At 51.5% G+C, this 115,343-nt stretch carries 102 protein-coding genes, 1 tRNA gene, 1 other RNA gene, 3 pseudogenes, 1 riboswitch and 1 other annotated feature (1 of these 109 running past the window's edge); of the genes and pseudogenes, 43 read left to right on the top strand and 64 right to left on the bottom strand.

What is annotated here, in order from left to right:
- Window positions 1-30 carry the 5' end (the start) of a glyceraldehyde-3-phosphate dehydrogenase gene (gapA, locus tag WCT94_RS14615; RefSeq protein WP_167494469.1) on the bottom strand. 966 nt of this gene lie to the left of the window's left edge, so the window shows 30 of its 996 coding nt (coding positions 1-30); the start codon lies at window positions 28-30; the stop codon falls past the left edge of the window.
- Between the two features lie 343 nt (window positions 31-373).
- Between gapA and msrB the strand changes: the two genes are divergently transcribed.
- Entirely contained in the window at window positions 374-793 is a 420-nt protein-coding gene (msrB, locus tag WCT94_RS14610) for a peptide-methionine (R)-S-oxide reductase MsrB (RefSeq protein ID WP_277518302.1), read from the top strand.
- A 149-nt stretch (window positions 794-942) separates the two neighbouring features.
- Window positions 943-1,221 (top strand): YeaC family protein, encoded by a 279-nt coding sequence (locus tag WCT94_RS14605; protein ID WP_336870137.1) that lies wholly within the window; start codon window positions 943-945, stop codon window positions 1,219-1,221.
- A gap of 55 nt (window positions 1,222-1,276) precedes the next feature.
- Here WCT94_RS14605 and pncA read toward each other — a convergent pair whose 3' ends face one another.
- From pncA to sppA, 3 genes are all read right to left on the bottom strand, one after another.
- On the bottom strand, window positions 1,277-1,924 hold the full coding sequence (pncA, locus tag WCT94_RS14600; protein WP_336870136.1) for a bifunctional nicotinamidase/pyrazinamidase: 648 nt from the start codon (window positions 1,922-1,924) through the stop codon (window positions 1,277-1,279).
- An 18-nt stretch (window positions 1,925-1,942) separates the two neighbouring features.
- Window positions 1,943-2,962, bottom strand: a complete 1,020-nt coding sequence (gene ansA, locus WCT94_RS14595; RefSeq protein ID WP_336870135.1) for an asparaginase — start codon at window positions 2,960-2,962, stop codon at window positions 1,943-1,945.
- Window positions 2,963-3,195: 233 nt separating this feature from the next.
- A complete protein-coding gene (sppA, locus tag WCT94_RS14590) occupies window positions 3,196-5,046 on the bottom strand; it encodes a signal peptide peptidase SppA (protein WP_336870134.1) in 1,851 nt (616 codons plus the stop codon).
- 267 nt (window positions 5,047-5,313) lie between these two features.
- On the opposite strand from sppA, the gene WCT94_RS14585 reads away from it, so the two are divergent.
- The 3 genes from WCT94_RS14585 (at window position 5,314) to WCT94_RS14575 (ending at window position 8,178) form a co-directional block, all read left to right on the top strand.
- Entirely contained in the window at window positions 5,314-5,865 is a 552-nt protein-coding gene (locus WCT94_RS14585) for an NAD(P)H nitroreductase (protein WP_336870132.1), read from the top strand.
- A 100-nt stretch (window positions 5,866-5,965) separates the two neighbouring features.
- Entirely contained in the window at window positions 5,966-7,891 is a 1,926-nt protein-coding gene (locus WCT94_RS14580) for a DNA topoisomerase III (protein WP_336870131.1), read from the top strand.
- Window positions 7,888-8,178: a DUF1496 domain-containing protein gene (locus WCT94_RS14575; protein WP_336870130.1), complete on the top strand. Its 291-nt coding sequence runs from the start codon at window positions 7,888-7,890 to the stop codon at window positions 8,176-8,178. Before WCT94_RS14580 ends, WCT94_RS14575 begins: the two co-directional genes overlap by 4 nt.
- 119 nt (window positions 8,179-8,297) lie before the next feature.
- Here the strand turns inward: WCT94_RS14575 and xthA are convergent, their stop codons facing one another.
- Entirely contained in the window at window positions 8,298-9,104 is an 807-nt protein-coding gene (gene xthA / locus WCT94_RS14570; RefSeq protein ID WP_336870129.1) for an exodeoxyribonuclease III, read from the bottom strand.
- 301 nt (window positions 9,105-9,405) lie between these two features.
- A riboswitch (glycine riboswitch) is annotated at window positions 9,406-9,501 on the top strand.
- 21 nt (window positions 9,502-9,522) lie between these two features.
- Here xthA and WCT94_RS14565 point away from each other — a divergent pair.
- Window positions 9,523-10,149 (top strand): trimeric intracellular cation channel family protein, encoded by a 627-nt coding sequence (locus WCT94_RS14565; RefSeq protein WP_180776844.1) that lies wholly within the window; start codon window positions 9,523-9,525, stop codon window positions 10,147-10,149.
- 47 nt (window positions 10,150-10,196) lie between these two features.
- Here the strand turns inward: WCT94_RS14565 and WCT94_RS14560 are convergent.
- The 4 genes from WCT94_RS14560 to WCT94_RS14545 form a co-directional block, all read right to left on the bottom strand.
- Window positions 10,197-10,326: non-coding RNA, RtT sRNA (locus WCT94_RS14560), on the bottom strand.
- A 43-nt stretch (window positions 10,327-10,369) separates the two neighbouring features.
- A tRNA-Tyr gene (locus tag WCT94_RS14555) sits at window positions 10,370-10,454 on the bottom strand.
- Between the two features lie 154 nt (window positions 10,455-10,608).
- Window positions 10,609-11,457 carry a formyltetrahydrofolate deformylase gene (gene purU / locus WCT94_RS14550; RefSeq protein WP_225088034.1) on the bottom strand — a complete coding sequence of 283 codons (849 nt, stop codon included), beginning with the start codon at window positions 11,455-11,457 and terminating at the stop codon, window positions 10,609-10,611.
- Between the two features lie 83 nt (window positions 11,458-11,540).
- Complete coding sequence (locus tag WCT94_RS14545; protein WP_336870128.1) at window positions 11,541-12,008, bottom strand: YchJ family protein; 468 nt, start codon at window positions 12,006-12,008, stop codon at window positions 11,541-11,543.
- A gap of 132 nt (window positions 12,009-12,140) precedes the next feature.
- Between WCT94_RS14545 and rssA the strand changes: the two genes are divergently transcribed.
- From rssA to galU, 3 genes are all read left to right on the top strand, one after another.
- Complete coding sequence (gene rssA / locus WCT94_RS14540) at window positions 12,141-13,046, top strand: patatin-like phospholipase RssA (RefSeq protein ID WP_336870127.1); 906 nt, start codon at window positions 12,141-12,143, stop codon at window positions 13,044-13,046.
- 135 nt (window positions 13,047-13,181) lie between these two features.
- On the top strand, window positions 13,182-14,198 hold the full coding sequence (rssB, locus tag WCT94_RS14535) for a two-component system response regulator RssB (RefSeq protein ID WP_336870126.1): 1,017 nt from the start codon (window positions 13,182-13,184) through the stop codon (window positions 14,196-14,198).
- A gap of 205 nt (window positions 14,199-14,403) precedes the next feature.
- Entirely contained in the window at window positions 14,404-15,315 is a 912-nt protein-coding gene (galU, locus tag WCT94_RS14530; protein WP_015840214.1) for a UTP--glucose-1-phosphate uridylyltransferase GalU, read from the top strand.
- 145 nt (window positions 15,316-15,460) lie between these two features.
- Here galU and hns read toward each other — a convergent pair whose 3' ends face one another.
- The gene (hns, locus tag WCT94_RS14525) at window positions 15,461-15,868 is read right to left on the bottom strand and encodes a histone-like nucleoid-structuring protein H-NS (protein ID WP_015840215.1); all 408 of its coding nucleotides are present in this window, start codon (window positions 15,866-15,868) and stop codon (window positions 15,461-15,463) included.
- Between the two features lie 587 nt (window positions 15,869-16,455).
- Here hns and WCT94_RS14520 point away from each other — a divergent pair.
- Window positions 16,456-17,052 carry a thymidine kinase gene (locus WCT94_RS14520; protein ID WP_015840216.1) on the top strand — a complete coding sequence of 199 codons (597 nt, stop codon included), beginning with the start codon at window positions 16,456-16,458 and terminating at the stop codon, window positions 17,050-17,052.
- Window positions 17,053-17,194: 142 nt separating this feature from the next.
- Here WCT94_RS14520 and adhE read toward each other — a convergent pair whose 3' ends face one another.
- Entirely contained in the window at window positions 17,195-19,870 is a 2,676-nt protein-coding gene (gene adhE / locus WCT94_RS14515; protein WP_336870125.1) for a bifunctional acetaldehyde-CoA/alcohol dehydrogenase, read from the bottom strand.
- A gap of 1,010 nt (window positions 19,871-20,880) precedes the next feature.
- Between adhE and oppA (WCT94_RS14510) the strand changes: the two genes are divergently transcribed.
- The 6 genes from oppA (WCT94_RS14510) to oppF all read left to right on the top strand — a co-directional run bounded on the left by oppA (WCT94_RS14510) (window position 20,881) and on the right by oppF (window position 28,316).
- Window positions 20,881-22,551 carry an oligopeptide ABC transporter substrate-binding protein OppA gene (gene oppA, locus WCT94_RS14510; RefSeq protein WP_336870124.1) on the top strand — a complete coding sequence of 557 codons (1,671 nt, stop codon included), beginning with the start codon at window positions 20,881-20,883 and terminating at the stop codon, window positions 22,549-22,551.
- Between the two features lie 195 nt (window positions 22,552-22,746).
- A complete protein-coding gene (gene oppA / locus WCT94_RS14505; protein WP_336870123.1) occupies window positions 22,747-24,384 on the top strand; it encodes an oligopeptide ABC transporter substrate-binding protein OppA in 1,638 nt (545 codons plus the stop codon).
- A 53-nt stretch (window positions 24,385-24,437) separates the two neighbouring features.
- Window positions 24,438-25,358: an oligopeptide ABC transporter permease OppB gene (oppB, locus tag WCT94_RS14500; RefSeq protein ID WP_271878629.1), complete on the top strand. Its 921-nt coding sequence runs from the start codon at window positions 24,438-24,440 to the stop codon at window positions 25,356-25,358.
- Between the two features lie 11 nt (window positions 25,359-25,369).
- Window positions 25,370-26,278, top strand: a complete 909-nt coding sequence (gene oppC / locus WCT94_RS14495) for an oligopeptide ABC transporter permease OppC (protein WP_015840221.1) — start codon at window positions 25,370-25,372, stop codon at window positions 26,276-26,278.
- 11 nt (window positions 26,279-26,289) lie between these two features.
- Entirely contained in the window at window positions 26,290-27,285 is a 996-nt protein-coding gene (locus tag WCT94_RS14490) for an ABC transporter ATP-binding protein (RefSeq protein ID WP_336870122.1), read from the top strand.
- Window positions 27,282-28,316, top strand: a complete 1,035-nt coding sequence (oppF, locus tag WCT94_RS14485; RefSeq protein WP_336870121.1) for a murein tripeptide/oligopeptide ABC transporter ATP binding protein OppF — start codon at window positions 27,282-27,284, stop codon at window positions 28,314-28,316. The genes WCT94_RS14490 and oppF overlap by 4 nt, the downstream gene beginning before the upstream one ends.
- A gap of 319 nt (window positions 28,317-28,635) precedes the next feature.
- On the opposite strand, the gene WCT94_RS14480 is transcribed toward oppF, so the two are convergent.
- Window positions 28,636-28,959, bottom strand: coding sequence for an HI1450 family dsDNA-mimic protein (locus WCT94_RS14480; protein ID WP_010275303.1), 324 nt, complete (start codon window positions 28,957-28,959; stop codon window positions 28,636-28,638).
- Window positions 28,960-29,014: 55 nt separating this feature from the next.
- Window positions 29,015-30,475, bottom strand: a complete 1,461-nt coding sequence (gene cls, locus WCT94_RS14475) for a cardiolipin synthase (RefSeq protein WP_336870120.1) — start codon at window positions 30,473-30,475, stop codon at window positions 29,015-29,017.
- A gap of 195 nt (window positions 30,476-30,670) precedes the next feature.
- Between cls and WCT94_RS14470 the strand changes: the two genes are divergently transcribed.
- Entirely contained in the window at window positions 30,671-30,847 is a 177-nt protein-coding gene (locus WCT94_RS14470) for a YciY family protein (protein ID WP_336870119.1), read from the top strand.
- An 87-nt stretch (window positions 30,848-30,934) separates the two neighbouring features.
- Here WCT94_RS14470 and WCT94_RS14465 read toward each other — a convergent pair whose 3' ends face one another.
- A complete protein-coding gene (locus WCT94_RS14465; protein WP_336870118.1) occupies window positions 30,935-32,608 on the bottom strand; it encodes a Tar ligand binding domain-containing protein in 1,674 nt (557 codons plus the stop codon).
- A 131-nt stretch (window positions 32,609-32,739) separates the two neighbouring features.
- Window positions 32,740-33,036, bottom strand: coding sequence for a YciI family protein (locus WCT94_RS14460; RefSeq protein ID WP_336870116.1), 297 nt, complete (start codon window positions 33,034-33,036; stop codon window positions 32,740-32,742).
- A 249-nt stretch (window positions 33,037-33,285) separates the two neighbouring features.
- Here WCT94_RS14460 and tonB point away from each other — a divergent pair, with 249 nt between their 5' ends.
- Complete coding sequence (gene tonB, locus WCT94_RS14455; RefSeq protein WP_336870115.1) at window positions 33,286-34,041, top strand: TonB system transport protein TonB; 756 nt, start codon at window positions 33,286-33,288, stop codon at window positions 34,039-34,041.
- A 113-nt stretch (window positions 34,042-34,154) separates the two neighbouring features.
- On the opposite strand, the gene yciA is transcribed toward tonB, so the two are convergent.
- The 4 genes from yciA to WCT94_RS14435 form a co-directional block, all read right to left on the bottom strand.
- On the bottom strand, window positions 34,155-34,577 hold the full coding sequence (yciA, locus tag WCT94_RS14450; RefSeq protein WP_271878610.1) for an acyl-CoA thioester hydrolase YciA: 423 nt from the start codon (window positions 34,575-34,577) through the stop codon (window positions 34,155-34,157).
- A gap of 109 nt (window positions 34,578-34,686) precedes the next feature.
- Window positions 34,687-35,253, bottom strand: a complete 567-nt coding sequence (locus WCT94_RS14445; RefSeq protein WP_336870114.1) for a septation protein A — start codon at window positions 35,251-35,253, stop codon at window positions 34,687-34,689.
- Window positions 35,254-35,453: 200 nt separating this feature from the next.
- Window positions 35,454-36,206: a YciC family protein gene (locus WCT94_RS14440; RefSeq protein WP_336870113.1), complete on the bottom strand. Its 753-nt coding sequence runs from the start codon at window positions 36,204-36,206 to the stop codon at window positions 35,454-35,456.
- Window positions 36,207-36,264: 58 nt separating this feature from the next.
- Window positions 36,265-36,669, bottom strand: coding sequence for a YkgJ family cysteine cluster protein (locus tag WCT94_RS14435; protein WP_336870112.1), 405 nt, complete (start codon window positions 36,667-36,669; stop codon window positions 36,265-36,267).
- Between the two features lie 283 nt (window positions 36,670-36,952).
- On the opposite strand from WCT94_RS14435, the gene ompW reads away from it, so the two are divergent.
- Window positions 36,953-37,585: an outer membrane protein OmpW gene (gene ompW, locus WCT94_RS14430; RefSeq protein WP_336870111.1), complete on the top strand. Its 633-nt coding sequence runs from the start codon at window positions 36,953-36,955 to the stop codon at window positions 37,583-37,585.
- A 209-nt stretch (window positions 37,586-37,794) separates the two neighbouring features.
- Here ompW and WCT94_RS14425 read toward each other — a convergent pair whose 3' ends face one another.
- From WCT94_RS14425 to WCT94_RS14395, 7 genes are all read right to left on the bottom strand, one after another.
- Window positions 37,795-38,523: an oligogalacturonate-specific porin KdgM family protein gene (locus WCT94_RS14425; RefSeq protein ID WP_336870110.1), complete on the bottom strand. Its 729-nt coding sequence runs from the start codon at window positions 38,521-38,523 to the stop codon at window positions 37,795-37,797.
- A gap of 391 nt (window positions 38,524-38,914) precedes the next feature.
- The gene (gene trpA, locus WCT94_RS14420) at window positions 38,915-39,721 is read right to left on the bottom strand and encodes a tryptophan synthase subunit alpha (protein WP_336870109.1); all 807 of its coding nucleotides are present in this window, start codon (window positions 39,719-39,721) and stop codon (window positions 38,915-38,917) included.
- Window positions 39,721-40,914 (bottom strand): tryptophan synthase subunit beta, encoded by a 1,194-nt coding sequence (trpB, locus tag WCT94_RS14415; protein ID WP_225088150.1) that lies wholly within the window; start codon window positions 40,912-40,914, stop codon window positions 39,721-39,723. Before trpB ends, trpA begins: the two co-directional genes overlap by 1 nt.
- 13 nt (window positions 40,915-40,927) lie before the next feature.
- Window positions 40,928-42,295 carry a bifunctional indole-3-glycerol-phosphate synthase TrpC/phosphoribosylanthranilate isomerase TrpF gene (gene trpCF / locus WCT94_RS14410; RefSeq protein ID WP_336870108.1) on the bottom strand — a complete coding sequence of 456 codons (1,368 nt, stop codon included), beginning with the start codon at window positions 42,293-42,295 and terminating at the stop codon, window positions 40,928-40,930.
- Window positions 42,296-42,302: 7 nt separating this feature from the next.
- Window positions 42,303-43,301 carry an anthranilate phosphoribosyltransferase gene (gene trpD / locus WCT94_RS14405; RefSeq protein ID WP_336870165.1) on the bottom strand — a complete coding sequence of 333 codons (999 nt, stop codon included), beginning with the start codon at window positions 43,299-43,301 and terminating at the stop codon, window positions 42,303-42,305.
- Window positions 43,302-43,384: 83 nt separating this feature from the next.
- Window positions 43,385-43,963, bottom strand: coding sequence for a glutamine amidotransferase-related protein (locus WCT94_RS14400; RefSeq protein ID WP_256541878.1), 579 nt, complete (start codon window positions 43,961-43,963; stop codon window positions 43,385-43,387).
- Window positions 43,963-45,525, bottom strand: a complete 1,563-nt coding sequence (locus WCT94_RS14395) for an anthranilate synthase component 1 (protein ID WP_336870107.1) — start codon at window positions 45,523-45,525, stop codon at window positions 43,963-43,965. The genes WCT94_RS14400 and WCT94_RS14395 overlap by 1 nt, the downstream gene beginning before the upstream one ends.
- Before the next feature lie 31 nt (window positions 45,526-45,556).
- Window positions 45,557-45,661 (bottom strand) — a sequence feature (Trp leader region).
- A 207-nt stretch (window positions 45,662-45,868) separates the two neighbouring features.
- On the opposite strand from WCT94_RS14395, the gene rnm reads away from it, so the two are divergent.
- From rnm to rluB, 3 genes are all read left to right on the top strand, one after another.
- On the top strand, window positions 45,869-46,771 hold the full coding sequence (rnm, locus tag WCT94_RS14390) for an RNase RNM (protein ID WP_442955490.1): 903 nt from the start codon (window positions 45,869-45,871) through the stop codon (window positions 46,769-46,771).
- A 124-nt stretch (window positions 46,772-46,895) separates the two neighbouring features.
- Complete coding sequence (locus WCT94_RS14385; RefSeq protein WP_336870105.1) at window positions 46,896-47,516, top strand: L-threonylcarbamoyladenylate synthase; 621 nt, start codon at window positions 46,896-46,898, stop codon at window positions 47,514-47,516.
- 181 nt (window positions 47,517-47,697) lie between these two features.
- Complete coding sequence (gene rluB / locus WCT94_RS14380) at window positions 47,698-48,582, top strand: 23S rRNA pseudouridine(2605) synthase RluB (protein ID WP_015840244.1); 885 nt, start codon at window positions 47,698-47,700, stop codon at window positions 48,580-48,582.
- A gap of 82 nt (window positions 48,583-48,664) precedes the next feature.
- Here rluB and cobO read toward each other — a convergent pair whose 3' ends face one another.
- Both cobO and WCT94_RS14370 read right to left on the bottom strand, forming a co-directional pair.
- Window positions 48,665-49,255 (bottom strand): cob(I)yrinic acid a,c-diamide adenosyltransferase, encoded by a 591-nt coding sequence (cobO, locus tag WCT94_RS14375; protein ID WP_336870103.1) that lies wholly within the window; start codon window positions 49,253-49,255, stop codon window positions 48,665-48,667.
- An 18-nt stretch (window positions 49,256-49,273) separates the two neighbouring features.
- A complete protein-coding gene (locus tag WCT94_RS14370; protein WP_336870164.1) occupies window positions 49,274-50,035 on the bottom strand; it encodes a YciK family oxidoreductase in 762 nt (253 codons plus the stop codon).
- 357 nt (window positions 50,036-50,392) lie between these two features.
- Here WCT94_RS14370 and sohB point away from each other — a divergent pair, with 357 nt between their 5' ends.
- Window positions 50,393-51,439 (top strand): protease SohB, encoded by a 1,047-nt coding sequence (gene sohB / locus WCT94_RS14365; protein WP_336870102.1) that lies wholly within the window; start codon window positions 50,393-50,395, stop codon window positions 51,437-51,439.
- A gap of 73 nt (window positions 51,440-51,512) precedes the next feature.
- On the opposite strand, the gene WCT94_RS14360 is transcribed toward sohB, so the two are convergent.
- A complete protein-coding gene (locus WCT94_RS14360) occupies window positions 51,513-51,782 on the bottom strand; it encodes a YciN family protein (protein ID WP_336870101.1) in 270 nt (89 codons plus the stop codon).
- 346 nt (window positions 51,783-52,128) lie between these two features.
- On the opposite strand from WCT94_RS14360, the gene topA reads away from it, so the two are divergent.
- The gene (gene topA / locus WCT94_RS14355) at window positions 52,129-54,729 is read left to right on the top strand and encodes a type I DNA topoisomerase (protein WP_336870100.1); all 2,601 of its coding nucleotides are present in this window, start codon (window positions 52,129-52,131) and stop codon (window positions 54,727-54,729) included.
- 538 nt (window positions 54,730-55,267) lie between these two features.
- Entirely contained in the window at window positions 55,268-56,242 is a 975-nt protein-coding gene (gene cysB, locus WCT94_RS14350; protein WP_015840250.1) for an HTH-type transcriptional regulator CysB, read from the top strand.
- 123 nt (window positions 56,243-56,365) lie between these two features.
- Here cysB and dtpA read toward each other — a convergent pair whose 3' ends face one another.
- From dtpA to WCT94_RS14295, 11 genes are all read right to left on the bottom strand, one after another.
- Entirely contained in the window at window positions 56,366-57,886 is a 1,521-nt protein-coding gene (gene dtpA / locus WCT94_RS14345) for a dipeptide/tripeptide permease DtpA (protein WP_336870099.1), read from the bottom strand.
- A 666-nt stretch (window positions 57,887-58,552) separates the two neighbouring features.
- Entirely contained in the window at window positions 58,553-59,188 is a 636-nt protein-coding gene (gene nth / locus WCT94_RS14340; RefSeq protein WP_336870098.1) for an endonuclease III, read from the bottom strand.
- Window positions 59,185-59,892, bottom strand: coding sequence for an electron transport complex subunit E (locus WCT94_RS14335; protein ID WP_336870097.1), 708 nt, complete (start codon window positions 59,890-59,892; stop codon window positions 59,185-59,187). Before WCT94_RS14335 ends, nth begins: the two co-directional genes overlap by 4 nt.
- On the bottom strand, window positions 59,889-60,518 hold the full coding sequence (gene rsxG, locus WCT94_RS14330) for an electron transport complex subunit RsxG (protein ID WP_336870096.1): 630 nt from the start codon (window positions 60,516-60,518) through the stop codon (window positions 59,889-59,891). Before rsxG ends, WCT94_RS14335 begins: the two co-directional genes overlap by 4 nt.
- Before the next feature lie 10 nt (window positions 60,519-60,528).
- Window positions 60,529-61,584, bottom strand: coding sequence for an electron transport complex subunit RsxD (rsxD, locus tag WCT94_RS14325; protein ID WP_336870095.1), 1,056 nt, complete (start codon window positions 61,582-61,584; stop codon window positions 60,529-60,531).
- On the bottom strand, window positions 61,585-63,672 hold the full coding sequence (gene rsxC / locus WCT94_RS14320; RefSeq protein WP_336870094.1) for an electron transport complex subunit RsxC: 2,088 nt from the start codon (window positions 63,670-63,672) through the stop codon (window positions 61,585-61,587).
- Entirely contained in the window at window positions 63,665-64,243 is a 579-nt protein-coding gene (gene rsxB, locus WCT94_RS14315; protein ID WP_336870093.1) for an electron transport complex subunit RsxB, read from the bottom strand. The genes rsxC and rsxB overlap by 8 nt, the downstream gene beginning before the upstream one ends.
- Window positions 64,243-64,824 (bottom strand): electron transport complex subunit RsxA, encoded by a 582-nt coding sequence (gene rsxA / locus WCT94_RS14310; protein WP_010296121.1) that lies wholly within the window; start codon window positions 64,822-64,824, stop codon window positions 64,243-64,245. The genes rsxB and rsxA overlap by 1 nt, the downstream gene beginning before the upstream one ends.
- Before the next feature lie 226 nt (window positions 64,825-65,050).
- Window positions 65,051-65,266: a transcription modulator YdgT gene (gene ydgT, locus WCT94_RS14305; protein ID WP_010275188.1), complete on the bottom strand. Its 216-nt coding sequence runs from the start codon at window positions 65,264-65,266 to the stop codon at window positions 65,051-65,053.
- Between the two features lie 238 nt (window positions 65,267-65,504).
- Window positions 65,505-67,010, bottom strand: a complete 1,506-nt coding sequence (araA, locus tag WCT94_RS14300; RefSeq protein ID WP_336870092.1) for an L-arabinose isomerase — start codon at window positions 67,008-67,010, stop codon at window positions 65,505-65,507.
- Window positions 67,011-67,046: 36 nt separating this feature from the next.
- Window positions 67,047-68,747, bottom strand: a complete 1,701-nt coding sequence (locus tag WCT94_RS14295) for a ribulokinase (protein WP_336870091.1) — start codon at window positions 68,745-68,747, stop codon at window positions 67,047-67,049.
- 372 nt (window positions 68,748-69,119) lie between these two features.
- Between WCT94_RS14295 and WCT94_RS14290 the strand changes: the two genes are divergently transcribed.
- The 7 genes from WCT94_RS14290 to WCT94_RS14260 all read left to right on the top strand — a co-directional run bounded on the left by WCT94_RS14290 (window position 69,120) and on the right by WCT94_RS14260 (window position 76,751).
- Entirely contained in the window at window positions 69,120-70,103 is a 984-nt protein-coding gene (locus WCT94_RS14290; protein ID WP_015840263.1) for an arabinose ABC transporter substrate-binding protein, read from the top strand.
- Between the two features lie 111 nt (window positions 70,104-70,214).
- On the top strand, window positions 70,215-71,738 hold the full coding sequence (gene araG, locus WCT94_RS14285) for an L-arabinose ABC transporter ATP-binding protein AraG (RefSeq protein ID WP_180776814.1): 1,524 nt from the start codon (window positions 70,215-70,217) through the stop codon (window positions 71,736-71,738).
- An 18-nt stretch (window positions 71,739-71,756) separates the two neighbouring features.
- Window positions 71,757-72,743, top strand: a complete 987-nt coding sequence (araH, locus tag WCT94_RS14280) for an L-arabinose ABC transporter permease AraH (RefSeq protein ID WP_336870090.1) — start codon at window positions 71,757-71,759, stop codon at window positions 72,741-72,743.
- Between the two features lie 62 nt (window positions 72,744-72,805).
- Window positions 72,806-73,738 (top strand): arabinose operon transcriptional regulator AraC, encoded by a 933-nt coding sequence (gene araC / locus WCT94_RS14275; RefSeq protein ID WP_336870089.1) that lies wholly within the window; start codon window positions 72,806-72,808, stop codon window positions 73,736-73,738.
- Window positions 73,739-73,842: 104 nt separating this feature from the next.
- Window positions 73,843-74,889 carry an oxidoreductase gene (locus tag WCT94_RS14270; protein ID WP_336870087.1) on the top strand — a complete coding sequence of 349 codons (1,047 nt, stop codon included), beginning with the start codon at window positions 73,843-73,845 and terminating at the stop codon, window positions 74,887-74,889.
- A gap of 152 nt (window positions 74,890-75,041) precedes the next feature.
- A complete protein-coding gene (locus tag WCT94_RS14265) occupies window positions 75,042-76,034 on the top strand; it encodes a bile acid:sodium symporter family protein (RefSeq protein WP_336870086.1) in 993 nt (330 codons plus the stop codon).
- Window positions 76,035-76,286: 252 nt separating this feature from the next.
- A complete protein-coding gene (locus tag WCT94_RS14260; protein ID WP_336870085.1) occupies window positions 76,287-76,751 on the top strand; it encodes an SgcJ/EcaC family oxidoreductase in 465 nt (154 codons plus the stop codon).
- Window positions 76,752-76,838: 87 nt separating this feature from the next.
- On the opposite strand, the gene add is transcribed toward WCT94_RS14260, so the two are convergent.
- The 4 genes from add to manA form a co-directional block, all read right to left on the bottom strand.
- Window positions 76,839-77,855, bottom strand: a complete 1,017-nt coding sequence (add, locus tag WCT94_RS14255) for an adenosine deaminase (protein ID WP_336870084.1) — start codon at window positions 77,853-77,855, stop codon at window positions 76,839-76,841.
- A gap of 121 nt (window positions 77,856-77,976) precedes the next feature.
- The gene (locus WCT94_RS14250) at window positions 77,977-78,954 is read right to left on the bottom strand and encodes an arsenic resistance protein (protein WP_336870083.1); all 978 of its coding nucleotides are present in this window, start codon (window positions 78,952-78,954) and stop codon (window positions 77,977-77,979) included.
- A gap of 99 nt (window positions 78,955-79,053) precedes the next feature.
- Window positions 79,054-80,613 (bottom strand): YdgA family protein, encoded by a 1,560-nt coding sequence (locus tag WCT94_RS14245; RefSeq protein WP_336870082.1) that lies wholly within the window; start codon window positions 80,611-80,613, stop codon window positions 79,054-79,056.
- 88 nt (window positions 80,614-80,701) lie between these two features.
- On the bottom strand, window positions 80,702-81,874 hold the full coding sequence (manA, locus tag WCT94_RS14240) for a mannose-6-phosphate isomerase (RefSeq protein WP_336870081.1): 1,173 nt from the start codon (window positions 81,872-81,874) through the stop codon (window positions 80,702-80,704).
- Window positions 81,875-82,116: 242 nt separating this feature from the next.
- Between manA and fumC the strand changes: the two genes are divergently transcribed.
- Window positions 82,117-83,514 carry a class II fumarate hydratase gene (gene fumC / locus WCT94_RS14235; RefSeq protein WP_336870079.1) on the top strand — a complete coding sequence of 466 codons (1,398 nt, stop codon included), beginning with the start codon at window positions 82,117-82,119 and terminating at the stop codon, window positions 83,512-83,514.
- Between the two features lie 58 nt (window positions 83,515-83,572).
- Here fumC and tus read toward each other — a convergent pair whose 3' ends face one another.
- Both tus and WCT94_RS14225 read right to left on the bottom strand, forming a co-directional pair.
- A complete protein-coding gene (tus, locus tag WCT94_RS14230; RefSeq protein WP_336870078.1) occupies window positions 83,573-84,508 on the bottom strand; it encodes a DNA replication terminus site-binding protein in 936 nt (311 codons plus the stop codon).
- 168 nt (window positions 84,509-84,676) lie between these two features.
- On the bottom strand, window positions 84,677-85,945 hold the full coding sequence (locus tag WCT94_RS14225; protein WP_336870077.1) for an MFS transporter: 1,269 nt from the start codon (window positions 85,943-85,945) through the stop codon (window positions 84,677-84,679).
- Between the two features lie 114 nt (window positions 85,946-86,059).
- Here WCT94_RS14225 and WCT94_RS14220 point away from each other — a divergent pair, with 114 nt between their 5' ends.
- From WCT94_RS14220 to WCT94_RS14205, 4 genes are all read left to right on the top strand, one after another.
- Window positions 86,060-86,956 carry a LysR family transcriptional regulator gene (locus tag WCT94_RS14220; RefSeq protein WP_336870076.1) on the top strand — a complete coding sequence of 299 codons (897 nt, stop codon included), beginning with the start codon at window positions 86,060-86,062 and terminating at the stop codon, window positions 86,954-86,956.
- Between the two features lie 181 nt (window positions 86,957-87,137).
- Window positions 87,138-88,355, top strand: a complete 1,218-nt coding sequence (gene mlc / locus WCT94_RS14215) for a sugar metabolism global transcriptional regulator Mlc (RefSeq protein ID WP_336870075.1) — start codon at window positions 87,138-87,140, stop codon at window positions 88,353-88,355.
- A 133-nt stretch (window positions 88,356-88,488) separates the two neighbouring features.
- Window positions 88,489-89,154: a dethiobiotin synthase gene (gene bioD, locus WCT94_RS14210; RefSeq protein ID WP_336870074.1), complete on the top strand. Its 666-nt coding sequence runs from the start codon at window positions 88,489-88,491 to the stop codon at window positions 89,152-89,154.
- Window positions 89,155-89,256: 102 nt separating this feature from the next.
- Window positions 89,257-90,744, top strand: a complete 1,488-nt coding sequence (locus WCT94_RS14205; protein ID WP_336870073.1) for an MDR family MFS transporter — start codon at window positions 89,257-89,259, stop codon at window positions 90,742-90,744.
- Between the two features lie 63 nt (window positions 90,745-90,807).
- Here the strand turns inward: WCT94_RS14205 and WCT94_RS14200 are convergent, their stop codons facing one another.
- The 9 genes and pseudogenes from WCT94_RS14200 to WCT94_RS14160 all read right to left on the bottom strand — a co-directional run bounded on the left by WCT94_RS14200 (window position 90,808) and on the right by WCT94_RS14160 (window position 98,723).
- Window positions 90,808-91,107 carry a DUF1161 domain-containing protein gene (locus WCT94_RS14200; protein ID WP_336870072.1) on the bottom strand — a complete coding sequence of 100 codons (300 nt, stop codon included), beginning with the start codon at window positions 91,105-91,107 and terminating at the stop codon, window positions 90,808-90,810.
- Between the two features lie 104 nt (window positions 91,108-91,211).
- Window positions 91,212-91,829, bottom strand: coding sequence for a hypothetical protein (locus WCT94_RS14195; protein ID WP_336870071.1), 618 nt, complete (start codon window positions 91,827-91,829; stop codon window positions 91,212-91,214).
- Window positions 91,830-92,326: 497 nt separating this feature from the next.
- Window positions 92,327-92,677, bottom strand: coding sequence for a DUF1283 family protein (locus tag WCT94_RS14190; protein ID WP_015840283.1), 351 nt, complete (start codon window positions 92,675-92,677; stop codon window positions 92,327-92,329).
- A 272-nt stretch (window positions 92,678-92,949) separates the two neighbouring features.
- Entirely contained in the window at window positions 92,950-93,699 is a 750-nt protein-coding gene (gene ydfG, locus WCT94_RS14185; protein ID WP_336870070.1) for a bifunctional NADP-dependent 3-hydroxy acid dehydrogenase/3-hydroxypropionate dehydrogenase YdfG, read from the bottom strand.
- A gap of 208 nt (window positions 93,700-93,907) precedes the next feature.
- On the bottom strand, window positions 93,908-95,092 hold the full coding sequence (locus tag WCT94_RS14180; RefSeq protein ID WP_336870069.1) for a pyridoxal phosphate-dependent aminotransferase: 1,185 nt from the start codon (window positions 95,090-95,092) through the stop codon (window positions 93,908-93,910).
- Between the two features lie 299 nt (window positions 95,093-95,391).
- Window positions 95,392-95,883, bottom strand: a pseudogene (locus WCT94_RS14175) (glycosyl transferase); the annotation flags it as partial.
- A gap of 22 nt (window positions 95,884-95,905) precedes the next feature.
- Window positions 95,906-96,730 (bottom strand): mannosyl-3-phosphoglycerate phosphatase-related protein, encoded by an 825-nt coding sequence (locus tag WCT94_RS14170; RefSeq protein ID WP_336870067.1) that lies wholly within the window; start codon window positions 96,728-96,730, stop codon window positions 95,906-95,908.
- A gap of 208 nt (window positions 96,731-96,938) precedes the next feature.
- Window positions 96,939-97,901 carry a GlxA family transcriptional regulator gene (locus tag WCT94_RS14165; protein WP_336870066.1) on the bottom strand — a complete coding sequence of 321 codons (963 nt, stop codon included), beginning with the start codon at window positions 97,899-97,901 and terminating at the stop codon, window positions 96,939-96,941.
- A gap of 45 nt (window positions 97,902-97,946) precedes the next feature.
- The gene (locus WCT94_RS14160) at window positions 97,947-98,723 is read right to left on the bottom strand and encodes an MBL fold metallo-hydrolase (RefSeq protein ID WP_336870064.1); all 777 of its coding nucleotides are present in this window, start codon (window positions 98,721-98,723) and stop codon (window positions 97,947-97,949) included.
- 245 nt (window positions 98,724-98,968) lie between these two features.
- On the opposite strand from WCT94_RS14160, the gene pptA reads away from it, so the two are divergent.
- Window positions 98,969-99,199 carry a tautomerase PptA gene (gene pptA, locus WCT94_RS14155; RefSeq protein ID WP_336870063.1) on the top strand — a complete coding sequence of 77 codons (231 nt, stop codon included), beginning with the start codon at window positions 98,969-98,971 and terminating at the stop codon, window positions 99,197-99,199.
- A gap of 311 nt (window positions 99,200-99,510) precedes the next feature.
- On the opposite strand, the gene WCT94_RS14150 is transcribed toward pptA, so the two are convergent.
- The 6 genes from WCT94_RS14150 to WCT94_RS14125 form a co-directional block, all read right to left on the bottom strand.
- A complete protein-coding gene (locus WCT94_RS14150) occupies window positions 99,511-101,007 on the bottom strand; it encodes a pyridoxal phosphate-dependent decarboxylase family protein (RefSeq protein ID WP_336870062.1) in 1,497 nt (498 codons plus the stop codon).
- 9 nt (window positions 101,008-101,016) lie between these two features.
- Complete coding sequence (locus tag WCT94_RS14145; RefSeq protein WP_319847759.1) at window positions 101,017-102,402, bottom strand: diaminobutyrate--2-oxoglutarate transaminase; 1,386 nt, start codon at window positions 102,400-102,402, stop codon at window positions 101,017-101,019.
- A gap of 368 nt (window positions 102,403-102,770) precedes the next feature.
- A complete protein-coding gene (locus WCT94_RS14140; protein ID WP_336870061.1) occupies window positions 102,771-104,066 on the bottom strand; it encodes a glycoside hydrolase family 10 protein in 1,296 nt (431 codons plus the stop codon).
- A gap of 5 nt (window positions 104,067-104,071) precedes the next feature.
- A complete protein-coding gene (locus WCT94_RS14135; protein ID WP_336870060.1) occupies window positions 104,072-104,359 on the bottom strand; it encodes a VF530 family protein in 288 nt (95 codons plus the stop codon).
- 291 nt (window positions 104,360-104,650) lie between these two features.
- Window positions 104,651-106,138, bottom strand: coding sequence for a hypothetical protein (locus WCT94_RS14130; RefSeq protein WP_336870059.1), 1,488 nt, complete (start codon window positions 106,136-106,138; stop codon window positions 104,651-104,653).
- 724 nt (window positions 106,139-106,862) lie between these two features.
- Window positions 106,863-108,875 (bottom strand): 2Fe-2S iron-sulfur cluster-binding protein, encoded by a 2,013-nt coding sequence (locus tag WCT94_RS14125; RefSeq protein ID WP_336870058.1) that lies wholly within the window; start codon window positions 108,873-108,875, stop codon window positions 106,863-106,865.
- A 290-nt stretch (window positions 108,876-109,165) separates the two neighbouring features.
- Here WCT94_RS14125 and WCT94_RS14120 point away from each other — a divergent pair, with 290 nt between their 5' ends.
- From WCT94_RS14120 to WCT94_RS14105, 4 genes and pseudogenes are all read left to right on the top strand, one after another.
- Window positions 109,166-109,741 carry a CGNR zinc finger domain-containing protein gene (locus tag WCT94_RS14120; RefSeq protein WP_336870057.1) on the top strand — a complete coding sequence of 192 codons (576 nt, stop codon included), beginning with the start codon at window positions 109,166-109,168 and terminating at the stop codon, window positions 109,739-109,741.
- 380 nt (window positions 109,742-110,121) lie between these two features.
- Window positions 110,122-110,688: a TetR/AcrR family transcriptional regulator gene (locus WCT94_RS14115; protein ID WP_336870056.1), complete on the top strand. Its 567-nt coding sequence runs from the start codon at window positions 110,122-110,124 to the stop codon at window positions 110,686-110,688.
- Window positions 110,689-110,751: 63 nt separating this feature from the next.
- Window positions 110,752-111,228, top strand: a complete 477-nt coding sequence (locus WCT94_RS14110; RefSeq protein WP_336870055.1) for a nuclear transport factor 2 family protein — start codon at window positions 110,752-110,754, stop codon at window positions 111,226-111,228.
- Window positions 111,229-111,468: 240 nt separating this feature from the next.
- Window positions 111,469-112,443, top strand: a pseudogene (locus tag WCT94_RS14105) (alpha/beta hydrolase).
- A gap of 241 nt (window positions 112,444-112,684) precedes the next feature.
- Here WCT94_RS14105 and cynS read toward each other — a convergent pair.
- Both cynS and WCT94_RS14095 read right to left on the bottom strand, forming a co-directional pair.
- Window positions 112,685-113,155, bottom strand: coding sequence for a cyanase (gene cynS / locus WCT94_RS14100; protein WP_336870053.1), 471 nt, complete (start codon window positions 113,153-113,155; stop codon window positions 112,685-112,687).
- A gap of 27 nt (window positions 113,156-113,182) precedes the next feature.
- On the bottom strand, window positions 113,183-113,842 hold the full coding sequence (locus tag WCT94_RS14095; RefSeq protein WP_336870052.1) for a carbonic anhydrase: 660 nt from the start codon (window positions 113,840-113,842) through the stop codon (window positions 113,183-113,185).
- Between the two features lie 108 nt (window positions 113,843-113,950).
- Here WCT94_RS14095 and cynR point away from each other — a divergent pair, with 108 nt between their 5' ends.
- Complete coding sequence (gene cynR, locus WCT94_RS14090) at window positions 113,951-114,838, top strand: transcriptional regulator CynR (RefSeq protein WP_336870163.1); 888 nt, start codon at window positions 113,951-113,953, stop codon at window positions 114,836-114,838.
- A gap of 162 nt (window positions 114,839-115,000) precedes the next feature.
- On the opposite strand, the pseudogene WCT94_RS20840 reads toward cynR, so the two are convergent.
- Window positions 115,001-115,210 (bottom strand): annotated as a pseudogene (locus tag WCT94_RS20840) (site-specific integrase); the annotation flags it as partial.
- Window positions 115,211-115,343 lie beyond the last annotated feature (133 nt).

Raw genomic sequence — 115,343 nt, 5'->3', positions numbered from 1 at the left:
AAAACCGTTGATACCTACTTTGATAGTCATATATTCCACCAGCTATGGGTTTGTGAATAAAAGGTTGGTTGTAAAATTACAAAAACCTTGCTGAGCGTCAAGCGGAATCGTGTCAATAGTTGCTGTAAGTCAAACCTATGACCAATCTTTGTGCGAAAACCGCCTGAGCCTGTAACTAAGTAACATCTAAGACTGATATGAGGGCGGAATGCATCATATAAAGCCTGTGTTATCTCAATATGTGACATTCATCACAATTAAATGTTCATGCTAATAACATTCCTAATATTAGGCCAGAACGGCCTGTTAGGTTGTTAATTTTTTGTTATAATCAATGATTAATTGAATTGATAACACCCGCTGTGAGACTTCCATGACTAACGACTCTGCTTCGCGTACCCCGTCCGATAATACTGAACTGACAGAGATGCAGCGCTATGTCACCCAGCAACGCGGTACGGAGCCTGCATTTTCAGGCAAACTGCTGCATAACAAGCGCACCGGCGTTTATCACTGCCTGTGCTGCCAGGCCCCGCTGTTTTACTCCGACAGCAAATATGACTCCGGCTGTGGCTGGCCGAGCTTCGATCAGCCTGTCTCCTCAGAAGCGATCCGCTATCTGGAAGATGATTCACACAATATGCGCCGTATCGAGATCCGCTGTGGGCAGTGTGATGCGCATCTGGGCCACGTTTTCCCTGATGGCCCGAAAACCACGGGCGAACGCTACTGTGTAAATTCTGCCTCGCTGAGCTTCATTGATGACGTTGATGGCGAGCGCGTTGACGGGTAATCTGTGTGTGATGAATAGGGCAGTGGCAGGCTGATACTGTATAGCTTTAAACGATTCAGCTACTAAGTGCTCTTGCTAGTACAGGTCTCCCTGTCAATAACAGAACTCAGTAAGAATAACTCTGACCTTTTTCGGAGCAGAAACCGGATATGGAACTCAATGATCTGATCGACGCCATGACGCCAGAAATTTACCAGCGGTTAGTCACGGCGGTAGAGCTGGGCAAATGGCCAGACGGTGTCGCGTTGACGGCTGAACAGAAAGAAAACTGCCTGCAAATGGTGATGATGTGGCAGGCTCGCCATAACGAACAGGCTGAACACATGACGATTGGCACTGATGGTGAAATCGTGATGAAGAGCAAGCAGGAGCTGAAGCGTGAGTTTAACATCGCTGACGCGATCGTTACGCTGAAGCCCGATGCCTAACGTGTAAGCAGGCAGCCTTATTGGCTGCCGTGATGCTGGGCGACAGTGAAGATAGTTAGTGCGCTGAAGACAGCGTGGCAAGAAACTGCGTCATATCCGTCAGTATCGCCCCACGCTGCACCATTTCCCGCAATGCAGAGTCGCTGTCGTCGGGCAAAAGGTTAACCCCGCGACAGCCGTCCACCAAGACTTCGGTGTGATAACCCAGCGCAATGGCATCCAACACGCTGAACTTAACGCAATAATCTGTTGCCAGTCCCAAAATGGTCAAATGGGTGATGTGGTTGGCGTGTAGCCACGCATCCAATTCAGTTTTAAGCCGATGTCCGTTATCGAAAAAAGCGCTATAGCTATCGATCTCTGGCTGAGTCCCTTTTTGTACGATCCATTGAATGGCCGACTGATTAAGTGCTGGATGAAAATCAGCGCCGGTGGTTCCCTGCACGCAGTGAACGGGCCACCAGATCTGCGGCCATCCGTTTAACTCACCGATTTCTCCGACCTTGGTATTCGCATTAACGGCAAAGCTACCGTGATTATCGGGGTGCCAATCCTGGCTGGCGATTACGGTAACGCCAGCGGCCACACAGGCCTCAATTGCACGGTTTGCAACCGCAACAACGCGATCGCCTTCATGAACGGCCAATGCCCCGCCGGGACAAAAATCATTTTGTAAATCAACTAATAGCAATGCTTTTTTCATTACGACTCCGTGATTAACTCAATCTTTATCGCTCAATTCCCCATGCAGGTTCTGCTGCATCAAATGGCGAATGTCATCGGCGCTTAACTCTTGCTGGCTCAATAAGTAATGCAGTTTGGTCAATGCGGCTTCAACGGTCATGTCAAAGCCACTGATAACGCCTGCATGTGCCAACGCATTACCTGTCGCATAGCCACCCATGTTCACACGCCCGGAAATACACTGCGTCAGGTTGACGACCACAATGCCGCGCGCGGAGGCTTCACGTAATTCGTGCAGTAAGCCGGGGCTTTGCGGCGCGTTGCCAACGCCGTAGGAACGTAGGATGAGCGCTTTCACCGGCTGGCGGAGAAAATTACTGATGACATCGGCAGAAATGCCGGGATAAATCGTAATCACCCCGATAGGCTGCGGCGTTATGTGGTGCACTTTTAGCGGCGGGCAGTTGCTGCATTCCACGGTGGGGGCCAGCCGACGAATATGGATACCCGCTTCCAGCAGTGGCGGATAATTTGGGGAGGCGAAAGCATCAAAACCATCCGCATGGGCCTTGGTGGTGCGATTGCCGCGTAGCAGTTTATTATTGAAGAAGAGGGCAACTTCATTAATCGGATGATTAGCCGCAACATACAGCGCGTTCAGCAGGTTGGTCTGGCCGTCCGAGCGCAACTCCGCCAACGGAATCTGTGACCCTGTCACGATAACCGGTTTGGCAAGATTTTCCAGCATAAACGAGAGCGCAGAGGCGGTGAACGCCATCGTGTCAGTACCATGCAGAATCACGAAACCGTCGTAATCATCGTAGTGATCTTGAATATCGTCCGCGATGGATTGCCAGTCTGCTGGCGTCATGTCGGACGAATCGATCAGCGGGTCATATTCATGAATCGTGAACGATGGCATCTCTTCGCGGTGGAATTCAGGCATTTTTGCCAACTGCTGCTGTAAATGACCGGATACCGGTACATAACCATTAGCAGATCGCTGCATGCCGATGGTGCCGCCCGTATAGGCGACATAAATGGATTTCTTTCGCATGGTGATGTGAGTAAGGAGTAAACCGAGAATTATAGAGGGAAAAACAGCCCGATAATACTATCATAAGCAATGACTATTACCGGGCTATACCCGTCATACTTCAAGCTGCTTGTGCGTTGACTTCCCTTACTCACCCCAGTCACTTACTGGTGTAAGCTCCTGGGGATTCGTTCGGTTGCCGCCTTCACGCAACTCGAATTATTTAGGGTATATATGTGCGCTTACTGTAAACGCTACCGGACTTCTCCGCAGTTAAGGCAAAATGCGTACCGGTTCTGCGGGTCGTTCAGGTTATTCATGATAGACGGCTGTGACCGCACGGCCTCGGCCAGCTGTGCGACCGGTGCCGGCAACATAGACTGAACGGCAACGGGCAGCAGGGCGTAAACGGAAGCGTTCACCTGATTCAGCATGGTATCGAGCAGGCCAGGCTGTTCGGCATACCAGTTCAATTGATATTGTCCCAGTTTGGCCAACTCAGCGGCTTTCTTCACGGCGTCATCAAAATCACCGATCTGATCGACCAGACCATTTTCTTTTGCGTCACTACCGACCCAGACGTGACCTTGCGCGATCTGATCGATTTGCTCCGGCGTTTTCTTACGTGCCTGTGCCACGATATCAATAAAGTTCTTATAGCCGCGTTCAATACTCAGTTGCATCATCTGCGAGAATTCAGGCGGCAGCGATTTCGTAATCGACAAATCGGCCAGCGGGGAAGTGGCAACACCATCCGTATGCACGCCAAGGCTTTCCAGCGAGTTCTCGAACGTGGTAATCACGCCAAAGATGCCGATAGAACCTGTCAGCGTACTGGCGCTGGAGATGATCGCGTTTGCTGGCGTTGAGATCCAATAGCCGCCCGATGCCGCCATACCGCCCATGGAGACCACGATCGGTTTGCCCGCCAGACGGAGCGCCATCAGTTCCGAGCGAATCAGCTCCGACGCAGTGACGCTACCACCAGGGCTATTGACGCGCAGTACCAGCGCTTTGACTTTAGGATCGAGGCGTGCGGCACGAATTTGTGCTGCTGTGGTATCGCCACCGACCATTCCCGGTGTTTCCGGCCCGTCAATGATTGCACCATTAGCAAACACAACCGCGATCTGATTGTTGTTTTGCACTGGCGGTTTGATGACGTAATCGTAGATGCTGATGAAATTAAAGTTGTTCTTCTGGCTATTCCAGCCGAATGCTTTAACCAGCGATTGTTCGGTCACGGAACGTGATGCCACTTCATCGACCAGCTTGTTGTCCAGCGCATAGCGTGCGGTATCGCCCTGAACGGACTGTAAGCCTGCAATGATACCCGCGGCACCAGGGAAAAGCTGCTGAGGTGTAATCTGGCGGTTAGCGGAAACCGTATTCAAATACTGTTGCCACAACGCATTGATCCAACGACCATCGGCATCGCGCGCTGCAGGGGACATATCGTCACGCAGATACGGTTCAACGGCTGACTTATAGGTTCCCACACGGAAGATATTGGTGGTTACTTTCAGCTTGTCGAGCATGGATTTAAAGTAGAGGTTGTTGGTCGCAAAACCGTGCAGATCTACACTGCCTTGTGGCGTCAACGACACCGTATTGGCAAAACTGGCCAAATAATATTGAGACTGATTGTAGCTGTCGCCGACGGCATAAATGGGTTTACCGCTATCGCGGAATTCGCGCAGTGCCTTGCCGATATATTGCAGAGACGGCTGATCGGCACCGGTAAAGTCGCTGAGATCCAGCACCATTCCCGTGATGTTGTCGTCACTCTTTGCCTGACGGATACTATCAACGATATCGAACAGTGAATTTTCCTGACGACGGTTGTTCGATGCACCGAAGAATTCGCGCCCTAATTGACGCAGTTTGTTATTGACGGTGGGTTGATCAACAACCACGCCCGTTAGATCGACCAACAGCGCACCCTTCGTGGCCACTTCCGGTGTTGTTTTTACCTGTGAGTAGATTCCAACGCCAACCAGAATCAGGGCGATAAGAAAAATATTGAGAATAAATTCTCTGATAAAATTAAGCAGACGCCATGTCCACTTAAAAAATCCGCTAAAAATTCGCCACAATGTGCGCATGATATCTCCATGAACGGGTAAACAACGTGTGCTCTACGTCCTTCAACTCGCCTCTGGCAAGTGATGAAGCACAGGTAGTGATAGTATCCTAATGAGCGGACAGTAAAAAGTCAGCATTAAATCGCCGCGGAAGCGCACCCTGTCGGGGTTATCTTGTAACAAAACTTCTACTTGTGCTAACGTGGCGCGCAACGTTGCCGTACAGTCGTTTCTACCGCAGAAATGGCGTGTATTGCAGAAATTATATTGCCAGACAGGAGATGTGCGATGGATGCTCTTGAATTGCTATTGAATCGTCGTTCGGCCTCGCGCCTGACCGCACCGGCACCGGCGGGTGACGTATTGAATAACATTATCCACGCGGGTATGCGTGCACCGGATCATGGTGCCATGCAGCCGTGGCGCTTTTTTATGATCGAAAATGACGGTCTGGATCGTTTTAGTGCGCTGCTGACCCGTGCGGCGCAGCAGGAGGGCTTGGACGACGCTGGGATCGATAAAGCGCGTCAGGCACCTTATCGTGCTCCGCTGATTATCACCGTCGTTGCGCATTGTGAAGAAAACCCGAAAGTCCCGCTGTGGGAGCAAATTGTCTCCGCAGGCTGTGCGGTTCAGGCCATGCAGATGGCGGCACTGGCGCAGGGCTTTAACGGTATCTGGCGTAGTGGTGCCTGGACGCACAATGCGCTGGTGCGCGAAGCGTTCAACTGTCGTGAACAGGATGAAATTGTTGGTTTCCTTTATCTGGGGACGCCGCAGCTCAAAGCCTCAACTACGGTCACGCCGCTTGATACCGACACGTTTGTTCACTACTTCTGATCGTCATCTTTTGAAGAATATCGACTTCCCACCCGTTTTACAGTGTGCTTTCCCGCGAGTTACGCGGGAAATGCCCAGCTTGTGTGCGATAGGGTGAATAATGCGACTTTTTATTGCCGAAAAGCCCAGCCTTGCGCGGGCGATTGCAGACGTGTTACCCAAACCGCATCGACGCGGCGACGGCTTTATTGCCTGCGGTCAGAATGATGTCGTGACGTGGTGCGTGGGGCACCTGCTGGAGCAGGCGCAGCCGGATGTTTATGATGCGCGCTATGCACGGTGGTCGCTTGCCGATTTACCTATCATCCCTCAAAAATGGTTGCTGCAACCGCGTCCCTCGGTCAGCAAGCAGCTGAACACCATTAAAAAGCTCCTGAATGATGCCAACGAAGTGATCCACGCGGGAGACCCCGATCGTGAAGGGCAACTGCTGGTGGATGAGGTGCTGGAATATCTGGCTCTGCCGGAAGAGAAACGCCAGCAGGTGCGTCGTTGTCTGATCAACGACCTCAACCCACAGGCGGTAGAGCGTGCGGTTTCTCGTTTGCGTGAGAACAGAGAGTTCATTCCCTTGTGCGTGTCGGCGCTGGCGCGTTCCCGTGCGGATTGGCTCTACGGCATTAACATGACCCGCGCCTATACGATATTAGGACGCAATGCCGGCTATGACGGCGTGCTGTCGGTTGGCCGTGTGCAAACGCCGGTGCTGGGGCTGGTGGTGCGGCGGGATGAAGAGATAGAAAACTTCGTCCCCAAAGATTATTTTGAAGTGAAAGCCCATATCGTGACGCCTGCCGATGAGCGTTTTGTCGCGCTCTGGCAGCCCAGCGAATCCTGTGAACCGTATCAGGATGAAGAAGGGCGCTTATTGCATCGTTCTCTGGCGGAACATGTCGTCAAACGTATCGAAGGCCAGCCCGCATTTGTCACCAGCTATAATGATAAACGGGAATCGGAAACTGCACCGCTGCCTTATTCGCTGTCGACGTTACAGATCGAGGCCGCAAAACGTTTCGGGCTCAGCGCGCAGCAGGTGCTGGACGTGTGCCAGAAGCTCTATGAAACCCATAAGCTGATCACCTACCCGCGTTCTGACTGTCGCTATCTGCCAGAGGAGCATTTTGCCGGGCGTCATGCCGTCTTAAACGCGATATCCGTGCACCAGCCCGACCTGCTGCCACAGCCGGTTATGGACGTGGATCGGCGTAACCGCTGCTGGGATGACGGTAAGGTCGATGCCCACCACGCGATTATTCCTACCGCCCGTAGCGCAAGCGCCTCGCTGACGGAGAATGAACGTAAAGTGTATGGTTTAGTTGCACGGCAATACATCATGCAATTTTGCCCAGACGCCGTGTTCCGCAAGTGTGTCATTGAACTGGATATTGCGGGGGGTAAGTTTATTGCCAAGGCGCGGTTTCTGGCCGAAGCCGGGTGGCGTACGCTGCTGGGCGGTAAAGAGCGGGACGAAGAAAACGAAGGCATGCCATTGCCCGTGGTGGCAAAAGGTGATGAGTTACTGTGTGAACGCGGTGAAGTGGTTGAGCGCCAAACGCAGCCGCCGCGACCATTTACCGATGCAACGCTGCTATCGGCGATGACGGGTATCGCGCGTTTTGTGCAGGATAAGGAACTGAAGAAAATTCTGCGGGCGACCGATGGATTAGGCACAGAGGCCACGCGAGCAGGTATCATCGAGTTATTGTTTAAACGGACGTTTCTGTTTAAGAAAGCGCGCTATATTCACGCGAGCGAGGCGGGGCGAGCGTTGATTCATTCACTTCCTGCCAGCGCGGCACACCCCGACATGACTGCGCATTGGGAAGCCACGTTGACGCAAATCAGCGAGAAGAAATGCCGCTATCAGGATTTTATGCAGCCGCTGACCTATTCCTTACAGGAATTGATTCAGCAGGCTAAACAAAACGGTGCGGTGAGAGCGTTTAAAGGGCTTTCTGCGCCGCCGTCAGGTGCCACAAAACGGCGCAAGCCTCAGACTAAAAAAGCGAAGGAGCAGGAGCAATGAAATCGTTAGTGTCTTTGTGTTTCGCCAGTGTGATGCTGGTGCTGCCCACGTTGGCGCAGGCTAATCGTGGCGGAACGGATATTGTGGTTCCCGTGCCACCGGAAGTGTGGGGGGCAGGGACGACGGTACGGGAGCAAAATAATAGCTGCCTGCAATGCTGTGTGTATGAAAATCGCAACTATTCTGAAGGCGCGGTGCTAAAGGTCGAAGGGGTAATTCTGCAATGCGTGCGGGACAAGCAAACGCTGGGAACAAACAACCTGATATGGCAGTTGGTTAAGCAATAACGGTGCGTCAAGCAAGTATGACGTTTAATGCTTCCGCCGCTTATTCATCCCCGTCGTGCTTTGATGCACGGCGGGGAGAGTCTTTTTACAACGTACACTTTCTACAGAGTAACCTGTTCCTACAGCGCAAACTCTGCCCAGATTGGCGCATGGTCGGACGGTTTTTCCATTCCCCGGATATCATAATCAATACCGGTAGCAACGCAGCGTTCTGCCAGGAATGTGCTGGCGAGAATCAGGTCGATACGCAGGCCGCGGTTGTCATCAAACCCGGCTGAGCGGTAATCAAACCATGAGAAACGATCATTGCTCTCGGGGTTGGCGGCACGGAAGGTGTCAATAAGTCCCCAGCCTTGCAAACGCGCCATCCATTCACGCTCTTCCGGCAGGAAAGAACATTTCCCCGTGCGTAGCCAGCGCTTGCGATTCTCCTCGCCAATGCCGATATCCAGATCGGTGGGGCTGATATTGACATCACCCATTACGATCAGCGGCTGAGTGGCGCTGTGGTGCTGTTCCAGATAAGTTTGCAGATCCTGATAAAAACGCGTTTTCGCAGGGAATTTCACCGGATGGTCGCGGCTTTCCCCCTGAGGGAAATACCCGTTAACGATCGTGAAGGTGCCGTGTTCCGTGGCGAAATCCGCCATGATAATTCGGCGCTGTGCATCTTCTTCATCCGTTGGGAAACCGCGACGTACCGCAATCGGCTGCGATTTACACAGCAGGGCGACGCCGTAGTGCCCCTTCTGCCCATGATAATAAACGTGGTAGCCGTACTGGCTGACATCCTCTAACGGAAACATGTCATCGTGGACTTTGGTTTCCTGCAACCCGATCACATCCGGCTGGTGTTGTTCGATAATGGCGGCCAACTGATGAGGGCGCGCCCGCAGGCCATTGATATTAAAAGATACAACTTTCATGTTCGCTGCCATTCGCTAAAAAATGTGACCAGATGGTAGCAGAAAATGAGGTATGCCGTCACGGCGAGGCTACGCTTTCGGGCTGTGCGAATGAACGTTTTGCCGTGGCTTCAGAGACGATTAGCGCAGATGAGACTCGTTGAAAATAAGATTCACTTATATTCAGTTGAACCTAAGGCTTGTCGGCCGTTATACTCCGCTCCTCGCAGGAGAGAGGGCGTATAGTATCAGTAATACTATGGCGCTCCGCCGAAGGCGCAAACTCCCATAATCGCTCAGGTTCCCCTAACTGCGAATTCCATTGAAGCCAACTGGAGAGAGGTTGCGATGCAACCCACCGAAGGGGCAAGCAGCACTGCTGCGTAAACTCTCAGGTAAAGCGGACAGAGGGAGTGGCACATTTCACAGGATAACTTGTGTGCTGACTTACATCTATCTGATCGCGATTACGGCAGAGGGGATGTCCGGGGCGCTGGCCGCCGGACGTCGCAATATGGACATTTTTGGCGTAGGCATGATTGCCTTTATCACCGCGCTTGGTGGTGGCACCGTTCGCGATATTCTCCTCGGTAATTATCCCATCGGCTGGACACAGCACCCCGGCTATATCTACCTCACCATTGGTGCGGGTCTTTTCACGATTATCATTGCGCGCTTTATGCACCATTTGCATCGCCTCTTTCTGGTACTGGATGCGATGGGACTCATTGCCTTTACCATTATTGGCTGCAATGTGGCGCTGAAGCTGAATTATTCGATGACGGTGGTGGTCATGGCGGGTATCGTGACCGGCATTTTCGGTGGAATATTGCGTGATATTTTCTGCAACCGTACACCAATGGTGCTGAAGAAAGAGCTGTACGCCAGCGTCTCACTTTTAGTCGCACTTTTATATCTGGGGCTCAAGTCGCTTAACATCAACCACGATATTAACCTGTTGGTGTCATTCACTATTGGTTTGGCGGTGCGTCTGGCAGCAATTCGCTGGTCATGGCAGCTTCCCGTCTTCTCTTATGTTCCGGGGCGCTGGAAAGGCAAAGCGTAAGGCTATATTTTCCCCATCGCCTATATTGCGCTGATTATCTGTGTGAATGGTGGTGGGGGAAGGATAATTCGGTGCTTCGCACCTCACCCTTCGGGTCAACGCTGCGCGTTGCTCAAAACCGTGCCGGTTTTGTCGAACCTTGGTCGAAGGTTCTCACCTTCCCCTAACGGGAATCTGATGCTTTGGAGTTGAGAGATAGTTCAGAAATACTTCTTTGAAATGGTGGTGGGGGAAGGATTCGAACCTTCGAAGTCTGTGACGGCAGATTTACAGTCTGCTCCCTTTGGCCGCTCGGGAACCCCACCACTGGCCTTGCTACAAGAGGCTTTCGCTTCAAGTGGGGCGCATCATAGCAAATGACGCGCCCCTGTAAAGCGGTATATATCAAAAATAAATGCGGTTGCCGTTTTTTTATTCCGTTCGGCGCATCCTTATACAAAAAGATGCGCGATCAACCAATTACAGAATAATGGTGCGGTTACCGTAGACAAAAACACGCTGTGCCAGCACGCGGTATAATGCACGGCTCAGGACATTTTTCTCAACGTCGCGGCCTGCGCGCATCATGTCATCTGCCGAGTAAGTATGATCGACGTGAATAACGTCCTGCATGATGATGGGACCTTCATCCAGGTTATCGTTGACGTAGTGTGCCGTCGCGCCAATGATTTTCACACCGCGTTCGTAAGCCTGATGGTACGGGCGAGCACCGATAAAGGCAGGTAAGAACGAGTGGTGAATGTTGATCACCTGATTCGGGTAGTGCTGAACAAACGCTGGCGTCAGAACTCGCATATATTTCGCCAGTACGACGTAATCGGGTTTGTATTGATCGATCTGCGCGATCATCTTTTGATCGTGCTCTTCGCGAGTCAATCCTTCATGGCTAACCAGATGGAAAGGAATATCAAACCGCTCGACCAGCGTCTGTAAGGTATCATGGTTGCCGATGACGGCAGCAATTTCGACATCCAGACCGCCATAGGTGCTTTTCATCAACAGATCGCCCAGACAGTGGGCTTCTTTTGTCACCAAAACGACAATGCGACGACGGCCTGCTGCGGTTAACTCACGGGAAGACCCTTCAGGAAGTGCGCTATCCAGATCGGCTAACAATGTAGTGTCGTTGAAAATCCCTTCCAACTCGGTCCTCATGAAAAAGCGGCCAGTGCGATGATCGACAAACTCATTGTTTTGCACAATGTTCAGTTCGTGCTTGTAACAAATATTCGTAATTTTTGCGATGAGCCCTTTTGCATCGGGGCAAATGGTTCGTAATACTTTTCTTTGTATATTTTGGGATTGCATGAGCGCGTGGATCCTGTCCAAAAACTAAAATAACGATCTGATGGTACCGCAGCGGTAACGCCGCGCGGGCGACTGCCTGTGTTCTATTGTCCGCAGCACTTCTTGTATTTTTTGCCGGAATCGCACGGGCAAGGTTCATTTCTGCCTGTCTGCATATGAACGCCGTCTATATAGTACCAGCGATTATGCTGACGAAGGAAGCGTGAGCGTTCTCGCATGACTTCTGTTCGCTGTCTGTCCGTTTCCGATATATAACGTGCGGCAAATTCCACATAACCCTCATCGGGCGTTTTTCCGGGAGACGTTGCCAGTATAGTAAGGCCGAGCCACTGCGAATTCTGGCAGCTCTCAGCGAGAGACGCGCGCCATTTCTCTGGCTGGAGATCGGGATGCCAGGTGGCGATAAGGTAATCGACATCGTGTTTGACGTAGGCGGTATAGCGCGATCGCATTAATATGGCGGGTTCAGCCGCTGTTGCGGCATGCGTGAGGTAGGGTTGACAGCATGCGTTATACTGCAATCCACTGCAACAGGGGCAAGATTCTGACACGATGTCTCCTGAAGAAAATTTAAGATAAAAACTGATAGATAATAAACAGATCCCTATGCAGGATGCCGATATGTTACCTAAGAAACTCTACGTGTAGCAATGTGCGCTAAAATGAAGACGGGTGGTTCGATCATGCAACGGAAAAAGATTGGAGTAGCCTTGGGATCCGGGGCAGCGAAGGGATGGGCGCATATTGGTGTGTTTAATGCGTTAACAGAAATGGGGATAGCGGTTGACGTTGTAGCCGGTTGTTCTATCGGTGCGCTGGTCGGTGCGGCATATGCCACCAATAATTTAGCGTCAATGGATCGCTGGGTGAGGGCGTTTGGCTACTGGGACGTGATTCGACTGATGGATCTCTCCTGGCAGCGCGGCAGTTTATTGCGTGGCGATCGTGTCTTCAATAGCGTGAAACATTTGCTCCAGACAACACAGATTGAAGACTGTGATATCAAATATGGCGTGGTGACGACAAACCTAAGTACAGGGCGTGAGCTCTGGCTGACAGAAGGCGATTTACATCAGGCTATGCGCGCGTCTTGCAGCATGCCTGGCCTGCTATCCCCCGTTCGATTTAACGATTACTGGCTGGTGGATGGCGCGGTGGTTAATCCTGTTCCCGTTTCTCTGGCACGGGCTATGGGGGCTGACATTGTGATTGCGGTTGATCTTCAGCATGATGCTAGTCTGAATCATCAGGACTTGTTGTCGATCAAACCGACGGCGTCAGACATTGATGTGGAAAATGTCCCGCAAGATTGGCGTAGCAGAATTCGTGAGCGTTTACTGCGAGGTCGGCGTCAGCCAACAGAAAGCTCACCAACGGCGATGGAGATCATGAGCACATCGATCCAGATTCTGGAAAATCGGTTGAAGATGACGCGGATGGCAGGCGATCCGCCTGACGTGCTGCTGCAGCCGTATTGCCCTCAGATCGCGACGTTAGATTTTCATCGGGCGCAGGAGGCGATTGAGGCCGGTTACAAGGCGGTAGAAAAGATGCGCGATGAATTGTTGCCGCTAGCGAAAGAATCGTAACAAAGAACGTATGGTATGAAGGGCGCATGTAGTAGTTAAAACACATGTCGCTAGAAATGCGTAAGTATGTCGTCTATCCGGCATGTCGGCGCTAAAGCAGGTGTGATTATTCGGTGTTTGAAGTAAGGGGTACTGATGGAACAACCACTGGCGGGTAAGCATATTTTAGTCATTGATGACGAGGCCGTTTTTCGATCTGTGCTCGCTGGTTATCTGACTTCTCTTGGGGCTTCCGTTCAGGAGGCGATTAATGGATTAGATGCGCTAAGTATTCTTGAACACTACCAACCCGATTTAATGATTTGCGATCTGAAAATGCCGACGATGGGAGGCATTGAGTTCCTTGAACGCCTGCGTTTGAAGGACAACGATACGCCAATACTGATCATTTCTGCAACCAGCCAGATGGCGGATATTGCCAAAGTCCTGCGTCTTGGCGTTCAGGACGTGTTGCTGAAGCCGATTCGTGATTATGCGCGCCTGCGTGAAGCTGTAATGTCCTGCTTGTATCCCGATATGTTTACTTCACAGCTGAATGAGCTGGATCAACTGATGCAGGACATGGATTCCCTCAATCAATCTCCCGAAGCGGTAACCAAGCTGCTTGCCCAGCTACAGCCCCCCGTTCAGCAAACGCTTGCTCATTGCCGTGTTAATTACCGTCAGTTAACGGCAGCGGAACAGCCGGGTTTGGTGTTGGATATTGCCGCGCTGTCGGAGACGGAGCTGGCGTTCTACTGTCTTGATGTCACTCAGGGCGTCAATAATAATGGGACGCTGGCCGCGTTACTGCTTCGAACGTTGTTCAATGGGTTGCTTCAGGAACATTTGGCCGATCAGCAGCACCGTTTGCCGTATCTGCCGACGCTATTAAAGCAGGTAAACCAGCTGCTGCGCCAGGCGAGTCTGGACGGTCGTTTTCCTTTGCTGGTGGGGTATTACCATCGACAGCTAAAACAGCTGATACTGATTTCTGCCGGGTTAAACGCGACGTTGAATGTTAATGAACAGCAAATAGCACTGAATAGCGGCGTTCCTTTAGGCACGCTTGAAGGTGCCTATCTCAATCAGCTGAATTATCAGTGCGAGGCATGGCAATGTCAGATATGGGGTGGCGGCGGTCGTTTACGCCTCATGTTAACGACAGAATAGTCTGATAGCGTAAGACGGTGCGGATTTCGGGCCATACCCATCTTTCGGTATTATTTTTTATTTCCTACTATGTAGGGAGTTATCTTATTTTTATTGAACGGTAATGTTGGGACAAGCGTGCTCTTGTTAAAGTCGTTATACTCTTTCGGTTATCTTGATTAGATAAATAAAGTTCATTATTTGAACGGTATATAAGAGGCTGTTTATGTCTATTGTGAATAAAAAAGTAAAAAAAGCGGTCATACCGGTTGCTGGATTAGGGACGCGTATGCTGCCTGCCACCAAAGCCATTCCTAAAGAAATGCTGCCGTTGGTAGATAAGCCGCTGATCCAATATGTTGTTAATGAGTGTATCGCTGCAGGGATTAATGAAATTATTCTGGTTACACACTCTTCTAAGAATTCTATCGAAAACCATTTCGATACCAGTTTTGAGCTGGAAGCCATCCTGGAAAAGCGTGTTAAACGTCAGCTGCTGGAAGAAGTTCAATCTATCTGTCCTAAACACGTCACCATTATGCAAGTGCGTCAGGGATTAGCTAAAGGGCTGGGCCATGCCGTATTGTGTGCGCACCCGTTAGTAGGAGATGAGCCCGTCGCTGTTATTCTGCCGGATGTGATTATTGATGAATATGCGTCCGATCTGAAGAAAGATAACCTGAGCGAAATGTTGCAACGTTTTTCTACTACAGGTCACAGTCAGATTATGGTCGAGCCGGTTGAAAATGTAAGCAGCTATGGCGTGGTTGATTGCAAAGGTGTGGAATTAAAAGCAGGGGATAGCGCACCGATGGTGGGCGTGGTTGAAAAACCGAAAGCTTCCGAGGCGCCATCTAATTTAGCCGTTGTTGGCCGTTATGTACTCTCTGCGGATATTTGGTCTCTGCTGGAGAAAACACCACCGGGCGCAGGCAATGAAATTCAGTTAACTGATGCCATTGCAATGCTGATGGAAAAAGAAACGGTAGAAGCGTATCACCTGAAAGGTGTGAGCCATGACTGTGGCAATAAATTAGGCTATATGCAGGCATTCGTGGAATATGGTTTGCGCCATGATGGATTAGGTCAGGAATTTGCGCAATGGCTGCAGGAAACGATTGAAGCAGAAGAAAAATAACAGAATGTAATGATTGCTCTCTGTTTAAAAAAACAGAGAGCAGCTAAAAACGCTGACATATCTGTTTTCTCTTTGCAAAACGCGTTACCAAAGAAAAACCCCCGATAGCTATCGGGGGTTTTTAGTATTCGGTACTTATAAACAATTACAGCAGGAAATCGTCTAAAGATTTACCTTGCTCTTCGATTGCTTTCTTGATTACTGCCGGTGTACGACCCTGGCCAGTCCAGGTTTTAACTTCGCCGTTTTCGTCAGTGTATTGATATTTTGCCGGACGGGCAGCGCGTTTGCTTTTACCTGCAACTTTCACTGAACCTAAAGACTGTAATAATTCGTTAGGGTCAATACCGTCGGCAATCAGCATATCGCGATATTGCTGCAATTTACGCGCACGTTCTTCAACTTCAGCCTGAACCTGGCTATCTTCTTCGCGGCGTTCATTAACCACGACTTCCAGTTTTTCCAGCATTTCTTCCAAAGTATCCAGGGTACATTCTCTTGCCTGGGCACGCAGAGTACGGATGTTGTTAAGAATCTTTAGTGCTTCGCTCATTGTGATAATCTCAAATTAATATTATTGGTGGCGTGTAGTGTGATAATAGAGTGCTATTTTCCTTTCTGCAATAGTCAAATTTGTAAGTTTGTTAAAAAACATCATTTTTAAAACAGAACTCACATCGTATGTTACATGAATATAAATACTTTCCTGTTATCAAAAAAATACATTTGGTATGCCGTTTTTCTCCCTCAAACGACAGAGAATGGCTTATTGATGCCGCACCGTTGTTATAAGGAATGTTTATATCTTTTATCGTAACAGGCCGCCGCTGGTGGGCATATGGACAAAATGTGGTCGGGGAATAGCCCATTGCGCAGCGTGAAGGCGAGTTGTTACAATAAGTTTTTACGACACGAAGATCATATACTCCAAATAATTCGAGTTTCAGGACAAACGTTAACGTTTGAACAACGCAAAGCGTTGGTCTGCCAGAGCAAGGCTTATTTATAAGTCTTGTAACGCGGTAAGAGAGGGAATCCTGATGCGCTGACTCAAGTAAGTGATTCAGGTGACTGAACGCCGCCAACGGACATGCAACTTGAAGTATGATGAGTATATAGCCTGCCTTTTGGAGTAACTGAGTGGCCCAACTTTATTTTTATTATTCTGCAATGAATGCAGGGAAATCGACGGCGCTATTGCAGTCGTCATATAACTACCAGGAGCGTGGGATGCGTACGCTGGTGTTCACTGCAGAAATAGATAATCGGCACGGCGTGGGGATTGTAAGTTCACGGATCGGCCTTTCTTCTCCGGCATTATTGTTTAATCCGCAGACATCCTTATTTGGATTGCTGGAGAAAGAGCACCGTGCTCAGCCCGTAGATTGTGTATTAATTGACGAATGTCAATTTTTAACCCGTGAGCAGGTGAGTGAGCTTTCCGATGTCGTGGACCAATTAGATATCCCGGTATTGTGCTACGGGTTGCGTACTGATTTTCGTGGCGATTTGTTTTCCGGGAGTCACTATTTATTAGCGTGGGCAGATAAGCTGATTGAGTTAAAAACGGTCTGCCATTGCGGCCGTAAAGCCAACTGCGTATTGCGATTAGATGCGCAGGGTAATGCCGTCCACGAAGGGGAACAGGTCGTTATTGGCGGCAATGAGAGCTATGTTTCCGTGTGTCGTAAACATTATAAGATTGCGCTGGGATTAACCCGTAAGGAAAGTGAATAAGGCGGTTAAATATCCGACTGGCGAGCTATTAATAAATAGCGTGTTGATGCGTGCGCGAGCAATAAAAATGCCCAATCCTAAACGGGTTGGGCAGTGCAGAGAGATAAACCGCCTTATAGGCTAAGGCGGTACAGGCAGAACGTTACTGTGCAGCTTTCTTAGCGGTTTTAGCGGCTTTTTCTACAGGTTCAACCACTTCCGTTTTTACCTCTTCAGAGAACTTACGACCATAGTAAGTATCCAGCAGAATCTGTTTCAGTTCGGAAATCAACGGGTAGCGTGGGTTTGCTCCAGTACACTGATCGTCGAATGCATCTTCTGACAGCTTATCTACCTTAGCCAGGAAATCGGCTTCCTGTACGCCAGCTTCTCGAATCGAGGTGGGGATCCCCAGCTCGGTCTTCATTTCTTCCAACCAGTTCAGCAATTTTTCGATTTTCTGTGCGGTGCGATCGCTCGGCGCGGTTAAACGCAGGTGGTCGGCTATTTCCGCGTAGCGACGGCGTGCCTGCGGACGGTCATACTGGCTGAACGTTGTCTGCTTGGTCGGGTTGTCGTTCGCGTTATAGCGAATGACGTTTGAGATCAGCAGGGCGTTAGCCAGGCCGTGCGGGATATGGAATTCAGAGCCCAGCTTATGCGCCATGGAGTGGCAGACGCCGAGGAAGGCGTTGGCAAACGCGATCCCGGCAATCGTCGCGGCGTTGTGAACGCGCTCACGGGCAACCGGGTTTTTCGCGCCGTCGCGGTAGCTGTCTGGCAGGTTCTCCTTCAGCAGTTTCAGCGCTTGCAACGCCTGTCCGTCTGAATATTCGTTTGCCAGTACGGATACATAGGCTTCCAGTGAGTGTGTTACCGCATCGAGCCCACCAAACGCACACAGTGATTTCGGCATGTTCATCACCAGGTTGGCATCAACAATTGCCATATCTGGCGTCAGCGCATAGTCCGCTAACGGATATTTCTGACCGGTGGCATCGTCGGTCACCACGGCAAACGGCGTCACTTCGGAACCGGTACCGGAGGTGGTGGTAATGGCCACCATTTTGGCTTTGACACCCATTTTCGGGAACTTGTAGATACGTTTACGGATGTCCATGAAACGCAGCGCCAGCTCTTCGAAATGCGTCGTAGGGTGTTCATACATCACCCACATGATTTTCGCCGCATCCATTGGCGAACCGCCGCCCAGCGCAATGATTACATCCGGTTTGAAGGAGTGCATTTGCTCGGCGCCTTTACGCACGATGCTCAGCGTTGGATCAGCTTCAACTTCAAAGAAAACTTCGGTTTCCAGCCCGTGCTGTTTCAATACGGATGTCACCTGATCGACATAGCCATTGTTGAACAGGAAGCGGTCGGTCACGATAAATGCACGTTTAGCACCATCGGAGGCGACTTCTTCAAGAGCAATGGGCAGTGAGCCGCGACGGAAATAAATGGATTTGGGAAGTTTGTGCCACAACATATTCTCTGCTCGCTTGGCTACCGTTTTCTTGTTGATCAAGTGCTTCGGACCGACGTTTTCGGAGATAGAGTTTCCGCCCCAGGAGCCACAGCCCAGCGTCAGCGACGGCGCGAGTTTGAAGTTGTAGAGATCGCCGATACCCCCCTGAGAAGCCGGTGTGTTAATCAGGATACGCGCAGTTTTCATCATATTGCCGAAATGATTCACGCGCTCTGGCTGATTGTCCTGATCGGTATACAGACAGGATGTGTGACCGATACCACCCATTGCGACCAGTTTTTCCGCTTTAATGACGGCGTCGTTGAAATCTTTCGCACGGTACATCGCCAGCGTCGGGGACAGTTTTTCATGCGCAAACGGTTCGGACTCATCGACCGCGGTAACTTCACCGATCAACACTTTAGTGTTGGCAGGGACGGTGATGCCCGCCATTTCTGCGATTTTCGGTGCGGGCTGGCCTACGATGTCGGCATTCAGTGAACCGTTCTTCAGCAAAATACCCTGTACGGCATGAAGTTCTTTGCCTTTCAGCATGTAGCCGCCGTGGGTAGCAAAACGCTCACGCACGGCATCATAGACGCTGTCTACGACGATGACTGACTGCTCTGACGCACAAATGACGCCGTTATCGAAGGTTTTCGACATCAGAATAGAGGCAACGGCACGTTTGATATCCGCGGTTTCATCAACGACAACAGGCGTGTTACCGGCACCAACGCCGATTGCCGGTTTACCGGAGCTGTACGCGGCTTTCACCATACCTGGGCCACCGGTAGCCAGAATCAGGTTGATATCCGGATGGTGCATAAGCTGGTTGGACAGCTCAACGGAAGGCTGATCGATCCAGCCGATGATATCTTTCGGCGCACCTGCCGCAATTGCCGCTTGCAGAACAATGTCTGCGGCTTTATTGGTCGCATTTTTTGCACGCGGATGCGGAGAGAAGATAATTCCGTTACGGGTCTTCAGGCTGATCAGCGCTTTAAAAATCGCGGTAGAAGTGGGGTTGGTGGTGGGAACAATACCGCAAATCAGGCCAATCGGCTCTGCAATGGTAATCGTACCAAAGGTGTCATCAGTAGAGAGGACGCCGCAGGTTTTTTCATCCTGATAGGCGTTATAAATGTATTCAGATGCGAAATGGTTTTTGATGACTTTATCTTCCACGATCCCCATGCCGGATTCGGCAACCGCCATTTTTGCCAGCGGGATACGGGCATCCGATGCAGCGAGTGCGGCAGCGCGGAAGATCTTGTCCACCTGTTCCTGAGTGTAAGTGGCAAATTCCTGCTGTGCCTTTCTCACTCTTTCGACCAGTGCGTTAAGTTCAGCAACGTTGGTTACGGCCATAATGCTCTCCTGATAAATGTTAAACTCTTTCAGTCAATTGTTCGCCGAATAGAACAGTATAGATAAACGAATGGGAGGCGTTTCCGTTACCTGGCTATTCTTTTCTGCCTATTTCGCGTTAATTGACTCAAAGAGCTTGTCAGCCGCCGTTGTGGCGCGATTGCTGCTTTTTAAAATACTGTAATCGCCGATACCGTAAATTTTTGAAATATTGTTTTGAAAATACATCAAAAGTAAGAAGATTTATGTGCCTGCTACGTTATGAAATGAGCATACCTATTTGTGGGTGCTTTTTTTGTGATCAATATCGAATTTTCTTTATGCTGACACCATTCAGCATACTGGTGTTGATAATGACTATCATTAACAAGATAAAATCAGCGGTTTTTCTACCTAAAATGGATTGGTAAAGGATGGACAGCGGACGTTGAAGTGAAGCTGTGGCGGGAGGAATTCCTGTAGTGGCTTGCCCCTATTATGAGAATGGGCTGTTCGTATGAAACGTGTTCGTATAAACGGTGCTTATATCTTAATCGGGTTAGTTATTTTGCTCGTATCCTACCGCAGGGACGTTTCACGCACTTATCACGCAAAACAAGTAATAAAATTGTTAAAATAATAACATTTCGGTCAGATAATGACGCGGACAGGTAAGCGTGCATCATCATTTTTGTGCTGTGAAAATGATGAAACCCACTACGATGTTTTTTTGTTCAAAATCTATAAATTGCTGAATATTTAAAAAATATTTGCAATTAAAGACAAAAGTCATTGTTTATCATTGGGTTAATGGTTGCATCTAACGGTTGAGATAAAACACTTGCTGGGTTGTAGTAAAGAAAATTAAGCAACATCAATGTAAAAATATTGGCGAATGTGTCCGCTTTTGATAGCTTCGAGTTTCGACCTATTATTCGTTATTCACCCATAAATTAATTTTATGATTTATTTGGATAATGGGCGATCTTTTCTGCTCTATGTGACGTTAATCTTTATGCATAGAGTCCGGTATGGCGTTGTATCAAGACAGGGGCGTTTATAAAGTGAAAATTCGTAAAACAAAACGATGCTTTGTTACCAGTATGATTGCCGCAGCAGTGATGGCGTCATGCGTGAATGTTCAGGCTGCTAATGTACCTGCCGGTGTTGAGCTGGCGAAAGAGCAGGTTCTGGTGAGAAACAATGGCGCTGAGGTGTCATCACTGGATCCGCATAAAATAGAAGGTGTACCGGAATCCAACGTTGCTCGCGATTTATATGAAGGGCTGGTGATTTCCGATCCTGACGGACACCCGATTCCCGGCGTGGCTGAGCGGTGGGAAAGCAGCGACTTTAAAGTCTGGACATTCCATTTACGCAAAGACGCCAAGTGGTCAAATGGCGAACCGGTTACCGCGCAAGATTTCGTTTATAGCTGGCAACGTTTGGCCGACCCGAAAACCGTTTCTCCTTACGCCAGCTATTTACAATATGGCCATCTGCTGAATATCGATGACATCATCGCCAGCAAGAAAGCGCCCGATACGCTGGGCGTAAAAGCACTCGACGACCATACGCTGGAAGTCACATTAAGCGAACCGATCCCGTACTTTTATAAATTACTGAATCACTCGTCCATGTCCCCGGTAAATAAAGCGGTAGTGGAGAAATTTGGTGATAAATGGACTCAGCCGGAAAACTGGGTAGGGAATGGCGCCTACCGCCTGAAATCCTGGGTCGTGAATGAGCGGCTTGTGCTGGAGCGTAATACCCAGTATTGGGATAACGCCAAGACCGTGATTAATCAGGTCACTTATCTGCCGATTGCTTCTGAAGTGACGGATGTTAACCGTTACCGCGCGGGTGAAATTGATGTCACCAATAACAAATTACCCATCGAGCTATTTCAGAAGCTGAAAAAAGAAATCCCACAAGAAGTTAACGTTAATCCCTTCCTCTGTACGTATTATTACGAAATCAACAACCAGAAACCGCCGTTTAACGATGTTCGGGTGCGTACAGCGCTGCGTATGGGGCTGGATCAAGACATATTGACCAATAAAGTGAAAAATCAGGGCGATATTCCGGCCTATGGCTATATTCCTCCGTTTACGGACGGCCTGAAAGCGCACACGCCAGAGTGGTTTACCTGGCCACAGGCGAAACGTAACGAAGAAGCGAAAAAACTACTGGCGGAAGCAGGCTATACCGCAGAAAAACCACTAACGTTTAATTTGCTCTATAACTCGTCCGATCTGCACAAAAAGCTGGCGATTGCAGCGGCATCAGTGTGGAAACAGAATCTGGGCGTTGACGTGAAGCTGGAAAACCAGGAGTGGAAAACCTATCTCAGTACGCGTCATCAGGGGAACTACGATGTCGCACGTGCCGGATGGTGTGCGGACTATAACGAACCGACATCGTTCCTGAATAGTATGCTGTCAGGCAGCAGCAACAACACGGCGCATTATAAGAGCGCGGCGTTTGACAAGTTGATGGAGCAGGCTATTCAGGCGAAAACGGATGATGAACGCGCACAGATTTATCAGCAGGCGGAATCACAGTTGGATAAAGATGCGGCTATCGTACCGGTCTATTACTACGCGAATACCCGACTGGTAAAACCTTATGTCGGTGGCATTACCGGCAAAGATCCGTTGGATAATCTACGGGTGAAAGATCTTTACATCATTAAGCATTAATCCGTCGCGATGTTATTTACGGTTTGATGCAAATGAAATGAGCGAGCTGCGATTAATTTGGTGTTTAATCTCTGGTTACCCATTCCCAGAATGTGGGAATGGGGTGTGACTGGAACCGGTTAATCGCTTCTCATAGGGTGCTAATTCAGGAATTGTGCCGGGATAACTAGCACGACAACATTACAGGAGAAAATAATGACACACATCACAACTAAAAAAAGAGTAGCAGCCGCTATTATTGCGGCATTGAGTAGCACGATGGCTTTTTCTGCCTTTGCCGCGACCGTTCCCGCCGGCGTTCAGTTAGCAGAAAAACAAGAATTGGTTCGTAACAACGGCGCTGAAGTTTCCTCCCTCGACCCGCATAAAATTGAAGGCGTACCGGAATCCAACGTGTCACGCGATCTGCTGGAAGGCTTGGTTATTTCCGACGTTAATGGCAAAACCGTTCCTGGCGTAGCGGAAAGTTGGGATAACAAAGATTTTAAAGTGTGGACGTTCCACCTGCGTAAAGATGCCAAATGGTCAGATGGTTCGCCGGTTACTGCACAAGATTTCGTCTACAGCTGGCAGCGTCTGGCCGATCCGAAAACCGCATCGCCTTATGCCAGCTATCTGCAATATGGTCATTTGCTGAATATCGATGACATCATCGCCGGCAAAAAATCTCCCGATACGCTGGGTGTGAAAGCGCTGGACGATCATACCTTTGAAGTGACGCTTTCCGAAGCGGTGCCTTATTTCTATAAACTGCCCGTTTATGCCGCCATGTCTCCCGTTAATAAAACAGCAATCGAGAAGTTCGGTGATAAATGGACGCAGCCGCAGAATTGGGTCGGTAATGGTGCTTATAAGCTGAAAGAGTGGGTGGTGAATGAAAAACTCGTACTGGAACGCAACCCGCAATATTGGGATAACGCCCATACGGTGATCAATAAAGTGACGTATCTGCCGATTTCGTCCGAAGTCACAGACGTTAACCGCTACCGCAGCGGTGAAATTGATATGACCTATAACCAGTTGCCGATTGAATTATTCCAAAAGCTGAAGAAAGAAATTCCTGATGAAGTAAAAGTGAATCCGTACCTGTGCACTTACTATTACGAGATCAATAATCAGAAGCCACCGTTTAACGATGTCCGAGTGCGTGATGCGCTGCGCATGGGGCTGAATCAGGATATTCTCACTAACAAGGTGAAGAATCAGGGCGATATTCCGGCCTATGGTTTTGTACCGCCATATATTGATGGTTTCAAGGCACAGACGCCAGAGTGGTTCACCTGGTCTCAAGAGAAACGTAATGAAGAGGCGAAGAAACTGTTAGCGGAAGCTGGCTATACGGCACAGAAACCGTTGACGCTAAATCTGCTATACAACACCTCCGATCTGCATAAGAAAATCGCTATCGCCGCTGCCTCTATCTGGAAACAGAATATCGGCGTAGACGTTAAGCTGGAAAACCAGGAATGGAAAACCTTCCTCAGTTCTCGTCATCAGGGCAGTTATGACATCGCGCGTGGCGGATGGTGTGCGGACTATAACGAACCTTCCACCTTCCTGAACAGCATGCTGTCAGACAGCAGCAGTAACACTGCACATTATAAGAGCAAAGAGTTTGATGCGCTGGTGGCGAAGTCCTTACAGGTGAAAACCGATGAGGAACGTGCAGACGTTTATCAGCAGGCCGAAGCATTACTGAATAAAGACGCGGTAATTGCCCCGGTTTATTACTATGCGAATACCCGATTGGTGAAACCTTATGTTGGTGGATTAACCGGTAAAGATCCCCAGGATAATGTTTACGTGAAAGATCTTTATATCATCAAGCACTAATCATAATGGCTGGCGCATGTAACTGTGCTGCCAGCCTTTTATAGGTACGAGCAATGTTAAAATTTATTCTTCGCCGCTGTTTGGAGGCGATTCCGACACTATTCATCCTGATCACCATTTCGTTTTTCATGATGCGACTGGCTCCCGGCAGCCCTTTTACCGGTGAGCGTAATTTGCCGCCAGAAGTGATGGCGAATATCGAAGCCAAATATCATCTGAACGACCCAATGATGACGCAGTACGGTAATTATCTACTGCAACTGGTGCAGGGTGATTTCGGTCCTTCTTTTAAATACAAAGACTATTCCGTGAACGATTTGGTTGCGACGTCTTTCCCCGTTTCTGCAAAATTGGGGGCCGCAGCATTCATTCTGGCGATTGTTTTTGGTGTGAGTGCAGGCGTGATCGCTGCGCTGAATCAGAATACGAAATGGGATTATACCGTAATGGGCTTTGCCATGACGGGGGTGGTGATTCCCAGCTTTGTCGTCGCGCCGTTGCTGGTGCTGATTTTCGCCATTACGCTGCGTTGGTTACCCGGCGGGGGCTGGAACGGTGGGGCGCCCAAATACATGATTTTACCGATGGTGGCGCTGTCTTTGTCTTATATCGCCAGCATTGCGCGTATCACCCGAGGGTCGATGATCGAGGTTTTACACTCTAACTTCATCCGCACCGCGCGCGCCAAAGGGTTACCGATGCGTCGCATCGTCCTGCGTCATGCGCTAAAGCCTGCGCTGCTGCCTGTGCTCTCCTATATGGGGCCGGCGTTTGTGGGCATTATTACCGGTTCAATGGTTATTGAAACCATTTTTGGCTTACCCGGTATTGGACAATTGTTCGTAAACGGCGCACTGAACCGCGACTATTCACTGGTACTGAGCCTGACGATTCTGGTCGGCGGCTTAACCATTCTCTTTAATGCGATCATTGACGTGCTCTACGCTGTTATCGATCCGAAAATTCGCTATTAATTGGGGGCGCTATGTTTTGGAATCGAAAAAACGTTGAAGCGTTAGAGAACTTCACCGAGCAGACAGAAATTGAAGGGCGCAGCCTGTGGCAGGATGCGCGCCTGCGCTTTATCCATAACCGCGCAGCGCTGGCCAGCCTGTTTGTGCTGGCGGTGATTACCGTATTTGTGATTTTCGCCCCGATGCTGTCCGCATTTGATTACGCCGATACGGACTGGGGCATGATGTCAGCTGCGCCGGATATGACCTCTGGACACTATTTTGGTACGGACTCCTCTGGCCGCGATCTGCTGGTTCGCGTTGCTATCGGCGGTCGCGTGTCGCTGATGGTCGGCGTGGCGGCCGCGCTGGTTGCCGTGATCGTCGGTACGCTGTATGGCGCGATGTCCGGCTATCTGGGCGGGAAAGTGGATTCAGTGATGATGCGTCTGCTGGAGATCCTCAACTCATTCCCATTCATGTTCTTCGTGATTCTGCTGGTCACGTTCTTCGGGCAGAACATGCTGTTGATCTTCGTGGCCATCGGTATGGTGTCCTGGCTCGATATGGCGCGTATTGTGCGCGGTCAGACGCTGAGCCTGAAACGTAAAGAGTTTATTGAAGCGGCGATGGTGTCTGGTGTTTCCACGCGCGGTATCGTGTTACGTCACGTGGTGCCGAACGTGCTGGGCGTGGTGGTGGTATATGCCTCTCTGCTGGTGCCAAGCATGATTCTGTTCGAATCTTTCCTGAGCTTCCTGGGACTGGGAACGCAGGAACCGTTAAGCAGCTGGGGCGCCTTGCTGAATGATGGTGCGAACTCAATGGAAGTGTCGCCGTGGTTGCTGTTCTATCCGGCGGCGTTTCTGGTCGTTACGCTGTTTTGTTTTAACTTTATCGGCGATGGCCTGCGTGATGCCCTCGACCCGAAAGATCGCTGAGGAGCATCAACATGAGCAAGATTGAGTTAACTGGTGCGCACGACGCGCTGCTACATGTTCAGGATCTACGGGTAACGTTCAAGACACAGGACGGAGACGTGACGGCGGTTAATGACCTGAACTTCACGCTCAACGCGGGTGAAACGCTGGGGATTGTCGGTGAATCTGGCTCCGGTAAATCACAAACGGCGTTTGCGCTAATGGGGCTGCTGGCCCGCAATGGGCGTATCGGCGGTTCGGCGCGTTTTCGTGGCAAAGAAATTCTCAACTTACCTGAGAGCCAACTGAATAAGCTGCGTGCTGAAGAAATCAGTATGATTTTTCAGGATCCGATGACCTCGCTGAACCCTTACATACGCGTCGGTGAACAGCTGATGGAAGTGCTGATGCTGCACAAGAGCATGAGCAAAAGTCAGGCGTTTGAAGAGTCGGTCAAAATGCTGGATGCGGTTAAAATGCCAGAAGCGCGTAAGCGCATGAAGATGTATCCGCATGAGTTTTCCGGCGGGATGCGCCAGCGTGTGATGATCGCGATGGCGCTGCTGTGCCGTCCAAAACTGCTGATTGCCGATGAACCGACAACGGCACTGGATGTGACGGTTCAGGCGCAGATTATGACGCTGCTGAACGAGCTGAAGCGCGAGTTTAATACCGCCATTATCATGATCACCCATGATCTGGGCGTCGTTGCCGGTATTTGTGACAAGGTGCTGGTGATGTATGCCGGGCGCACCATGGAATACGGCGCGGCACGCGATGTCTTTTATCATCCAAGCCACCCGTATTCTGTCGGCCTGCTCAATGCTGTACCGCGTCTGGATGCGGAAGATGAGGTGCTGGCGACTATTCCGGGTAATCCGCCTAACTTATTGCGTCTGCCGAAAGGGTGTCCGTTCCAACCACGCTGCCCGTATTCAATGGATGTCTGCCACAGCGCACCCGCGCTGGAATCTTTTGGTGATGGCCGCTTGCGCGCCTGCTTTAGAGCGATTGAGGAGGTGGTATGAACAACGCGGACGAGAAAAAGGTGTTGTTAGAAGTGGACGACCTGAAAGTCCACTTTGATGTCAGAGATGATAAGCAGTGGTTCTGGCAGCCGCCGAAAAAGCTGAAAGCGGTCGATGGCGTGACGCTGCGTTTATATGAAGGTGAAACGCTGGGCGTTGTGGGGGAATCTGGCTGCGGTAAGTCTACGCTGGCACGTGCCATTATCGGACTGGTAAAGGCGACCGACGGACGCGTCACCTGGCTGGGGAAAGACCTGCTTGGCATGAGCGATGACCAATGGCGTGCGGCGCGTAGCGATATTCAGATGATATTCCAGGATCCGCTGGCGTCGTTGAATCCGCGTATGACCATCGGCGAAATTATTGCCGAGCCGTTAAAGGTTTATCATCCCGAACTGGATCGGCAGACGGTAAAAGATCGCGTGAAAGCGATGATGTTAAAGGTTGGGCTGCTGCCGAACCTGATCAACCGCTATCCGCATGAATTTTCCGGCGGCCAGTGTCAGCGTATTGGGATCGCGCGTGCGCTGATTCTGGAACCGAAGCTGATTATCTGTGACGAACCGGTTTCCGCGCTGGACGTGTCGATTCAGGCGCAGGTGGTTAATCTGCTGCGCCAGCTACAGCGTGAAATGCGCCTGTCGCTGATTTTTATCGCTCATGACTTATCGGTAGTGAAACATATTTCCGATCGCGTGTTGGTTATGTATCTGGGTCATGCGGTGGAGCTGGGCACGTACGATCAGGTCTATCAAAACCCGCAACATCCCTACACCCGCGCACTGATGTCTGCTGTGCCCATTCCCGATCCCGATCAGGAGCGCAATAAGCAGATACAACTGCTGGAAGGGGATTTGCCTTCCCCGATCAATCCGCCATCGGGCTGCGTGTTCTGCACTCGCTGTCCGGTTGTCGGCCCTGAATGCTCGAAAACCCGTCCCTTGCTGGAAGGAAGCTTTACGCACGCGGTGTCGTGCCTGAAAGTCGATCCTCAGGCGCTGTTACCGGTGGAAGAGGTCGAACCACAGTAACCTGTTTTATCGATGACGGATGTAAAAAAGGCGTCTCCTGAGGGAGACGCCTTGCATTGCTGACAATGTACGTTGAGCGTTGATAATGGATAGATCGTAAAGACGCTGTGAATACATCCTTGTACGCTCGAGCCGCGTAGATATGAATCTCATCCCTGAGATTCACCCTTGCAGGGCCGTCGCAAGCGACGTTCAAAGGCGTTCCTGACGCCTTTGTCCCTGTCGCGGACGCTTTACTCTTCTATTCCATTATCACCGTTTTCGTTTCGTAAATAGAATCACCTGCGTTTTTAGACGCTTTGCGTTGAGGCGAAACGAATTATTCTTTCCACAGAATGTGGCAAAGCTTGTGGTCTTTTTCCCGGCAAATTAGCACGCGGGCAAAAATATCCGTGATCTCTTCACCGTCCTCTTCAGCCAACCCAATGACGACTTCGGCAAAGAAGTCAGGGTTCAGATCGAAATCAACGTGCTCGGCCCAGTCTTCCGCAGGGTCAAATAACTCTGCGCCGCCACGCTCTTCGAATTGCAGATTGAACAGCAAAATATCTGCCGGATCGAGGTTATCCGCCGCAAGTTCCAGAAAGATGTCGTAGGCCTGTTCCAATGCTTCGTCTTCGGTCAGGCGATTATTCAAATCCATAACGTAATTCCTGTTAATTCCCAATGGGCATATTAGAACACGGGAAAACGCGCATTTATAGCAGGGGGCTGAAAAAGTAGAACAGCCGCTCGACAATGCGTTGCCAGTAGGGACGGTTTTGCCACTGTGTCGCGTTTAACAGGCGTGAACGGGCGATATAATCTTCCTGTACGCAGGCTAAATCGCTGCCGAATCCGGCATCGTCAATCACCAGCGTGATTTCAAAATTCAGCCACAGGCTACGCATGTCCAGATTTACCGTGCCGACCAGGCTAAGCTGCCCGTCGACCAGTACGCTTTTGGTGTGCAGCAGGCCGTCCTTGAACTGATAAATTTTTACACCAGCGGCCAGCAATTCCGTGAAGAAGGCGCGGCTGGCCCAGCCGACCAGCACGGAGTCATTCTTGTGCGGCACAATAATGCTGACATCAACCCCGCGCTGGGCAGCGGTGCAGATGGCGTGCAGCAGGTCGTCGCTGGGCACGAAGTAGGGGGTGGTCATGATCAACTGCTTACGTGCTGAATAGACTGACGTCAGCAGCGCCTGATGAATCATCTCTTCCGGATAACCGGGGCCGGAAGCAATCACCTGAATGGTGTGGCCGCTCTCTTGTTCGAACGGCATGACGTTAACATCCGGCGGCGGCGGAAGCAGGCGTTTGCCCGTCTCCATTTCCCAGTCGCAGCAGTAAATAATCCCCAGCGTGGTCGCTACCGGCCCTTCAATGCGCGCCATCAGGTCAATCCATTGCCCGACGCCGGCATCTTGTTTGAAAAGACGGGGATCGACCATATTCATGCTGCCGGTATAAGCAATGCGGTTATCGATCAGGATAATTTTGCGGTGCTGACGCAAATCCATACGGCGCAGGAAAGCACGGAACAGATTCACTTTCAGGGCTTCAACCACTTCTATTCCGGCAGTACGCATCAGTTCGGGGTGATGCTGGCGGAAAAACTGTACGCTGCCGGCAGAGTCCAACAGAATGCGACAGTGCACCCCGCGCCGCGCTGCCGCGATAAGGGAAGAGGTGACTTGCTCAACCAGACCGCCGGGTTGCCAGATGTAGAACACCATTTCGATGTTGCTACGGGCCAGTTCAATATCACGCAATAGCGCTTTAATCGTGTCATCAAACGTGGTCATCAGCTGCAACTGATTACCTTTAACGCCGCCAACCCCTTGGCGCCGTTCACACAGCTGAAATAACGCGCTGGCGACTTCGCTGTTTTCCGTCGCGAAAATACGGCGATATTCTTTTAATTCGCGCAGCCATTTTGCGGTTGATGGCCACATTTTGCTGGCGCGTTCAGCCCGGCGTTTGCCCAGATGGAGCTCGCCGAACGAAAGATAAGCGACAATACCGACAAGTGGCAGAATGTAAATCACCAGTAGCCAGGCCATCGCAGAAGGTACCGCCCGACGTTTCATCAGAATACGTAAGGTCACACCTGCGATCAGCAACCAGTAGCCAAAAACCAGTAACCAACTTATTACGGTATAAAATGTCGACATAAAAGCAGCACAGTTCCCTTCTGCAAAGAATTAACAAAGTGTACGCATAGATTTATAAAAGGGGAAATGCCTTTCCTCTGAATAAAATAGCGTAACGAGATAAGAAGAAGGTGGCGGAGAGGGCGATTCACCGATTGTCGTCACGCATCAGGGGTATATAATGCCCGGCGCGAGTGTATTAACAAGAGTCGCATCATGAAACGCAGTCGGAATGAAGTGGGGCGCTGGCGGATGTTACGTCAGGTACAGCGTAGAAGAAGTCGCTGGTTGGAAGCTCAATCACGGTCGTATCGCCATATTCGCTCTGCCCGTTATTTGCAGCAAAAGCACAAACGGCGGGCTCTGCTCTATGCGGTAACCTACGACTGGTAAGCCAGTGAGGAAAATAGCGACCCGAGGTATGGTCGCTATTTTTTTATCTCACGTCTTATCACGTGCCGTGTTTATTCCCTCACCGACTCATCCCATAACCGGAATACGCTGGGTTATTTCTCTCTGATCGATCATCGGGTTAATGTCACCCTCCGTCGAAGGCAGGATAAACAGCGACACTGAAGTATTCAGGCGCTCCGTTTGCTCCAGCAGTGAGGAGAAGGTGCGTGCAGAGGCTTCAACCTGTCCCGCGTTTTCTCTGACGGTGTCATTCAGCGTACTGAGACGGGTGGTTACTTCATGAATACTTTCGGTTTGCTGGTGCGATATTTCCGAGATCTCGCTCAGAAACGTACCGGTACCTTTCGCCGTCTGAATGATGTTTTGTAGGCTATCATTCAGTTTGTTTACCAGCCGCGTTCCTGTGCTTACGCTGTTGTCTGAATCACGAATCAGCACATTAATATTTTGTGCAGAATGGCTGCTTTGCGACGCCAGCGTACCGACTTCCCGCGCGACAACGGCAAAGCCTCGTCCCATCGTCCCAGCACGTGCGGCCTCTATTGCGGCGTTCAGGGACAAAATATGCGTCTGGAACGCCACGTTTTCAATCATCCCAATGGCTTCCGTCATTTCGCGCGTTCTCCCTGCAATGTCTGACATCGCGGCTTTGACGTCATTCATCATGGTTTCGCCTTGTTCAGCGATCTTGCTGGTATCTTCCGCATGCAGGTTGGCCTGCTGAGTATGCTGAGCATTTTGCTCAAGATGCTGGCTAAGCTGAATAATGTGCTCGGTGGTGACTTTGAGCTCATGGGATTGGCGGTTTGCCTGCTCGGAAAGCTGATGGTTATCCGCAGCAACCCGATCAACCTGCGTCACCATGTGATCAACGCCCTGGCGAACCTGATTGACTAATGTCACCAGACCTTCCTGCATTTGAATGACGCTGGTATTAAGCTGCCCAATTTCGCGTGTACCGCGTATCTCGGCATCTACCGAATGAGAAAGATCGCCTGCGGCGATCAATTTTAAGTGGGCAATGATGTGTTTCAGTGGGCGAATAATGACCCGACTCACGCCGATCCAAACTGCGATGGCGATCGCCAGTAACAGCCCCAGAACCGTGATGAAAATCGTTTTAGCCTGATCGAGAGAGGCTAAAAATTGTTGCCCGTGCTGCTTTTGCAGTGCATCAGTGTCTTGCAGATAGTGTGAATATTTCTGGGTAAAATCGCTTTGATAGGCCTGAACGGGAACGGCAAAGAAAATGTCGATCTGGTTGGTGGTTTTGATTCCCTGAGCGAGTTCAACAAGCCCGGAATAGAGCTGGCTGTAGCTCTTCTTCAAATCAACGAAAGCCGTCGTGTCCGTTTCCACCGTCGTGACCGTTCCCAGCTGTTGGTAGTGCTCCTGCGCCTGCTTGAGAGACACTTCTGCCTCATCCATTAGACTGTGCCAGCTGCCTTCAGACCCTGTTTCTTTATCTACCAGTAGATAAATGCCCGCGCGGTTAAGTTTATCGCTGGCGTTCATCACTTCCATCCGCGCTTTATCCATTAACGCTTGTTGCTGGCGAAGGCTTTCGTTAGCGGAAATATCCTGTCGTACCTGGGTCATCGTTTGAGAAATGATGCCGACGGAAACCAATTGCAGTAAAGAAAATAACCCAATGATCAATAACAATCCGGAGAGAATACTGAGGCGATGACGGCGGCGGATAGATGCAATTCCGTTTCGCAAAATCGCTGGCATTAACATGATTGTCGACCCTCTATAGATGAATAGCGGTCAAACTATCACTGTTAAATGACTAAAATATTTCAGCTTTTGGTGGGGAGGTAAGGGGCCATGATTTTCTGGTACAACCATGACCTGTATCAATTGAACCCTTAAAACACTTTTTTGAATGGCTTCACGCTGACGTGTTTGTAGACATCTGCCGCGATGTAGGGGTCGGCGTCAGCCCATGCCGTTGCTTCATCCAGTGACGCGAATTCGGCGATAATGACGGAACCGCTAAAACCAGCCTGACCAGGATCGTCGCTGTCGATAGCAGGTAAAGGACCTGCGGTAATCAGTCGCCCTTGATCGCGCAATGCCTGTAGGCGGGCAAGGTGAGCGGGTCTTACCGACAGGCGTTTTGCTAATGAATCAACATTATCTTCAGCATAAATGACATAGAGCATAGTGACCTCACAGGTAGGAAGGTACCCTTTTTCGTTTGGGATGCCGGGTTAGCGCCCAGTGGCCAAACGCTATCGGGTAAGAGACACGTGTTTCTACCATCATACGTGATGTTGTTCGAGGACAATAGGTTGATTTGCCAGAGTAATCCCCCCACGATTTCTGTTTTTTTGACAATTCTACGGGTTGTTATTGAATATGATTGCTATTTGCATTTAAACTTGGGCGGCATAAGAGGATAAAGACAGACTATGCCGCAAAAAAAGTTTTTTTTGACCCGCCGTTACTCATGGCCATTCATACTCTCAGTTGGTTTTCACGGTTCACTGATTGCAGGTTTGCTGTACGCATCGTTTAATAATTCAATCGAATTACCGCAGGAATCTAAGCCCATCAGCGTTGTGATGGTGAACCCTGCGGCCTATGAAGCGGCCCCTGCTGCCAAATCTGCCCCCGAGCCAGAGCCAGTGAAGCCGCCAGAACCAGAGCCTGAACCGATTCCAGAACCGGAGCCATTGCCGCAACCGGTTCCTATGCCATTGCCTGAACCAAAGCCCAAGCCGAAACCTAAACCGGAACCCAAGCCCGTGAAGAAGGTTGAGCAGCCGAAGCCGGTTAAACGTGAGCCGACCGTTGAAAAACAGCCGCCTTCTCCGTTTACCAGCGAAGAGCCGACGCGCAATGTGAATAATGCGCCGGTGAAGCAGGCGCCTGCGCCCGCCGCAAGTGCACAGTCAAGCGGGCCACGTCCGTTGAGCCGTGCGCAGCCTCAGTATCCTGCTCGCGCATTTTCCCTGCGTGTTGAGGGACGGGTAAAAATGCAGTTTGATGTGGACGAGTCCGGGCGCGTTGACAACGTTCGCGTGCTGTCTGCCGAACCGCGTAATATGTTCGAGCGTGATATCAAACAGGCGATGCGTAAATGGCGCTATGAAGCGGGTAAGCCAGGCAAAGATTTGGTTGTGACCATCGTCTTTAAAATTGACGGCGGGGCGGCAGTCGAATAATTCACGCCAGTACCCAAATACACAAAAGAAACGGGGCGTCATCTTTGGAAGATGACGCCCCGTTTTCGTATCGATCGCTATTCAAGGCAGCTTACGCCGATGAAAGCGAAACGTTACTCGCTTGGCGTGAAATGGCTCTTGCCAGTAGGGAGTTCACGCGGATGGCCTTCTTCATCGACTGCGACGTAGGTGAATAACGCTTCGGTAGCCCGATAGCGCTGGCCAATGGGCTCAGACGACACTTTCTTTACCCAGACTTCAACGTTGACGTTGATAGAACTACGGCCAGTGCGTAAACAACGCGCATAGCAGCAAACCACATCGCCGACGGCGACAGGTTTTAAGAACGACATCCCATCAACCCGTACGGTAACAACACGCCCTTCGGCAATTTCTTTCGCCAAAATCGCGCCGCCGATGTCCATTTGCGACATCAGCCAGCCGCCAAAAATATCTCCGTTTGCATTGGTATCGGCTGGCATTGCCAGCGTGCGGAGAACCAGTTCGCCCTGTGGTAACACGTTTTGTGTGCTCATTGTGCCATCAGTCAAGTTGGTTAAGTTGAGTATACTCGTCGGTCAACGCGCTCTTGCTGACGGGTATAGTGTCTTTATCAAACAATGTGTATTGCTTTAGCGAATCGAATTACGGTTGCTCGCTTTTTTCTTCTTCTGATTTTTCCTGGTCGCCAGGCAAGTGACGGTAGATGTAGACGCCACAAATCAGCGTAAACAGCAGCGTCACACCGGTTAGACCAAAGACTTTGAAATTGACCCACACGCTTTGCGGTAGCCAGAAAGCAATATAGATGTTAACCAGTCCACACACCAGAAAGAACATCGCCCAGGCGAAATTCAATTTCCCCCAGACGGATGGCGGCAAGGTTAATTCTTTACCCAGCATTTTCTGAATCAGGGTCTGCTTCATGACAAACTGGCTAACCAGCAGAGCAGCGGCAAATAACGCATAGATAATGGTGACTTTCCACTTGATAAACAGATCGTTATGGAACACCAGCGTTAGCGAACCGAAAACGACAACCATCGCAAAAGTGACCAGCGTCATTTTCTCTATTTTACGATACATCACCCAGGTGACCGCGAGTGACAGCGCCGTTGCCGCAATTAATGCGCCCGATGCGATGTAGATGTCATAGAGTTTATAAGCCGCAAAAAACACGACCAACGGTATAAAATCAAGAAGTTGCTTCATTATGTCAATCCATCACTCAACAGTGTCGTAATCATAACCCACAAGAGTTATCCGATAGCTCATGCCATTATCCTTCATTGTGGAACACCATTCCCGAGATATTGTAATAATTTGCAGAAAATTACGATTGGGCAAGTCGTGAACGAGGGAAAGGGCGAAACCTATGCCGCCAGAACTGCGGCATAGGTGAAGAGCGGCAATTACGCGCGCAGCAGCATATAAAGGCGGAACAGATAAATCAGCAGAATAGCGGAGATCAGGTTGCTTAACCCGTTCAGAACCACGCCGAGCACGGTAGGTGAGGAAATCGGTAACTTCGATACGACCAGCAAAATAGCGATTTTAGCCAATAACCACATCACGATGGCAGGCGCAGTTGCGCGTAAGTTGCCATAGGCCAATTTAGTGCTTGCTTTAATTGCGCTGAAAATCCCGCTTTTTTCAGTAACCACAATCACGGGCGACAAACTCAGAGCAATGGCCAGCAGCACGCCAGGAATGACCAGAAGCATCATACCAAGCTGGATGAGCAGCGTGCACAGTAGGATCAGGAAAAGCAGGCGCAGTAAAAAAGGGGTAGAGGCGCCGATCGCGCGCAGGGCACTGGTGCGATGTCCGTCAGACACCAGTTGGATCAGCATGAGAACCCCGCCCGTCAGCAGGACGTTACCCACTAACGCAGCAAAGGTGCCTGCCGCCGACATTTTTAGCAACACGGTTTGTTGTTCCGGCGTCATCTGCTGAATCAAGTCCATCAAGCCGGATTCGACAGACGATGACAGATCGCTGCTGGAGCTGCTCAGAATCCGTAACTCGTCTACAGAAGGCGATAGCGCATGATTCAGTATGACAGTAATGAATGCCGTCAACAGTGACATCATTAAGATGCTGATGAACTGGTTACGGGTAAAATTCATTGTGTCACGGTACAACGTGTTAGCCGTGATAGGCATGCAGGCTCCTTGAAAAAGATAAATCAACGGATAGAACTTAACTCATGATTGTAACCTGTTAATCCGCGCTGTGGCACCCCGTCAACGATGCAATGCTGCTTTTCCCTTCAGTAATGAAAGACTGTGATGAAATTGTTACCAAAGGTGGCAGACCATATTTTTCTCGTGCTCGGTTGCAGGCATCGTTGAGCCGCCCATTTTCGCCGGATTGCATAAATTCACGGCACGGTGAAGGGCGATTAACATAAATAGAACAGCTGACGGTATCCCCGACGGTGCCTTCCAATGCCTGGCAGCGGGGGGCTTTGCTGTTTGTACCCGCCATACAGCGTAAAAAAGGAGAAACGGGTTCGGTAAGCTGGGAAGGCACAGCGCCGCCACCGTCATCCGCTTCAGCCCAATAGAAAGACACTCTGAAATAAGCGCAACACGCGCCGCAGTGCATACAGGTATTATCGCTCATTGGATGACTAACTGCCCCCAGCCAGCGTGAATCATGTTAATGAAAATAAAAATCTACCGTTGAATGTGTCCGCGCGGTAACGCAATTTGCTGGCAGCGCACGTTATGCACCTTTCGTCATTTATTGATTTGGATCAATTCTAGTATTTTTAATTGGTTAGCGATAAATGATGAGGTTCAATTTGCGTGTAAAATCTTTAAAAGATGTGATCTGGCTTAAAACAAGAATACCTACTTAGGGGTATATTTCGCTCGAAATTTAAACCTTATAAATGGAGTGGGTAATGAAAAAGGCATCTTTATTATTGTTGGCAGCGGCGCTTATGCCTGCATTGGCACAGGCTCATCAAGCGGGTGATTTTATTGTTCGTGCTGGCACGGCAACGGTGCGTCCCGCTGAAAGCTCGGACAACGTGCTGGGGTTGGGGGAGTTTCAGGTTAGTAACAATACTCAGTTGGGCCTGACTTTCAGCTACATGGTGACAGACAATATTGGGGTTGAATTACTTGCGGCCACCCCGTTCAAACACAAAGTCGGCACGCCTGGCACGGGCACAATTGCAGAAGTGAAGCACCTGCCGCCTTCACTGGTTGCGCAATACTATTTTGGTGATGCGCAAGATAAATTACGTCCCTATTTAGGTGTTGGCCTGAATTACACGATGTTCTTCGATGAGAAATTTAATGACAAGGGGACCGGTGCGGGCCTGAGCGATCTGAGCCTGAAAAATTCCTGGGGCGTTGCTGCGCAGGCTGGACTGGATTACAACCTGGACAAGAATTGGCTAGTCAACATGTCCGTATGGTGGATGGATATTGATACCGATGTGAAATTTAAAGCCGGTAACGCCCAGCAAAGTATCCATACTAAGCTTGATCCATGGGCCTTTATGTTTGGTGTAGGCTACCGCTTCTGATTGTTCATTTAATTTGATGTGAAGAATAAAAAAATTTCCGGAAGAAATTTTTAACGTTGCATCAGCAACGGCCCATAAGGCAGCCAAGGATGGCAAGCCATAAAAAAAACGGCGACGTAAATAACGTCGCCGTTTTTATAGACAGGAAATAACAAACCAATAAAGAGAACGCTATTTTATTACAGCAATAATCTATAGGGTGTTAACCATTAGAAATTGTACTGTACACCAACACGGTAGCGAGTTTGACGCTCGTCAGTGTTTTTGCTACCAACAACATTGCCGACTTCAGCATAAGGCGTCCAGTTTTTGTCGTATTTGTACGCTAATTTAACGTTGTGAGTCAGGCCATAGTTGTCGTTATCGGCAATGTAACCAGGAGCTCCGGCTTTGGTCTTCTTGTCGTATTCAAATTCGTATTCAGCCACAAAATTTGCAGGCAGTTTATAACCCAGTGTACTGGTAATGGTATAGCCTTTAATATCGGTAGGGTTTGTTACGCTCGATTTACCAATATCATCGCTGACGCGAAGGTAAGATGCACGATAGCGCAGACCATAGTACAGGGAATCGGTAATATTGGCTGTACCTTTAATATAAGGGCGATAGTTGTTGCTAGTAGAAGTAGAAACCAGATTCAGGCCGCCTTCCAGTCCGAAAGTCTTATTGAATTTGTACAGGTAGCTGGCGGTCACTTCGGTGCCGTTGCTGACCGTCTCGTTAAATGGTTTATTTGGCGTAGTATCTTTACCTGATTGACCCCACTTGGCTTCCATGGACAGACCAAAACCGTTGTCAAAACGGTGAGACATCAACAAGCGATCTTTATGATCGTTTTTTGCCGTATCCTGCATTTCATGGCGATAGTCAATCGTTACCGCCATGGAACTTAAGCTGATTAAGGAGGTTACCACCATCGTCAATATTTTAACTTTCATTTTATTATCCCATGTTGAAGAGAATTATTATTTAAAAAACGCGCTGCCACTTTTGTTCAGCAGTTCCATTCTATTTATTATTTCTTACAGTAATGTGAACGAGATCATTAAAAGGAGATCTTTTGAAATGATTTTATTTCTGTGATTTTCTTCGTGTTTCGCGGAGGATTTTTATGTATTTAAAAAATAACGATTATTTGAATTGTTCTTAGGGTAAGAAATAAAATCATTACTTTCAATTTGAAATGAATTATTACAATTAAATTAAGTTAGACATTTAATTTAACTGTAATTGAATAGCTATATATTTTATTAAGCGAGAAATAATATGAAGGGTTATTAGACGCGCGATAGGGCTTGCGTTAAGCACGAATCGCGCGCCTGAAAAGCGTTATGAACGCGTAGCGGCTTTCATTTCACTGACAAAGGCGTATAACTCTGACAGCATAACGTCAGGCTGGTTCAGATTTTTTTCGATAATCCGCACGATAGCCGAGCCAGAAATGGCACCCGCAGCGCCTGATGCTAACGTTTCCCGCACTTGAGCCGGATCGGAAATGCCAAATCCTTGTAGTGGGGGAGCGGCATGGTACTCGTTCAGTTTGGCTACCAAATGATTCAGCGGCAGCTGGGCGCGTTTTTCTGCCCCAGTCACGCCTGCACGTGATACTAAATAGGTATAGCCACGGCCATAGGAAGCGATCTCGCGCAGCAGCTCATCGTCAGCGTTAGGCGGACAGATAAAAATAGGGGCAATGCCGTGCCGCAGCGCAGCGGTACGGAAGGGCGCGGACTCTTCCACCGGAACATCCGCCACTAATACCGAGTCAACGCCGACCTGCGCGCAGCGCTGATAGAATTCATCAATGCCGTTGCTGAAGACCAGATTGGCATACATCAGCAGGCCAATCGGGATTTCCGGGTATTTCTGACGTACGGCAGCCAGCATTTCAAAGCACTGGCCGGGCGTGACGTCTGCGGCAAAGGCGCGTAAGTTGGCATCCTGAATGGTTGGGCCATCGGCCAAAGGATCAGAGAAGGGCACACCCAATTCCAACGCATCGGCACCGGCGGCAATCAGCGTGTCGATAATTTTCAGGGATTGCTCAGGGGAGGGATCGCCCAGCGTAACAAACGGAACGAACGCGCCTTCCTTTTTCTCCGACAGGCGATTAAACAGCTGTTGATAACGCTCCATTACATTTCTCCCCGATCTTTCAAAATATCGTGCACGGTAAAGATGTCTTTATCACCACGGCCGGACAGGTTGACCACCAGCAGTTGCTCTTTCTCCGGTTCCGCTTTAATCATCTTCAATGCGTGTGCCAGTGCGTGGGAGGATTCCAGCGCAGGGATAATGCCTTCGCTGCGGCAGAGCGTTTTAAAGGCATCCAGCGCTTCGTCATCGGTAATCGAGACATAGTCAGCGCGGCCGATGCTGTTCAGATAAGCGTGCTGCGGACCTACGGATGGGAAATCCAGACCGGCTGAAATAGAGTAGGATTCTTCAATTTGTCCGTCGGACGTTTGCATCATCGGGGACTTCATGCCGAAATAGATTCCGAGGCGACCGTGTTTTAACGGCGCGCCGTGCTGCCCGGATTCAATGCCCAAGCCGCCGGGCTCAATGCCGATCAGACGGACGCTGGTATCGTCGATGAAATCAGCAAACATCCCAATCGCGTTAGAGCCACCGCCGACGCAGGCCAATACCGCATCCGGCAAGCGACCTTCTTTTTCCAGAATCTGTGCTTTCGTCTCTTCGCCAATCATGCGTTGAAACTCGCGTACGATCGTCGGGTAAGGATGTGGGCCTGCCGCCGTCCCCAGCAGATAGTGTGCGGTTTCATAGCTGCCAGACCAGTCACGTAGCGCTTCGTTACAGGCATCTTTCAGCGTGGAAGAACCGCTGTGAACCGGAATAACTTCTGCTCCCATCAGGCGCATACGGAAGACGTTCGGCGACTGGCGCTCCACGTCCTTTGCTCCCATATAAACGCGGCATTTCAGGCCAAGCAGGGCGCAAGCCAGCGCCGTCGCGACGCCGTGTTGGCCTGCACCGGTTTCAGCGATGATTTCGCTTTTACCCATGCGCTTGGCCAGCAGAGCCTGCCCGAGCACCTGGTTGGTTTTGTGCGCGCCACCGTGCAGCAGGTCTTCGCGTTTCAGGTACAGCTTGGTTTTCGTCCCTGCGGTCAGGTTTTGACACAGGGTTAGCGCCGTTGGGCGGCCCGCATAATTTTTCAGCAGATCGGTAAATTCAGCCTGAAAATCAGGATCTTTTTGTGCGCTGACGAAAGCCTCTTCCAGCTGGCGTAACGCCGGGATGAGGATCTGCGGAACAAACTGTCCGCCGAATTCACCGAAATAAGGGTTGAGTAATGTCATAATTTTCCCGTCTGTTTTAGCGCTGAGGTTGACGTAATGTCGCAAAAACCGCAGCAATTTTATGTGAGTCTTTTTTTCCCGGTTCGCTTTCTACCCCGGAATTGAAATCCAGCCCTGCGCAACCTTGCTGTGCCGCCAGCGCGCAGTTATCACTATTCAGGCCGCCGGCTAGCAGCACGTTATCCAATGATTGATTCGCCAACAGCGACCAGTTGAAAGTTTTCCCGCTGCCGCCTTGAGCGTTGTCAAACACGTAGCGATCGACGTGGGTGATATTACGCGCTGGCAGGGTGTCCGCGATGCTCAGCGCTTTCCAAATCTGGCAAGCCGCAGGGAGTTGCTGGCGTAGCTTGTCGATCGTCTGTTGATCTTCATCGCCGTGTAGCTGAACGGCCGCTAGCCCCAACTGCGTCGTGATAGCAACGATGTGTTCGACAGGCGCATTACGGAAAACGCCGACATAGCGCAGTGGAGCGCCTGTCATCACGTCGGCGGCGTGTTTAGCGTCAACATAGCGTGGTGAACTGGCGACGAAGATTAATCCGCCGTAGAGCGCGCCGGCTTGATAAGCCGCTTGAGCATCCTCGGCACGCGTCAGGCCGCAGACCTTGTTTTCTCCCAGAATAACGCGGCGTACTGCGCCGTTCAGATCGGGTTCTGACATCAGCGAACTGCCGATCAAGAACCCCTGGGCAAAGGCACTGAGTTCACGAATCTGCGCATGGCGGTTGATGCCGGACTCACTAATCACGGTGACGCCAGTGGGCAGACGCGGTGCGAGCGTCCGGGTGCGGTTGAGGTCAATCGAGAGATCGCGCAGATCGCGGTTGTTGATCCCGACGACGCGCGCTTCCAACTGAATGGCCCGCTGTAACTCTTCTTCATTACTGACTTCCGTCAACACGCCCAGTTTCAGGCTGTGCGCTACGTCGGCCAGTTTCAGGTACTGCTCGTCGTCCAGCACGGATAGCATCAGCAGAATGGCATCGGCCTGATAGTAGCGAGCCAGATAGATCTGATAAGGCGAAATAATAAAGTCTTTGCACAACACCGGTTGATGTACTGCCGCACTCACCTGTGGCAGAAAGGCAAAGTCACCCTGAAAATATTTCTCGTCGGTTAACACGGAAATCGCGGACGCGTAATCTTTATAGACCTGGGCAATCGCTACCGGGTCGAAATCATCGCGAATCACTCCTTTCGACGGCGAAGCCTTTTTGCATTCCAGAATAAAAGCGGGCTTATCCTGTTTCAGCGCCTGATAAAAGTCGCGCTGGCTGGGAACAATTTCATGCTGAAAAGAGGTCAGCGGCTGTGCTTTCTCTCTCTCCGCAACCCAAAGCGCCTTATCGCGCACAATTTTATGTAATACGGTTTCCTGCATGATTCCCTTACCCTCTGGCGGACAGTGCGATAACGCGTTGATAAGCCTGTCCACTATGAATGACTTCAAGCGCCTGTTGCGCATTCTGGCGCAAATTTTCTTGTCCGAATAATCTCAGGAGCAGCGCAACATTGGCGGCAACCGCGGCGGCGTGCGCGCGTTCACCTTTACCTTGTAGCAGTGACGCGAGAATGTCACGGTTTTCTTCTGGTGTACCGCCTTGTAAGGCGGACAGCGGATACTCATCCAGTCCGAAATCGCGGTGCGTCAGTTCGTAGGTTTCGATCTCGCCATTGTGTAACTCAGCAACCTGTGTCGGTGCATGAATAGCGACTTCATCCATCCCGCCGCCGTGTACGACCGCGGCACGTTGGTATCCCAGCACTTTCAGCGTTTCGGCGATAGGGCGAACCAATTCAGGGCTATACACGCCAATCAGCGCCAACGGCGGACGAGCAGGGTTAACCAACGGCCCCAGCACGTTGAAGACGGTGCGCGTTTTCAACTGCTGGCGTACTGGCATAGCATGGCGGAAGCCCAGATGATATTGCGGGGCAAACAGGAAGCACACGCCCAGATCGTCCAGCGCCTGACGTGAATCTTGCGCGCTCATGTCCAGCTTAATACCGAAAGCAGAAAGCAAATCGGATGAACCGGAACGGCTGGAGACGCTGCGATTGCCGTGTTTGGCGATTTTCAGGCCACAGCTGGCGGCCACGAAGGCACTGGCGGTTGAAATGTTGATGCTGTTGGTGCCGTCACCGCCGGTGCCGACGATATCGGCAAATAAATAGTCAGGGCGGGGGAACGGCTGGGCATCGGCCAGCAAGGCCGTGGCGGCACCGGCGATCTCATCGGGATGCTCGCCGCGCACCTTCATGCTAATCAGCGCCGCAGCCAGTTGGCTGGCTTCGAGTTCACCGCGGATGATGGCACCAAACAGTGCCTGACTTTCCTGACGGCTGATGTTGTCCGAGCGGTATAATTTTTCCAGTATATTTTGCATGATGACGACATCCTGAGCAGTAGACGATTCTCGAGTCTTAGAAGACGGTTGCGTAGAAGACAGTGGCATAATCGAATTCCTCGTTAAGCCAGCGCCCAGTCCAGCGTTTGTTCCAGCAGCCGGGCACCATGCGTGGTCAGGATCGACTCAGGGTGGAATTGGAAACCGCAGACGCGATCGGCATCGTTACGCACCGCCATCACCATCGTGTTGAAATGTGCGTTGACGGTCAGCGTAGAAGGAATACGGCTACCGACCAGCGAGTGGTAGCGGGCGACCGGTAACGGATGCGGTAAACCGCTAAACATGCCGCTGGCATCGTGGTCGATGGCAGACGCTTTGCCGTGCAGGATTTCGCCTGCCTGACCGACATGGCCGCCGTAGGCTTCCACAATGGCCTGATGGCCGAGGCAAATGCCGATAATCGGCAACTGACCGCGCAGACGCTGCAGCAGCTCCGGCATACAGCCCGCTTCGGCCGGTGTGCCAGGACCAGGTGAAAGCATCAGAATCGGTTTTTCCATTTGCTGTAACCGCGCGATGATCACATCGGCAGGCAAATGGTTACGGTAAATCACGACCTGATGGCCGCTGGCACGCAGTTGATCCACCAGGTTGTAGGTGAATGAATCGATATTATCGAGCAGCAGGATGTCGGCCATCAGAAAATCTCCTTTGCATGGTGCGCACTGGCAATCGCTCGCAGTACGGCCCGGGCTTTATTACGCGTTTCGTCGGCTTCAGCCTGAGGGTTGGAATCCAGAACCACGCCCGCACCCGCCTGCACGGTGGCAATGCCGTCTTCGACATAGGCGGAGCGAATCACGATGCAGGTATCCAGATCGCCGTGGGCGGTGAAATAGCCCACCGCGCCGCCGTAGCTGCCGCGTCGGGTTTTCTCACTTTCGGCAATCAGCTGCATTGCCCGGACTTTCGGCGCACCGCTCAGCGTGCCCATATTCATGCAGGCGCGGTAGGCGTGCAGCACATCCAGATCTTCACGCAGCGTCCCCACCACGCGGGAAACCAAATGCATGACAAAGGAATAGCGGTCGACTTTAGTCAGGTCAGCAACGTAGCGGCTACCTGGCTTGCAGATACGCGCCAGATCGTTACGGGCTAAATCCACTAACATCAGATGTTCTGCCAGCTCTTTATGGTCAGTACGCATTTCCAGCTCAATGCGGCTATCGAGATCGCGATCCAGCGAGCCATCGGCGCGGCGGCCGCGCGGACGGGTACCCGCAATCGGATAAATTTCGATTTGGCGGCTGTCGGCATCGTATTTCAGCGAGCTCTCCGGCGAGGCGCCGAACAGTGTGAAATCTTGATCCTGCATGTAAAACATGTAAGGACTTGGGTTGTTATCTTTCAGCGTTTGGTAAGCGGCCAGCGGTGAAGGGCACGGCAGAGAGAAGCGGCGTGACGGTACGACCTGGAAAATTTCACCGATGCGGATGGCTTCCTGCATCTGGCCGACGACCTCGCCGAAGGCTTCATCGCTCTGATTGCAGCTCAGCGTCATGTCCTCGATGGACTGGCGCGGCAGCGCGGGCGCTGGCTGAGTGAGCTGAAGTTGCAGCTGTTGCAGACGTTGCTGCAGACGCTGCTTTTCGCTGGCGTTCGGTGTGAACAGGCTGGCTTGCAGAGCGGTCACGCGTTTTTGGTGATCGAGCACCAGCAGCGTTTCTGCCAGATAGAAACAAAAATCCGGGCAGCGCTGTTGCTGGCTCAGCGCAGGTAAGGCTTCAAACCCGGCAACCAGATCGTAGGCGAACAGGCCTCCGAGGAACATGGCCTCACGCTCCTCTGCCGGGCTGGCAACCAGCGTCAGAATCTGGCGTAAAGCATCAAAGACCGACAGAGAACGCAGACGAGCGTCTTCATCCTGCATGACGTCTGCCAGAGGGAAGGTGAGTTCACGACCATTCGGACGCGGTTGGTTAATAATCGCTGCAGGCAGAGCGGCATCCAGAAGCGGCAGGAGGCTGGCGCCGTTTGCCGTTAATGCCTGAATGGAAACGAGCTGGCCCAGTGCAGTGATACGCAGCGCGCTATCAACGATTAACAGGCTTTTCAGGTTTTCCTTGCTATCGATTTCAGCCGACTCTAGCAGCAACGTGGCAGGTCTGGCACCGCAGAGCTGATGGAAGATGGCACTAGGGTCGTTACGGTAAACGGCCTCGGTACGCAGCAGTTCCAGTGTAGGTTGTGTTGTTTGCATTCTTGCTACCCGTTTAATGTTGTGCCCATCAAATAAAAAGCCCGCTTAGTTAAGCGGGCCTGGGAATATCTGCATGTGTGATAACAGCGATGCGTGATTAGTCCACCCGCGATAGGGAAGAGCGCCACCAACCATGCTTCATCATTTTCTGCGTTGCCATTATCATCATCTCGCTGTTTATCACTGATTACTGTTTGTGTACTGAGCTTGCGTACTAGTTAACTGGTTCGGCGATAAAATGTCAACACCTTCAATAGGATTATTTTATTACTCAGTAAAACGGCGGGCATTACCATTTGTTTCCTATTAATGGCATCATGCGGCTTTCGCATGATTATTGTTAATGGATAGGCTTGTGCCAGAAGATTCCCAACCGATATCGTCATTCCCACTTTACGATCTGCATAGCCACACCACGGCGTCTGATGGCGTTTTAACGCCGACAGCGCTAGTCAGCCGGGCGGTAGACATGCGGGTGAGCGTACTGGCTATTACCGATCACGATACGACCCGTGGGCTTGAAGAAGCACAGCAGGCGATTGCGCAACAGGCGCTGCCGCTGAGGCTGATTCCCGGTGTGGAGATCTCCACGCTGTGGGAAAACCATGAGATCCATATTGTCGGACTAGGGATGGATGTAACCCATCCGGCGTTAACGGGGTTGCTGCAACAGCAGGCAGAATGCCGGCAGAACCGGGCGGAGCAAATTGCGATTCGATTGGAAAAGGCCCGCATTCCCGATGCGCTGGCTGGCGCACAGCGTCTGGCAACGGGAGGCCAGATTACGCGGGCGCATTTTGCGCGTTATCTCATTGAATTGGGCATTGCGGCGAATATGAATCAGATATTCAAAAAATATCTGGCGAAAGGCAAAACCGGTTACGTGCCGCCGCAGTGGTGCAGCATCCCGGAAGCGATTGAGGCGATTCATCAATCCGGCGGCGTGTCAGTATTGGCACATCCGGGGCGCTACGATCTGACGGCCAAATGGCTAAAACGCCTGCTGGCCACATTTACTGAAAGCGGCGGGATCGCGATGGAAGTGGCGCAATGCCAACAGGCACCGGATGAACGGACGCAGTTGGGGCGCTATGCGCGAGATTTCAACCTGATGGCATCGCAAGGATCGGATTTCCACCTGCCGTGTGCCTGGATTGAACTGGGCCGCAAGCTGTGGCTGCCTGCCGATGTCGAGCCAGTTTGGCATCATCCGTTACTGGCAGATTCGCCGCGCACCATGGCGTAATGACATTGCGATCTTATGAAATAACAATCTTTTACCATCAACACGTTCTATAATAATCCTATTGCACGATGACGCGGGTTGAAATGCACAACGCCGCGAAATGTCAGACGTATGAGGTAGGGTCATGAGTCAGTTTTTCTATATTCACCCGCAGAATCCGCAGCCGCGATTGATCAATCAATCGGTGGAATTTCTGCATAAAGGAGGGGTGATTGTTTATCCAACGGATTCTGGCTATGCGTTGGGTTGTATGTTGGGCGAAAAGAACGCGCTGGAACGCATCTGCCGGATTCGCGATCTGGGGAACGATCATAATTTTACGCTGATGTGCCGCGATCTGTCTGAACTCTCGACGTATGCCCACGTTGATAACACGGCTTTCCGGTTGATTAAAAATAATACGCCGGGAAATTACACCTTTATTCTGAAAGCGACGAAAGAGGTTCCCCGTCGCTTAATGAACGAAAAACGTAAAACCATCGGCCTGCGCGTGCCGTCCAATCCGATTGCGTTGGAACTGCTGGCCGCGCTGAATGAACCGCTGATGTCGACAACGCTAATGCTGCCGGGAAATGATTTCGCCGAGTCCGATCCCGAAGAAATTCAGGAAAGATTGGGAAAACAGGTGGATTTGATTATTCACGGCGGTTCGCTGGGTCAACAGCCGACGACGGTGATCGACCTGACCGAGTCCGTGCCGCGCGTTGCCCGTGAGGGCACCGGCGATGTCACGCCGTTCTTATAGAAGACGCTGCGACAGGTTGTAACAATGAGAATACAAATGGCGCGAAGATCGGTATAATCGCGCCAGCATTGAATACTACGAACGATTTTTACGTACACACTATTTTTACGTAACTAGCTGAATTTTATCAGCAGTTATGACTCCCCCCGACGCCTGGGAAGGCGACACTAGAGGTTGCTCAATGAGCGAAAAGTTACAAAAAGTTCTGGCGCGCGCCGGACATGGCTCACGCCGCGAAATTGAAGGTATCATTCAGGCTGGACGCGTCAGCGTTGACGGTAAAGTTGCCACACTGGGCGACCGCGTTGAAGTGACGAAAGCCACCAAAATCCGTATTGATGGTCATGTGGTTACCGTTAAGGAAACCGAAGAAACCGTGTGTCGCGTGCTGGTGTATTACAAACCAGAAGGCGAGCTGTGTACCCGCAACGATCCTGATGGTCGCCCGACGGTGTTTGACCGTCTGCCGAAAATTCAGGGCTCTCGCTGGGTAGCGGTAGGGCGTCTCGACGTGAACACGTCCGGTCTGCTGCTGTTCACGACCGACGGTGAGTTAGCCAATCGCCTGATGCATCCTAGCCGTGAGGTTGAGCGTGAATACGCCGTGCGGGTCTTCGGTGAAGTGGACGACGAAAAGATCAAACAACTGAGCAAAGGCGTCCAGTTGGAAGACGGCCCGGCGTCGTTCCGTACGATCCGCTATCAGGGCGGTGAAGGCTTGAACCAGTGGTATAACGTGACGCTGACAGAAGGGCGTAACCGTGAAGTACGCCGTCTGTGGGAAGCGGTTGGCGTGCAGGTGAGCCGCCTGATTCGCGTGCGCTATGGCGATATTACGTTGCCGAAAGGTCTGCCACGCGGTGGCTGGGCAGAAATGCCGCTGGAACAGCTGAACTACCTGCGTGAGCTGGTGCAGCTTCCTGCTGAAACGGTATCAAAACTGCCGGTTGAACGTGAGCGCCGTCGGGTGAAAGCGAACCAGATCCGTCGTGCAGTAAAACGCCACAGCCAGATCAGTACCGCTCCGGCCCGCCGCACGTCTCCGAAACCGAAGCGCAACGGCTAATATCATTATTTCTACGCTTCACGGGCAGCTTGTGCTGCCCGTTTTCATTTCACGATATTTCTTTATCTTGCCGATGGCGGTTTTACCAGTCAATACCTTGCTGTGCCTGAATCCCGTTATCAAACGCATGTTTTACCGGACGCATTTCCGTCACGGTATCGGCCATTTCCAGCAAGTCACGGTGGCAGCCGCGGCCGGTAATAATGACCGTCTGTCCGGCAGGGCGTTGTTTTAATGCGGTGACAATGTCACTTAAATCCAGGTAATCATAGCTAAGCATGTACGTCAGTTCGTCCAACACGACGAGATCGAGTTGTGGGTCTGCCAGCATACGTTTGCCATGCTGCCAGACATGCTGTGCTGCTTCCGTATCCGTCTGGCGATTCTGCGTCTCCCAGGTAAAGCCTGTCGCCATGACCTGAAATTCCACGCCGTGCTGTTGCAGCAGGTTCTTCTCACCGTTTGGCCATTCACCTTTGATAAACTGGATCACGCCCGCGCGTAATCCGTGACCGATTGCCCGTGTGACGGTGCCAAATGCGGCCGTGGTCTTGCCTTTTCCATTGCCGGTAAAAACGATCAGAATGCCGCGCGTTTCATTCGCGGCGGCAATACGGGCGTCGACCTTTTCTTTCAGGCGCTGCTGGCGTTGCTGGTGGCGTTCATCGCTCATCGTGCGTGTTCTTCTCTATTATTCGGCTGGACCGGCTTTTCTGCCCGGCTGTGCGTCAAAACTCATTCCCGTCTTGCGGCGACTGTCATCGCCCATCAGATAGAGATACAGCGGCATAATATCTGCCGGTGTTTTCAGTCTCATCGGGTCTTCGTTGGGGAAAGCTGAAGCGCGCATTCCCGTACGCGTTCCGCCGGGATTAATACAGTTCACGCGCAGATCTTGTGAACGATATTCTTCTGCCAGCACCTGCATCAGGCCTTCTGTCGCGAACTTGGATACGGAGTAGGCTCCCCAACCGGCGCGACCTTCGCGGCCCACGCTGGAACTGGTGAAAACCAGAGACGCACAAGATGATTTCAATAACAGAGGCAGCAGCGCCTGTGTCAGCATAAAGGTGGCGTTGACGTTGACCTGCATAACCTGATGCCAGATCTCCGGCGTTTGCTGTGTTATAGGCGCGATTTCCCCGAGCAGCCCGGCGTTGTGAAGAACCCCGTCCAGATACGGTACAACCTGTGTCAGTTCGTCAGCCAGTTGAAAGCACTGCGCGGAAGATAAGGCCAGCATATCGCAGACAACCACGTGCGCTGGCGTACCATGTTCCTGCTCGATCTGCTGTTTAACTGCCTGAAGTTTGCTTTCTGTTCGGCCTAATAAGATGACGTGTGCGCCGTAGCGGGCATAGGTCAGGGCGGCTTCCCGGCCAATGCCGTCGCCAGCGCCGGTCACCAGAATGATACGGTTTTGCAGTAAATCGATTTTAGGCTGGTAATGCACAATGAATTCCTCTTGCCGTGGCGTCAAACCGCCACGCTTCAGATAATAGACCTGCCATTGCGTGTTGGTACGGCGAGATATGTCGGGTCGTACCGCTCGGAACGCCAGATGACGGCGCATCCGGGCAGGGTGAATGGGGGTGTTATGCCTCAAATGTTGTCTGTTTTCAATGAGACTGCCTCTATTTCTCCCTGCGCTGTTGTAAAAAGCAGCAATAGGCATAAAAAACGCAGGAATAACATCGCCATATTGCGTGCCATCAGTTAGGTTATAGGGAGGGAATGGCGCTCGACGTCAACGCCATGGTTGGTGAGTAAACCAACATTAATTAATACGCAGTCAATGAGGACGGTGTTTGTGGAATTACTTTCTCTGTACGGTTTATTCCTGGCTAAGGTACTCACTATCGTGGTGGCTATTGGTGCGTTAGTCGTTCTGGCATTTGGGATGACACAGCGTAAGCGCCAGCATAAGGGTGAGTTGCAGGTCTCGAATCTGGGCGAGCAATATCAGGAAATGCAGCGCGAAATGCAGACTGCCTGTATGAGCGACACCGAACGTAAGCTGTTATCGAAACAAGAAAAGAAGAAAGAAAAAGAAACCGCAAAGCAAGATAAACAGCGTGCCAAACGTGGCGAAGAGAAAAGTGTCAAACCGTGCCTGTACGTTCTCGACTTCAACGGCAGTATGGATGCAGGCGAAGTCAGTTCGCTGCGTGAAGAGATCTCCGCCGTGCTGGCTGTTGCGAAGCCACAGGATGAAGTGCTGTTGCGCCTCGAAAGCCCCGGCGGTGTCGTGCACGGTTATGGGCTGGCAGCTTCGCAATTACAACGTTTACGCCAGAGTGGCGTGCGCTTGACCGTTGCCGTGGATAAAGTGGCTGCCAGCGGTGGCTATATGATGGCCTGCGTGGCTGACCGTATCGTAGCGGCGCCTTTTGCGATTGTGGGATCTATCGGCGTCGTGGCGCAGATTCCCAATTTCCACCGTTTGCTGAAAAACAAAGACATTGATGTTGAGCTGCACACCGCCGGTGAATTTAAACGTACATTGACGCTGTTTGGTGAAAATACCGAACAAGGCCGTGAGAAATTCCGCGAAGATCTGAATGTCACGCATACGCTGTTCAAGGATTTTGTGCAGCAGATGCGCCCCTCACTGGACATTGATTCGGTGGCGACGGGAGAGCACTGGTTTGGCACGCAGGCGAAAGATCTGGGATTGATTGATGCCATCGGTACCAGTGACGACCTGCTAATTGCTGAAATGGCCAGCCATGAAGTATTAAGCGTTCGCTATACGCGCCGTAAACGCCTGCTGGATCGTCTGACGGGCAGCGCAGGAGACACCGCAGAACGACTGATGCTGCGCTGGTGGCAACGTGGTTCAAAGCCCCTGCTGTAACTCTTAGAGTAGAGCTGCACACAATGAAATGCCCGCGTATTTGCGGGCATTTGCATATTATCCATCAAGGTATTTAATCAATCAGATAATATTTTTCGGATAAAACATGAGCAAGATGCTTGAACATGTTAAATACCGCGGTGCTTTTTAAGGTTGGCATTCCACTCGCATCGAGAAAAAACTCACCACGAAAAACCAGCACGCCGTTTTTTTGTTCTACGCTATCTGCGACCATGCCATGTAAATAGTCATCGTGATGTTTAATGATGTCGTTGGCTTCAATTAATAAGCTCTGGCGGCTAATCGGCCGCTTTTCTTCGTTACCCTGATATTCAGGTGACATGATTCTCACTCCTGTACTCACCCTTGAAAAAGGGGGTAGTTGCACTATATCAACAAAGCTATTTCTAAAATCAGCATGGTTATTTCAACGCTGCATAGAAATAAGGGTACTGCGATACGGTTTCAGCGTAAAGGGTAGATTATGATGCAAATGGACTACATTTTAGGGGCTTACCTGCCGATATTCAGTATGGCAGGAAGCGGATAAAACAGGTTTTCCATGCTAATTAGGTTGCGTGGCAGTATTTATCAGGTAGAGTGTGGGATTTTGCGCAGTCAGTAGAATCCGCTCTGGATGCCCCGAAAAATATCTGATTTTCAGAAGAATTCAGCAGGTAATAGTACATATGGGTAAAGCTCTCGTTATCGTCGAGTCCCCGGCAAAAGCCAAAACGATCAATAAGTATTTAGGCAATGACTACGTGGTGAAATCCAGCGTCGGTCATGTACGCGATTTGCCGACGAGTGGCTCAGTCAGTAAAAAGAGCGCGGACTCAACGACTAAAGATAAAACGAAAAAGAAAGTCAAAAAGGATGAAAAATCCGCGCTGGTTAATCGTATGGGCGTCGACCCTTATCATGGCTGGAAAGCCAACTACGAAATACTGCCGGGTAAGGAGAAGGTTGTCTCCGAATTAAAAACGCTGGCGGAAAATGCCGACCACATCTATCTCGCAACCGACCTTGACCGCGAAGGGGAAGCCATTGCCTGGCACCTGCGGGAAATCATTGGTGGTGAAGATGAGCGTTTCAGCCGCGTGGTGTTTAACGAAATCACGAAAAATGCCATCAAACAGGCATTTGAAAAACCAGACACGTTGAATATTGACCGCGTTAATGCACAGCAGGCGCGTCGGTTTATGGATCGCGTGGTGGGTTACATGGTATCCCCGCTGCTGTGGAAAAAAATCGCCCGCGGCTTGTCCGCTGGACGCGTGCAGTCGGTTGCGGTGCGCCTGATTGTCGATCGCGAACGCGAAATCAAAGCGTTTGTGCCGGAAGAATATTGGGAACTGCACGCCGATTTGCTGGCAGGCAGCGATATTCAGCTGCAAATGCAGGTGACGCACCATAACGGCAAACCGTTTAAACCCGTTAATAAAGAGCAAACACAGGCCGCGGTTAGCCTGCTTGAAAACGCCCGTTATAAGGTTGCCGATCGTGAAGATAAGCCGACCAGCAGTAAACCGGGCGCGCCGTTCATCACCTCAACGCTGCAACAGGCTGCCAGTACACGCCTTGGCTTTGGCGTGAAAAAAACCATGATGATGGCACAGCGTCTGTATGAAGCGGGCTACATTACTTACATGCGTACCGACTCAACGAACCTCAGTCAGGATGCCTTGACGATGGTACGTGGCTATATTGGCGAAGAATTCGGTAAGCGTTATCTGCCCGAATCCGCGAACCTTTACAGCAGCAAAGAAAACTCTCAGGAAGCGCACGAAGCGATTCGTCCTTCCGATGTTGGCGTGCTGGCCGACAACTTGAAAGATATGGAAGCCGATGCACAGAAGCTGTATCAGTTGATTTGGCGTCAGTTCGTCGCCTGTCAAATGACGCCTGCGCAATACGATTCCACCACGTTAATCGTGGAGGCCGCAGATTATCAACTGCGTGCGAAAGGCCGTACGCTGCGTTTCGATGGTTGGACGAAAGTCATGCCTGCGCTGCGTAAAAATGATGAAGATCGCACGTTGCCAACCGTGGCGGTGGGCGAGGCGCTGTCGCTGCAGAAGCTGCTGCCAGGGCAACACTTCACTAAGCCACCGGCGCGTTACAGCGATGCCTCACTGGTTAAAGAACTGGAAAAGCGCGGCATTGGCCGTCCGTCTACCTACGCGTCTATTATTTCAACCATTCAGGATCGCGGCTACGTTCGAGTAGAGAACCGTCGTTTCTACGCCGAGAAGATGGGCGAAATCGTTACCGATCGATTGGAAGAAAACTTCCGCGAATTGATGAATTACGATTTCACCGCGCGGATGGAAAGTCGTCTCGATCAGGTTGCCAATAATCAGGCGGAATGGAAAGCCGTGCTGGATGAGTTCTTCAATGAATTCAGCCAGCAGTTGGAAAAGGCCGAGCAGGATCCGGAAGAAGGCGGCATGCGCCCTAATGCGATGGTGTTGACCAGCATTGACTGCCCAACCTGTTCCCGCCAAATGGGGATTCGTACCGCTAGCACGGGAGTGTTCCTGGGCTGCTCCGGCTACGCCCTGTCGCCGAAAGAGCGCTGCAAAACTACGATCAACCTGATCCCAGAAAACGAAGTGCTGAACGTGTTGGAAGGCGATGATGCTGAAACCAACGCGCTGCGTGCCCGTCGCCGCTGTGAAAAATGTGGTACGGCGATGGACAGCTACCTGATTGATAATCAGCGTAAGCTGCACGTTTGTGGTAATAACCCAGCCTGTGACGGGTATGAGATCGAAACTGGCGAGTTCCGCATCAAAGGCTATGATGGCCCAATTGTTGAGTGCGAGAAGTGTGGTTCCGAGATGCATCTCAAAATGGGACGCTTCGGTAAATACATGGCGTGTACCAACGAGAGCTGTGGGAATACGCGTAAGATCCTGCGTAATGGCGAGGTTGCACCGCCGAAGGAAGATCCGGTGCCGTTGCCTGAGTTGCCTTGTGAGAAGTCCGACGCCTATTTCGTCCTGCGTGACGGGGCAGCAGGCGTTTTCCTCGCGGCCAATACGTTCCCGAAATCGCGTGAAACGCGAGCACCATTAGTAGAAGAACTGGTGCGTTTCAAAGATCGCTTGCCGGAAAAGCTGCGCTATTTGGCGGAAGCTCCGGTGGTTGATAAAGACGGCAATAAGACGCAGGTGCGTTTCAGCCGTAAGACCAAACAGCAATATGTTTCGTCAGAAAAAGATGGCAAGGCAACAGGCTGGTCAGCGTTTTACATCGATGGCAAGTGGGTTGAAGGGAAGAAGTAACCTCTTTTTGTCACCCAGCGTGTAACCGGATTATGCGCAAGAAATAGCGACATCAAGCCAGCCGTAAGGCTGGCTTTTTCGATCGCAGAAAATCTCCAGACAAAACAGATGTATGAAGATTGTCCTGCGATAGCATGAGTATTGTTGATCCGTGATAGAGAATCATGCGGTTTACCTCGGTGATAATCGCACGCACTGCGTTCTTTATCGTTGGCCATGTAAAAATGGTTATATAAAAATAATTTTTATGATTAAATGACATTAGTTGATGGAAATATGCGCCAGGTGGTTAAGGCGTAGTCAGATCAATAGACCCCAATAATTCGAGTTGCAGAAAGGCGGCAAGAGAGGGACAAATCTACCGGGAGCAGATTTGAACGCTGCTTGCAGCGGTCCTTCGGGGCGAGGCCCACGACGGGCCGAGTAGTTGAGCGTAGCCAACGCATATGCAGCTTGAAGCATTACGGGTATAAAACGGAACGTCGTCAGAACGTCGTGAGATGCCACGCGCACACTTCAATTGGGAATGGGATAAATTATGAAACTACAACAGCTTCGTTATATTGTTGAAGTTGTTAATCACAACCTGAATGTGTCTTCTACCGCAGAAGGGTTGTACACCTCCCAGCCGGGGATCAGTAAACAGGTCCGCATGCTGGAGGATGAGTTGGGCATTCAGATTTTTGCCCGTAGTGGAAAACACCTGACACAGGTGACACCAGCCGGACAGGAAGTCATCCGCATTGCACGTGAAGTGTTGTCGAAAGTCGATGCCATCAAAGCGGTTGCCGGAGAGCATACCTATCCCGATAAAGGGTCGCTGTACGTGGCGACCACACATACGCAGGCGCGCTATGCGCTGCCAAGCGTCATCAAAGGCTTCATCGATCGCTACCCTCGTGTGTCGCTGCACATGCATCAAGGCTCGCCGACGCAGATTGCTGAGGCCGTTGCGAAAGGGTCTGCAGATTTTGCTATTGCGACCGAAGCGCTCCACCTGTACGACGATCTGATCATGCTACCGTGCTACCACTGGAACCGCGCGGTGGTGGTAAAACCCGATCACCCGCTTGCCTCCAAAACCGACATCTCCATTGAAGAGCTGGCCGCTTATCCCATCGTCACCTATACCTTTGGTTTTACGGGGCGCTCCGAGCTGGATACCGCGTTTAACCGTGCGGGGCTGACGCCGCGTATCGTCTTTACCGCCACGGATGCCGATGTGATTAAAACCTATGTGCGTTTAGGGCTGGGTGTGGGGGTGATTGCCAATATGGCGGTCGATCCGCAAACGGAAACCGATCTGGTGACCATCAATGCGAACAGCATCTTCAGCTACAGCACGACGAAAATCGGCTTCCGCCGCAGCACGTTCCTGCGTAGCTACATGTACGACTTTATCCAGCGTTTTGCTCCGCATTTAACACGCGATGTCGTCGATACTGCCGTTGCGCTGCGTTCAAATGATGAAATAGAAGCGATGTTCAAGGACGTCACGCTGCCAGTGAAGTAAACGCCATTCAGGACGGGTCACCAACGTAAAAAAGCCAGACATTGTCTGGCTTTTTTTTGTCATTTAAACGCGTCGCTCATCACTCCTCACACACATATCGGCGTGAGGGGTTCAGGCTGGTTATCAAGCGGATGCTGTCGTCGTGGCGGCGTCCGCAGGAACGTCGGTGGCGGCATCCTGCGTCATGCGCGTCAGTTTTGGTGCTGTCAGCAGCATCAGAACGGCGATGACGCCTGTAACGATACCAATCTGCATGAAGACATTGCTGTAAACCTCAAGAGACGCGTGCGGGTCGACAACGTTCTCAGGCACGGCCATCAGGTTAGCCACGTAGCCTGCGATAATCGCAGCACCGGCTGTGGTCAGGAACCAGGCACCCATGATAAAGCCCATCAGACGCTGTGGCACCAGTTGGGCGACCATCGCCAGACCCAGACCGGAAATCATCAGTTCACCGATGCTTTGTAGCCCGTAGCAGAGGATTAGCCAGTTGACGGACACGATACCCTGATCGTTTGCCATGCTGGCACCCCAAGGCAGCACCAGAAACGCACCAGAACACAGCACCATACCAATCGCAAATTTGTGTGCCATCGGCAGTTGGTCGCCCATTTTGTTATACACCGCAGCCAAAAGCGGGCTGGCAACCATGATCCAGAACGGGTTGAGCGCCTGGTACTGTTCCGGTTCAAAAGCAAAACCTAAAATTGAATGCTCAACGTTGCGAATCGCAAAGAAGTTTAGCGATGTTGGCATTTGGCTATATAAGACAAAAAAGACCACCGCTTCCAGCATAAGCAATAACGCGACGATCATTTTCCGTCGTTCAGCACCTTGAACAGAAAACATTTCTTTGATGAAAATAATCACGACAGCCAGAGCGATCAAAGCCAGAATCCAGCGAGCGATACTTTGATTGTGTAACAACCAGGTGGACACCGCGATCAAAACGACAATACCAATCAGCGAGTTCAATAGTTTTGGCAAATGAATCGGTTGGAAATCTGGTTGAGAACCTTGTGTGTTGACCCACTTGCGGCAGAACATAAAGTTAACCAGCGTCAAAATCATACCGACTACGCTAAGAGAGAAAGCGACGCTCCAGCCATAGTGAGCGGCAAGCCACGGCGTAGCCAGCATAGAAAAGAAGGAGCCGATATTTATCGCCATATAGTACATGGTGAAGGCGCCATCCAGACGTGGGTCGTCTTTCGCATAGCAGGTAGACAGCAGGGATGATGGGTTAGCTTTAAACAATCCGTTACCGACGGCAATCGTCGCCATACCGATATAGACCCACGTCACGCTGTGGCCAGAATAAGCAATCATGGTATAGCCGAATGCCAGCACAATAGCACCCAGGACGATCACGCGTTTGGTGCCGAGGACTTTATCACCCAGCCAGCCGCCAATGGCGACGAAACCGTATACCAGCGCGCTGAACGAAGAGAAGAGGGTGATGGAGTCGGTTTCGGACATGCCCAGCATTTTGACCAGATAAACGGCCATGATGCCTTGCAGGCCGTAGTAACCAAAACGCTCCCATAGCTCAATGCTAAAGATGAGATAAAACGCTTTTGGTTGTTTGAAAGCGTTCATGCTGATGCTTTCGGTGGATTCGCTGTTGTTGTTTGCTGTTGACACAAAGACCTCTGATTTTACATATCTCGTTTTTTTTAACGAGAAAATAACAAGAGTGAGGCAGTGAAACTGCGACCTCTTTTCATTGTTATGGGGAGGAAAAACGGCGTTATATTGACGTTATTTTACGGACAGACAAGCTTTTTGACATGTTTTGTTACAAGTGGATTTGATGGCTGGATAAAACTATAAATCAAATTTTATGCAGAGTTTAATTTCATATCTTGCACCCCCATCAAACTATTATCTCGCTTTGTCGTATTTATTTTTTCAAAAAGGGATATAATCTGCCTTTTAATTAAAACTAAGATAATATCATTAACTATGAATGAATATGCGGTTTAATCTTTTTCATATTATTAAATATGTAGTGAGTATAAAAAATCATCAAGTGAACGCAACAAGATGAATGTAGAAATAATCACATTAAGTGACATTCAATCACTAAATTTTCTATTAAAAATAACTTATTAGCCTTAAATAGTGGTTATGTGTGTTTTTATACAGGTTTTTTGAGCGACGATGCATCAGAAAAGGTTGTGAGGATATCTGGGCGTGAGGAGCAAGGGTCGCGTAACTTATTCTGGTAGAAAGAGAGCAGAATAAAGCAGGACGTGGGATCATCGAACTGGCGGTCTGGTGAATAGGATTCCACCAGACTCTAATCGATTAAGCGTCGATCTTCTCGCCAAATTCGCACAAATCCTCAATCAGGCAGGAACCACAGCGTGGTTTGCGTGCGATGCAGGTGTAACGACCATGCAGGATTAACCAGTGATGGCAGTCGACTTTAAATTCTGCCGGAACGACTTTCAGCAGTTTTTCCTCTACCTGTTCAACATTTTTACCCGGCGCAAACCCTGTACGGTTGCTGACGCGAAAGATGTGGGTATCAACGGCAATGGTCGGCCAGCCAAACGCGGTATTCAGAACCACATTTGCCGTTTTTCGCCCGACGCCGGGCAAGGCTTCCAGCGCCGCGCGATCTTCAGGAACCTGGCCCTGATGCTTTTCCAGCAACAGACGGCAGGTTTTGATGACGTTTTCCGCTTTGCTGTTAAACAGGCCGATGGTCTTGATGTAGTCTTTCACGCTGTCTACGCCGAGCGCAAGCATGGCTTCCGGCGTATTCGCGACGGGATAGAGTTTTGCTGTTGCTTTGTTGACGCTGACATCGGTTGCCTGTGCAGAAAGCAGAACGGCGATGAGCAGCTCAAACGGCGTACTGAAATTTAACTCCGTTGTTGGATGGGGATTGTTGGCACGCAACCGCGTTAAAATCTCAATCCGTTTGGCTTTATTCACAGCGATTCCCCTACGGTGCCGGTTGTCGGCGCAGTTTTCCCTTCGGTGACAGCGGTACGGGCCCGGCGTTGTTTCATTTTCTCATCGATCAAATATTTCGCAGCCAGCAACAGCCCCAGACCGATAAACGCGCCCGGTGGCAGCATGGCCAGCAGGAACGGGGAATCAAGGTGTACCACCTCGATACGGAGAGTTTTAGCCCAACTACCCAACAGCAAATCCGCACCGTCGAACAGCGTGCCGTTACCCAGAATTTCACGTAACGAACCGAGCACTACCAGCGCGCTGGTGGCTCCCAGGCCCATCGCCAGGCCGTCAATAGCGGAGGGGAAGACGGCATTCTTGGACGCGAAGGCTTCTGCACGGCCGATGACGATACAGTTTGTCACGATCAGCGGAATAAAGATCCCCAGTGACTGATATAAACCGTAGGCATAGGCATTGATCAACATTTGCACGGTGCTGACCACCGAGGCAATGATCATAACGTAAATGGGAATACGAATTTCCGCTGGCACCCAGCGGCGTAGCGCAGAGACGGCCATGTTGGTACAGGTGAGAACCAGCGTGGTTGCCAGCCCGAGTCCCAAGGCATTCGTTGCGGTGGATGACACGGCGAGCAGGGGACAAAGACCCAGCAATTGAACCAGTGCCGAGTTGTTCTTCCATAACCCTTCAACGAAAAGTGCTTTGGTTTGGCTCATTGGTTCTCTCCACAGGCGGACAGCGTGTTGATTTGTGACGGCAGCGTTTGCAGATAAAGGGCGCTGCGTTTTACGCTATTAATGACGGCGCGTGGCGTAATGGTGGCTCCGGTAAATTGATCAAACATTCCGCCTTCTTTCTTCACTGCCCAACGGGCATCTTGCTCGCTCTGTACCGTTTGTCCGCTGAATCGGGTGATCCAGTCAGAGATGCGTACTTCGATTTTATCACCCAGCCCCGGCGTTTCATGATGCTCGGTCACACGAACGCCGAGTACCTTACCGTGAAAATCGGCACCAACCAGCAGTCGAATAGCACCAGAATAGCCATCCGGCGCGGTACTTTCCAGCGCGGCGGCAACCGGCTCACCGCCCTGGCGGGCGATGAACACGCGATGCGGCGCTGACGATCCTAATGCTGGGTTAGTGACAACGTAACACTCCTTTTGAATGTCACTATTGTATAATTCGGCGGGAACCACCTGATCCAAAAGCATTTTTTGCTGTAGCATCGCCTGATGCGAGATCGTGGGTTCCGTCAGCATGTTCACCACGGCAGTGACTGCGGTAGTGAACGCGGCAAACAGGGCCAGTGTTGTCGCGTGGCGACGCATTGTTGTTATCATGGGCGTCTCCTCAGCGATGGTGGCCGTAAGCGCGTGGCTTGGTGTAATAGTCGATCAGCGGCACGGTGATATTCGCCAGCAGAACGGCAAACGCGACGCCGTCCGGGTAGCCGCCGTAGGTACGAATCAGCCAGACCAGTAACCCAATCAGCGCGCCAAAAATCAGACGGCCACGGTTTGTGGTTGAGGCAGTCACGGGATCGGTCGCAATGAAAAAGGCACCGAGCATGGTGGCGCCGGACAGCAGATGCAGCATCGGCGGAGCGAATTTCTCCGGCGCGATAACCCAGCTTAGCGACGCGCAGAGCATCAGCGACAGCAGGAAACTGACCGGAATATGCCAGCGAATGGTGCCGCGCATCAGCAAAAACAGCCCGCCGATGAGAAAACCGATATTCACCCACTGCCAGCCAATGCCAGACAGCGATTGCGCAAACATCGGCTGTTGCAGAATGCTCTGCGGCGTTTGGCCGGAGCGCAGGCTGGTTTTAAAGGTATCCAGTGGGGTAGCCTGACTGATGCCGTCAACGTTATGCATCAGCTGCTGCATGGTGTATCCGTCAGGCGTATGTCCGGTAAAAATAATGACTAACGCATCATGGAAACCGACGGGGATAGTTTGCAGTGGCACAGGTGGCAGCCAGCTTGTCATCTGCACGGGGAAAGAGATCAGCAGCACCACATAGCCAATCATCGCGGGGTTAAAGGGGTTTTGCCCCAGTCCGCCATACAGCTGTTTGGCGATAATGATAGCGAAGACGGTTGCCATGACCACCATCCACCAGGGAGCAAGCGGTGGCAGGCTGATGCCGAGCAGCACGGCGGTCAATAGGGCGGAATTATCCGCCAATGTCGTACGTACGGCAAACTTTCTGAGTGACAGTGTCACGCCTTCTGCGATGAGTGCCGTGACTGACGCTAGCCCGACCTGAATCAGGTTGCCGTAACCAAAGAAATAGACCTGTGCCAGCATGCCGGGCAGACAGGCCAGAATCACCAACAGCATGATGCGCTGTGTGCGCTGCTGGTTGTGTGTGAACGGTGAACTCGCAATTCTAAAAGCCATTTATTCCTCTTGATGTGACGATGCCTGCGCGGCTTTACGGGCTTTAACGCGAGCGATGGCGGCGGCAACAGCAGCCTTGCGGGGATCTTCCGGCTCTTGTGTTTCAACGGCTGCAACAGGTTCTGCAACTACGTCAGGGGCAACCGAGGAAACGGGAGCTTCTGCGGTTGTCGCCGTCTGCTGGGCAGCCTTACGGGCTTTAACGCGAGCGATGGCGGCGGCAACAGCAGCCTTGCGCGGATCGTCTGGTTCTTGTGTTTCAACGACCGTAACAGGTTCTGCAGCGACGTCAGGATCAACCGAGGAAACGGGAACCTCTGCGTTTGCTACGGTCTGCTGTGCAGCCTTACGGGCTTTAACGCGAGCAAGGGCGGCGGCGACTGCCGCTTTGCGCGGATCATCAAGCTCGGCAGAAGCAACGTCGACCGTTGGCGTTTCCTGTTGCACCTGATTTTCACTCGCTCGCTCTTCACGAACTAATGCCTTCCGCGCAGCCCGTGCGGCGATGGCGGCGCTGTTATCCGGCTGTGCATCGGGGATTACCTCGATTGGTACACCGATCTCAGTTGCTGCGGTTTGCTTGCGGCGTACGCGTTCCAGCGCTGCCTGAACGGCATCTTTATCGCTGGCGGATACACCAGCCGCTGCTTGTTTATGGCGCAGTTCGCGCGCGGCTTTTTCCCGTTCCAGACGCGCCTGTTTAGCATCAAAGCGCACTTTAGCCTGCGCGGCACGCTGTGCGTCTTCGTCGATTGCCCGAATTTCGGCTTTTTCCTGACGATAGTACTGTACCAGCGGAATATTGCTGGGGCAGACGTAAGCGCAGGCCCCGCATTCGATGCAGTCAAACAGATGGTGATTGCGGGCTTTCTCGTGTTCCTGCCCGCGGCTGAACCAGTAAAGCTGCTGTGGTAAGAGTCCCGCCGGACAGGCGTCAGCACATTTACTACAGCGAATACAGGATTGCTCTTCGGCGACTGGCTCCATTTCCGCATGCGACGGCGCCAGCAGACAGTTACTGATTTTGACGATCGGTACATCCAGCGACGGCAGGGTAAAGCCCATCAGCGGACCGCCCATCACCACCATCGGCTGCTTGTTGACATGGAAGCCACCTTGTTTGAGCAGGTGGCGTACTGGCGTCCCCAGCCGCGCCCACACGTTACCGGGTTGACGTAAAGCTTCACCAGTGAGCGTCACCACGCGTTCGGTGAGCGGCTCGCCGTCGATCACGGCACGTTTGATGGCGAAGGCCGTACCGACGTTCTGCATTAACACGCCAATCGCGGCGGAGTGTTTCCCGAACGGGACTTCTTTGCCGGTCAGAATCTTGGTGAGCTGCTTGGCACCGCCTGACGGATACTTGGTGGGGATGACGCGCAGCTGCATATCGCCGCGTTTGCCCAAGGCTAGCCGCAGGGCGCTGATGGCTTCCGGCTTGTTATCTTCGATCCCAATCAGAATACGTTTCGGCTGCAACAGGAATGACAGAATCTCGACGCCCTGAATAATCTCCTCGGCGCACTCCTGCATGAGTCGATCGTCGGCGGTGATATAGGGTTCACACTCTGCGCCGTTGATGATCAGGGTTTCAATCCCGCGCATCCCGCCTTGTAACTTGGCGGCGGTAGGGAACCCTGCGCCGCCTAAGCCCGCAATGCCAGCCTGATGCAGGTGGGCAAGTAGGGTGTCGGTGCTCTGTGTTTGATAATCAGCCAAAGTCTGGCGATCGCACCAGCGATCTTCGCCATCCGGCACGATGATGATGCTGAGTTCTGACAGGCCAGAAGGATGCGCCGTTGTGTGCTGGCGGATCGCGTTCACCGTTCCTGACGTCGGTGCGTGAACGGGCAAGGTGCGGCCTCTTCCTCGCGTCAGCGGCTGGCCGCGCAGGACTTTATCGCCGACGCTGACGCAGATCTCACCTTCCGGCCCAAGATGCTGCTTGAGTGGAATGATGAACTGTTCTGGCAGAGGAATCTGACGCATTGGCGTCCGGCTGGACTGCGTCTTCATTTCCGGCGGATGAATGCCGCCGTCGAAATCCCAGATCCTGTCTTTTTTAAAGGCGGAAAACAGCTTAAGCATGTCGTTCTACTTGAATAACGCGTACTGGAATTGTATCGAGATCCCATTTCCAGTTAGCGGGAGTCGGCGTGATAGGACGTAATTCGATACAGTCCGTCGGGCAAGGAGAGACGCAGAGATCGCAGCCAGTGCATAAATCGCTGACGACGGTGTGTACCGCTTTGGTACTGCCGATGATGGCATCAACCGGGCAGGCCTGAATGCACTTGGTGCAGCCGATGCAGTTGCTTTCATCGATCCAGGCAACCTGACGCGCAGGCGCTTGCACGTCGGCATCGCCTTCCAGCGGCTGCGGATCGACGTTGAGCTTTTCAGCCAGCTTCAGCATCATCGCTTCGCCGCCGGGGCCACATTTATTAATATTTTCCCCATTCAGCGCGACCGCTTCGGCGTAAGGCCGACAGCCGGGGTAACCGCACTGGCCGCACTGGCTTTGTGGCAGCATGGCTTCCACTTCTTCCACAATCGGATCGTTTTCGACTTCAAACCGGCGGGAGGCGTAGCCGAGCACCAGACCGAATGCCAGCGCGAGGGCGCTTAATGCCGCAATGGCAATCCAGATCGCGCTCATCAGAATTTCACCAGTCCGGTAAAGCCCATAAACGCCAGCGACATAAGGCCGGCGGTGATCAGCGCGATAGACGAGCCTCGGAACGGCGCAGGAATATCCGACACGGCGAGGCGTTCCCGAATGGCGGCGAAGAGCACCATCACCAGCGAGAAGCCTGCGGCACCGCCGAAGCCATAAATCGTCGATTGCAGGAAACCGTGCGACAGATTGATGTTAAGCAGGACGACGCCGAGCACGGCGCAGTTGGTGGTAATCAGCGGCAGGAAAATCCCCAGCAGGCGGTACAGCTCAGGGCTGACTTTGCGCACGAACATCTCGGAGAACTGCACTACCACGGCGAGCACCAGAATAAAGGCCATGGTGCGTAAATAGAGAATATCGAGCGGAACGAGGATAAATTCGTTGACCAGCCAGGAAAACATGGAGCCGACAGTCATGACGAACGTGGTCGCCATGCCCATGCCAATTGCCGTCTCGAGCTTTTTGGACACGCCCATAAAGGGGCACAGCCCAAGAAACTTCACTAAGACGAAATTATTTACCAGAAGGATGCTAACAAAGAGCAATGCGTATTCGGTCATTACGGTGCCTACAAAACAAAACCGGACTATTATCAGGCATTGTCGGGTTTTCGACAACATACCCAAAGTAGGGTTATCGACGTTTCCTACAAAGGGAGAAAGGTCAGCTTTTCGGAATAAGAGAAACGCCGGGCTGTCAGACCGTCACGCAAGGTACGTCCTGAACCATTGCCCGGAAGGAAATTATTGCATAATTATTCTTTTTATCGCTGATAACGATTTATCGCTACAGGACGTGATGCCAGACGGATTTTGGCACGCAGCCGAGATCGAATAAACGCCCGCCGGATGCCAATTCAGCCCGCCGATGATCCGCAGCACGATACATGTTGATGATTTCCTGACTATCTGTCAGAGAGTAATTGAGGTGATCAAAGAGTTTTTCCAGACTTTCTGTTGAGCTGACTTTCCTGAATTTAAGCAAATAGTCATGAACGGTCATGGTGATTGGTCTAATAGTTATGTGGTTGAGATGACTAAGTATATGCAAGCGAGAAAGCCTGTCTAGAGGGCGATGTAATAAAGTACGCTTATTTTTCAACAACAAACAAATGAAAATGAAAAATAAGGAATTGACACGAAAAGATGCCGAATGCTAAGTCGAGACGCTAGATAGCGCGTGGGAAGAGTGAATGCCTATAAAGGGGCAGATTGTGCGGGAATCTGCCCCTGATATTTGCCTAGCGACTACACAGCTTGTAGTACACCTCGTTCCAGCGCAGCGCATCTTTGAATTCGTGGAGGCGGGTTTCGTTGTCGATCACCAACAGCTCAATATTCTGCATTTCGGCGTAGAGACGCATGTGTTCGAGATCCAACGCCTGGCTAAAGACGGTATGATGCGCGCCGCCGGCCAGAATCCAGGCTTCGGCCGCCACGTCCAGCGACGGCTGCGCTTTCCAGATGGCACGGGCAACCGGCAATTTCGGCAGCGGGTGCGGCTGTTCGATCGTATCGACCAGATTAACCAGCATTCTGAAACGGTCGCCCATGTCGATCACGCTGGCGTTTAGTGACGGCCCGGCTGGCGTGGAGAAAATCAAGCGGGCAGGGTCGGCTTTTCCACCAATGCCAAGATATTGAGCATCCAGAATCGGTTTCTGTTCTTTCGCAATGGTGGGGCAGACTTCCAGCATGTGGGAGCCAACGACCAGATCGTTACCACTCTGGAAGTTATAGGTGTAATCCTCCATGAAGGACGTTCCGCCTGACAAACCACCGGCCATCACTTTCATAATGCGCAGCAGCGCGGCGGTTTTCCAGTCGCCTTCGCCACCGAAACCATAGCCCTGTTGCATCAGACGCTGCACCGCCAGCCCCGGCAGCTGTTTCAAACCGTATAGGTTTTCAAAATCGGTAGTGAACGCATGGTAGCCGCCTTGTTCCAGAAAGCGTTTCATCCCGAGTTCGATCTGTGCTGCATCCAGCAGATTCTGGCGGTTCGCACCGTTGAGTTTCACCGCATCCGTTAACTGGTAGCTGGCTTCGTACTCTTCGACCAGCGCATCGATATCGCCTTTGGGTACGGCATCAACCACGGCGGTTAAATCACCCAGTCCCCAGGCGCTGACGGAATAACCGAACTGGATCTGCGCGCCGACTTTATCGCCTTCGGTGACCGCGACTTCACGCATGTTGTCACCAAATCGCGCGACCTTCAGCTGTTTACTTTCCTGAATGGCGGCAGCTACCCGCATCCATTTCCCGATACGGGCATGGGCGTTTTTATCCTGCCAGTGGCCGACGACTACCTGATGCGCTTGCCGCATCCGGGCGCCGATAAAGCCAAATTCGCGTCCGCCGTGCGCGGTCTGGTTCAGGTTCATGAAATCCATGTCCATGGTGTCCCACGGCACTTCGGCATTGAACTGGGTGTGGAATTGCAGCAGTGGTTTACTGAGTACGCTCAGGCCACCAATCCACATTTTGGCGGGAGAGAACGTATGCAGCCAGGTCAGCAGGCCGATACAGTTATCCTGATAGTTGGCATCGCGACACAGTGCCAAAATTTCGTCCGGTGTTTTCACCAGCGGTTTCAGCACCAATTTAACCGGTAGGTTCGCCTGTTGATTCAACCCGGCGACGACCTTTTCCGCGTTCTCTTTTACCTGACGCAACGTTTCCGGCCCGTAGAGGTGCTGGCTACCGATGACGAACCAGACTTCAAGCTGCTTAAAATGATCCATGATGACTCCTGTAACGTGATCCCCAGAGGGATAAAATTAGTTTTTTGCCGTAGACGTTGGGCTATAGGCCGGTTCCGCGAGGCGACACCACTGCTGATAGCGCGCATAAAGCTGCTGATAACGGGCAACGCGCTGGCTATCCGGCATTAAGGTGCGTTCTATACCGCTGGCCATATGCTGCTGTGCCGTTGGAATATCGCCGTGAACGCCGGCGGCGACGGCGGCAAAGATTGCCGCGCCAAGCGCACAGCACTGATCGGAGGCGACGATCTGCAAAGGACGATTCATCACGTCGGTACAGACTTGCATGATGACGGGGGATTTTCGTGCGATGCCGCCTAGTGCCAGCACGTTCTCGACGGGGACACCCTGATCTTCAAAGCATTCCATAATCGCGCGCGCGCCGAAGGCCGTCGCCGCAATAAAACCGCCGAATAGCGTGGGGGCATCAGTACCCAGATTGAGATCGGTAATCACGCCTTTTAGACGCTGATTGGCGAACGGCGTTCTACGGCCGTTAAACCAGTCCAGCACGACAGGCAGGTGATCCAGCGTGGGATTTTCCGCCCAACTGCGGGTAAGCCGTTCCAGCAGTTTGGCTTCCATCGCCTGTAATGACGTTTTGAGTTCGGGATGACCTTGCTCGGCATAGTCTTTCGCCGCTTCCTGTAACGACCAGCCCAGCAGCCGCCCAAACCAGGCGTACATGTCTCCGAAAGCGGATTGTCCGGCTTCGAGGCCGATATAGCCGGGAACAACGCTGCCGTCGACCTGCCCGCAAATACCGGCGATGGTGCGATCGGCAATGCGCGCGTCGTCGGCGATCAAAATGTCGCAAGTGGAGGTGCCAATCACTTTAACCAACGTATAAGGCTGTGCGCCTGCGCCGACGGTGCCGACATGGCAGTCAAACGCGCCGCCCGCCAGAATAACGGTCTCAGGAATACCGAGCCGCTGCGCCCATTCGGCGGTGATGGTGCCGACCGGCTGTTCGGCGGTCCAGGTATCGGTAAACAGCGGGTACTGTAATGTCTCGGTCAGGCAGGGATCGAGCGCGTGCAGGAAGTCTTTTGGCGGCAGTCCGCCCCAACTGGGGTGCCAGAGTGATTTATGCCCGGCGCTGCATCGACCACGGCGGATATCGGCAGGTGCCTGCGTGCCGGAAAGCAGGGCGGGCACCCAGTCGCACAGTTCTATCCAGGAGACCGCAGCCTGACGCACGGCGGCATCTTCACGCGAGACATGCAGGATTTTGGCCCAGAACCATTCGGACGAGTAAACGCCGCCAATATAACGGGTGTAATCCGGAAATTGGCCGCTCCGGCACAGCGTATTAATCGCTTCGGCTTCTTCTATTGCCGTGTGGTCTTTCCACAGCACAAACATCGCATTGGGGTTGTCCGCAAATTCGGGGCGCAGCGCAAGGATCTGACCGTGTTCATCAATCGGTGCGGGGGTGGAGCCGGTCGAGTCCACACCGATGCCGATGATGTGTTGCCGCTGTTCGTTCGTCAGACGGGAAACCACCACTTTAATCGCCTGTTCCAGCGATTCGATATAGTCCAGTGGATGGTGTCGGAACTGGTTGTTGGCAGGCTGACAATATTTACCCTCGCGCCAGCGGGGGTAGTAGACCACTTCTGTTTCCAGCTCTTGCCCGCTTTGGCAGTCAACGGCTAAGGCGCGTACCGAATCACTGCCGAAGTCGAGGCCAATCGTAATAGCGCCCGCACTCATGCTTTGCTCCTCATTAATCCCAGATCGTTGGTGTTTACGATAGGCAGGGAGAGGAGGAGGCGGTTAGGAGCGGTTAGCTGGAAGTATGTATTTTTCTGTCGCCAGCAGCCATTTTGTGAAGCCCGTCAAAGGTTAATGATTGGTTAAAATCGCTAAATGTATGTACAAACCTGTCATTGTTCCGGGATGTGATAAAGCTCTATATTCGGACCGAAAATAACGACTAAAACATAAAGCGTCTGAATGCTACTGAGTAAAGGATTGCGCTAAGTCTGTGTTTTTCCTTTATCCAGACCGGAAATACCTTACCCACAACGTGAACGTGTTTCAGCGTTGCTGGCGAACGAAAAGATAATTACACCGGAGAACATCATGCATAAATTCACTAAGGCGCTGGCAGCAATCGGGTTGGCTGCGGTTATGTCACAATCAGCTATGGCAGAGAACTTAAAGCTGGGATTTCTGGTTAAACAACCGGAAGAACCCTGGTTCCAGACCGAATGGAAATTCGCTGATAAAGCAGGAAAAGATCTCGGTTTTGATGTGATAAAAATTGCGGTTCCCGATGGGGAAAAGACCCTGAACGCGATTGACAGTCTGGCGGCCAGTGGAGCAAAAGGTTTCGTTATCTGTACGCCCGATCCGAAATTAGGGCCTGCCATTATGGCGAAAGCGCGCAGCTACGATCTGAAAGTGATCGCGGTTGACGATCAGTTTGTGAATGCCAAAGGCCAGCCGATGGATACCGTGCCGCTGGTGATGATGGCTGCTACCAAGATCGGTGAGCGTCAGGGGCAGGAACTGTATAAAGAAATGAACAAACGCGGCTGGAAAGTGGACGAAACGGCCGTGATGGCGATTACCGCGAACGAACTGGACACCGCGCGTCGCCGTACCTCGGGTTCTATGGATGCGCTGAAGGCCGCTGGCTTCCCGGAAAAACAGATCTATCAGGTACCGACCAAATCTAACGATATCCCCGGTGCATTTGATGCCGCTAACTCCATGCTGGTTCAGCACCCCGGTGTGAAAAACTGGCTGATTATCGGTATGAACGACAATACCGTATTGGGCGGCGTGCGTGCGACGGAAGGTCAGGGCTTTAAAGCCGAAAACGTGATTGGTATCGGTATCAACGGCGTGGATGCGGTCAGCGAGCTGTCCAAAGGTCAGGCAACAGGCTTCTTTGGTTCACTGCTGCCAAGCCCGGATATTCACGGCTACAAGAGTATCCAGATGCTGAATGACTGGGTCACCAAAGGCGTAGAACCCGAGAAATTTACCGAAGTGACCGATGTGGTGCTGATCACTCGTGACAACTTTAAGGTCGAACTGGAGAAAAAAGGCCTGATGTAATCACGCCTGATTTCGTAAAGACGCGGATAACGCCGATCGGCATGACGCTGGTCGACGTTATCCTGATCGAAGTTATCCGCGCTCTACCTGCATCGTTATGAGGAAACAGACATGACAGCACAGTCACCCTATTTGTCGTTTCATGGAATTGGCAAAGAATTTCCCGGTGTTAAGGCGCTTTCGGATATCAGTTTTGCCTGCCATGCCGGCCAGATCCATGCATTGATGGGGGAAAACGGAGCGGGCAAATCGACGCTGTTAAAGATCCTGAGCGGCAACTATTCTCCGTCAGCGGGTGAAATCCATATTCAGGGCAAACCTGTGCAGTTTACTAACACGATGGACGCCCTGAATGCGGGTGTTGCCATCATTTATCAGGAACTGCACCTGGTGCCGGAAATGACGGTCGCCGAGAACATCTATCTGGGGCAGTTGCCGCATAAATACGGCATGGTGAACTACTCGCTGCTGCGCTATGAAGCCAAGCTCCAGCTACAGCATCTGGGATTGGATATCGATCCTGATACCCCGCTGAAATACCTGTCTATCGGGCAATGGCAGATGGTGGAAATCGCCAAAGCGCTGGCCCGTAACGCCAAAATTATTGCTTTTGATGAACCGACCAGTTCGCTGTCTGCCCGTGAGATCGAGCAGCTTTTTCGCGTGATTACGGAATTGCGCAGCGAAGGCCGGGTCATTTTGTACGTTTCGCACCGAATGGAAGAAATTTTTGCGCTGAGCGATGCCATTACCGTGTTTAAAGATGGTCGCTATGTGCGCACGTTTGACGATATGCAGCAGGTGAACCATGAGTCGCTGGTACAGGCGATGGTAGGACGTAACCTGGGGGATATCTATGGCTATGCGCCGCGTCCGCACGGCGAAGAGCGTTTGACGCTGAAAGACGTAAAAGCGCCGGGCGTGAAATCCACCGTGTCCCTGAACGTGAAGCAGGGGGAAATTGTCGGGCTATTTGGTCTGGTAGGCGCTGGACGCAGCGAGCTGATGAAAGGGCTGTTTGGTGCGACAAAAATCACCGGCGGTCAGGTGCTGCTGGATGGTAAGCCGCTGGTGGTGAATTCCCCCATCGATGCGATTCGTCAGGGCGTGATGCTCTGCCCTGAAGATCGTAAGGCGGACGGTATCATTCCTGTCCACTCGGTGCGTGACAACATCAATATCAGTGCGCGGCGTAAGAGCCTGAAAGCCGGTTTTATTATTAATAATCAGTGGGAAGCGGATAACGCCTCGAAACGGATTGCGGCGCTGAATATTAAAACGCCGTCCGATGAACAGCTGATTATGAATCTTTCCGGCGGTAACCAGCAGAAAGCCATTCTTGGCCGCTGGCTGTCCGAGGAGATGAAGGTCATTTTGCTCGATGAGCCCACGCGCGGCATTGACGTCGGCGCGAAGCACGAAATTTATCATGTCATCTATGAACTGGCGAATCAGGGGATCGCGGTGCTGTTTGCCTCCAGCGATTTACCAGAAGTGCTTGGGCTGGCCGACCGGATTATCGTCATGCGCGAAGGGGCTATCTCCGGCGAGCTGCTGCATGCCGATGCCACAGAGCAGAAGGTGCTCAGTCTGGCTATGTTACGAACCCCCGATATCGAATCTGCGGTTGCCTGACCGCGAAGGAGCAAAATAATGTCAACGGTTACGTCTGCAACCTCAGAGAAGAAGAACAGCAGTTCGGGATTATCCCGCATTTGGGATAACTACGGCATGCTGGTGGTGTTTGCCGTGCTGTTTATTGGCTGTGCAATTTTTGTCCCGAATTTCGCGACGTTTATCAATATGAAAGGGCTGGGGTTAGCGATCTCGATGTCCGGTATGGTGGCCTGCGGGATGCTGTTCTGTCTGGCTTCTGGCGATTTCGACCTGTCGGTGGCCTCCATCATCGCCTGTGCCGGGGTAGCCACGGCGGTAGTGATCAATATCAGCGAAAGCCTGTGGATCGGTGTCAGTGCCGGACTGCTGCTGGGCGTGGCGTTCGGTTTGCTCAATGGGTTTGTGATTGCCCGTTTAAAGATCAACGCGCTGATCACCACGCTGGCGACGATGCAGATTGCGCGTGGTCTGGCGTACATCATTTCCGATGGTAAAGCGGTAGGGATTGAAGATGAGCGTTTCTTCGCGCTGGGCTATGCCAACTGGCTGGGCTTGCCTGCGCCAATCTGGATCACCATCGGCTGCATGATTCTGTTTGGGCTGCTGCTGAACAAAACCACGTTTGGCCGCAATACGCTGGCGATTGGGGGCAATGAAGAAGCGGCGCGTCTGGCCGGGGTACCGGTGGTGCGTACCAAGATCATCATTTTCGCCTTGTCCGGCCTGGTGTCAGCCGCTGCGGGGATCATTCTGGCCTCGCGCATGACTAGCGGCCAGCCGATGACCTCCATCGGGTATGAGCTAATCGTGATTTCTGCCTGTGTGCTGGGTGGTGTGTCGCTGAAAGGTGGGATCGGTAAAATTTCTTACGTGGTGGCTGGCGTACTGATTTTGGGTACGGTAGAAAACGCGATGAATCTGCTGAACATCTCTCCATTTGCCCAGTATGTGGTGCGTGGGCTGATTCTGCTGGCGGCGGTTATCTTTGACCGCTACAAACAATTAGCGAAGAAAACGGTGTAAATGCCTGTGCGGCAGGTAAGAGCCTGCCGCTTTCTTTCTTATTAGCGTGTACCGGAGGCTCGATGTATCACCGTATGGCGCATGAATCTCAGCCTAATCCGCTGCTGCCGGGATATTCGTTCAACGCTTACCTCGTGGCAGGCCTGACGCCGATTCTGGCAGAAGGACCGCTCGACTTCTTTATCGATCGCCCTGATGGTATGAAGGGCTACATCATTAACCTCACCATGAAAGGACAGGGTCAGGTCTTTGATGGCGATGAGACCTTTTTCTGCAATCCTGGCGATCTGCTGTTGTTCCCGCCAAAATCGAAGCATTTTTATGGTCGTTCGCCGAGCAGCGACTGCTGGTATCACCGCTGGGTCTATTTTCGCCCGCGTGCCTACTGGGCCGACTGGCTGGAATGGCATACCAAAAGCAGCGGTATTGGTCGCATGAGTCTGCCGAATAACCAACTGCTGCTGGAGTTCGACAGGCTGTTTGCCAATATTGAGCAGACGCAGCGTTCCGGGCGTCGTTTTTCAGAAGAGTTGGGCATGAATCTGCTGGAGCGTCTGTTGCTCCGCGCGATGGAAGAAGATCCACAGAGCCCGCAAAAGATCATGGATCCGCGCGTGATAGAAGCCTGCCAGTTTATTACCAGCAATCTGGCTGGAGAACTGCGTATTGACGAAGTCGCGCGCCACGTTTGCCTGTCGCCGTCGCGGCTGGCGCATCTGTTCCGTGAACAGGTGGGCATTAATATTTTGCGCTGGCGTGAAGACCAGCGCGTCATCCGCGCCAAGCTGTTATTGCAGACCACGCAGGAATCTATCGCCAACATCGGTCGCGTGGTGGGGTATGACGATCAGCTGTATTTCTCACGCGTGTTCCGTAAGCGAGTCGGCGTCAGCCCCAGCGATTTCCGCCGCCGCAGCAGTGAAATCAACTATCCGGCAGCCAAAACGCTGCCCGTGGCGTGGGGAGAGCGGATGCCCAATGCCGTGAGCGGCTAACGAATCAGATTCCCCTGGCTGTTATCCCTCTCTGCAATCTGGCGGATGACGGGTATATACTGAGTGAGAAATCACAAAGTCAAAATAAGCTAAGGGGAATCGTCATGAGTGAGACCGTTCGTGTTGGGCTGCTGGGTTATGGCTATGCCAGTAAGACATTCCACGCGCCGTTGATTGCAGGTACGACGGGTATGGAGCTGGTGGCTGTGTCCAGCAGCAGTGCTGAAAAAGTGCATGCAGATTGGGCAAATCTGCGAGTAGAGAAAGACCCTCAGGCGTTATTTAACGATCCCGATATTGACCTCATTGTTATTCCTACCCCCAATGACACGCACTTCCCGCTGGCGAAACAGGCGCTGGAAGCGGGCAAGCATGTCGTCGTCGATAAACCGTTTACGGTGACGTTGTCACAAGCATACGACTTGGGCACCATAGCCGACCGTGTCGGAAAAATGCTTTCTGTTTTCCATAACCGCCGTTGGGACAGCGATTTTCTGACGCTGAAACAGCTGCTGGCGGCGGGAACGTTAGGAAATGTGGTGTATATGGAATCGCATTTCGATCGCTTCCGCCCTGAAGTTCGTCAGCGCTGGCGTGAAGACGGCAGCGAAGGCAGCGGGATTTGGTACGATCTGGGGCCGCACTTGCTGGATCAGGCATTAGAGCTGTTTGGTTTGCCGGTCGCGATTCAAGTGGACATGGCGCAACTGAGGCCGGGGAGTAAGGCAACGGATTATTTCCATGCGACGCTGATTTACCCGCAGCGTCGGGTAGTTCTGCACGCCAGTATGCTGGTGGCGGCGGCTTCTGCACGCTATACCGTACACGGCACGCGTGGCAGTTTCGTCAAGTACGGGCTCGACCCGCAGGAAGATCGCCTGAAGGCGGGCGAACGTCCACCGCTGGCCGATTGGGGACAGGATAAGCGTGATGGCGTGCTGACATTGTCTCGCGATGGCATAACGGCGGAGCAAACGATCGCCACGATTCCGGGCAACTACCCGGCTTACTATGCGGCGGTGCGTGATGCGCTGCTCGGTAAAGGGGAAAACCCCGTCAGCGTGCATCAGGCGATTCAGGTGATGGAGCTGATCGAGCTGGGGCTGCTTTCTCATGAGCAGAAAAAAGCCGTCACGGTGAAAAATAGCTAGATTTACCGCGCTTTATTCCAGATAGTTAACGGTTTGTTTAAACAGGCGATCTTAGGATCGCCGTAGACTGCTGTTTTTGGGCGATCGTCGGGTCGCCCGTCTTGTTAGGGTATGAATTAGATCGATAACAGGCTAGGGGAAAGGTGTCAGGCATGGGGTGGTTACAACGGTTACGCATTGATAAGTTTTTATTGGTTCTGATTCTGGTTGTGCTGACGGCGTCGATTCTTCCTGCTGAAGGCGGCGTGAAGGTCTTCTTTGAGTACCTGACAACGGCGGCGATTGCTCTCCTGTTCTTTATGCACGGAGCAAAGCTCTCGCGCGAAGCGATTACCGCAGGGATGGGACACTGGCGTTTGCATCTGGTGGTGTTTGCCAGCACGTTTATTCTGTTCCCGCTGCTGGGCATTGGTATGAGCCTGCTGTCGCCGGTTGTGCTGACGCCGACTTTGTATCTTGGCTTCCTCTATCTGTGTGCGCTTCCAGCGACGGTGCAATCGGCGATTGCGTATACCTCAATGGCAGGCGGCAACGTGGCGGCGGCGATCTGTAGTGCATCCGCATCCAGTATTTTAGGCGTGTTTCTTTCGCCGATTCTGGTCGGTTTACTGATGCACACGCAGGGCGGAGAAACGGATACGCTGCATGCTATCGGTTCCATTATCATGCAACTGATGGTGCCTTTCGTGATTGGTCATCTGTCCCGTCCGTTGATTGCTGGCTGGGTCGATCGCCACCGTAAGCTGATTAATATTACTGACCGGTCATCAATTCTTTTGGTGGTCTATGTTGCTTTCAGCGAGGCGGTTGTGCAGGGGATCTGGGGACAAATCAACGGCTGGTCATTACTCGCCGTCGTCGGCTGCTCGATGGTGCTGTTAGCGATTGTGCTGGTGGTGAATACGCTAGCCGCGCGCAAGCTGGGCTTTAACACCGCCGATGAAATCACCATTGTCTTCTGTGGGTCGAAGAAGAGCCTGGCGAATGGGATCCCGATGGCAAACGTGCTGTTTCCTGCCGCGGCTGTCGGGGCGATGGTGCTGCCGCTGATGATTTTCCACCAAATTCAACTGATGGTTTGTGCCGCTCTGGCTCAGCGTTATGCCAAACGGCTACATAAGGAACAGAATACGCCTCGTCAATAGGGGATTCTCGGTCTCTCATCATGCCAAACGCCCCGGTCTGTGTAAGACCGGGGCGTTGTCATTTGTCGCTATCACTCGTCACAATCATTTGTAACTACCCGGAAATACAAGAAATAATCTATTACAGTGATAGTTTCATAGTTTTATTACTTTTTCGATCTGTTACGTTATAACCAGTGTGGCTCATCGAGATGCGTTATCGATAGAGCAGGACACAATTGACGATAATTATTAGTTGAGATCGAGGGAAATATGTTTAAAAAAACGGTGTTAACTTTAGCGATGTTAGGGACGTTGGCTTCCGCATCTGTGCAGGCTGCTCAGAGTATGGAATGTGTGAAAACCAGCAAAAAAGAAATTGCGTCGTTATTTGACCGTTGGAATGCATCGCTACAGACGGGGGATGCGAAGAAGGTTGCGAAAAACTATGCGCCAGACGCAGTGCTGCTGCCGACGCTGTCCGATAAACCGCGTACGACTGACGCAGAACGCATTGATTACTTCGAACACTTCCTGGCGAAAAAGCCGGTTGGCAAGATTGACACCAGCACGATCCGTATCGGCTGCAATGATGCCGTTGATACCGGAACCTATACCTTCACATTCGGTGATGGTAGCGTAGCCAAGGCACGTTATACCTACACTTATGTCTGGGACGCGAAACAGAAGCAGTGGTTGATTACTTCACATCACTCCTCGGCGAATCCGAGCAGTTGATCTCTTTATTTCTGTAATTTATCGGTAACAAATTTGTGTCAAACGGCTAACAAAAGTTAGCCGTTTTTTATGTGCTAATGATAAGAATTACTGTGTAGTACCGCGTTTACGCAGAACCTTTTCACGCAGTTGCTGTTTTTCCTGCTCGCTGATAAACGCAATGTTCAGGCCGTTTTCCTGCGCTTTGCGGGTTTCTACCGCTGTCAGGCCAGCAAGCGGTGCGGCGATCTCATATTCGTGACGGATCTCTATGCCCTGAACCGCCGGGTCGTCCGTATTGATAGTGGCGGGGATTTCATAACGCAGGAAGTGGATGAGCGGGTGCTTATCCAGAGATTCCACCGTACTGGTCTGAATGTTGGATGTCAGGCAGGATTCAATACCGATTCCATGCTCTGCCATGTGCGTCATCAGATGCGGATCGATAATGGCCGTCACGCCATGTCCGATACGCTCTGCGCCCAAATGATTAATCGCCTGCCAGATACTTTCCGGTCCGGCGGCTTCACCGGCGTGAACCGTGATGCGCCAGCCGGCATCGCGAGCCTGTCTGAAATGGGAAGTGAATAGTGCGCCAGGGTGCCCCAGCTCATCACCTGCCAGATCGAGCGCAACGATGCGGTCACGCTGAGACAGCAGGGCATCCAACTCTTGTTGGCACGCCTCGGTGCCGAATGTCCGGCTCATGATGCCAATCAGACGAATGTCGGTATCGAAATCACGACAGCCCGCGGTAATGCCGTCGATCACTGCTTCAACCACGCCAGCAACCGGAAGCTTATGGTTCATCGCCATATAGTAAGGAGAGAAACGCAGTTCGGCGTAATCCAAGCCGGCTTTCACGGCATCTTCAACGTTCTCATAAGCGACGCGGCGACAGGCGTCCAGCGAACCGAGCACGGCTACGCCCCAGTCGAGTTTTTGTAAAAAGCTCACCAGATCAGGTTCATTTTGGGTGACCTGAACGTGAGGGCGAAGCGCTTCAAGATCGCGGGCAGGTAACGCGACATTGTACTGGTGTCCGAGCTCCAGAATACTCTGGGCGCGGATATTGCCATCCAAATGGCGGTGGATATCCGTCAATGGCAGGTGTAAATCAATCATAATGTTATTGTCTGATTACTGTTTTTCGTACGACAAAGTATAAAAAGAAATCGTGGTAAATAGCCAATTGTTACCGTTAAAACCCGAACTTCCTGAACAATCATTGAGCAAAAACAAACTGTTATTGCTTTTCCCGCCCCGTGTCATGAGTATTCAACTTAGGGATCGCACGGATATAAATGAGTTCGCTGATTAATTCCACTAAGGTTTGGCTGACGATCACGGCGGGAAGTAGCGGCAGCGCGCCCGGGATAGCCAGCGCCAGCGGCAAAATAACCAGAGAATTACGCGTACTGGCGCTAAAGGCCACGGCGCGTCCGCCAGTGGAGTCCAACCGGAACGCGCGGCCAGTAAACCAGCCGAGTAGCGGTGCCAGCAGCGCGAAGAGTAGGAAAAACGGCACCGCAAACAACACTGTCGCCCAGGTGGCGCGCAGCTGTGGAATAACGGCGGCCACCACGATAAACAGCACCAGTGCGGTAGCCGGAACGGGGAGATAGCCCAATGCATCCGTAAATGTCGCCATCGTGCGTTGGCGTGCTGCCAGCCATTGCAGAAACGCTGCCAGCGCTAAGGGCACGGCAATCAGCCAGATAAACGCATCAATAAAGGGAGCGAAAACGATGAGCTCAGCGGCGTCGTGGCCGAGAAACAGCGTCAGGTAGAAGGGCAAGGCCAGCATTTGCAGCAACAGTAAAATAGGCGTTGCGGCCAACAGACGGGCGGCGTCGGCACGCCCCAGATGGGCGAATGTCACCACGTAGTCAATACACGGCGCGAGTAACACCAGTATGATGCCCAGCTTCACCAGCGGTTCGGCAGGGACAAAGGGCAGTAGCGCCGCGACCAGCAAGGGAATCACGATGAAGTTGGCAACGAGCAGTGCGCCGATGAATCTGACCTGAGTGAGGTTTTTCCCGATCGTCGTCAGCGGAACTTGCAGAAACGTGACAAACAGCATCAGTGCCAGCGCCGGATTAATCACGACATCCCACTGTTCCGTTTCAGGCAGCATGATGGCCGTTGCTACCGCTGCGATCACGGCAACAAAGTAGATTGCCGCCTGATGAGATTCCAAAAAGGGTTTTAGCGCAGACATGGTGTCATCTCGACATCAAACTGAAGAAGTGGGTAGAAAAAACGGTGGCGACAGGTGCGGCCACCGTGTGTTTTAGCACGTCATATTACCGGGTATGGCTTACTGTGCCGGTGGCGTGACGGGTTCTTCCTGTGCGCCAGGCAGCGACTCTTCACCTTGTTCCGTTGGAACGGAGAAATAAGGGGCGATGAAATCGGCCAGTGCTATTTTGTTACCGTTGAAGTCAATTTGACCTTCGGCATAGTGCAGCGAGCTGGTCATCGCGTTGTCTTTGGTGACGCTCAGTTGGTTCATTTGACCGATATCCGCCATCATCTTCGCTTGTTGCTGCGCCATTTCTGTCGCCTGTTTTTGCTCTTCATCGTTAGCGGGTTTTGGTCCTGCCTGTACCATTAATTCTGTCAGCATATCCAAAGGCACATTGAGCTTGGCATCGAATTTTTTGACGGACTGACGAATGATTTTTTCTTCGTCAGATACCGCGGATTCAGCGGCTTTATCCGTGCTTTGCAGGGGATCGGTTAAATCCAGCGCCAGTGTGAACGTCCCTTCACCTTTACTGTTTTTCCAGCTGATCGGGGAGATAGCAATGTTCGGGTTGCCTTTCAACAGCTGCGGCAGGTATTGCAGAACCGACATGACAACTTCGTGCTGATATGTGTCGGGATTCATGGCGGCCGGATCTTGCAACAGCTTCTGCACTTTTTCCTGATAGGCGGTGAGGAATTGCTTGGTACCCGCGCCATCAAGCTGTGAGATAGACATGCTCACGTTGCCCGAACCCAGATTGCGGTCGCCGATGATTAACGAACCCAGCGTCACCGCCATGTTGCCCGCCAGATTTTTGTCATCTTCCGTTGCGCTACTTTTTAAAGAAAAATCGTTCAACGTAACGGGGTCGCCACCTTCTACGGTAAACGTCATCGCTTTAAGAGACAGCGCGCCATCGCCTAAATCAAGATCGAATTTGCCTTTTTGATTGGTCCCCTTGATGGAGAAATCGGTGATATCCACATTCTCTGTCTGGCCCCAGGCATTTTTCCTTTCCATCTTCACGCTGCTGATGGTGGTATCCAGCTTGCTGCTACGCAGATCGTGTCCGATATCCAGTAGCGCTTCCGCACCGCTGAAAGAAAACTTTTGTTCTGGTGACTGATGGTCGATAGGGGCCAACGTAATGAGTGACTGCGTATCACCGTTGTAGGCGACGCGAGTTTCGGACGTAAAGAACGGTTTATCTTTAGTCAAATCAAACCAGGCTTTGACGGCCGGCGTGTTGGCTAACTCGGTATGGACAGAAGCCATCGCTGGGATGAGGTTGAATTTCTTGAGCTGTGCCAGCGGGAATGGGCCGTGAGACACGGTTTCGTTGAAGACAAGTTCTTCACCCGGTGCCAGGAACTGGGCGCCTTCTGCTGTGCCTATCGACCCATCCGTTTGCAGCACATAGGATAGCGTACTGCTGAAAACGCCACCTTGGTAGTCGCGATAGACAACTTTCAAGCCCGCATTCGGGTAGTTTTGCTTGAGTTTAGTATTCAGCATATCGGTAAAACCATCAATCTGCTGAGCTACCTGCTTGCCGGTGTACCAGGATGCGCCGGTCCAGACGGCACCCAGAGCAACAATAATGCCTACGGCGACTAACGACTTTTTCATTTTTATTCATCCTTTAGTAAAAAAATGCGCGTTTTCAACGCGAAACGCTGGCAGCTTACCCATAGGTAACCGCCGCGTATAGAACAAGTTATCGGTTAAATACGCGAGCGAGACGCCCCTGTCCCTCAACCGTTATCGGTGACTCACTGGCGGAAATAAAGCAGGATTCTCCCGGATGTAGCGAGAGCCGCTGCTCATTTTTTTGCAGGACGGCGTGGCCGTCAACACAAAATACAATGGCGGCACTGTCCTGACTGAGCGTTTGCGGGCTCTGGGCCAGTTCGTGCAGCGAAAAAGCAAAATCATCAACAGGGATCGGGAAGCTGAGTTCATTACCCTGTCGGAGTGGGGTCGTCAGCAACTGGTTTGCAGGTTTGGCCTCAAACACGACATTATCCAGCAGCTCTGGAATATCAATGTATTTCGGTGTGAGCCCGGCGCGCAGCACGTTATCCGAGTTCGCCATGACTTCTAGTGCCACACCTTTCAGATAGGCATGCGGCGTTTGAGCAAACAGGAACATGGCTTCGCCAGGCTGAAGCGTAATGACGTTCAGCAGCAGCGGGGAGAACAATCCGCTGTCATCGGAATAGTATTGTGTAATCGCGCGGATGGTCGCCCAAGGTTCGTCATTTTGACTGTTTAACGCGGCCTTCAGTACACCGATCGCACGTGACTTTTGCTCACCTTCCATGCTTAGCAGATTGGTGAAAAGCATCGCGAGGTTCTTCGCGTCGGGCTGCTGTAAAAACGCCGCGATTGACGGATGTGCGCCTGCAACCGGCTCCAGCAGGCACACAATTTCAGACAATTCTCGGAACCCGTTCATGGCCTGAAAAGGGGTTAATGCATAGACCAGTTCCGGTTTGTGATTGGCATCTTTGTAGTTTCTTTCGGCCGCATCTAGCGGGATGCCTGCTGCATTCTCTTTCGCAAAGCCTTGTTCTGCCGATATTTTACTGGGGTGAACCTGAATGGAAAGCGGCTGTTCCGCGCACAATACCTTAAATAAAAAGGGGAGTTCGCCAAAACGTTGCGCAATCGTTGCGCCAAGATGCGTCGTTGCGTCTTCGGAAATAATGTCCCGCAGGTTACGGGTGTTGCCTTTTTCATCAATAACCGCCGAACTGCTTTTAGGATGGGCACCCATCCACAGTTCTGCCATCGGTAAATTATTAGAATTATCAATGCCATATAGCTCAGTTAAGGCGTGTTTGCTGCCCCAGGCGTAGTGCTGGACACAGTTGAGCATTTTTTGCATGTCGGCTTCCTGCTATTACATTAATTGTTAATTTCTGTGATGCTGACTGTTAATTACTTGAGTGATTATGAATACACTGCATCTTCTTCGCTTCATGGTAATGTTTTATGTAGCGCGATGCCAGACAGTGTTAGTAGACACAATAAGTGTGTTATCAGGCCAGTGGGTGTTATCAGAATAGGCCCGGCGATGTGATTCAATGTCTTCTACTAGTTGAATGTGTTTTTTAAGGAGGAAAGGTAATGAGCACGACGCGTAGTGAAAAAGACTCAATGGGACCGATTGACGTTCCTGCTGAACGTTTATGGGGCGCACAAACGCAGCGGTCGCTGGAACACTTCCGGATTTCTGAAGAGAAAATGCCACGTGCGCTGATTTATGCACTGGCGCAAACCAAGCGCGCGGCGGCCCGCGTCAACATGGATCTCACCCTTCTGCCCGCCGATCGGGGAAATGCGATTATTCAGGCGGCGGACGAAGTGTTAGCAGGCCAGCATGCTGGGGAATTCCCGTTAGCGATCTGGCAAACGGGGTCGGGCACGCAAAGCAATATGAATATGAACGAGGTGTTGGCTAACCGCGCCAGTGAACTGCTGGGGGGAGAGCGGGGTAACAATCGGCTGGTTCATCCCAATGATGATGTCAACAAAAGCCAAAGTTCCAACGACGTCTTCCCTACGGCGATGCATGTCGCGGCCGTGGTCGCGATCAACGAACACCTGGTTCCTGAATTGAAGGCGCTACATGCCACGCTGGTCTCGAAGGCTGAACAGTTTAAGGATATTGTCAAGATCGGTCGTACGCATTTACAGGATGCCACGCCACTGACGCTGGGGCAGGAAATCTCCGGCTGGGCCGCGATGTTGCAGCATAATCTGAAGCATATCGAAAACAGCGTGCCGCACATTTGTGAGCTGGCGCTGGGCGGTACTGCGGTCGGAACAGGGCTAAACACGCATCCCGAATACGCGGTGCGCGTAGCAGCAGAACTGGCGAAACTGACCGGTCAGCCGTTTGTGACCTCGCCGAATAAATTCGAAGCGCTGGCGACCTGTGATGCGTTGGTTCACGGGCACGGTGCCTTGAAGGGGCTGGCTGCATCGTTAATGAAGATCGCCAACGATGTGCGCTGGCTGGCCTCTGGCCCGCGCTGTGGTATCGGCGAACTGAGTATTCCTGAAAACGAACCAGGCAGCTCCATCATGCCGGGTAAGGTCAATCCAACCCAGTGTGAAGCGCTGACGATGCTGTGTTGTCAGGTGATGGGCAATGACGTTGCGGTGAATATCGGCGGGGCGTCCGGTAATTTTGAGCTGAACGTGTACCGCCCGATGGTGATTCATAACTTCCTGCAATCGATTCGCCTGCTGGCTGATGGTATGAAGAGCTTCGATGAGCACTGTGCGGTAGGTATCGAACCAAATCGCGATCGCATCAATCAGTTGCTGAATGAATCGCTGATGCTGGTAACGGCGCTGAATACGCACATTGGCTATGACAAAGCGGCAGAAATTGCCAAAAAAGCGCATAAAGAAGGACTGACGCTGAAGGCCGCCGCGCTCAAATTGAACTACCTCACCGAAGCGCAGTTTGATGAGTGGGTTCGGCCGGAAGAGATGGTCGGTAGCCTGAAAAAGTAATGTAGTTCGCACGTGATCACCGTAGCCTGCTGGTGTGGATCAGCAGGCTTTTTCTTTTTCATTCCGGCGCATCGGTATACAGGTGTAAGCGCGGGATGAGCAGGCGAAGTTCGGCCGCTTTCGGTTTGTGCTTATGTTTGATGTTGTTGGCGTCATAAGGATTGAGCTCGCCGATAATGGGTACGTCACCGCCTGACTCCTGCTGGCAAAGCACAAGCAGAGGGGACGGACAGGGATGCTGAACCTGTTTCTGCTGTTCGGGATACCACACGCGTGCGATGGGTTGTACTTTAACCGGGCGTTTGATTTTCAAGATCGCGTCTTCCGGCAGCGGCAAAACTGCATCAATTTCCTGCTCGATATGCTCAATCCACTGCGCTTTGGTATACGGTGCCGCGTGTTTTGCGGCATTTCGACTTTTGGTCAGCTGTTCCAGCAGTTCCCCACGCGTCATATTTTTGATGACGTGTTTATTCGCCCAGCCAAAGCGGACTGACGCCGGGTTTGTTATCAGCGTGAACGATCGGTAAGCGCTCAGCGTGATCAATCCTTTCAAATGTGTGTGGACGAATTCAAAGCGCTGTTCCGGCTCCAGCCCAGATTCGACGGTGATAATCTGCTCCAGTTCTTTTTTTAACGTATTAATTTCCGCGATAAGCGATTGTGCCTGCTGATATTGTGCGGTGTTTACGCTAAAACAGAGTGCGCCTGGTAAGCGAATCGCACTTTTACTGCTGAGCGTTTCTGGATAGTGGTGAATGAACAGACGCTGAAAATGGGTCAATCCTTTATCACGCGCGTCTTGCCCGACGTACTGTGTTACGGCGATATGCTCGATAGGATCATGCTCCGTTCCTTTTTCCACCGGGGGAAGGGAATAGACGCGACCGGCCAGCAGCCGATACTCGGCAAACTGTAGTTGCATCAGAGCCAGTTTCTTCTCTAACGTCTGGAAACAGCGGTTCATACGATCGATTAGCGTGTAGCGATTCATAACCCAATTCATTTTAGTTACAACATACTTATGTTTATACTAATAAACACATGCATCGGCAACCGTGGATATCATCATTTTCAGCAGGGCTAGGGGGAATAATACGGGAAGTGAACGAAGCGGCTCGGAGTTTACCTTGATTCGAGTAAACTCCGGTAAGAAAGGTGTTTAAAGCCGTTTTTTGAGTATCAGGCTGACTCCCAGCGCGAGCAGTAAGAGTGCACTTAGAAATACGGTGATACCCGTCCAGCCAAATGAATGCCAGAAGAATCCCCCAAGTGTGCCAGCCAGGCTTGAGCCCAGATAATAAGAAAAGAGATACATGGATGACGCCTGGCCTTTCGCGCGCCGCGCCCGTTGGCCAATCCAACTGCTGGCTACCGAGTGCGCCGCGAAGAAGCCTGCGGTAAAGAGCATCATACCACCAAAGATAGCGAAAACCGGTGTCAGCGCCGTTATCCCCAGTCCTGTCAGCATCAGGAGGATAGAAATGCTGAGTACGGGACCGCGTCCGTAGCGAGCCGTTAATGCTCCGGCTTTTGGCGAGCTGTAACTTCCGGTGAGATAAACCACGGAAAGTAAGCCCACTACCGCCTGACTGAGTAAATACGGTGGGGCTAACAGCCGATACCCAATGTAATTAAACAGGGTAACGAACGCCCCCATCAGTAAAAAACCCTGAAGGAACAGCAGCGGCAAACCCGCATCACGCCAGTGCAGTTTGCTATTCAGCAACAGCGTTTTCGGCCGTAACGAGCCGGGGCGAAAATGGCGGGATTCGGGCAGAATACGCCAGAAGGTTATCGCCGCAATGAGTGCCAGTATGCCGATCGTGCCAATGGCAACTCGCCACGGGAAATAGTCCGTCAAGACGCCGCTCACCAGACGTCCGCTCATTCCGCCAATCGAATTGCCGCTGATATATAACCCCATCGAGAACGCCAGCACGCTGGGATGAATTTCTTCACTCAGGTAGCTCATGGCGACCGCCGCGACGCCGCTTAGCGACAGGCCAATCATCGCCCGCATGATCAATATACCGTTCCAACTGGTCATAAATGCGCAAATCACGGTACAGAGCGCGGCCAGCATTAAAGAGACGACCATGACATTCTTACGACCGATGGTGTCGGAGAGCGGGCCGGTGAACAGTAGCCCAAACGCCAGCATCACGGTTGATACGGAAAGCGACAAACTACTGGTAGCCGGCGAGATACCGAAATCCTGAGACAGCACCGGCAGCAAGGGCTGAACACAATACAGCAGCGCAAACGTCGCTAATCCGGCAGAAAACAGTGCCAGCGTGACGCGCATAAATTGTGGTGTACCACGGGCAATATAGGGGGTTTTACCCGACGACCTCAGGGCAATATCATCCGCATCGTCGGCCGCAGAAAGGGACCAGTCGTTCGGTGCAGAAGATGGCAGGTTACTCACAATAATTCCTTACCGGAAAAGGTAAATCAGGCGTAAAACAACAGTATTACGATCATAGAAGAGTGATATTATTTTGTATAATATATTAATAATCATGATTGATACGTTTAACGTATGAATATCGAACTACGTCACCTTCGCTATTTTATTGCGGTCGCTGAAGAACTGCATTTTGGTCGAGCCGCAGAAAGATTACGCATTTCACAGCCGCCGCTGAGCCAGCAGATTCAAATTCTGGAGGAGCAGGTGGGAGCGAAACTGCTGGCGCGCAATAACCGTAATGTCCAGCTTACCCCGGCGGGCGAGATGTTCCTGAAAGAAGCCTGGTCGATTATCAGCCAGGTTGATCAGGCGGCAGAGCGGGCATCCCGCATTCAACGCGGCGAAATTGGGGAATTAACGATTGGCTTTACGTCGTCCGCGCCGTTTATCAAAAAGATCTCCAGTAGCCTGCTGCGTTTTCGTCAAACGTACCCGGAAGTGCATATTCAGATGATGGAGCTCAACACCAAACAGCAAATTGAACCGCTGCTGAACGGTAAACTCGATATCGGCATTATGCGCAATAACCCGCTGCCGGACGCACTGGATCATCAGTTGCTATTACGTGAACCGCTGATTGCTGTCGTGCAGGAATCCCATCCCTTAGCTCAGCAGGCCGCTGGGCGGGCAATCAATATCACACAGTTGGCGAATGAACCGTTCGTTTTCTTCTCTCGTGCGGTGGGAACCGCACTGTATGACGACACGCTGACGCTGCTGAAACGCTATGGCATCAGCCCCTACATTACGCAAGAAGTGGGTGAGGCGATGACCATTGTCGGGCTGGTGTCGGCGGGATTGGGAGTGTCTATTTTGCCAGCATCGTTTTTGCGTATTCGGGTCGATGGCGTGAAATATTTGCTGCTGGAAGAAGAGGACGCCACAACGGAAGTCTGGCTGGTTACCGCGCGGCATCATCCGCAAAGCGCGGCGGCGAAAATGCTAATGTCGCTGATGTTGGGCGGATAATCGTTAAAATATGCGCGCTAAATCACATAACGAATCAAATATTTGACGAGTTTAGTGAAAAGCCCCACCATACCCGCAGTTTTTTTATTTTGCAGCGTGAAAAATAGTCATACCGCAATAATAAAGATAAATTTTTCAACAGCAGTGCCAGATATAATGCGAATGAGTAGGAGCCAGGTTTGTGATATCCGACGGTCAACCAGGACACATCGATCAAATCAAACAAATGAATGCCGGCGCGGTGTATCGGCTGATCGATAAGTACGGCCCGATATCACGTATCGAACTGTCCAAACGCGCTCAGCTCGCGCCCGCCAGTATTACCAAAATCGTCCGCGAACTGCTGGAAGCCCATCTGGTGCAGGAAACCGAATACCAGGATGTGGGTAGCAGGGGACGTCCTGCCATCGGTCTGATTCTGGATACCGAAGCCTGGCACTATCTTTCCGCCCGCATCAGCCACAATAGTATTTCATTGGCGTTGCGCGATCTCAGCAGCAAGCTGGTTGTAGAAGAAGATATCCCGCTTCCCGCAGAAGCGCCGCAACCGCTGCTCGATCGTATTCTGAATGAAATCGACCAGTTTTTTATTCGTCACCAGAAACGGCTGGAGCGATTAACCGCAATCGCGATTACCGCGCCGGGCATGATTGACGCCAACAAGGGCGTTATTCACCGCATGCCGTTCTATGACGTTGAGGAAATGGCGATTGGCCCGGCGCTGGAACAGCGTACGGGGCTACCCGTGTATTTGCAGCACGATATTTGTGCCTGGACGATGGCCGAAGCGTTATACGGTGCGGCGCGCGATTGTCAAAATGTCATTCAGGTGGTAATCGACCATAACGTCGGCGCGGGCGTGATTACTGGCGGACGCATCCTGCATGCGAGAAGCCGGAATCTGGTTGAAATCGGGCACACGCAGGTCGATCCCTATGGTAAACGTTGCTATTGCGGCAATCACGGCTGTCTGGAAACGGTCGCCAGCACGGAAAATATGCTGGAGTTAGCGCAGCAGCGCATGAATACGTCCATGAGTTCACTTTTACATGGTTCACCACTTAGCGTAGAGAGCTTGTGTGATGCGGCGATCAAGGGCGATCAGTTAGCCAAAGATATCATTAACGATGTGGGTAATAACGTCGGCCGAATTGTTGCCATCATGGTGAATCTCTTCAATCCCGATAAAATTCTGGTGGGTTCCCCCCTGAATAAAGCAGCCAGCATTTTGCACCCCGCCATTTTAGGCTGCATTCAACAGCAGTCATTCCCGCCCTATAGCCACAACATCCAGGTGGAAGCGACCCAGTTCTACAATCAGGGGACGATGCCCGGTGCGGCACTGGTAAAAGACGCACTCTATAACGGATCGCTGCTGGTTAAATTGCTACAGGGATAACCATAAAAGCGTAGAGCAACAAAACATTGCGCTAACGCAAACCGCCCGAATGAGGCATAGCCTAGACTTTCACGCTTGGAAAGCATTTTAGCTGTGCTTGTTTTTTGGTATTCAGGTGGTCTGGAGTTATCCCATGTTGAAACGTATTTTTGTCACTGGTACTGATACCGCCGTTGGCAAAACAGTGGTATCCAAGGCGCTACTGCAAAAACTGGCGCTGGCAGGCAAATCGGTTGCGGGCTACAAACCGATAGCGAAAGGGTGCGAAGAGACGGAAGCGGGCCTGCGCAATAAAGATGCGCTGCTGCTACAGGCGGCTTCCACACTGGAATTGCCCTATAACATGGTTAACCCCATCGCTCTGCGAGAGGATGAAATCAGCGCCAGTGAAGGAACGATTGATTACTGCACGATGACGCAGGGGCTGCGCCACATGAGCGAGGCAGCGGATATCGTGGTGGTCGAAGGCTCGGGCGGATGGCGGACGGTCATGAACGATCTGCGTCCGTATTCCGAATGGGTCGTACAGGAACAACTGCCCGTTGTGCTGGTTGTCGGCATCAAACTGGGCTGTATCAGCCATGCGTTGCTGACGGCGCAGGCAATCATCAACGATGGTTTGCCGCTGGTTGGCTGGGTCGCTAACCGTATTAACCCCGGCCTGGCGAATTACGCCGAGATCATTCACGTCCTGCGGAAAAAGATTCCGGCACCGCAACTGGGCGAGCTGCCTTACTTACCGCGTGCCGAACAGCGGGATCTCTCGTCTTATATCGATCTTTCTGCCGTCAGCAATTAATTTCTGCCGTCTTCTATTCCCGCTTCTCTGCGGGAATACATTTTCTCCGCCACGCCACCTGTTATACTCACTGACAGCTTTTTTTCTTATCCTGAAAATATAATGAAAACAGAGAATAACCAGAAACAAACGCCTGTCCCACATCGCCATTGGATTTTGATTGCCTGTATGCTGGCCATGTTTACGGCGGCGATTGAGGTGACGATTGTCGCCACGGCGCTGCCCACCATCATCGCGGATTTAGGCGGGTTTTCCCTGTTAGGGTGGGTCTTTGCGGGTTATTTACTGACACAGTCGATCAGTATTCCGATTTATGGCCGTCTGGCCGATCTCTATGGCCGCAAAAAAGTTTTCTTCTTCGGCATGATCGTATTCCTGCTGGGGTCGGTTCTGTGCGGATTTTCGACACAGATGGGCTGGTTGATTGTCTTCCGTACCTTGCAAGGGCTGGGCGCAGGTGCAATAACCCCGATTGCATTCACCATTGTTGCCGATGTATACAGCTCGACCGAGCGCCCGAAAATTCAGGGTTATCTGTCCAGCGTGTGGGGCGTTTCCGCGATTATCGGCCCGCTGCTGGGCGCGTTTATCGTCCAACACTTCAACTGGGCACTGGTTTTCTGGGTCAATGTGCCAATTGGGCTATTTTCCATCTTCCTGCTGGCTCGCTACCTGCCGACGATCAATACCGTGCGCCAACATCAGCTGGACTGGATGGGCGCGTTCTATCTGGTTGTGTCCGTTGCTAGCCTGCTGATGGTGCTGCTACAGGCTGAGGTGTTTGGCTACTGGGTAATCCCGCTGCTTGGGATCTCTGCGGTGGGCTGCATTTTGCTGGTCCGGCAGGAAAAGCGCACGGCAGAACCACTGTTCCCGCTAGTGCTCTGGCGCAATCGGGTCATTATCGCCGGTAATCTCGGAGGATTAGTCGTCGGGGCAGCCATGATGGGCGTGAGCGCCTTTTTGCCGACGTTTATTCAGGGTGTGATGGGTAAAACGCCGCTGGAAGCAGGCAGTATATTGGCGATGATGTCGATTGGCTGGCCGCTGGCCAGTACGCTGAGCGGACGCCTAATGCTGTGGACGTCTTACCGCTTTACGGCAATGCTCGGCGGCGTTGTGCTGATTATCGGCAGTCTGACACTGTTAACCGTTCAACCAGACAGCAATCTCATGTGGGCGCGGCTAGCGGCATTTCTGATCGGTTCGGGAATGGGGTTGAGCAGCACCACGTTTCTGGTGTCGATACAAAACTCGGTGGACTACTCCATCCGCGGCATTGCGACGGCTTCCGCTATGTTTACCCGCATGCTGGGTTCCGCGATGGGCACGGCAATCCTTGGCGCCACGCTTAACATCAATCTGCACTGGCGATTACCGGACGTGAGCGATCCACTCCAGACGCTCATGGACCCGGCCAAGCGCATCCTGCTGAGCGTCAATCAGCTCGATACGCTGGCGTCGCAAGTCGCCTCGTCAATTCACGGCGTATTTATCGTTTCCGCACTCATCGCTGCGATCACGCTGCTTTCCGCCAGAATGATCCCTGCAAGCCAACGGCCAGGGCAGGCTGAAACCAGACAGAAATAACGACAAAAGAAAAGGCGCGAAAGCGCCTTTTGAACCTTTACGTTGAACATCCAGAGGAAGAGATTACGGTGTTGTGGTCGGCTGGCCTTCTGCGGGTGCAGATGCATTTCCCGTATTGATGTCGCCCTCGGCATGACGGGTATAAACGATCTTGTGCGAATCATTTTCGCAGTGACCAACCACCAGACCACCGGTTTGATTCACCTGATCGTTCGGGACGATATCCAGCGTAAAACCGGATTCTGGCACGCCATTGGCGATGATTTTCTGGGCAATATCCGCTTTCACACTTTCGCAAGATGCCTGTGCAGCCAACGGAGCAATCAGGAATAACGCGGCACCAAAAATGACGGTTTTTTTCATCTTTTGATCCTTTTCTCTGAAAAAAGTCTCTTTGAGTATATCAAACGATGAAGATAACGCGAAAAAGCAGTGGAATCAGGCCATCAATGATGGCCTGAAGAAGGTTAAACGCAAGGCCCAGTGGCGCAGCCATACATCATAAACAGTGGGAAAAGGACAACGGCCGGAATCATGAGAGGGGCAAGCAGCACGTCTTTGCCGGAGTTATCGCTGCTGTTGATGACCACGGGAATAGGCTGCGGCAGACGCCCATTTTGGGTCGGGCTGACCAGTGAGCCTTCTTTCTTACTGAATGTGCCGTTTGCGCTAAAGGTGACTTCACCTTTTCCCATTGTCGTGGGAATGTTCGCCGCGAAGAGTTCGCGTAAATCGACTTTCTGCTCTTTGGTCAATCGGCGAGTATCAATCACGTTTTTATACCTCGCGTAGACCTGACCATTACGGAGAGAAAAATCGACCCTCACGCCAAGGATAATGTCTTTGTAATCACGATAAAACGCGTAATAGTCCTGATACTCTTTTTGTGCTCTGGCGTCGGAGAATTTATAAACGTAGGTATCGGACTCAGCAACAATCGTTCCGTTGTTATTGGTGATAGCCGTGATGTTGTCCGTCTCCGGGTACGAGCTTGCGCACGAGCTGACCAGTAGGCACATGATGAGCATGCCCCACAGTTTGAGGTGAAAAGCGCGTGAAAATAATCGTGCTAAATTCATATTCATCCTGATGCACTCCATCTTCTGGATATACCCGTCATACTTCAAGTTGCATGTGCGTTGGCCGCGCTACTCGGCACACTGGCGTGTACCTCGCCCCGTTGGGGTCGCTGCAAGCAGCGTTCAAATCTGCCTCTGGCAGATTTGTCAGTCACCCGAATCACTTACCTGTGTAAGCTCATCGGGATGAAATGAGAGACATCCTGTCTCTCACCGGAGGCCAACCGTTGGCTGGTCAAATTCGTTCCCGACGAATTTGTCCTTCTCTTGCCGCGTTATTCAGCCTTATGGCTTCACCCTTTCGGGGCCAGCGCAAGCGCTGTTCAAAACGCTAACGTTTTGTCCTGAAACTCGAATTATTTAGGGTATAAACCCTATATTGCAACGTTATAGAACGATGATCGTTGAATTGAAAGGGAATGTCATCTTTTGATGATCGGGCGAGCGTGCCGTAATACGAAGGGAAAAGGGGAAAACCCACGCCAGAAGGCGTGGGTGAAGAATCAAGGGGTAACCGGGCGACCAGTACGACGATCGAGGCAGCGATCGGTGGTGTTTTCCCAGTAAGCATTGACGTTGTAACTGGCGTTGCATTTTTCACGCCCATCAATGGCTTTTTCCGTTTTATCGAATTCTTTCTCTACGCGGTTATTCACTTTATTACGCAGTGAGCGGGTTGAGTCCCATTGCTCTTTGCTTTGACGCGCCGCTTCTTTCGACAAGGTGCTGTCGCCGGAGTCGACAATGATATGGCGCGTATCTGCCAGTGCGGCAGGCTGCCAGGCAGCGGAAACGATAACCAGAGAAAGCGGGATGAAGGCCCGAATCAAAGAAGAAAAAGAGTAGTGGTTCATGTTTCACCTTGACAGAACAAATGATAAAAACAAACGCCGATGCCGCAGAACGATAAAGCGCACGGCAAGCGATAGACAACAAAAGGCGATCGGCGTTCCCTGTAACCTTCGCGCGTCGTGCAAAACGAAAGGTTGCCTATAACGAGAAGTATACATCCTTCGCGTCAACGGCACTATAACCACGCGGTATCTGGCAAACGCCTGGCGTGTGGCGCTATCGAAAAAGGCATGAAACCCTGTTCATGCCCTTAATTCTTGTGTTTCAGTAATGATTAACCTTCGCGGTGTACGCTTAACCCAGCAAAAGACTGGCTGACCGGCATCATTTCCAGCGTGTTGATGTTGACGTGCGCTGGCAGGGTGGCCACCCAGAAAACGGCTTCAGACACATCTTCGGCCGTCAGCGGCGTTGTATTGTCATAGGTTTTACTGACTTTTTCATCATTGCCTTTGAAGCGTACGGCAGAGAACTCAGTTCCACCGACCAGACCCGGTTCGATATTTGTGACGCGAATTCGGGTGCCAGACAGATCAGCACGTAATCCCAGGCTAAACTGCTGCACGAACGCCTTGCTGGCGCCGTAGACGTTACCGCCTGCGTATGGCCAGTTGCCTGCGGTAGAGCCGATGTTAATGACGTGGCCGATATTACGTTCCACCATGGCTGGCAGCAGCGCACGCGTCATGAAGACCAACCCTTTGTTGTTGGTATCGATCATATTTTCCCAATCGTCTACCGACGCTTTATGTGCAGGTTCCAGACCCAGCGCCAATCCGGCGTTGTTTACCAGCACATCAATGGTCCGCCATTCGGCCGGCAGGGTGGCAACGGCGTGTTCAATCGCCTGACGATCGCGTACGTCCAGTTTTAACGTATACAGCACATCGCCCAGCTCTGCTTTCAGCGCATCCAGACGTTCCTGGCGGCGACCCGTTGCGATCACTTTATGGCCTGCGCTAATAAATTTACGCGTAATTGACTCACCAAACCCAGCCGTTGCACCGGTAACAAAAATAATCATGCTCTTATTTCTCCCTGACCGTTTTCATATTCTGCTTGTGCCTGATATCAATATAAATAATGAAAGGCATGAGATCATTTAGCCGCGCAATTCCCCGCGGGTCAAGCGTTACTCGGGTTTCAATGGTACGGTTCAGGAATAATCACCCCTCAGAAAGAGGGGTGGATGTCTTACCCTTTCGGTGCGACAAGAGCGGTATAACGGAGAATTAAATCCAATTCTTGTTACGGAATTCGCGCATGGTATCGGCTACCCATTGCATTTCCTGCGGTGTCCCTAATGAGATACGGCACCAGTTATCCGCAGGAGGGAACGCGCGACCAATCAGTACGCCTGCATCTGCCATATGCTTTTGGTAATCCTTGAGCGGCACGACCAACTGGTGGAAAACAAAGTTTCCTTCTGACGGTAAGTACGGCAGCTTCAGGTCATCCAGCGCCTTCAGCAGGATTTGACGCGACACATCATTACTCTTTTTGCTGTAGGTAATGAACGCCGAGTCGTCCAGAGACGCCAATGCCGCATCCACGCCGCTAAAGTTAATTTTCTCGCCTGCAACATACCGGCCCATTAATGCGATGACTTTAGGATGTGCAACAGCATAGCCAACGCGCATACCGGCCATGGCATGTATTTTAGAGAACGTTTTGAGCAAAATAATGTTCTCCGCGCCCTGGGTAATCATCGGCGAAATAGAACGAAAACGCGGATCGTTGACGAACTCGGCGTAGGCTTCATCGACGATAAACATCGTATTGGCAGGTTTGCTGGCAATCCATGGTTCAATTAAATCCGCTGGCGTAATCGAGCCCGTGGGGTTATTGGGATTGACCAGATAAACGATGGAAGGGCCGCTATAACCGGCAACCGCGGATTTTAGCCCTTCAATATCGAAGGCCCAGTTATCGAGCATCTTGACTTTCGTCACCTTGATTCCGGCAATTTTGGCGAAGTGCTCGCCGTCGCCGTAGGTTAATTCAGGAATAACCAGTTGTGCATCCAGCGACGCGTAGGCTTCAATCGCCGCCCGGATGCCTTCAGACGAACCGGCCGTCAGCAGGATGGAGGGTGCCTCAACCTGATGGTGTGCGGCCAGTTTATTGCCAAGCATTAAAATTTCATTCTTTGCATAGCGGTTGGCTTTCACGACGGCATCGCGTGCGGCGGCTTGCGCTTTAGGTGACATACCCAGTGGATTTTCATTGAAATTAATGCGGATCGGGTTATTGGCCGACGGCGTGGTAAATGCTGCGCTCTCAGGCTGTGTCTCGGCAAAAGCGCGAGAACTTAATCCGGTTGTTACTGCTGCCGTCCCCAGCAGGGCGCCAGAAAGTTTTAATAATGCTCTGCGTTTTGGGTTTAACACGTCGCTTTCATTGATTAAAAAATTCATCTAAACACTCTCCTTAGTTGCATAATGGCAGGAGAGTTAAAGCATAAAACGCGCCAGTTTTTCTTATCGATTAATCGCTAATTCCTTGTCAGATAGGAGAAATAATATTTTCTTACGACACAATTGCCCGCATGGCGGGAGATTTCACCTTTTCTTGACACCCAGTAAAGATAAAAAAAATTGATTTATTCATTGAGTGATTAATGCAAAAGATAGGAGTTACTTATGTGAGGGATCCATCATGACGCATGAAATGATGCATCATGATGCGTTTGCCCTATGAGGTCGCGAGGAAGGCGTTATGTTTCCTGATTGTCGGCTTCTACCGCAGCGTACAGCCGTTCAAGGATATCGGGAAAAGCAGACTGCACGCGGTTCCAACTCGGTACAAAGGGTTTATCGCCTAGGCTATCGCTATAGGCATGACCAGAAAAAGTGATCACATCAGAGAAGAGTTCCACCGCGGATTCCTCTTTATGGCGATCAAAACTCAGGCCGTTCATGCGAGCGTCATGTTCGAAAGCATCGATCATATCAAGGGCAGTGCGATAGTAGGTCGCCCGCAGGACGCGGAAAGTGTCTGTGGTGATATTCACGCCGAGGATCGCCAGTTTGCGATACAGCGCTTTGGTGATATCCGCCGCCATGCGCTGCAACCCCGAATTCGGATCGTCTTCAGACATCGGCTGATGTTTATGGTCGTAGCGATCTGCGATATCTACCTGACAAATACGCCGGGTAGCGGTGCCGCGATGAATTTCTGACAGCACGCCAATTTCCAGTCCCCAATCCCCATACCATCTTGTGGCTGTTTTATGCCGAGAAATGACCGTTGCCGATAAAATGCGTCAATCCTTCACGCCAGCCCTGAGGCCCTGAATCACGTGTGCAATATAGCTTGCCGCGGTACGATTCAGGCAGGCTAACAATTTGATTTTCTTTACCTTTAATTAATATGGCGTAGTCCATTGCGCATAACAGCGATATATCGTTCGGGCCATCTCCCAGACCAAGCGTTTTGACGTCGGTATCATATTTCTCGATGTACTGTGTTTTTATCCAGTTACTCATAAATCCCTTACTCGTTTGGGCGCCCATGACGTGATAGAAGCGCCCCCCTTGTGTCAGAGCCAGACCGGCCTCTGCCAGTAACTGGCTGAAACGCGATAGCGCAGTGGGCTCATCCAGCCACACCAGCGGTTCAGATCCTTCACGCTGTTGTGCTCGTTGGGCATCTTGCTCGTTTAACCCTGTCACTTCTGCTATCTCCGCGCTGCTCATATCGCCAAAGCCTTTGAAGCGAAAACCGGACGTGCGCAACTGCACCAGCTGAGTACGGATGACGGAATATTCCACGCGGCTCCTCTTGCGTGGGTAATCGGGATGCATTTGCCATGTCGGAGGGAGTACGGCAATGGCGCCGTTTTCCGCAATATAGGGATAATGTTCCAACCCGAGCGCCTGCCGTAAGGGGTCAACTTCGGCCGCCGTTTTACTGGTGGTGATAATCAGTGGAATTGCCTCGCTCGCCAGCCACTTCAGCCACGGTTGCGCGGCATCCCACCGATAAGTCTCATGATCGAGCAACGATCCGTCGAGATCGCTGAAAATAATCAGCTTCGTGTTACGCGTTTGCATGGGTTCTCCATGTTTTATCGTGGATAAACATAAACAAAGTGTCACGATGGGCGATTAACGTTAGTCAGAAAGGGCGTGTGTTTGTCAGTGGGGTGTTGTGCTCGTGGTATTGATGAATGAGATCATAATCACATTTTAATCATAGGCGGCGATCCGTCTCTTCACCAATAGCATAATGATCTCGCTACTTTCCTGTTCGCGATGAAGACTAGCGGGCGCTGCTTTTATCCTGAAACGTTTTCCGCCAGTCGGTCGGACTCACGCTAAAACGCTGTTTGAATTGCTGACGAAAGGTTACCGCTGACTGAAACCCTACGCTATCCGCAATCGCTTCGATGGAGTGGGAAGTCGATTCCAGCAATGCCTGACTATGGTGAAGCCGCTCCGCCATTAGCCAGTCGCTGACGGTCATCCCCGTGGCTCGGAAGAAGTGCCGGGTAAATGTCCTGCGACTCATCTGCACGCGGCTTGCCAATGCATCTAAAGAGTGGGGCGAACGGAGATGGCTGCGCAGATAATCCAGTAGCTGATTGATTTTGCTATCCCTCGTATTTTCCGGTATCGGATGTTCGATAAACTGGGCTTGGCCACCTTCCCGGTAAGGTGGAATCACCAGACGACGGGCGGCACGGTTAGCAATAGCGCTGCCGCAGTGCTGACGCACCAGATAAAGACAGCAATCAATTGCTGCTACCGTGCCCGCAGAGGTAATCAGATGCTCATCTTCGACATAGAGCGCGTTGGTATCCAGCCGCACATGACGAAAACGGGCGATGAAATCCTGCTCAAACGCCCAGTGTGTCGAAGCACGGCGACCATCTAACAATCCGGCGTAAGCCAGCACATAAGTCCCCAGGCATAATCCGGCGATCTGTGCTTTTCGGGTTGCGGCTGCACGTAATGCATCCAGAAGCGGTGCAGAAGGTCGCGTCTCTGGATGACTCCAGTAGGGAACCACGATCAAATCGGCGTTTTCTAACGCGGAAAACCCGCGATCAACGTTGATGGAAAAGCCGTGTTCAGAGGCAACCAGGCCCGGTTTTTCCGCACAGAAAAAGATCTCAAACTGTTTTTTTTCATAGAGCATGTCGCTGAAAACCATGCTCGGTATAGATAAATGAAACGGGCTAAAATTCTCGGAGACAACCACCGCAACGGTTAGCACAGCCATAATCGCCCTCATTAAATCATCAATAGGTTCTGGTTATTACCCGGTTCAAAATTGCACACTTTCACCATCGTTTGGCACATACGCGATAGACTGAAGCTTTTCTTCGTGCAGATAGTCACGCAGTTCGGCACGGCTTAAAAGGCAATGGTTCACCGCTTCCATGTGCGTCGCGACTATTGCCGCGTTGGGCACGAGCTGATGTACGCGTCGTACATCCTCTTTTCCCATGATAATAGAGCCGAAACCGGGAATGACCGCATTGCCGATATTCAGCGCCACCACATCGGGCGTGTAATGCGTTAGTGCATCAATAACATGCTGATTCCAGACAGTATCGCCAGCCAGATAAAACGATTTCTCATGGGCATGTCGCAAGACAATCCCGCAGACGTCACCCAATCGTTCTGCCATCTGTGGATTAGCGTAGGTTTCATCAGAACCGTGCTGGCCAGACGTTTTGATCAGCGTTATGTCGTCATATTCCGTCTGCTCGCCCAGAACATGCACGGAGGTAAACCCTGCGCGCCGAATGAGGTCGGCATCCTGCGTATTTTGGCTGAATATCGGCATCGTTTTCGGGATAGCCTCAATAGCCGCATCATCCCAATGGTCAGGGTGCGTATGCGTTACGATCACCGCATCCACATCCAGAATCGTCGCCATAGGCAGAGGAAGATCGACCAGTGGATTACGCAAATGCGCGTTTGCCGTTCCCGCAAAGCCGGGATAGGTTGCCTTTGGCGCCAACATCGGGTCAATCAGTAACGTTTTTCCACCAAATTCCAGCAGTAATGTCGCATTGCGAATCTGCGTTATTTTCATCTTATTGCTCCCATATCAGGTTTACTGGCGGTGCCGTTATGCACCAAACAGGAGCAGTATAAGAATCTGACCGGTCGCTAACAGTGGCCTGAATGACACACTTCGATGAGTTTAGGCCAATTTGTCTTAAGCAGGTTGTGTATCATCGGGCGAGTTATCCTATTGCCGTTGCCATACACACTGGGTATCTTAACTCACTGGCTCTCTTAACCAACGTGCTGTTGCATCACTGAAAAGGACCACCTATGCCCCATATTGATGTCAAACACTTCCCAAGAAACCTGTCTGAAGAAGAGAAGAAAGTTATTGCTGGAGATCTTGCTGCGGTTCTGAAGAAGCACTTCGGTTCTTCTGACGATTCGCTTTCTGTCGCGTTCAACGAAATTCAGCCCGATCGCTGGAAGGATGAGGTTTACGATCCGATCATCAAACCGCATTTGGATACGTTGGCGAAAAAACCGGGATATTCGTATTAATTCGCCTTGCATCCTGAAGTACTAGTTTGCCTGCTCCGAGGCTTTTTCTAACGTCGTGGAGCGGGTTGACCACCAACCAGCGCTGCTTTTTGTGATGTCATTTATTCATCTATCCCAGAATTTCTATTTATTTCGTAGCCACGGCATCAGCGCACCCGCGAAATAATACGGCCAGAAAACCCGATATGATGAAGCATGATGCAGTGCAGGTTCAACCGTTAATCGTGCATTGTGAACGAGGACGTTCGTCATAAAAAAAGCCGATAACCTGTTATTGTTATCGGCTTTTCACGATGCGGTAGAGCAGGGAATTAGGCAGTCAGCAGCGGCTGAGCAGTGCTTTCAACCAGCGCCAACAGGACTTTGACATCGTCCAGGCTAACGGTTGGGTTCAGCAACGTCAGCTTCAGGCAGGTAACACCGTTAAATTCGGTGACACCCACGTTGGCGCGGCCTGATTCCAGCAGAGCATCACCAATGCGTTGGTTAAGCAATGCGATAGTTGCATTATCCGCTGTCGCCAGCTGCTGTGGACGATAACGGAACAGTACGCTTGCCAGCTGCGGCTGCATCACTAATTCCAGTGACGCGTGTTCATCCACATACTGTGCAACCTGCTGTGCCAGCGTAACGCCATGATCGATGATCGCGGCGTACTGCTGTTGGCCTAACGCTTCCAGACCCATCCACAGTTTCAGCGCGTCAAAGCGACGTGTCGTCTGCAGTGATTTCGATACCAGATTAGGAACGCCCTGCGCTTCATCGAACTCAGAGTTCAGGTAAGCCGCCTGATAGCGCATAAGTTCATAGTGACGGGCTTCTTTCAGCAAGAATGCGCCACAGCTGATGGTCTGGAAGAATTGCTTGTGGAAATCCAACGTAATGGAATCCACCAGTTCAATGCCGTCCAGATAATCGCGATACTTCTCAGACAGCAGCAGTGCGCCGCCCCAGGCTGCATCAACGTGTACCCAAATCTGATGCTCTGCCGCCAGCGTTGCAATCGCCCGCAGAGGATCGATCGCACCTGCATCCGTAGTTCCTGCCGTTGCGACAATCGCCAGAATCTGCTCACCGTTAGCTTTGGCCTGTGCCACTTTCTCTGCTAAGTCGTTCAGATCCATCCGCGCGAAGCGGTCGGTTTTCACCAGCGTAACGCATTGATAACCCAGTCCCAGTAAAGCCATGTTCTTTTGCACCGAGAAATGGGCATTTTCAGAACAGAACACTTTAATTTTCTTCAGGTTACCAACCAATCCATCCTGCTGAATCGAATGTCCCTGACGGGCAAAAAAGGCATCACGTGCCAGCATCAACCCCATCAGGTTACTCTGGGTGCCGCCGCTGGTAAACACGCCAGCATCACCAGACTGATAGCCAACCTGAGTACGCAGCCATTCAATCAGCTTCATCTCGATGATGGTCGCTGACGGGCTTTGATCCCAGGAGTCCATGCTCTGGTTCGTGGCGTTAATCAAGACTTCCGCCGCTTGGCTGACCACCAGACTCGGGCAGTGCAGGTGGGCGACGCACTGTGGGTGATGCACCGACAGACTGTCTTTCAAAAAGTACTCAATCGCACGCTCGATAGCGGCCTGATTACCCAAGCCCTGCGGATTAAAATCCAGCGTGATGCGTTCACGCAGTTCAGCAACAGTCTTTCCCTGATACATCTCAGGCTGTTGCAGCCACTGCATAACGGCTTGGCTACTCTGCGTAATCGCTTCCTGATAGGCTTCGATACTCTGCGCAGAAGAGGCCAAAATCGGGTTAACGGCTGTTTCTACTAATTGGGACATCGTGGTCATTCGCTCCACTCAGACTGGCTTCACGCCAGCAGACAGCAGGGCGTTTTCAAATTTATCCAGGAAGATTTCCAATTCAGCATTGCTGATCAGCAGAGAAGGCAGCAGACGCAGAACACAACCGTTACGGCCACCGCGCTCCAGAATCAAGCCCGTTTCAAAGCATTTTTTCTGCAACAGGGCAGACAACTCGCCGTCAGCCGGGTAGCAACCCATGTGATCCTGCGCTTCGCCAGGTTTAACAATCTCAATCCCGATCATTAATCCCAGACCGCGGATATGACCGATCACCGGATAACGTTTTTGCAGCTCAGCCAGTTTGGCTTTCAGCCATTCACCTTGCTCAGCGACTTTGTTTGCTACCTGATTGTCTTTGAGGTGCTTCAGCGTCGTCAGACCGGTTGCCATTGCCAATTGGTTACCGCGGAAGGTACCCGTGTGGTGACCTGGAGCCCAGGCATCAAACTGCTTTTTGATACCCAGTACGGCTAATGGCAAACCGCCACCAACGGCTTTGGACATCACGATGATATCTGGCTCAATGCCAGCGTGTTCAAAGGCGAAGAATTTACCAGTACGAGCAAAGCCCGCCTGAACTTCGTCGATGATCAGCAGAATACCGTGTTCCTGCGTCACTTTACGAATGCGCTGCAACCACTCGGCAGGTGCCGGGTTAACGCCGCCTTCGCCCTGAACGGCTTCCAGAATGACTGCCGCTGGTTTGCGTACGCCACTCTCAACGTCGTTGATCAGGTTTTCGAAGTAGTAGGTTAAGGCTTTAACGCCGGCTTCACCGCCAATACCCAGCGGGCAACGGTACTGATGCGGATAAGGCATAAACTGAACTTCAGGCATCATGCCGTCGACGGCTTCTTTCGGTGACAGGTTACCGGTTACGGACAGCGCGCCATGCGTCATGCCGTGGTAGCCGCCGGAGAAGCTGATCACACCAGAACGACCGGTGTATTTTTTTGCCAATTTCAGCGCGGCTTCAACCGCATCGGCGCCAGAAGGGCCTGTAAACTGGAGGCAGTACTCTTTGCCCTGACCAGGCAATAAGGAAAGTAAATATTCGGAGAACTGATCTTTCAACGGCGTTGTCAGATCCAGTGTATGTAACGGCAAGCCGCTAGTAATGACACTTTGGATGCTTTGCAGCACGTCAGGATGGTTATGTCCAAGCGCCAGCGTTCCCGCCCCAGCCAGACAATCAAGATATTGATTATTCTCAACATCAGTAATCCACACGCCTTCAGCTTTCGCAATTGCCAGAGGCAATTTGCGTGGATAACTCCTCACGTTCGATTCAAATTCAGCTTGTCTTGCCAAATAGGTTTCATTGTTTCCGGTTAATGAATTCGCACCTAAGCTGTCAATACGGACTTTATCCGTCATCATATCTCTCCTACAACCGTGTGCTCGCAGGCAACCACAGTTGAATAAATGAATGAATTAAAACACGTAACTGCTATAAGAAAAACGCGGCCAATATAGGGTTTTTCAGTCACCGACTCAATGATTTATTTCGTTTCGAAACTTTTATTTTTTTACATAAAAATCAATAAGTTGATTGCATTATTGCGAATTATGATGCCATGGTTATCTTACATGCTTATTAAATAAGCAAAAAAAATCCTCCTACAGCAGAATTCCTGAACCGAAAAAGTGGCAACAACAGGGGTAAACAGCACGTTTAGCTAGAGCGATCGGGGGGAAACCACACGTTTAGGAAAGAGGGATTGCGTTTTTTCAGCCTCTGCAGTCCGCTAAATTGGATTCCAACGGCTTCTGAGGTAATTAACCGCTTCCTGGGTTTGTGGCTGATTGAGATAGTTTTCTCTGAACAGAATCGTGCCGTTAATTTGTGGCACAGACTCATTCAAATCGAGCTGCTTTTTCAGTTCCGGTACGCCGCCATTTATCGTCCAGTCTGGCTCATTCTTTGAAGGTTCACCCACTTTATACAGGGCAACGCCAATATAGAGGCGCGTGTTCGTGGGTTTCACCACATCCGCCCACCATTTTGCCAATACATCGTAGCGAGCCGCGTCGCGCGCGAACGGCCAGTATAGCTGCGGTGCGATGTAATCCAACAACCCTTGCTGTACCCACAGGCGGGTATCGGCATACGCTTCATCGTAGGCGGCTGCGCCTCGCGTGTCTGAACCTGCCGCATCGTGTGACCGGTTACGCCATACGCCAGCGGGGCTAACGCCAAATTCAACGTCGGGTTTCAACTGCTTGATGGTGTGGGAAACCTGCTCAATCAGCTGCTGAGTATTGTGCCGCCGCCAGTCCGCTTTTGAAATAAACCCTTGACCATACTTTTTAAAGCTCTCGCTATCGTTAAGAACGGAGCTGGATGATTCCGCATAGAAGTAATCATCGAATTGCACACCGTCAATAGCGTAGCGCGCAACGACTTCGGCCACGATACTGGTGATCCAACTTCGTGCTTCCGGGATACCTGGGTCGAGCACAAAGCGATCGCCTGCTGTACGGATCCAGTCTCGATGCAAGACAAATACGCTGGCTGGATTCTGCGACAGCGTGCGGTTTAATTCCGCCACGGTTGCCGATTTGGTATTAACGGAAACACGGTAGGGATTAAACCAGGCATGAACTTTCATACCTCGCTTGTGCGCTTCATCCAGCATGAACTGTAGCGGATCGTAGCCAGGATCTTCACCAATATGACCTGTCAGCATATCTGACCAGGGTAATATTTTAGAAGGCCAGAGTGCGGTACCATCAGGTTTAACCTGGAAAAATACGGTATTGATACCGAGACTTTTCAACTTATCCAGCTTACCTTTCAGTGCGTCCTGCTGTTGAGTAATGCGACGCGCTGGGCTGCTGGCATTGACGGATGCCACCGGCGGCCAGTCAAGACGGGAAACGGTCGCGAGCCATACGCCACGCATCGGCTCCTGCCTCTGCTGGGATTCCACCGGAAGTGGCTGTTGAACAGGAGGAAGCGGGGTGACAAGCGAGCTCGGTGGTTTAGATGCGCAGCCGACAAGTAGAAGCGCAGCAGCAATCAGTACGACTGGCTTTTTCACGCTGGTTAGCTCTTATTTCTGCGGCTATTAGCCCATGGGTCAACGGCACCATCATCTGGTTTTAAGGAAAAGGTACCATCCAGAGAATCAAGGTACAGCGCTTCAACTTCAGCACGAGCCCAGGGCGTCCGACGCAAAAACTTTAAACTGGATTTGACGCTGGGATCGTTTTTAAAGCAATTGATGTTGATCAGTTTGCCCAGTTGAACCCAGCCAAAACGGGCAACCAGCGCATTGACTTGCATTTCAAGCGTGACACCATGCAAAGGATCTTTAGAAATATGAGCAGTCATGTGGAGTCCGGTAATTTCAGGTTGTGTATTCAGGGTTGGGCATGTAGCAGGGGGAAGGTTACAAGAAAGCGGGGCGGCCAGCAATGATTCAAGCCGCGACACCATCACGATGGGAATGAACCAGCGCACTGTTTTAATGGGGTTCGCTAATGCAACGACGAACCTATGAATCGTTCATATACAGCTGGAGCCAAAAGCAACCTACAAGAGGCTACCGTTTTTGTTGGCCGTGGGGTCTTTTATCCGGCCAGCTAAGAGACTCGACCGGATAAAAGATAGCCGTTATATCAATCAGGTTCGAGGGGAGTATTGGTGTATCTCGCCAAGACCTGCAGTGAAGTAATCGTTAACAGACGGGCTAGAAGAGGTGACCGCTGTGATGACTGGCGAATTATATAAGTCGAGATATGGGTTAGCCGGGCTGGAGGAACTACCACTAAAGGTAATACCGCCAGGATTGTTTGTGTCCTCAGGGTTAATATAGCCTGCAGGGCCGATATCGGTCGTGCGATAGGCTAGTTGGCTATGGCTGAAATAGGCGACTCCATTAGACTCGGAGCGGGTTTGGGCAGATGAGGTATAAACCCCAGTGATGACTTGTTTGGCGGTACCATTGCTAGGCTTGCCATCTGTAGTTATGACGGGTTTACCGCTGGCATTGTATTGATCCAATATATAGTCGCAACCATCTGCGTTAAAAATAGCACCACTACTCCCGCCGGCGATGCCGTAATCCAGGAGCTGCATGCCACCCGAGGGGACCAACTGAATATCAAGAGGACTGTTGCCGACCATTTCAACGGTACGACGAAGCCGTTGCAATCGATGGTCGAGGCAGATCTCTACTCCCAGCTCGACATTTTGATCATAAGAGACAATCGGCATACGGGCCCCAGGTTTGCGGTATATACCGGTACCTGTCCCTTGATTGTCACCATTGAGTATACTGACAGGGGGGTAATTGGCCAGCCATTCTGTGATCTGCCCACCAGTATCAATCATACCGTTCTGGAGTACGCCTAAAGTCAGGTCAACAGTAGATTCGGCCTGTTTCTCAACAATATTAGATAAAATTTTTCCACCGGAACCACCATTATAAACAAGGATCCCAGCGCGATTGCGAACGATGCAGAGCGGATCCTGTCGATATGCATTTACCAGCGCATTTAACTCATCATAGCTAGTGTTGGATTGGGATTTTGTCTCTGTCTCTGCCTCAAATGGTTTAAGGCGCATCAGCCCTATGTGCGCTGTTGGTACGGGGAGGGCATTTTTTTGCAGCGGGCTATTATAGGCCGCGTTTAGCGCAGCGAGCCGCTTTTGGACTTCTGGCCCATTCAAGAATTGTTCAATATCGATAATATTGGTGGTCAATACACTACCAGTGCAGATCACCCAGTCTCGGCCTGCTTCTGAGGAGGCTGCAAGCGTGTTTTTAACACGTGTGCTAAGTTGGTTCATTAAGTAGTCAAAAGCGGAATTGCCGTTGATCAACAGGCCAGGATATGGGCCGTGGACACTGTGGAAATAGAACTCTGGCACAACAAAGTAACGAACCCAGTTGTTACAATGAGCAGCGCCAGCAATGGCAACATTTAGAGCATTGATGAACATATCAATGCGAAAATCAATGTCACTTTGCATGTCCTGAGCAGTGGTAATAGCCTGGCCGGGCCATTCGGCGGCAACCCAATTTCCAATCGTAACTGGGTTACGATAAGCCGTGTACAGAGACCATGCGAAAAAGTTATTTTTGGTAATGTTAGTTCTGTCTGCCATGTTTGGATTCCTTCAGAAATAATAAATTTATTCCTCAAGCGGCCGTCTAATAGAGCTAGCTTCGCCCAGGTTATTTAGATTCCGATGTTCAGTTGCAAAGAAATAGCGATCGGAAGCTCCTTTTTTACATCCACTACCTTTATAATCAATGTATTATGATTGATGCTTATTTATGTATTAATTGTGGACTGCTGCGTGTGATGACTTATGTAATCAAAGCCTATTCAACATATACATTCGGGGTGAATTTTTCCAAGCTATTTTTATTTTGATAAATTAACTTAGCCTTATAATTATTTTTATGACAATCATGATTGCCCTAGATGAGACTCAGAAAGGATAGATAGGCGATGTACAGGAATAACAATCTGATGAGCATGAAGAATAACAAAACAACACTTTTAAATTAATTATGATAATTAATATCAGGCTAATATATTTATTTTTCCTTTTCCTTTAATAAGGAAAGGGAGCGCCCGCATAGCAAGCCAGAGGGACTACAGGTCATTCCATGCTTAAACTGGCATTAAATGAATGAAAACCGATCTATTTATTTCGTACGCGTGGACATCAAGTGTCCATCGAGAATGGGGTCGCTTATTTGCAAGCCAACTCCATCTAATTGGTTACGTCGTTAAAATCGATGAAGCCGTTGACTATGGATCAAGCTTAAACGGCTTCATGCAAGAGGTTACCGAAACCGCCTCCGAAAAACCGGGGCTGTTCACAGTTCTATTTCAACGTGCTTATCCACAGGGACAGCACAGCAGATCAGCACCTCGCCTTTGGCCGGAGTGAGCACCGGCTGGCGTGAGTAGTGCACACGTCCGGAAATCAGCCGGGTAGCGCACGAACCACATTTGCCCGAGCGGCAGTTGTAGCTTGGTCTCAGGCCAGCGGCTTCTGCGGCGTCCAAAAGCGTACCGCTCTGCTTCGTCCATTCGGTTTGGACTTCCGAGCGGGCAAAAGTGATCTGTGCACACGCAGGAAGTCTTGCCGCTGGGAACATCTCCTCGGGTTCATCGAGCGCGTCGGCGCCGAAGAACTCGTAGTGGATATGTGAACGGTCTACGCCAATTTCGCGTAACCCCGAATAAAGCGCTCGCATGAAACTTTCAGGCCCACACAAATAAAACTGGTAACCGCCAAACGGCAGCAGCCTGGCCAGAGCGCCCATACTGAACCGCGCCTCAGTGTCGTGTGTATCCCCCAGATTGTCATCCGGGCCGGGAGCACTATATGCAGTGAAGAGATGTAGCCAGTCGTATCTGTGAGCCATAACTTTGAGCTCGCGACGGAACGCATGGCTGGCACTGTTCTGCGTCGCATGGACGAAGTAAACCGTGCGTTGAGGTGCCCCTTTTTTAAGGGCAGTTATCTGCGCGTCAAGCATGGCCATCATGGGTGTTATACCCACGCCACCGGAAAGCATGACGATGGGCTGGGTGCCATCATCCAGAACGAAATTGCCTGCGGGTGACCCTACCCCGATGATATCTCCATTTTCACAATGGTCGTGCAGCAGCCGGGACATCAACCCGAAATCTTCTCGCTTGACCGAGATGCGATAGTTCTGCCCGTTTGGCCCTTGCGAAAGTGTGTAACTACGCTGAATGACTTCGTCATTTCTCTGAAGTCGTATCGGCAGGAACTGTCCCGCTAAATGCTTTTCAACTGGACCACCGTCAGCGGGTACAAGATAGAAAGAGGTGATGTTATCGCTCTCTTTAAGCTTCGAAGCGATCTGAAAACGCCTGTAGCCACCCGTTTTGAGTACGGCCAGACGCGCCTCATTCCAGGTTCCAGTGGCACCAAGCCCGGGCCATTGCTCGGATATCGTCCCGATAACCGGCAGCGCGGCACTGGCATGCCAGATCTCTTCTGGCACCACGTCCACGATACGCTCGGCACCTTCGAACGACTTAATGCGCTCGGGGTTCCAGTCGATGGAACCGCGTCCCGTAAGCACTATTGCCTCACCCGTTTCGAAATCCGGAACGAACAGACCGACCCGTCCGTCGCTCTCAATGTTACCTAATGTATTGAAAAAGCGATTGCCGGAAAAATCGGGAAAGGAGAGCGTGCCGTCTCCGTTGATACCGAGAAATCCCGGACGCCCCCCTCGGTGCGATGCATCGACTCCGGCGCTTCCACCATCCAGTGGCCCAGCCGCACGGGAGGCAATAAAAAACGTGTCAGCGGCCTCAATAATCCGACGAACCTCCGGATCAGTTATGCTGCCGCGCCGGCGGCTCACAGCTAACGGCTCGTCCTGATCAGGGGGCAGATGTCGAGTCTGAATGTATTGCGGACAGTTTCCAAAGCTCTGGTCGACCAGGATGGTCATTTTACCAGCCGAAGCATGTTGTATCCGGCCATTCAGTCGATTGCGACGTCTGCTGGCCAGATCAATCCCGAGCACGCCAACACTGGCACCGGGTGATCGATCCAGGCCGAGCTCACACGAAAGAACCGGGTCTCGATGCACCTTTAGTGTATCCGGAGCGGGGGAAACCAGGAAACCTCGCGGCCCGAAAGCCGGAACGCACCATGGCCGGCCAGCTGAATCGAGCAGCCCCAGAAACAGCATTTGAAGATTTTCAAAGAAGTCACGATGTTGCCGAGGCATCTCGGAGCGCACAAAGCCTTCCGACTGTTTAAGCCACTCACCTGAAACTTCGGCACGCGCCTGCACTGCACGCTCACCGTCATGAAAGACACTGCGTGTCTGCTGCATGGAGCCCCTCCTGAGATCATTTACCGCTGCTGGAAGACCAGAACTCGTTATGATGAAGCGAAATATTCCGGAAAGTAAGTAGCTCAGCCTTTGCATCTGAGCAAAATAACTAACGGGGCGGCGACCGCCTGCTTATGGCGGTAATTCACCTGTGTGGCAGGTGTGTTATCTGCTGTTGAACACTCTGAATGTGAAGACGTCACAGCACCCGTAACCGCCAAAGCGTTAAATTGAAGGTTACACGTTATTATGGTAACCTGTCAAAATGATTTTATGGGTTACGGTTATGTATGGAATTTAAACATCTATCATCTCAGCCCCTCTTTCTGGCCGATAACCTCGCGCTGGATTTCATCAACAGTGAATACGGGACCGGTGATGAGCGTCATGATTGTTTTGAAGACGATCTCTGCGTCCTGGAGTGGTTGGAAACGGTGGGTCTTTTACCGAAAGGCACGAAGGCCCCTCCCGGGTTACTGACTGAAGCCCGCCAATTCCGTGAGGCCGCCAGGGCAGTGGTGTATGCTGCTATGGCGTCCGTTGCAGCTGACCTGACTGTAGTTAACAGAATTCTCAGGGACGGAAAGCCCGAAACGAGGCTGCAATGGGATGACGGGACACAGCGATACCGTGTTGATGTTCTTTCAGGCACGCACAGCCCCGCCTGCCTTCTTTGGCCTGTCGCCGACGCGTTGGTGAAACTGATTACTGACGACAAATTTGAATATGTGCGTCAGTGCGAAGCCCATAACTGTATTCTGCTTTTTCACGATTTGAGTAAATCGCATCGCCGTCGGTGGTGCAGCATGGCGACCTGCGGTAATCGTATGAAAGTCGCGGCGTTCCGGAACAGGAAGAATTCGTAACAACGCCAGTTCCCTCCACAGGGTTGCAACTCCGTGCAGCCCGCCACGTTTGCTTCAGTAGGAAAAGGGCAGACGGCGTCCGGATCCAGGTGCCACTTAAGCTCACCCGGTTTTCAACCAGACAGACCGCATGATTTTACAGATTTTTTTGACCAGCCCCTCTCGAATGCAGCCTCCATTCTTCACACTGAGAACGTACGGAACGCCCCGCCGGACATCGGGTTTTCGTTCCTGCACGCTACAGCGTTATACAATTTTTTTGCCTGGACAGCATTTTGTTATTGATTCTTAACAATTTTATAAATGCATCCTGACGGTACGCAAAAAAGATTATCGACTAACACTTGACGGAGGTAGAACGATCGTTCTACCATTATTTCATGAACAGAAATACGACGAACACGCGGGATAAAATTCTCGCAACCGCAGAAGAACTCATCTACCAGAACGGTATTCATGCGACCGGCATGGACCTCCTGGTGAAAACTTCAGGCGTGGCACGGAAAAGTATTTATCACCATTTCGCGAACAAGGACGAGGTTGCCGCTGCGGCGCTGAATGCGCGTGATGTGCGTTGGATGGAATGGTTCAGGACCGAATGTGACAAAGCGGATACGCCGCGGGATCGCATCCTGAATATGTTCACCGTGCTTAAAGGCTGGTTCGAGTCGGAGGGATATCGCGGATGCGCGTTTATCAACACGGCAGGCGAAGTAGGGGATCCTTCTGATCCGGTTCGTCAGATAGCCAGCGTGCACAAACAGAAGCTACTGGACTACGTGCTTGAGCTTACCGGCCAGCTGAATACCGCGCAGGCGTTACCTCTGGCCCGGCAGCTACTGATACTGATTGAAGGCGCCATCACTATGTCGCGCGTCATGGGTGATTACAGCGCCGCCGATGATGCAAGAGATGTCGCTCAGCTGTTACTGAAACCGCTCCCATAGCAGGGACTGAGTTCCAAAGATGAAACACTAACTGAAGTATCCAATTATCCTGGAGGCACCACCATGTCCGATTCACAAATCCGTCCGCCACTGCCGCCGTTCACCCGCGAGTCAGCACTTGAGAAGGTAAGACTTGCCGAAGATGGCTGGAACACCCGCGATGCCGATAAAGTGTCGCTCGCTTACTCTCTGGACACCAAATGGCGCAACCGCGCAGAGTTTGCAAATAATCGCGAAGAGGCCCGGGGTTTCCTCGAGCGCAAGTGGAAAAAAGAGCTGGAGTACCGTCTTATCAAGGAACTGTGGGCCTTTGACGGTGACCGCATTGCTGTTCGGTACGCCTACGAGTGGCGCGATGACTCCGGTAACTGGTTCCGTTCTTACGGGAACGAAAACTGGGAATTTGGTGAAGACGGGCTGATGCATCACCGCTACGCATGTATCAATGACATGCCGATCAAAGAAAGTGAGCGCAAGTTCCACTGGCCTCTGGGACGCCGTCCTGACGATCATCCAAGCCTGTCTGACCTGGGTCTGTAATTCATTGAGTTACCCCGCGTAACGCCTACGACTACTGTCCTGGTCGGGGCTTCGCCCAGCCGGTTGATGAAAAAAGCAAGCTGGTTGGGGCGGGGAGCTCTTAAGTTTTCTCAGTGCATGGTTTTTCAGGATCAAGTACGCGCGGTGTACTTTATTCATTTAAATCGCTCACTATTTAATAATAAGCGATATTAATGAGGTCGTATTATGAATATTAAATCTATGTTTCTGACTGCCGCAATGGCGGCCGTCTCAGCCAACAGCTTTGCCGATGCTTCTCAGCCAGAGCGTCACGTGCAGGAATTTCTCGATGCTCTGAACGGCGCCGGGGGTAAGCCTATAGAACAGTTGTCTCCACAGGACGCACGTCAGGTGCTGATCAATGCTCAGAAGGGGGCGAAACTGCCTGCTGCCGACGTCACTGAAAGAACGATCAACGTTGATGGCGGCTCCATCAAACTTCACATTGTGAAGCCTCATAACGCACAGGGAACCCTACCAGTCTTCATGTTCTTCCATGGCGGTGGCTGGATACTGGGCGATTTTGCAACACATGAACGTCTCGTCCGTGATCTGGTCAGTGAGTCCGGTGCAGCGGCCGTCTTTGTCGACTATGCACCATCGCCGGAAGCACATTTCCCCGTTGCGATTAATCAGGCCTATGCAGCAACCCGCTGGGTTGCCGAGCACGGTAGCGAAATTGGCGTTGATGGCAGTCGTCTGGCGCTGGTAGGTAACAGCGTCGGCGGTAACATGGTTGCCGCCGTAGCGCTCCAGGCTAAGCAACATAAAGCGCCGGCCATCCGCTATGAGGTCATGCTCTGGCCCGTGACTGACGCGAACTTCAATACTGGTTCTTATAACCAGTATGAGAACGGGTACTTCCTGTCGCGTAATATGATGAAGTGGTTCTGGGATGCATACACCACTAAAGAAGGCGATCGTAATAACATCCTGGCATAGCCGCTGCGCGCAACGCCTGAACAACTGAAGGGACTGCCGCCCACTCTGATTCAGACAGCTGAACTTGACGTACTGCGCGACGAAGGCGAGGCTTTTGGCCGCAAGCTTGACGCCGCTGGCGTCAACGTGACGGTTACCCGCTACAACGGGTTAATTCATGATTACGGTCTGCTGAACGCGCTGAGCGACGTGCCTGCCGTGCGGACCGCGCTTGGTCAGGCCGCCTATGAACTGAAAGTACACCTGAAATAGCTGCCAGTTAGCCGGTCGGTTTCATCGGCCGGTCGTTTTGCCCTCTGTCCATTGTCCGGGTTAGCGCGGAAATTTTTTGGAACCGGACTGTTAAGCATTTTCATACTTCCCCCGTTAAGCGTGCGACTTGTTACTTATCGGGGCTTTTTCGACTCAGTAATAACGATAAGAGGCGGAACACTCCGCGGCTGAAAACGCAGGCAGCTCGGTTCTTCAATCACCGAGCTGAATTCAGAGAGGATCAGAAAGGCTTGGTCGGCAGGTACTTGCCGTCCAGAGTGATTACCGCACGATGGCCACCATCCGGATCATCAACTTTTTTGATGTCCAGTTTGAAGTTAATGGCGCTGATGATGCCGTCGCCGAATTTCTCGTGAACCAGAGCCTTAAGGGTAGGCCCGTAAACTGACATCATCTCGTAGAAACGGTAGATTGTCGGATCGGTCGGGATGCCATCGGTAAAGCTGCCGCGGACGGGTACTGACTGCAACAGTTTAACTTCATCAGCATTCAGGTCGAGCTTCTTGCCGACAACTACTGCTGCGTCGGCTGGCAGCGGATGCTGACCAAGCAGGGCTGCGGTAACGAAGGCTTCCGACAAACCTGTGCCGTCAACGATTTCAGCGAAGGATAGTTCCTTGTGGGCCTTAGCCAGAATGATGGTTTCGGTGAGTGCCTGACGCGCGGCCTGAGTGATTTGAGTCTGGATCATGGTCTTTTCTCTGTGTAAGTAAGGGGGTCAGGCAACATGCCTGGCTTGTGAGGAAACGGCGTTAACTTCTGGATTTTCAGCAAGGGACACGAAAGCGCCGGTTGTGCCGTCAAAAGCATCAATGCGACCGCTCTCAATGTCATAGATCCAACCGTGCAGAGTTACCCGGCCTTCTTCAAGCGCCAGGCGAACGGATGGGTGAGTCTGTATATTAGCCAACTGAGCGATGACGTTTTCGCGTACCATAGCCGCGATTTTGGCTGACTGGTCGGGGTGCTGTCGGGCCTCATTCACCACGCGGGCAGAGTCGGCATAGCGCAACCAGCTCGATACGGCTGGCATATGGTCGAGGCATTTGCAGGTGGCAACAGCAGTCATAGCGCCACAGTCAGAGTGGCCACAGATCACGATGTCATTCACCTGAAGCGCGGCAACCGCATATTCAACCGAGGCTGAAACGCCGCCCGGTTCCGGACCATAAGACGGCACAATGTTACCGGCGTTGCGGATCACAAATAAATCGCCAGGTTCGCGCTGGGTAACCAGTTCAGGCACCAGGCGGCTGTCAGAGCAGGAAATAAACAAGGCTCTTGGGCTCTGCTGGTTGGCCAGACTCTTGAACAGCTTGACCCGCTCGGGGAAGGCGTTTTCCTGGAACTTCAGAAAACCTTCGATAATTTCTTTCATGGTTGCAGTCTCAGTGTCGGTTGTGTATGACAAAGAGTAGGCAGCCTCTGGTATAAGGTAAAAGTCTAAATTATTATTGGTTAATTCAGATAATCTTATGGATGAATGATGCTTGCCCGACATATACGGTATTTTCAGGCGGTTGCTGAACATCTCAGCTTCACCAAAGCAGCAGCGGCGCTGCACGTCTCTCAGCCAGCTCTCTCACAACTGGTAAAGCAGTTGGAGGAAGAGCTTGACACCCAGTTGTTCGATCGGTCTGGACGTACAACACGGTTGACTGATACCGGGCACGCTTACCTTCAGTATGTGCGCCGCGCTTCTCATGAGTTACGGGAAGCCACGCGCGCAATCCATGATGTGGACAATCTCAGCCGTGGTTCGCTTCGCGTGGCCGTGACGCCTACCTTCACAACGTATCTTGTTGGGCCGCTGGTTGAGGCATTCCATCTTCGCTATCCAGATATCACCCTCGACGTGCGGGAAATTTCACAGGAAAGCATTGAAGACCGGCTTCAGGAAGGAGAGCTGGATCTGGGGATAGCTTTCGGCGAAGTAAATTGCCCAGACATAGACGTCATACCGTTGCTGGAGGAGATACTTGCCTTGGTAGTCAACACCGGGCATCCACTGGCGAAGGAAAAATCTGCCGGACTGCAGGCTCTGAACACGGAGTCCCTTGTATTACTCAGCAAAGAGTTCGCGACCCGCGGACAGATTGACAGCTACTGCCGTAAACACGGCATTCATCCAAAGGTAATGATGGAGACTAACGCCCTCGGGGCGGTAATAGAAATTGTTCGCAGGACATCGTTATCCACGCTGTTGCCCGCCAGAACCGCCCTGGCCCAAGAAAATCTGGTGGCGATCGCGCTCGAACCCGAACGCCTGACACGCACCGCGGTTCTCATGCGACGAAGGGATGCTTATCAGAGTTTTGCGGCTCGGGCATTTACTGCGCTAGCTTTAGAGGTAGCCACTCAGTTGAATGTTTAAGCGCCATTAAAATACCCAAAAAGGGAAGGGGGTTAGTGGATTATGTTTTGGGGAGATGAGGAACTATTATACCGTACAGGCTGATCACCATAGTTCCCCTTGGCTGTTGTGGCTGCGTTGCGAAGATTTCCTCGGTGTCAGTGTTCTATATACAGATACAGTAAAAAAATCAGGTATTTCCCCGATAGCAATGTCTGGATTATGGCCAGATGAAGAGAAGCTGTAGCAAAACGTAACGCGATGCTTTTGCTGCCAGAATTCGTAGAAGAATTTAACGGCTTGTAGCGAAGCATTCTGTGTGGACGATGAACGATGAGCAAGATGATCGATGTGATACCTGAGTGGATATAACAATGGCAAACAGGTTGTCATGTTCAGCAGGATCCATTGCCGTGTACCTAACGCAAGAAACGAGAGGAAAGTCAGAAATTACTAACGTATTGATTTATCGCAACGTCGATGTGACTTATGAACTTATTTACCATTACAGGTTATTTAACATAAT

It is taken from the genome of Pectobacterium sp. 1950-15 (assembly GCF_037136835.1).
In the GTDB taxonomy this organism is placed as follows: Bacteria; Pseudomonadota; Gammaproteobacteria; order Enterobacterales; family Enterobacteriaceae; genus Pectobacterium.
This window is presented reverse-complemented; position numbering and strand designations above follow the sequence as displayed.

Excerpts from the sequence above, each read along its gene's own strand:
- WCT94_RS14205 (WP_336870073.1), top strand. The coding sequence starts at position 89,257 with ATGAAAACAGAGAATAACCAGAAACAAACGCCTGTCCCACATCGCCAT.
- WCT94_RS14360 (WP_336870101.1), bottom strand. The coding sequence starts at position 51,782 with ATGTCACCTGAATATCAGGGTAACGAAGAAAAGCGGCCGATTAGCCGC.
- WCT94_RS14435 (WP_336870112.1), bottom strand. The coding sequence starts at position 36,669 with ATGAGCGATAATACCTGTATGCACTGCGGCGCGTGTTGCGCTTATTTC.
- WCT94_RS14125 (WP_336870058.1), bottom strand. The coding sequence starts at position 108,875 with ATGCAGCAGACACGCAGTGTCTTTCATGACGGTGAGCGTGCAGTGCAG.
- WCT94_RS14400 (WP_256541878.1), bottom strand. The coding sequence starts at position 43,963 with ATGGCCGACATCCTGCTGCTCGATAATATCGATTCATTCACCTACAAC.
- cynR (WP_336870163.1), top strand. The coding sequence starts at position 113,951 with ATGCTTGCCCGACATATACGGTATTTTCAGGCGGTTGCTGAACATCTC.
- araH (WP_336870090.1), top strand. The coding sequence starts at position 71,757 with ATGTCAACGGTTACGTCTGCAACCTCAGAGAAGAAGAACAGCAGTTCG.
- oppA (WP_336870123.1), top strand. The coding sequence starts at position 22,747 with ATGACACACATCACAACTAAAAAAAGAGTAGCAGCCGCTATTATTGCG.
- WCT94_RS14130 (WP_336870059.1), bottom strand. The coding sequence starts at position 106,138 with ATGGCAGACAGAACTAACATTACCAAAAATAACTTTTTCGCATGGTCT.
- WCT94_RS14110 (WP_336870055.1), top strand. The coding sequence starts at position 110,752 with ATGTCCGATTCACAAATCCGTCCGCCACTGCCGCCGTTCACCCGCGAG.
- adhE (WP_336870125.1), bottom strand. The coding sequence starts at position 19,870 with ATGGCCGTAACCAACGTTGCTGAACTTAACGCACTGGTCGAAAGAGTG.
- WCT94_RS14115 (WP_336870056.1), top strand. The coding sequence starts at position 110,122 with ATGAACAGAAATACGACGAACACGCGGGATAAAATTCTCGCAACCGCA.
- WCT94_RS14480 (WP_010275303.1), bottom strand. The coding sequence starts at position 28,959 with ATGGATTTGAATAATCGCCTGACCGAAGACGAAGCATTGGAACAGGCC.
- oppB (WP_271878629.1), top strand. The coding sequence starts at position 24,438 with ATGTTAAAATTTATTCTTCGCCGCTGTTTGGAGGCGATTCCGACACTA.
- WCT94_RS14335 (WP_336870097.1), bottom strand. The coding sequence starts at position 59,892 with ATGAGCCAAACCAAAGCACTTTTCGTTGAAGGGTTATGGAAGAACAAC.
- WCT94_RS14265 (WP_336870086.1), top strand. The coding sequence starts at position 75,042 with ATGGGGTGGTTACAACGGTTACGCATTGATAAGTTTTTATTGGTTCTG.
- xthA (WP_336870129.1), bottom strand. The coding sequence starts at position 9,104 with ATGAAAGTTGTATCTTTTAATATCAATGGCCTGCGGGCGCGCCCTCAT.
- WCT94_RS14605 (WP_336870137.1), top strand. The coding sequence starts at position 943 with ATGGAACTCAATGATCTGATCGACGCCATGACGCCAGAAATTTACCAG.
- tonB (WP_336870115.1), top strand. The coding sequence starts at position 33,286 with ATGCCGCAAAAAAAGTTTTTTTTGACCCGCCGTTACTCATGGCCATTC.
- cysB (WP_015840250.1), top strand. The coding sequence starts at position 55,268 with ATGAAACTACAACAGCTTCGTTATATTGTTGAAGTTGTTAATCACAAC.
- rnm (WP_442955490.1), top strand. The coding sequence starts at position 45,869 with ATGGATAGGCTTGTGCCAGAAGATTCCCAACCGATATCGTCATTCCCA.
- WCT94_RS14490 (WP_336870122.1), top strand. The coding sequence starts at position 26,290 with ATGAGCAAGATTGAGTTAACTGGTGCGCACGACGCGCTGCTACATGTT.
- hns (WP_015840215.1), bottom strand. The coding sequence starts at position 15,868 with ATGAGCGAAGCACTAAAGATTCTTAACAACATCCGTACTCTGCGTGCC.
- WCT94_RS14120 (WP_336870057.1), top strand. The coding sequence starts at position 109,166 with ATGGAATTTAAACATCTATCATCTCAGCCCCTCTTTCTGGCCGATAAC.
- WCT94_RS14145 (WP_319847759.1), bottom strand. The coding sequence starts at position 102,402 with ATGATGACGGATAAAGTCCGTATTGACAGCTTAGGTGCGAATTCATTA.
- manA (WP_336870081.1), bottom strand. The coding sequence starts at position 81,874 with ATGCAAAAAATGCTCAACTGTGTCCAGCACTACGCCTGGGGCAGCAAA.
- WCT94_RS14095 (WP_336870052.1), bottom strand. The coding sequence starts at position 113,842 with ATGAAAGAAATTATCGAAGGTTTTCTGAAGTTCCAGGAAAACGCCTTC.
- oppA (WP_336870124.1), top strand. The coding sequence starts at position 20,881 with ATGGCGTTGTATCAAGACAGGGGCGTTTATAAAGTGAAAATTCGTAAA.
- rsxG (WP_336870096.1), bottom strand. The coding sequence starts at position 60,518 with ATGATAACAACAATGCGTCGCCACGCGACAACACTGGCCCTGTTTGCC.
- WCT94_RS14460 (WP_336870116.1), bottom strand. The coding sequence starts at position 33,036 with ATGCTCTATGTCATTTATGCTGAAGATAATGTTGATTCATTAGCAAAA.
- WCT94_RS14575 (WP_336870130.1), top strand. The coding sequence starts at position 7,888 with ATGAAATCGTTAGTGTCTTTGTGTTTCGCCAGTGTGATGCTGGTGCTG.
- rsxC (WP_336870094.1), bottom strand. The coding sequence starts at position 63,672 with ATGCTTAAGCTGTTTTCCGCCTTTAAAAAAGACAGGATCTGGGATTTC.
- WCT94_RS14270 (WP_336870087.1), top strand. The coding sequence starts at position 73,843 with ATGAGTGAGACCGTTCGTGTTGGGCTGCTGGGTTATGGCTATGCCAGT.
- WCT94_RS14465 (WP_336870118.1), bottom strand. The coding sequence starts at position 32,608 with ATGTTAATGCCAGCGATTTTGCGAAACGGAATTGCATCTATCCGCCGC.
- purU (WP_225088034.1), bottom strand. The coding sequence starts at position 11,457 with ATGCAATCCCAAAATATACAAAGAAAAGTATTACGAACCATTTGCCCC.
- WCT94_RS14170 (WP_336870067.1), bottom strand. The coding sequence starts at position 96,730 with ATGCAAACGCGTAACACGAAGCTGATTATTTTCAGCGATCTCGACGGA.
- WCT94_RS14580 (WP_336870131.1), top strand. The coding sequence starts at position 5,966 with ATGCGACTTTTTATTGCCGAAAAGCCCAGCCTTGCGCGGGCGATTGCA.
- yciA (WP_271878610.1), bottom strand. The coding sequence starts at position 34,577 with ATGAGCACACAAAACGTGTTACCACAGGGCGAACTGGTTCTCCGCACG.
- WCT94_RS14150 (WP_336870062.1), bottom strand. The coding sequence starts at position 101,007 with ATGACCACGATGTCCCAATTAGTAGAAACAGCCGTTAACCCGATTTTG.
- WCT94_RS14135 (WP_336870060.1), bottom strand. The coding sequence starts at position 104,359 with ATGACTGCTCATATTTCTAAAGATCCTTTGCATGGTGTCACGCTTGAA.
- WCT94_RS14585 (WP_336870132.1), top strand. The coding sequence starts at position 5,314 with ATGGATGCTCTTGAATTGCTATTGAATCGTCGTTCGGCCTCGCGCCTG.
- WCT94_RS14385 (WP_336870105.1), top strand. The coding sequence starts at position 46,896 with ATGAGTCAGTTTTTCTATATTCACCCGCAGAATCCGCAGCCGCGATTG.
- galU (WP_015840214.1), top strand. The coding sequence starts at position 14,404 with ATGTCTATTGTGAATAAAAAAGTAAAAAAAGCGGTCATACCGGTTGCT.
- trpCF (WP_336870108.1), bottom strand. The coding sequence starts at position 42,295 with ATGCAGGAAACCGTATTACATAAAATTGTGCGCGATAAGGCGCTTTGG.
- trpD (WP_336870165.1), bottom strand. The coding sequence starts at position 43,301 with ATGCAAAATATACTGGAAAAATTATACCGCTCGGACAACATCAGCCGT.
- WCT94_RS14395 (WP_336870107.1), bottom strand. The coding sequence starts at position 45,525 with ATGCAAACAACACAACCTACACTGGAACTGCTGCGTACCGAGGCCGTT.
- trpA (WP_336870109.1), bottom strand. The coding sequence starts at position 39,721 with ATGGAGCGTTATCAACAGCTGTTTAATCGCCTGTCGGAGAAAAAGGAA.
- rsxA (WP_010296121.1), bottom strand. The coding sequence starts at position 64,824 with ATGACCGAATACGCATTGCTCTTTGTTAGCATCCTTCTGGTAAATAAT.
- tus (WP_336870078.1), bottom strand. The coding sequence starts at position 84,508 with ATGAATCGCTACACGCTAATCGATCGTATGAACCGCTGTTTCCAGACG.
- cynS (WP_336870053.1), bottom strand. The coding sequence starts at position 113,155 with ATGATCCAGACTCAAATCACTCAGGCCGCGCGTCAGGCACTCACCGAA.
- araA (WP_336870092.1), bottom strand. The coding sequence starts at position 67,010 with ATGGATCATTTTAAGCAGCTTGAAGTCTGGTTCGTCATCGGTAGCCAG.
- rsxD (WP_336870095.1), bottom strand. The coding sequence starts at position 61,584 with ATGGCTTTTAGAATTGCGAGTTCACCGTTCACACACAACCAGCAGCGC.
- msrB (WP_277518302.1), top strand. The coding sequence starts at position 374 with ATGACTAACGACTCTGCTTCGCGTACCCCGTCCGATAATACTGAACTG.
- cls (WP_336870120.1), bottom strand. The coding sequence starts at position 30,475 with ATGTCGACATTTTATACCGTAATAAGTTGGTTACTGGTTTTTGGCTAC.
- rssA (WP_336870127.1), top strand. The coding sequence starts at position 12,141 with ATGCAACGGAAAAAGATTGGAGTAGCCTTGGGATCCGGGGCAGCGAAG.
- araC (WP_336870089.1), top strand. The coding sequence starts at position 72,806 with ATGTATCACCGTATGGCGCATGAATCTCAGCCTAATCCGCTGCTGCCG.
- WCT94_RS14290 (WP_015840263.1), top strand. The coding sequence starts at position 69,120 with ATGCATAAATTCACTAAGGCGCTGGCAGCAATCGGGTTGGCTGCGGTT.
- ansA (WP_336870135.1), bottom strand. The coding sequence starts at position 2,962 with ATGCGAAAGAAATCCATTTATGTCGCCTATACGGGCGGCACCATCGGC.
- WCT94_RS14440 (WP_336870113.1), bottom strand. The coding sequence starts at position 36,206 with ATGCCTATCACGGCTAACACGTTGTACCGTGACACAATGAATTTTACC.
- rsxB (WP_336870093.1), bottom strand. The coding sequence starts at position 64,243 with ATGAGCGCGATCTGGATTGCCATTGCGGCATTAAGCGCCCTCGCGCTG.
- WCT94_RS14160 (WP_336870064.1), bottom strand. The coding sequence starts at position 98,723 with ATGAAAATAACGCAGATTCGCAATGCGACATTACTGCTGGAATTTGGT.
- WCT94_RS14250 (WP_336870083.1), bottom strand. The coding sequence starts at position 78,954 with ATGTCTGCGCTAAAACCCTTTTTGGAATCTCATCAGGCGGCAATCTAC.
- WCT94_RS14195 (WP_336870071.1), bottom strand. The coding sequence starts at position 91,829 with ATGAATATGAATTTAGCACGATTATTTTCACGCGCTTTTCACCTCAAA.
- sppA (WP_336870134.1), bottom strand. The coding sequence starts at position 5,046 with ATGCGCACATTGTGGCGAATTTTTAGCGGATTTTTTAAGTGGACATGG.
- add (WP_336870084.1), bottom strand. The coding sequence starts at position 77,855 with ATGATTGATTTACACCTGCCATTGACGGATATCCACCGCCATTTGGAT.
- ompW (WP_336870111.1), top strand. The coding sequence starts at position 36,953 with ATGAAAAAGGCATCTTTATTATTGTTGGCAGCGGCGCTTATGCCTGCA.
- pncA (WP_336870136.1), bottom strand. The coding sequence starts at position 1,924 with ATGAAAAAAGCATTGCTATTAGTTGATTTACAAAATGATTTTTGTCCC.
- oppC (WP_015840221.1), top strand. The coding sequence starts at position 25,370 with ATGTTTTGGAATCGAAAAAACGTTGAAGCGTTAGAGAACTTCACCGAG.
- WCT94_RS14220 (WP_336870076.1), top strand. The coding sequence starts at position 86,060 with ATGAATATCGAACTACGTCACCTTCGCTATTTTATTGCGGTCGCTGAA.
- pptA (WP_336870063.1), top strand. The coding sequence starts at position 98,969 with ATGCCCCATATTGATGTCAAACACTTCCCAAGAAACCTGTCTGAAGAA.
- WCT94_RS14200 (WP_336870072.1), bottom strand. The coding sequence starts at position 91,107 with ATGAAAAAAACCGTCATTTTTGGTGCCGCGTTATTCCTGATTGCTCCG.
- topA (WP_336870100.1), top strand. The coding sequence starts at position 52,129 with ATGGGTAAAGCTCTCGTTATCGTCGAGTCCCCGGCAAAAGCCAAAACG.
- ydgT (WP_010275188.1), bottom strand. The coding sequence starts at position 65,266 with ATGACCGTTCATGACTATTTGCTTAAATTCAGGAAAGTCAGCTCAACA.
- cobO (WP_336870103.1), bottom strand. The coding sequence starts at position 49,255 with ATGAGCGATGAACGCCACCAGCAACGCCAGCAGCGCCTGAAAGAAAAG.
- WCT94_RS14260 (WP_336870085.1), top strand. The coding sequence starts at position 76,287 with ATGTTTAAAAAAACGGTGTTAACTTTAGCGATGTTAGGGACGTTGGCT.
- WCT94_RS14180 (WP_336870069.1), bottom strand. The coding sequence starts at position 95,092 with ATGAATTTTTTAATCAATGAAAGCGACGTGTTAAACCCAAAACGCAGA.
- bioD (WP_336870074.1), top strand. The coding sequence starts at position 88,489 with ATGTTGAAACGTATTTTTGTCACTGGTACTGATACCGCCGTTGGCAAA.
- oppF (WP_336870121.1), top strand. The coding sequence starts at position 27,282 with ATGAACAACGCGGACGAGAAAAAGGTGTTGTTAGAAGTGGACGACCTG.
- WCT94_RS14425 (WP_336870110.1), bottom strand. The coding sequence starts at position 38,523 with ATGAAAGTTAAAATATTGACGATGGTGGTAACCTCCTTAATCAGCTTA.
- WCT94_RS14295 (WP_336870091.1), bottom strand. The coding sequence starts at position 68,747 with ATGAGTGCGGGCGCTATTACGATTGGCCTCGACTTCGGCAGTGATTCG.
- ydfG (WP_336870070.1), bottom strand. The coding sequence starts at position 93,699 with ATGATTATTTTTGTTACCGGTGCAACGGCTGGGTTTGGTGAGTCAATT.
- WCT94_RS14245 (WP_336870082.1), bottom strand. The coding sequence starts at position 80,613 with ATGAAAAAGTCGTTAGTCGCCGTAGGCATTATTGTTGCTCTGGGTGCC.
- WCT94_RS14165 (WP_336870066.1), bottom strand. The coding sequence starts at position 97,901 with ATGGCTGTGCTAACCGTTGCGGTGGTTGTCTCCGAGAATTTTAGCCCG.
- fumC (WP_336870079.1), top strand. The coding sequence starts at position 82,117 with ATGAGCACGACGCGTAGTGAAAAAGACTCAATGGGACCGATTGACGTT.
- WCT94_RS14445 (WP_336870114.1), bottom strand. The coding sequence starts at position 35,253 with ATGAAGCAACTTCTTGATTTTATACCGTTGGTCGTGTTTTTTGCGGCT.
- rssB (WP_336870126.1), top strand. The coding sequence starts at position 13,182 with ATGGAACAACCACTGGCGGGTAAGCATATTTTAGTCATTGATGACGAG.
- WCT94_RS14470 (WP_336870119.1), top strand. The coding sequence starts at position 30,671 with ATGAAACGCAGTCGGAATGAAGTGGGGCGCTGGCGGATGTTACGTCAG.
- araG (WP_180776814.1), top strand. The coding sequence starts at position 70,215 with ATGACAGCACAGTCACCCTATTTGTCGTTTCATGGAATTGGCAAAGAA.
- WCT94_RS14190 (WP_015840283.1), bottom strand. The coding sequence starts at position 92,677 with ATGAACCACTACTCTTTTTCTTCTTTGATTCGGGCCTTCATCCCGCTT.
- rluB (WP_015840244.1), top strand. The coding sequence starts at position 47,698 with ATGAGCGAAAAGTTACAAAAAGTTCTGGCGCGCGCCGGACATGGCTCA.